Source organism: Melghirimyces thermohalophilus, assembly GCF_900102685.1.
Lineage (GTDB): Bacteria > Bacillota > Bacilli > Thermoactinomycetales > DSM-45169 > Melghirimyces > Melghirimyces thermohalophilus.
Window position 1 is genome coordinate 57,672 of record NZ_FMZA01000009.1, and the last position, 82,743, is coordinate 140,414.

87 protein-coding genes and 1 riboswitch (2 of these 88 running past the window's edge) are annotated in these 82,743 nt (G+C 54.1%); of the genes, 80 read left to right on the forward strand and 7 right to left on the reverse strand.

What is annotated here, in order from left to right; all coding sequences use genetic code 11:
• A protein-coding gene (locus BLP91_RS17530) for a GNAT family N-acetyltransferase (protein WP_091569543.1) crosses the window boundary here: on the reverse strand, nt 1-8 show its start. Its footprint begins 334 nt before the window's first position; the window shows 8 of its 342 coding nt (coding positions 1-8); the start codon lies at nt 6-8; the stop codon falls past the left edge of the window.
• Nucleotides 1-291, reverse strand: the 5' portion of a protein-coding gene (locus BLP91_RS08350; RefSeq protein ID WP_091569545.1) for an SGNH/GDSL hydrolase family protein. Its footprint begins 6 nt before the window's first position; 291 of the gene's 297 nt are visible here — the first part of the coding sequence; its start codon is at nt 289-291; its stop codon lies off the left edge, out of view. The genes BLP91_RS17530 and BLP91_RS08350 overlap by 14 nt, the downstream gene beginning before the upstream one ends.
• Complete coding sequence (locus BLP91_RS08355; protein WP_176757909.1) at nt 239-772, reverse strand: GDSL-type esterase/lipase family protein; 534 nt, start codon at nt 770-772, stop codon at nt 239-241. The genes BLP91_RS08350 and BLP91_RS08355 overlap by 53 nt, the downstream gene beginning before the upstream one ends.
• A 337-nt stretch (nt 773-1,109) precedes the next feature.
• Between BLP91_RS08355 and BLP91_RS08360 the strand changes: the two genes are divergently transcribed.
• From BLP91_RS08360 to BLP91_RS08410, 11 genes are all read left to right on the forward strand, one after another.
• Nucleotides 1,110-3,218: a (Fe-S)-binding protein gene (locus BLP91_RS08360; protein WP_091569550.1), complete on the forward strand. Its 2,109-nt coding sequence runs from the start codon at nt 1,110-1,112 to the stop codon at nt 3,216-3,218.
• A gap of 425 nt (nt 3,219-3,643) precedes the next feature.
• Nucleotides 3,644-4,822 (forward strand): acetyl-CoA C-acetyltransferase, encoded by a 1,179-nt coding sequence (locus tag BLP91_RS08365; RefSeq protein WP_091569553.1) that lies wholly within the window; start codon nt 3,644-3,646, stop codon nt 4,820-4,822.
• A 468-nt stretch (nt 4,823-5,290) separates the two neighbouring features.
• Nucleotides 5,291-6,145, forward strand: a complete 855-nt coding sequence (locus tag BLP91_RS08370) for a 3-hydroxybutyryl-CoA dehydrogenase (RefSeq protein ID WP_425412199.1) — start codon at nt 5,291-5,293, stop codon at nt 6,143-6,145.
• A 34-nt stretch (nt 6,146-6,179) separates the two neighbouring features.
• Nucleotides 6,180-7,322, forward strand: a complete 1,143-nt coding sequence (locus BLP91_RS08375; RefSeq protein WP_091569555.1) for an acyl-CoA dehydrogenase — start codon at nt 6,180-6,182, stop codon at nt 7,320-7,322.
• A 91-nt stretch (nt 7,323-7,413) separates the two neighbouring features.
• A complete protein-coding gene (locus tag BLP91_RS08380; protein ID WP_091569558.1) occupies nt 7,414-8,556 on the forward strand; it encodes an acyl-CoA dehydrogenase in 1,143 nt (380 codons plus the stop codon).
• A 17-nt stretch (nt 8,557-8,573) separates the two neighbouring features.
• A complete protein-coding gene (gene meaB, locus BLP91_RS08385; protein ID WP_091569746.1) occupies nt 8,574-9,545 on the forward strand; it encodes a methylmalonyl Co-A mutase-associated GTPase MeaB in 972 nt (323 codons plus the stop codon).
• Entirely contained in the window at nt 9,542-10,180 is a 639-nt protein-coding gene (locus BLP91_RS08390) for a TetR/AcrR family transcriptional regulator (RefSeq protein ID WP_091569561.1), read from the forward strand. The genes meaB and BLP91_RS08390 overlap by 4 nt, the downstream gene beginning before the upstream one ends.
• 6 nt (nt 10,181-10,186) lie before the next feature.
• Nucleotides 10,187-13,450, forward strand: a complete 3,264-nt coding sequence (gene icmF, locus BLP91_RS08395; protein WP_091569563.1) for a fused isobutyryl-CoA mutase/GTPase IcmF — start codon at nt 10,187-10,189, stop codon at nt 13,448-13,450.
• A 160-nt stretch (nt 13,451-13,610) separates the two neighbouring features.
• On the forward strand, nt 13,611-14,033 hold the full coding sequence (gene rpoE / locus BLP91_RS08400) for a DNA-directed RNA polymerase subunit delta (RefSeq protein ID WP_091569566.1): 423 nt from the start codon (nt 13,611-13,613) through the stop codon (nt 14,031-14,033).
• A gap of 214 nt (nt 14,034-14,247) precedes the next feature.
• Complete coding sequence (locus BLP91_RS08405) at nt 14,248-15,867, forward strand: CTP synthase (protein ID WP_091569567.1); 1,620 nt, start codon at nt 14,248-14,250, stop codon at nt 15,865-15,867.
• 515 nt (nt 15,868-16,382) lie between these two features.
• A complete protein-coding gene (locus BLP91_RS08410; protein ID WP_091569570.1) occupies nt 16,383-17,204 on the forward strand; it encodes an undecaprenyl-diphosphate phosphatase in 822 nt (273 codons plus the stop codon).
• On the opposite strand, the gene BLP91_RS08415 is transcribed toward BLP91_RS08410, so the two are convergent.
• Nucleotides 17,186-17,587 (reverse strand): DoxX family protein, encoded by a 402-nt coding sequence (locus BLP91_RS08415; protein ID WP_091569572.1) that lies wholly within the window; start codon nt 17,585-17,587, stop codon nt 17,186-17,188. The two genes, BLP91_RS08410 and BLP91_RS08415, sit on opposite strands and share 19 nt — an antisense overlap.
• A gap of 264 nt (nt 17,588-17,851) precedes the next feature.
• Between BLP91_RS08415 and BLP91_RS08420 the strand changes: the two genes are divergently transcribed.
• The 12 genes from BLP91_RS08420 (at nt 17,852) to BLP91_RS08475 (ending at nt 27,919) form a co-directional block, all read left to right on the forward strand.
• Nucleotides 17,852-18,259 (forward strand): response regulator, encoded by a 408-nt coding sequence (locus tag BLP91_RS08420; RefSeq protein ID WP_091569749.1) that lies wholly within the window; start codon nt 17,852-17,854, stop codon nt 18,257-18,259.
• Nucleotides 18,260-18,287: 28 nt separating this feature from the next.
• Nucleotides 18,288-18,704 (forward strand): 3-aminobutyryl-CoA ammonia lyase, encoded by a 417-nt coding sequence (gene kal / locus BLP91_RS08425; protein WP_091569575.1) that lies wholly within the window; start codon nt 18,288-18,290, stop codon nt 18,702-18,704.
• A 1-nt stretch (nt 18,705) separates the two neighbouring features.
• The gene (gene kce / locus BLP91_RS08430) at nt 18,706-19,545 is read left to right on the forward strand and encodes a 3-keto-5-aminohexanoate cleavage enzyme (protein WP_091569578.1); all 840 of its coding nucleotides are present in this window, start codon (nt 18,706-18,708) and stop codon (nt 19,543-19,545) included.
• Nucleotides 19,546-19,805: 260 nt separating this feature from the next.
• Nucleotides 19,806-20,660, forward strand: coding sequence for a class II fructose-1,6-bisphosphate aldolase (gene fba / locus BLP91_RS08435; RefSeq protein WP_091569581.1), 855 nt, complete (start codon nt 19,806-19,808; stop codon nt 20,658-20,660).
• Between the two features lie 33 nt (nt 20,661-20,693).
• Nucleotides 20,694-21,341, forward strand: coding sequence for a fructose-6-phosphate aldolase (gene fsa / locus BLP91_RS08440; protein ID WP_091569584.1), 648 nt, complete (start codon nt 20,694-20,696; stop codon nt 21,339-21,341).
• A gap of 129 nt (nt 21,342-21,470) precedes the next feature.
• Nucleotides 21,471-22,718 (forward strand): UDP-N-acetylglucosamine 1-carboxyvinyltransferase, encoded by a 1,248-nt coding sequence (locus tag BLP91_RS08445; RefSeq protein ID WP_091569587.1) that lies wholly within the window; start codon nt 21,471-21,473, stop codon nt 22,716-22,718.
• Nucleotides 22,719-22,850: 132 nt separating this feature from the next.
• Complete coding sequence (glpX, locus tag BLP91_RS08450) at nt 22,851-23,816, forward strand: class II fructose-bisphosphatase (protein ID WP_091569591.1); 966 nt, start codon at nt 22,851-22,853, stop codon at nt 23,814-23,816.
• Between the two features lie 63 nt (nt 23,817-23,879).
• Nucleotides 23,880-25,145: a transcription termination factor Rho gene (rho, locus tag BLP91_RS08455; protein WP_091569594.1), complete on the forward strand. Its 1,266-nt coding sequence runs from the start codon at nt 23,880-23,882 to the stop codon at nt 25,143-25,145.
• A gap of 129 nt (nt 25,146-25,274) precedes the next feature.
• Entirely contained in the window at nt 25,275-26,243 is a 969-nt protein-coding gene (locus BLP91_RS08460) for a M23 family metallopeptidase (protein ID WP_091569597.1), read from the forward strand.
• 248 nt (nt 26,244-26,491) lie between these two features.
• The gene (gene rpmE, locus BLP91_RS08465) at nt 26,492-26,689 is read left to right on the forward strand and encodes a 50S ribosomal protein L31 (protein WP_091569600.1); all 198 of its coding nucleotides are present in this window, start codon (nt 26,492-26,494) and stop codon (nt 26,687-26,689) included.
• A gap of 97 nt (nt 26,690-26,786) precedes the next feature.
• Nucleotides 26,787-27,383 (forward strand): thymidine kinase, encoded by a 597-nt coding sequence (locus BLP91_RS08470; protein WP_091569603.1) that lies wholly within the window; start codon nt 26,787-26,789, stop codon nt 27,381-27,383.
• A 29-nt stretch (nt 27,384-27,412) separates the two neighbouring features.
• Nucleotides 27,413-27,919, forward strand: coding sequence for a hypothetical protein (locus BLP91_RS08475; RefSeq protein ID WP_091569606.1), 507 nt, complete (start codon nt 27,413-27,415; stop codon nt 27,917-27,919).
• Nucleotides 27,920-27,968: 49 nt separating this feature from the next.
• Here BLP91_RS08475 and BLP91_RS08480 read toward each other — a convergent pair whose 3' ends face one another.
• Nucleotides 27,969-29,024 (reverse strand): CPBP family intramembrane glutamic endopeptidase, encoded by a 1,056-nt coding sequence (locus tag BLP91_RS08480; RefSeq protein ID WP_176757910.1) that lies wholly within the window; start codon nt 29,022-29,024, stop codon nt 27,969-27,971.
• 155 nt (nt 29,025-29,179) lie between these two features.
• Between BLP91_RS08480 and prfA the strand changes: the two genes are divergently transcribed.
• From prfA to fabZ, 42 genes are all read left to right on the forward strand, one after another.
• Nucleotides 29,180-30,247 (forward strand): peptide chain release factor 1, encoded by a 1,068-nt coding sequence (gene prfA / locus BLP91_RS08485; RefSeq protein WP_091569611.1) that lies wholly within the window; start codon nt 29,180-29,182, stop codon nt 30,245-30,247.
• 70 nt (nt 30,248-30,317) lie between these two features.
• Nucleotides 30,318-31,202: a peptide chain release factor N(5)-glutamine methyltransferase gene (gene prmC, locus BLP91_RS08490; protein WP_176757911.1), complete on the forward strand. Its 885-nt coding sequence runs from the start codon at nt 30,318-30,320 to the stop codon at nt 31,200-31,202.
• A 77-nt stretch (nt 31,203-31,279) separates the two neighbouring features.
• A complete protein-coding gene (gene spoIIR, locus BLP91_RS08495; protein WP_091569616.1) occupies nt 31,280-31,963 on the forward strand; it encodes a stage II sporulation protein R in 684 nt (227 codons plus the stop codon).
• Nucleotides 31,964-32,058: 95 nt separating this feature from the next.
• Nucleotides 32,059-32,502 (forward strand): GNAT family N-acetyltransferase, encoded by a 444-nt coding sequence (locus BLP91_RS08500; RefSeq protein ID WP_091569619.1) that lies wholly within the window; start codon nt 32,059-32,061, stop codon nt 32,500-32,502.
• Between the two features lie 117 nt (nt 32,503-32,619).
• A complete protein-coding gene (locus tag BLP91_RS08505) occupies nt 32,620-33,672 on the forward strand; it encodes an L-threonylcarbamoyladenylate synthase (RefSeq protein ID WP_091569622.1) in 1,053 nt (350 codons plus the stop codon).
• A 92-nt stretch (nt 33,673-33,764) separates the two neighbouring features.
• On the forward strand, nt 33,765-34,328 hold the full coding sequence (locus BLP91_RS08510; protein ID WP_091569624.1) for a manganese efflux pump MntP: 564 nt from the start codon (nt 33,765-33,767) through the stop codon (nt 34,326-34,328).
• Entirely contained in the window at nt 34,328-35,050 is a 723-nt protein-coding gene (locus BLP91_RS08515; protein ID WP_176757912.1) for a ZIP family metal transporter, read from the forward strand. Before BLP91_RS08510 ends, BLP91_RS08515 begins: the two co-directional genes overlap by 1 nt.
• 61 nt (nt 35,051-35,111) lie before the next feature.
• A complete protein-coding gene (locus BLP91_RS08520; RefSeq protein ID WP_245662204.1) occupies nt 35,112-35,759 on the forward strand; it encodes a low molecular weight protein arginine phosphatase in 648 nt (215 codons plus the stop codon).
• A 26-nt stretch (nt 35,760-35,785) separates the two neighbouring features.
• Nucleotides 35,786-36,226, forward strand: coding sequence for a ribose 5-phosphate isomerase B (rpiB, locus tag BLP91_RS08525; protein ID WP_091569629.1), 441 nt, complete (start codon nt 35,786-35,788; stop codon nt 36,224-36,226).
• A gap of 5 nt (nt 36,227-36,231) precedes the next feature.
• On the forward strand, nt 36,232-36,783 hold the full coding sequence (locus BLP91_RS08530) for a TIGR01440 family protein (protein ID WP_425412200.1): 552 nt from the start codon (nt 36,232-36,234) through the stop codon (nt 36,781-36,783).
• A gap of 146 nt (nt 36,784-36,929) precedes the next feature.
• The gene (locus BLP91_RS08535; RefSeq protein ID WP_091569634.1) at nt 36,930-38,177 is read left to right on the forward strand and encodes a serine hydroxymethyltransferase; all 1,248 of its coding nucleotides are present in this window, start codon (nt 36,930-36,932) and stop codon (nt 38,175-38,177) included.
• Nucleotides 38,178-38,426: 249 nt separating this feature from the next.
• On the forward strand, nt 38,427-39,056 hold the full coding sequence (upp, locus tag BLP91_RS08540) for a uracil phosphoribosyltransferase (RefSeq protein WP_091569637.1): 630 nt from the start codon (nt 38,427-38,429) through the stop codon (nt 39,054-39,056).
• A 269-nt stretch (nt 39,057-39,325) separates the two neighbouring features.
• Complete coding sequence (locus BLP91_RS08545) at nt 39,326-39,544, forward strand: AtpZ/AtpI family protein (RefSeq protein WP_176757913.1); 219 nt, start codon at nt 39,326-39,328, stop codon at nt 39,542-39,544.
• A 72-nt stretch (nt 39,545-39,616) separates the two neighbouring features.
• On the forward strand, nt 39,617-40,006 hold the full coding sequence (locus BLP91_RS08550) for an ATP synthase subunit I (protein WP_176757914.1): 390 nt from the start codon (nt 39,617-39,619) through the stop codon (nt 40,004-40,006).
• A 31-nt stretch (nt 40,007-40,037) separates the two neighbouring features.
• Nucleotides 40,038-40,769 (forward strand): F0F1 ATP synthase subunit A, encoded by a 732-nt coding sequence (gene atpB / locus BLP91_RS08555; RefSeq protein WP_091569644.1) that lies wholly within the window; start codon nt 40,038-40,040, stop codon nt 40,767-40,769.
• A 52-nt stretch (nt 40,770-40,821) separates the two neighbouring features.
• Nucleotides 40,822-41,040, forward strand: a complete 219-nt coding sequence (gene atpE, locus BLP91_RS08560; RefSeq protein ID WP_245662210.1) for a F0F1 ATP synthase subunit C — start codon at nt 40,822-40,824, stop codon at nt 41,038-41,040.
• A gap of 110 nt (nt 41,041-41,150) precedes the next feature.
• The gene (gene atpF / locus BLP91_RS08565) at nt 41,151-41,615 is read left to right on the forward strand and encodes a F0F1 ATP synthase subunit B (RefSeq protein ID WP_091569754.1); all 465 of its coding nucleotides are present in this window, start codon (nt 41,151-41,153) and stop codon (nt 41,613-41,615) included.
• The gene (locus BLP91_RS08570; protein ID WP_091569648.1) at nt 41,612-42,157 is read left to right on the forward strand and encodes a F0F1 ATP synthase subunit delta; all 546 of its coding nucleotides are present in this window, start codon (nt 41,612-41,614) and stop codon (nt 42,155-42,157) included. The genes atpF and BLP91_RS08570 overlap by 4 nt, the downstream gene beginning before the upstream one ends.
• A gap of 27 nt (nt 42,158-42,184) precedes the next feature.
• The gene (atpA, locus tag BLP91_RS08575; protein ID WP_091569651.1) at nt 42,185-43,699 is read left to right on the forward strand and encodes a F0F1 ATP synthase subunit alpha; all 1,515 of its coding nucleotides are present in this window, start codon (nt 42,185-42,187) and stop codon (nt 43,697-43,699) included.
• Between the two features lie 87 nt (nt 43,700-43,786).
• Nucleotides 43,787-44,659: an ATP synthase F1 subunit gamma gene (gene atpG, locus BLP91_RS08580; protein ID WP_091569652.1), complete on the forward strand. Its 873-nt coding sequence runs from the start codon at nt 43,787-43,789 to the stop codon at nt 44,657-44,659.
• Nucleotides 44,660-44,732: 73 nt separating this feature from the next.
• Complete coding sequence (atpD, locus tag BLP91_RS08585) at nt 44,733-46,142, forward strand: F0F1 ATP synthase subunit beta (RefSeq protein WP_091569655.1); 1,410 nt, start codon at nt 44,733-44,735, stop codon at nt 46,140-46,142.
• A gap of 23 nt (nt 46,143-46,165) precedes the next feature.
• A complete protein-coding gene (locus BLP91_RS08590) occupies nt 46,166-46,570 on the forward strand; it encodes a F0F1 ATP synthase subunit epsilon (protein ID WP_091569657.1) in 405 nt (134 codons plus the stop codon).
• 282 nt (nt 46,571-46,852) lie between these two features.
• Nucleotides 46,853-47,230: an NADH-quinone oxidoreductase subunit A gene (locus tag BLP91_RS08595; protein ID WP_091569660.1), complete on the forward strand. Its 378-nt coding sequence runs from the start codon at nt 46,853-46,855 to the stop codon at nt 47,228-47,230.
• Nucleotides 47,221-47,739 (forward strand): NuoB/complex I 20 kDa subunit family protein, encoded by a 519-nt coding sequence (locus tag BLP91_RS08600; protein WP_143003506.1) that lies wholly within the window; start codon nt 47,221-47,223, stop codon nt 47,737-47,739. The genes BLP91_RS08595 and BLP91_RS08600 overlap by 10 nt, the downstream gene beginning before the upstream one ends.
• The gene (locus BLP91_RS08605; protein ID WP_245662205.1) at nt 47,736-48,488 is read left to right on the forward strand and encodes an NADH-quinone oxidoreductase subunit C; all 753 of its coding nucleotides are present in this window, start codon (nt 47,736-47,738) and stop codon (nt 48,486-48,488) included. The genes BLP91_RS08600 and BLP91_RS08605 overlap by 4 nt, the downstream gene beginning before the upstream one ends.
• A gap of 71 nt (nt 48,489-48,559) precedes the next feature.
• Complete coding sequence (gene nuoH, locus BLP91_RS08610; protein ID WP_091569665.1) at nt 48,560-49,528, forward strand: NADH-quinone oxidoreductase subunit NuoH; 969 nt, start codon at nt 48,560-48,562, stop codon at nt 49,526-49,528.
• Between the two features lie 88 nt (nt 49,529-49,616).
• Nucleotides 49,617-50,054, forward strand: coding sequence for an NADH-quinone oxidoreductase subunit NuoI (gene nuoI, locus BLP91_RS08615; protein ID WP_091569667.1), 438 nt, complete (start codon nt 49,617-49,619; stop codon nt 50,052-50,054).
• Between the two features lie 5 nt (nt 50,055-50,059).
• On the forward strand, nt 50,060-50,560 hold the full coding sequence (locus tag BLP91_RS08620) for an NADH-quinone oxidoreductase subunit J (RefSeq protein ID WP_091569762.1): 501 nt from the start codon (nt 50,060-50,062) through the stop codon (nt 50,558-50,560).
• Entirely contained in the window at nt 50,560-50,865 is a 306-nt protein-coding gene (gene nuoK, locus BLP91_RS08625) for an NADH-quinone oxidoreductase subunit NuoK (protein ID WP_091569759.1), read from the forward strand. The genes BLP91_RS08620 and nuoK overlap by 1 nt, the downstream gene beginning before the upstream one ends.
• A gap of 39 nt (nt 50,866-50,904) precedes the next feature.
• Entirely contained in the window at nt 50,905-52,758 is a 1,854-nt protein-coding gene (gene nuoL / locus BLP91_RS08630; RefSeq protein WP_091569670.1) for an NADH-quinone oxidoreductase subunit L, read from the forward strand.
• Complete coding sequence (locus BLP91_RS08635; RefSeq protein WP_245662206.1) at nt 52,755-54,281, forward strand: complex I subunit 4 family protein; 1,527 nt, start codon at nt 52,755-52,757, stop codon at nt 54,279-54,281. Before nuoL ends, BLP91_RS08635 begins: the two co-directional genes overlap by 4 nt.
• Nucleotides 54,282-54,284: 3 nt before the next feature.
• Entirely contained in the window at nt 54,285-55,796 is a 1,512-nt protein-coding gene (locus BLP91_RS08640) for an NADH-quinone oxidoreductase subunit N (protein ID WP_091569671.1), read from the forward strand.
• Nucleotides 55,797-56,239: 443 nt separating this feature from the next.
• On the forward strand, nt 56,240-56,482 hold the full coding sequence (locus BLP91_RS08645) for a DUF1146 domain-containing protein (RefSeq protein ID WP_091569674.1): 243 nt from the start codon (nt 56,240-56,242) through the stop codon (nt 56,480-56,482).
• Between the two features lie 73 nt (nt 56,483-56,555).
• The gene (locus BLP91_RS08650) at nt 56,556-57,296 is read left to right on the forward strand and encodes a YwmB family TATA-box binding protein (protein ID WP_091569676.1); all 741 of its coding nucleotides are present in this window, start codon (nt 56,556-56,558) and stop codon (nt 57,294-57,296) included.
• Nucleotides 57,297-57,317: 21 nt separating this feature from the next.
• Nucleotides 57,318-58,622, forward strand: coding sequence for a UDP-N-acetylglucosamine 1-carboxyvinyltransferase (murA, locus tag BLP91_RS08655; RefSeq protein ID WP_091569679.1), 1,305 nt, complete (start codon nt 57,318-57,320; stop codon nt 58,620-58,622).
• Nucleotides 58,623-58,757: 135 nt separating this feature from the next.
• Nucleotides 58,758-59,792, forward strand: coding sequence for a stage II sporulation protein D (gene spoIID, locus BLP91_RS08660; RefSeq protein ID WP_245662207.1), 1,035 nt, complete (start codon nt 58,758-58,760; stop codon nt 59,790-59,792).
• Nucleotides 59,793-60,010: 218 nt separating this feature from the next.
• Complete coding sequence (spoIIQ, locus tag BLP91_RS08665) at nt 60,011-60,685, forward strand: stage II sporulation protein SpoIIQ (protein ID WP_091569681.1); 675 nt, start codon at nt 60,011-60,013, stop codon at nt 60,683-60,685.
• A gap of 166 nt (nt 60,686-60,851) precedes the next feature.
• A complete protein-coding gene (gene spoIIID / locus BLP91_RS08670) occupies nt 60,852-61,139 on the forward strand; it encodes a sporulation transcriptional regulator SpoIIID (protein ID WP_143003507.1) in 288 nt (95 codons plus the stop codon).
• 308 nt (nt 61,140-61,447) lie between these two features.
• Nucleotides 61,448-62,269 carry a DNA-directed RNA polymerase subunit beta gene (locus BLP91_RS08675; protein ID WP_091569685.1) on the forward strand — a complete coding sequence of 274 codons (822 nt, stop codon included), beginning with the start codon at nt 61,448-61,450 and terminating at the stop codon, nt 62,267-62,269.
• A 115-nt stretch (nt 62,270-62,384) separates the two neighbouring features.
• A complete protein-coding gene (locus BLP91_RS08680) occupies nt 62,385-62,906 on the forward strand; it encodes a CDP-alcohol phosphatidyltransferase family protein (protein WP_091569688.1) in 522 nt (173 codons plus the stop codon).
• 34 nt (nt 62,907-62,940) lie between these two features.
• Nucleotides 62,941-64,257: an NAD-dependent malic enzyme gene (locus BLP91_RS08685; RefSeq protein ID WP_091569690.1), complete on the forward strand. Its 1,317-nt coding sequence runs from the start codon at nt 62,941-62,943 to the stop codon at nt 64,255-64,257.
• Nucleotides 64,258-64,510: 253 nt separating this feature from the next.
• Nucleotides 64,511-64,945 (forward strand): 3-hydroxyacyl-ACP dehydratase FabZ, encoded by a 435-nt coding sequence (gene fabZ, locus BLP91_RS08690; protein ID WP_091569693.1) that lies wholly within the window; start codon nt 64,511-64,513, stop codon nt 64,943-64,945.
• 63 nt (nt 64,946-65,008) lie between these two features.
• Here fabZ and BLP91_RS17275 read toward each other — a convergent pair whose 3' ends face one another.
• Nucleotides 65,009-65,134, reverse strand: coding sequence for a hypothetical protein (locus BLP91_RS17275; protein WP_281220518.1), 126 nt, complete (start codon nt 65,132-65,134; stop codon nt 65,009-65,011).
• A 166-nt stretch (nt 65,135-65,300) separates the two neighbouring features.
• On the opposite strand from BLP91_RS17275, the gene wecB reads away from it, so the two are divergent.
• The 15 genes from wecB to BLP91_RS08770 all read left to right on the forward strand — a co-directional run bounded on the left by wecB (nt 65,301) and on the right by BLP91_RS08770 (nt 82,384).
• Entirely contained in the window at nt 65,301-66,365 is a 1,065-nt protein-coding gene (wecB, locus tag BLP91_RS08700) for a non-hydrolyzing UDP-N-acetylglucosamine 2-epimerase (RefSeq protein ID WP_091569698.1), read from the forward strand.
• A gap of 71 nt (nt 66,366-66,436) precedes the next feature.
• Nucleotides 66,437-67,642: a glycosyltransferase family 4 protein gene (locus BLP91_RS08705; protein WP_091569700.1), complete on the forward strand. Its 1,206-nt coding sequence runs from the start codon at nt 66,437-66,439 to the stop codon at nt 67,640-67,642.
• Nucleotides 67,643-67,806: 164 nt separating this feature from the next.
• Nucleotides 67,807-68,847: a Gfo/Idh/MocA family protein gene (locus tag BLP91_RS08710; RefSeq protein ID WP_091569702.1), complete on the forward strand. Its 1,041-nt coding sequence runs from the start codon at nt 67,807-67,809 to the stop codon at nt 68,845-68,847.
• The gene (locus BLP91_RS08715) at nt 68,844-69,956 is read left to right on the forward strand and encodes a DegT/DnrJ/EryC1/StrS family aminotransferase (RefSeq protein WP_091569704.1); all 1,113 of its coding nucleotides are present in this window, start codon (nt 68,844-68,846) and stop codon (nt 69,954-69,956) included. The genes BLP91_RS08710 and BLP91_RS08715 overlap by 4 nt, the downstream gene beginning before the upstream one ends.
• Nucleotides 69,957-70,028: 72 nt before the next feature.
• Entirely contained in the window at nt 70,029-71,342 is a 1,314-nt protein-coding gene (locus BLP91_RS08720; protein ID WP_091569706.1) for a nucleotide sugar dehydrogenase, read from the forward strand.
• A gap of 19 nt (nt 71,343-71,361) precedes the next feature.
• Nucleotides 71,362-72,105 (forward strand): acyltransferase, encoded by a 744-nt coding sequence (locus BLP91_RS08725; protein WP_091569709.1) that lies wholly within the window; start codon nt 71,362-71,364, stop codon nt 72,103-72,105.
• A gap of 21 nt (nt 72,106-72,126) precedes the next feature.
• Nucleotides 72,127-73,590 carry a lipopolysaccharide biosynthesis protein gene (locus tag BLP91_RS08730; RefSeq protein WP_091569711.1) on the forward strand — a complete coding sequence of 488 codons (1,464 nt, stop codon included), beginning with the start codon at nt 72,127-72,129 and terminating at the stop codon, nt 73,588-73,590.
• 5 nt (nt 73,591-73,595) lie between these two features.
• Entirely contained in the window at nt 73,596-75,011 is a 1,416-nt protein-coding gene (locus BLP91_RS08735; RefSeq protein ID WP_091569714.1) for an O-antigen ligase family protein, read from the forward strand.
• Nucleotides 75,008-76,129, forward strand: a complete 1,122-nt coding sequence (locus BLP91_RS08740) for a glycosyltransferase family 4 protein (protein WP_091569716.1) — start codon at nt 75,008-75,010, stop codon at nt 76,127-76,129. Before BLP91_RS08735 ends, BLP91_RS08740 begins: the two co-directional genes overlap by 4 nt.
• A gap of 22 nt (nt 76,130-76,151) precedes the next feature.
• Complete coding sequence (locus BLP91_RS08745) at nt 76,152-77,408, forward strand: glycosyltransferase family 4 protein (RefSeq protein ID WP_091569719.1); 1,257 nt, start codon at nt 76,152-76,154, stop codon at nt 77,406-77,408.
• A 146-nt stretch (nt 77,409-77,554) separates the two neighbouring features.
• Nucleotides 77,555-78,475, forward strand: coding sequence for an SDR family oxidoreductase (locus BLP91_RS08750; RefSeq protein WP_091569722.1), 921 nt, complete (start codon nt 77,555-77,557; stop codon nt 78,473-78,475).
• Between the two features lie 169 nt (nt 78,476-78,644).
• The gene (locus tag BLP91_RS08755) at nt 78,645-79,304 is read left to right on the forward strand and encodes an exopolysaccharide biosynthesis polyprenyl glycosylphosphotransferase (RefSeq protein ID WP_425412201.1); all 660 of its coding nucleotides are present in this window, start codon (nt 78,645-78,647) and stop codon (nt 79,302-79,304) included.
• A 443-nt stretch (nt 79,305-79,747) separates the two neighbouring features.
• Nucleotides 79,748-79,858: riboswitch (SAM riboswitch) on the forward strand.
• A gap of 77 nt (nt 79,859-79,935) precedes the next feature.
• Nucleotides 79,936-80,919 (forward strand): methionine ABC transporter ATP-binding protein, encoded by a 984-nt coding sequence (locus tag BLP91_RS08760; RefSeq protein ID WP_091569727.1) that lies wholly within the window; start codon nt 79,936-79,938, stop codon nt 80,917-80,919.
• On the forward strand, nt 80,912-81,568 hold the full coding sequence (locus BLP91_RS08765; protein ID WP_091569730.1) for a methionine ABC transporter permease: 657 nt from the start codon (nt 80,912-80,914) through the stop codon (nt 81,566-81,568). Before BLP91_RS08760 ends, BLP91_RS08765 begins: the two co-directional genes overlap by 8 nt.
• A 21-nt stretch (nt 81,569-81,589) precedes the next feature.
• Entirely contained in the window at nt 81,590-82,384 is a 795-nt protein-coding gene (locus BLP91_RS08770) for a MetQ/NlpA family ABC transporter substrate-binding protein (protein WP_091569733.1), read from the forward strand.
• Between the two features lie 80 nt (nt 82,385-82,464).
• Here the strand turns inward: BLP91_RS08770 and BLP91_RS08775 are convergent.
• A partial coding sequence (locus BLP91_RS08775; protein WP_143003508.1) for an IS3 family transposase occupies nt 82,465-82,743 on the reverse strand: 279 nt, incomplete at its 5' end.

Consider the following 82,743-nt stretch of genomic DNA (forward strand, 5'->3'; position numbering starts at 1 on the left):
CAGGGGATCGTAGCCTAAGCTCCGGAAGTGTTCGGCGATCACTCGATGACCGGTATCGTTGGGATGGAGTCCGTCTAAGAAGATATATCCCTTGTCGCCAGGATCCTGGTCGTGGTTGGGGCCGTTGAAGGCGGTGTAGATATCGGCCATCTCGTAACCGCGGGATTGTTGGTTGTCGATAAATTGGTTCACTTCATCGAGATAAGGTTTAAATACAGCAAAACGGGTGGTGGATCCGTCATAACTGGGGGCGGCTTTGTCTTCGTTGACGTAGGGATTGTAGACGTTCATCGTCTTGAAGTTGGTGGGCTTTTCGGCCCGCAAGTCGTGGATGATGCTCACAGTTGGATTGAAAGGTGTCCACCGCTTCCCGGAGGCAGTCTTCATTGTTCGCACCTCCGCATGTTTCAGAAATATAGCTGTTACGGGCCTTGCGCATGTCGTTTCCCCCCACGTCCCAGGTGACCACGTCGGCGGAGGCCACGGCCTCCCGATAGGAGGGATCGTTTTTGAGGGCGTCTAAGAGATCGGTGCTGGTCCACCCGTTCACGCTTAAATTATTCAGGTTGACGGTGATGCCAGTGTCATCCTCCATATGATCCCGGTATCGCGAAACATACCCGTACCAAGCACCAAAACCGGTGCCCAGAGAATCCCCCAACGCAGTGTAATTCCAAGTAGTTGCGGCGTAAACGTTCCCGCTCATCCCGAATGTGAATAAAGATGTGGTCACCAGAGCGGTCATGAGCAATAAAGAAAACAGGCGCTTCATAAAAGTTACCTCCATTTCCTTTTTTATATAATTTATATAATGTTCAGAAAAATCCTTCCAGCTGATAAATACGGCCCTAACCAGCCCTGTCTCGACAAGTTTCCACCCACCGGTTACCATAATGGGAGGAAGCGGTTTCAAAATAAAAGACAAAGGGGTGAATGAATACCCACTCATTTTATGCTACAATGGACCTACCACTAACGGGAAGACTCAGCTGATGAAATCGTTGTCAGGTGGAACGGAGGTTCACCCGGACCGGAATCGGGTACGGAGCGCTTAAACAGTACGAATATTCGCCTTCAGCCGACTCTTGCTAAAAAAGGAGTGAATCAACGTGTCCGTGTTGGAAATCATCAACCTGCTAGCCTTTATCATCGTTGCCGGTTATGGCGTCTATCTGACGGCCAAGGTGGTGTATGCCAGGTACACCTATATTCGTCTGGGAAAACCGGCTGACTTCTCCACGGATATGAAGGCCCGTATCAACGAGGTGCTGGTCAATGTATTCGGACAGAAGAAGCTGTTGAAGGATCCCAAAAGTGGGATTATGCACGTGGTGATGTTTTACGGCTTTATTATCATTCAGTTTGGGGCGATCGACCTCTTTATCAAGGGGCTATTTCCCGGGAAACATTTGCCGTTGCCGGCTTATCCGGTATTTATGCTGATCCAGGAGATCACCGTGACCGCCGTTTTGTTGGCGACGCTCTATTCCTTCTACCGTCGCTTTGTGGAAAAATTGGCCCGGTTGAAGCGAGGCTTTAAAGCCGGTTTGGTTGTTATTTTCCTGTCTGTGTTGATGACCTCGATTCTGTTCTCTACCGCCTTTGAACACATTTGGGGCATAACCGGAGAACTCCCGGCCTGGGCCACTCCGGTTTCCTCGACGATCGCCGCGGCCTTCTCCTGGATGTCACCAGAAGCCGCCGCTGTCGCATTCTACATCTTCTGGTGGATTCACGCTTTGGACCTGTTGGCCTTTATGGTCTATGTCCCCCAGTCCAAACACTTCCACCTGCTGGTGGCGCCGGTCAATACCTTTTTAAAGCGGCAGGATCCGCCGTCTAAGCTGAAGCCGATCGATTTTGAGGACGAATCCCTCACCGAATACGGTGTCAACAAGATCGAAAACTTTGATCAGAAGCAATTGATCGATCTTTATGCATGCGTCGAATGCGGTCGGTGTACCAGTGTCTGCCCCGCCGCCGGCACCGGGAAAATGCTCTCCCCCATGGATCTGTTGGTGAAGATGCGGGACCACCTGACGGAAAAAGGGGCCGCCATCACCTCCCGGAGTCCGTGGATGCCCGCCTACGCTTTCAGCGGGGCCAATGCAGCTACGGAAGTGGCGGCAACCCGTGACGAGGAAGGGAACTACGACTATCCGGTGGAACTGATCGGAGATGTGATCACGGAAGAGGAACTGTGGGCCTGTACCACCTGCCGCAACTGTGAGGATGCCTGCCCGGTTTCCAACGAACACGTCGATAAAATCCTCGACATGCGCCGCCACCTGGTGTTGACCCAGGGTAAAATGCCGGCAGAAGCTACCCGCACCTTCCAAAATATCGAGCGTCAGGGGAATCCCTGGGGCCTTAGCAAGAAAGAGCGGGAGAAATGGCGCGACGCCCTGGAAGAAGGGCTGGAAGCTCCGACGGTGAAAGAGCAGAAGGATTTTGACTACCTCTTCTTCGTCGGTTCCATGGCCTCCTACGATAACCGGAGCCAAAAAGTGGCCCGTTCCCTGGTGAAACTGCTCAACCATGCCGGCGTCAAGTTTGCCATCCTGGGTAAAAAGGAGAAGAACTCCGGGGATACCGCTCGCCGCATGGGTAACGAATTTTTGTTCCAACAGTTGGCTACGGACAATATTGCTCAGTTCAAGAAATATAACGTGAAAAAAATCGTGACAGCAGATCCCCACGCCTATAACGTGATCAAAAACGAATACCCGGACTTCGGTCTGGAAGGTGTAGAAGTGTATCACCATACGCAGCTATTGGCCCAATTGATCCGCGAGGGACGCCTCAAGCCGGAAAAGGAAGTGAAGGAACGGGTCACCTACCACGATTCTTGTTACTTGGGCCGGTACAATGAAGAGTATGATGCCCCCCGCTTCATCTTCCAGTCGATCCCGGGAATCGAATTGGTAGAAATGGAACGGAACCGGGAAAACGGCATGTGTTGTGGCGCCGGTGGCGGTATGATGTGGCTGGAAGAGCAGTCCGGCGTTCGCGTCAATACCGCCCGGACCGAACAGGCTCTCTCCGTCAACCCCAGCTTGATCGGAAGCGCTTGTCCTTACTGTCTCACCATGATGAGTGACGGGACTAAAGCGAAGGAAGTGGAAGATGACGTGAAGACGATGGATGTAGCCGAGGTGTTGGCCCTCTCGGTAAACTTTGAAGAAAAACCGGCCCCGGTCGCGGAAGGGGTGCATTGATGGTTCGGACCCCCGGATATTTCCGGGGTTTTTCTTTTGTTTGTAACGAAAGAAGGGCGGTTTGCGTCGACATTCGTGATGTTGCTACTCCTTGTCGCTGACCGCTTGGTGGGCTGCTGGAGACCTCTTCGCTGATTTGGATCGACTGATCCTGCAGCACCAAGGTCTGCAAGATCCAACTGACCGAATCAGGTATAACGGGGAGCACCCCACATCCATTAACTGGGATCGACTGGACACTCCGATCCCCTGTAGCGGCTACAGAAAGGAATCGGATAATATTGGATAAAAATTTCCATCTATTCTTAAAGGACGAAAAAGCATTGTCAAGTCAGAGGAAACAGAGTAATCTTTATATTGGAAGCGTTTTTTTACTTATAAAATCCGAACGAGCGCTCGGTAGAGAATTTAGTGGAGGTGCTTCAATGAAGGAGACAGTCGTACTGGGCGGAGCCCGCACCCCCTTCGGCAGGTTTGGGGGCGGGTTGAAGGATGTGCCCGCTGTGGACCTGGGCGGGGCGGCGATCCGCGGAGCTCTGGATCGTTCCGGTGTCCCGACAGATGCGGTGGATGAAGTGATTATGGGAATGGTGCTCCAGGGAGGAACCGGACAGATTCCCTCCCGTCAGGCCGCACGGAAGGCTGGCCTTCCCTGGGAGGTGGGGACGGAGACGATCAATAAAGTGTGTGCTTCCGGCATGAGGAGCGCCACCTTGGCTGAGCAGATCATCCGTGCAGGCGATGCGGGCGTGGTGGTGGCCGGCGGCATGGAGTCCATGTCCAACTCCCCCTACATCCTCCCCGGTGGCCGCTGGGGCCAGCGGATGGGTGATGGGAAAGTGGTCGATCTCATGATTCACGACGGTCTCTGGTGTGCCTTTGATGGGGTGCATATGGTCGTCCACGGCAGTAATGTAGCTGCGGAATACAAGGTCTCCCGGGAAGAACAGGACCGCTGGGCAGCACGAAGCCATGAACGGGCCATCAATGCTATCGATCGCGGCTTCATGGCGGAAGAGATTGTGCCGGTCACTGTAAAAGGGCGCAAAGGGGAGACCGTGGTGGATACCGATGAGGCCCCGCGGCGGGATACCTCGGTAGAGAAGCTGGCCGGCTTAAAACCGGTCTTTCTGAAGGATGGGTCGATCACGGCCGGCAATGCACCGGGAGTTAACGATGGAGCTTGTGCCCTGGTTCTCTCTTCGGCGGACAAGGCCGAAGAGCTGGGGGCTCGGCCGGTGGCCCGCATTCTGGGTCATGCGGCGGTGGCGATGGAAGCCCGGTATTTCCCGATCACTCCCGCCTATGCCATCCAAAAGCTGCTGAAAAAACAGAACCTCACTCTGGATCAGATCGATCGGTTCGAAGTGAACGAAGCCTTCGCCGCCGTCGCCCTGGCTAACGGAAAAATTCTCGGCTGGGATGATGAAAAGGTGAACGTAAACGGCGGTGCGGTGGCCCTCGGCCATCCGATCGGAGCTAGCGGCGCCCGGATCATCCTCACCCTGATTCAGGAACTGCGCCGCCGCGGTGGCGGACTGGGAGTCGCCGGTATTTGCAGCGGATCCGCCCAGGGGGATGCGGTCCTGGTTCGGGTGGATTGATCGGTTTTGTCCGTATCATCTAGGCCCTTCGTGGCACCCATGCACCACAGGCACTCTGAAATGATAGGCTGATGCCTATTGCCATCAGACTCAGCGGAGAATCAGCATGTAAGGGCATTTAGGGGCAACTCACATCATCGAATTCACTTACCAAAAGGCTTTGCCCCTGCCCGCAGCCGGATGATTGGCAGGACGGTCTCACATCTAAGCCGTATGGCATAGCGAGACCGGGAACGGAAGTGACCTGGTGAGACTTGTGCCCTATGGGTGCATAGCGAGACCGGGAACGGAAGTGACCTGGGGGACTCGTGCCCTACGGGTACAACGGAAGGTGGGGGAACACGACATCCCCAGACAGCGTCGATAGGTAGAACAAGATTACCTGAAGGGGCTCTGGTAAGAGGAAAACGGGCGGCAGGTCCGCCCATCTCTTCCATGTCGGGCCTCACAACTGAAGGAGGGATACATTTGAGCATGGGCCAGTTTACAGTGGTGGGCGCCGGCCAGATGGGCAGCGGCATTGCCCAAGTGGCAGCCCAATCGGGGTTTCAGGTGTGCCTGATGGATCTGGATGAGGCTTATGTGCAAAAAGGTTTGAAAGGGATTACAAAAAACCTCGCCCGTCAAGTGGAAAAGGGGAGGATGACCGAAGGGGAAAAAGGGGAAGTGCTGGGTCGAATTCGCCCCACTACCAACCTCAGGGAGGCTGCAGGCAAGGCGGATATCGTGGTGGAAGCCGTAGTGGAAAACATGCAGGTAAAGACCGATGTTTTCTCCCAGCTGGATGAGGCAGCACCGGCTCACACCATCCTTGCCACCAATACCTCATCCCTTCCCATCACCGAAATCGCAGCGGTCACCCGCCGTCCGGAGCAGGTGATCGGCATGCATTTTATGAACCCGGTTCCGGTGATGAAACTGGTTGAGGTGATCCGGGGCTTGGCCACTTCCGACGAGGTGTATCATAAGGTGGAACAACTGGCTCGGGAAATGGGGAAAAACCCGGTGGAAGTGAACGATTTCCCCGGATTTGTAGCCAACCGGGTATTGATGCCGATGATCAATGAAGCGATATACGCTGTTTATGAAGGGGTGGCGGAGCCTGAGGCAGTCGATCAGGTGATGAAGCTGGGCATGAACCATCCGATGGGCCCGCTTACTCTGGCCGATTTTATCGGATTAGACACCTGCCTTTATATCATGGAAACCCTGTATGACGGATTTGGCGATTCCAAATACCGCCCCTGTCCGCTTCTGCGCAAATACGTCAAAGCGGGATGGTTGGGCAAAAAAACCGGAAGAGGCTTCTACACTTACGGATGAGATTCTCCGTCAGGGGTGTAAAGGGGTGGACAGAATGAATCTTCAATTGACTAAAGAACAGCAAATGATGCGCAAAATGGTGCGGGAGTTTGCCCGTTCCGAGATCGCCCCCTGGACGGATTCGATGGATGGTGAGGATCGGTTTCCCAAGGAAGTGGTGGGAAAGATGGGCCGGCTGGGCTTGATGGGGATTCCTATTCCCGAGGAGTGGGGCGGATCTGGTTCCGATTTTCTCAGCTATATCCTCGCTCTGGAGGAGATCGCCAAGGTGAGCGCCACAGCGGGGGTGATCCTGGCGGTTCACACCTCCGTCGGCACGTTTCCCATTCTTCGTTATGGAAACGAGGAACAGCGGAAAAAGTATGTTCCCCGCTTGGCCCGTGGGGAGTATCTGGGGGCCTTCGCCTTGACGGAGCCTCAGGCGGGCTCCGATGCGTCCGCGATTCGGACCCGTGCCGAGCGGAAAGGGGACCGGTATATCCTGAACGGGAGCAAAGCCTTTATCACCAACGCCGGTGAGGCGGATACTTATGTCACCTTTGCCGTGACGGATCCGGAAAAAGGCACCAAGGGCATCTCCGCTTTTATCGTGGAAAAAGGGACACCGGGACTGATCATCGGAAAAAAAGAGAAGAAAATGGGGCTCGGTGGCTCCAACACCAGAGGGCTTACTTTGGAAGATGCAGAAGTTCCCGCCGAAAACCTGCTGGGCCAAGAGGGAGAGGGTTATGAGATCGCTCTGTCCAATCTGGCTGGCGGGCGGATCGGGATCGGAGCCCAGGCCTTGGGCATTGCCGATGCAGCTCTGGAAGCCGCCCGGGATTATGCCATGGAGAGAAACCAATTTGGCAAGCCGATCGGAAAACTGCAGGCGAATCAGTTTAAATTGGCCGATATGGCCACCCGGGTGGAGGCGGCCCGCCTCTTAGTCCATCAGGCGGCCACCAGGTACCTGGAGGGCCACTCCTGCCGCAAGGAATCCGCCATGGCCAAGATGTTCGCCTCGGATACGGCGATGCATGTGGCCATCGAAGCAGTGCAGATCTTTGGCGGATACGGTTATACCCGGGAATATCCGGTGGAACGGTTCTTCCGTGACGCTAAAGTGACACAGATTTACGAAGGGACCAATGAAATCCAACGGCTGGTCATTGCCGGGCAAGTGCTCAACCTCTGACTGGCCGTCCCGTCGGTAAAACGGTCGTGATGCAGCATTTCGCCATCAAATGAAGACCGATGAGACCGATGACAACAAGGGGGGCTTCATCATGCAGTTTAAACTGAGCGAAGAGCATGAGATGATGCGGAAAATGGTGCGGGAGTTCGCCGAGAAAGAAGTGGCTCCCACCGCCACGGAACGGGATGAGCAGGAGCGCTTTGACCGCTCGATTTTTGACAAGATGGGGGAACTGGGGATGACCGGCATCCCGTGGCCGGAAGAGGAAGGAGGCGTCGGATCCGATTTTCTCAGCTACGTCATCGCTGTGGAGGAGCTCTCCCGCGTATGTGCCTCCACCGGGGTGACTCTAAGCGCTCATCTCTCCCTGGCCAGCTGGCCGATCCACAAATTCGGCAATGAAGACCAGAAAAAGCGATTCCTGTACCCCTTGGCCACAGGGGAGAAGTTGGGCGCCTACGGTTTGACGGAACCGGGATCGGGATCTGATGCCGCCGCCATGCGAACCACCGCCGTCCGGGACGGGGACTCCTATATCCTCAACGGCAACAAGATTTTTATCACCAACGGCGGGGAGGCGGAGATTTATGTCGTCTTTGCTCTCACCGATCCAGAGAAGAAGCATCACGGTGTGACGGCGTTTATCGTGGAAAAAGATACCCCAGGCTTTTCCATCGGAAAGAAGGAAGAGAAGCTAGGCATCCGTTCTTCTCCGACCACGGAAATCATCTTTGAGGACTGCCGGGTTCCGGTGGAAAACCGGCTCGGGGAAGAGGGGCAAGGGTTTAAGATCGCCATGATGACCCTCGACGGCGGACGAAATGGGATCGCCGCTCAGGCAGTCGGGATCGCCCAAGGGGCACTGGACGCCGCCGCCGCCTACGCCAAGGAACGGAAACAGTTTGGCAAACCGATCGCCAAGCTGCAGGCCATCCAGTTTAAGATGGCCGATATGGCCACCCAGATCGAAGCGGCCCGTCTGCTCACTTACCAAGCGGCCTGGTTGGAGAGCCAGGGGCTTCCTTACGGCAAGGCGTCCGCCATGGCCAAACTGCACGCTGGGGATACGGCGATGGATGTCACCGTGGAAGCGGTTCAGATTTTCGGCGGTTATGGATACACCCGTGAGTACCCTGTGGAGCGCATGATGCGGGACGCCAAGATCACCCAAATCTATGAAGGGACCAACGAAATTCAGCGGTTGGTGATCGCCAACCACTTAATGAAGGAATGAATGGAGCGGACCAAGAGATGACCGAATCAATCAAGGAGTGGGCAGAAGCGATCCGATCCGGCCATCGACGAAGTGTGGCCCGGGCGATCACCACCCTGGAAGGGGGGGATCCCCGAAGCGAGGAATTGTTGAAGGCGCTGTATCCCTATACCGGAAAAGCCTTCCTTGTCGGGGTGACTGGGGCCCCGGGCGCCGGCAAAAGCACCCTGGTCGACAGCTTGACAGCCCATTTGCGAAAGCAGGGGCTTCGAGTCGGCGTGTTGGCCGTGGACCCGACCAGCCCCTTCACCGGAGGCGCGCTGTTAGGTGATCGGGTGCGCATGGGGCGTCATTCCTTGGATGTCGACGTGTTTATCCGCAGTATGGGTAGCCGAGGGAGCCTCGGCGGATTAGCCGGGACGACCCGGCAGGCGGCCCGCGTGCTGGATGCGGCCGGCTACGACGTGATCTTTATTGAGACGGTAGGTGTAGGGCAATCGGAAATCGATATCATGCATATGGCCGATTCTGTGGCATTGGTCCTCACTCCCGGCAGCGGTGATGCGGTTCAGGTGTTTAAAGCGGGCATCATGGAGACGGCAGATCTGTTTATCGTCAACAAAGCCGACCGGGATGGAACCGGCAAACTGATTCGGGATATCAAGGAGATGCTACACCTGGCTAAAAAAGAGGGGGAATGGATGCCCCCCGTCATCCAGACGGAAGGAAAGACGGGTCGGGGAACGGAGGCGTTTTGGACCGGGTTGGTGCAGCATCGAAACTTTATGCAGCGCGAACAGCTGTGGGCGGCCCGCCGCCGTTCCCACCTTCGCCGGGAGGTGGAGGCGATGGTTGAAGCGGAGTTGCACCACCTCCTCCTGGATCGGATGGAATCTCCCGTCTTCCACAGGGATCTGGATCAGGTGCAGTCGCGTCGGTCCACTCCGCAACAGTTGGCCCGGGAGATACTCCGGGAGTTGATTGGCGGTGAAGGAGGAATGCCCAAATGAGCCGGGGCCCTAAGCGGATTCCGTCAATGGTGAAAAACCCACAATTGGTGGAAAAACGCAGGCGGCAGATCATCCGCGGGGCTTGTGATCTGTTTATCCGCAAAGGATTCCACAAGACGACCACCCGGGAGATCGCCCGGGAGTGCGGCCTCTCTATCGGAACTATGTATGAGTACATCCAGAGCAAGGAAGATGTTCTCTATCTGGTCTGCGATTATATTCATTCTGAGCTGGAAGCGCGGTTGAAAAAAGCGTTGGATCAAGAGGGAACCGGGCGGGAAAGACTGACCCGGGCGATCGCTCAACATTTTAAGGCGATGGATGCGATGCGAGACGATGTGCTGCTGATCTATCAGGAGACCAAGTCCCTGCCCAAGGATGCTATGTCCTATGTTCTCAAGAAAGAAGAGGAAATCACTTCCTTGTTTGAAGCAGTTTTGCAGCGAGGCATTCAGGATGGCACCTTAAACCTGGATCAGTCCTCTGTCAAGTTGATGGCTCATAACATTATGGTTCTCGGTGAGATGTGGACGTTTCGAGGGTGGGTGCTGAGACAACATTACACTCTGGAAGAGTACACTCGTCTCCAGACCGCCCTTCTACTGGATGAGTGTACCCATCAATCACGGAGGTGAAGGGATATGACTACAGAGGTGTACCAGCCGAGACATCCGGTCCGTTTTGTGACCGCCGCCAGTCTGTTTGACGGCCATGATGCCTCCATCAATCTGTTTCGGAGGCTGTTGCAGGCCAGTGGAGCGGAAGTCATCCACCTGGGCCACGACCGATCCGTCGATCTGATCGTGGATACGGCGATCCAGGAGGATGTTCAGGGAATCGCCGTCTCTTCCTACCAGGGAGGGCATGTGGAGTATTTTAAGTATATGATCGACCGCTTACGGGAACGGCACGCCGACCATATCCGGGTTTTTGTCGGGGGCGGCGGGGTCATCGTCCCGCCGGAAATCCGGGAGTTGGAGGCCTACGGGGTGGCCAAAGTGTTTTCCCCGGAAGATGGTCGCCGGATGGGGTTGCAAGGGATGATCAACCATATGATGAAAGCTTGCGACTACCCCACTGTCAAGGAGGTCAGTTGGGAGCCGGAGGCCGCCCGTCAGGGGGACGTCCGTGCCATCGCCCGCTTGATCACCCTGGCTGAGCGGGAGTTGCATTCCTCCCAAGAAGTGTCCGCCACACGGGCTGCACGGGAGGAGTCGGTCCTGGAGGCGAAGCAAGTGCCGGTGATCGGCCTCACGGGAACCGGCGGAGCGGGGAAAAGCTCTCTTACCGACGAGCTGGTGCGCCGTTTTCTGGAGCATTTTCCCGAAAAGCGGGTGGCTGTTCTCTCCATCGATCCTTCCAAGCAGAAAACCGGCGGAGCCCTCCTGGGAGATCGCATCCGCATGAACAGTGTTTATCATCCCCGGGTGTATATGCGGAGTCTGGCCACTCGCAAAACCCGCTCCGAACTTTCCTCCGCCACTCGGGATGCGCTCACCATTTTGAAACGGTCCGGATTTGATCTCATCTTCCTGGAGACCAGCGGGATTGGGCAGGGCAACTCCGATGTGGTCCATGTGAGCGACTTGTCTATCTATGTGATGACATCGGAGTTTGGGGCCCCTTCCCAGCTGGAGAAGATTGAAATGTTGGATTATGCTGATCTGGTGGCCATCAACAAATTTGACCGCAAAGGGTCCAAAGATGCGCTGAGGGACGTGAAAAAGCAGTATCGGCGCAATCATCTGCTTTTCGACGCACCGGATGAACAGATTCCCGTCTACGGCACCATGGCCAGCCGCTTTAACGATCCCGGTACCAATCGGTTTTTCCGGGCCATGATCACCCGTCTGTCTGAAAAGCTGCAATTGGGGTGGACGATGGGGGAAGAGATGGATGTAGAGGCTACGGAGTCGGAAGTGATTCACATCATTCCTCCAGAGCGGACCCATTACCTGCGGGATATCGCCAACACCGTGCGCAGTTATCGCAAAGAGGTGGAAGATCAATCCCGGTTGGCCCGGCAGGCGTTTCAGCTGCAAGGGAGCCGTGACCTTCTGCAGAAGACCGAGGGGGCTTCCCAATCGGAGGAGGCTTTAATCCAGCTGAAACAGGCGCAGGAGGAGGTCGAATCCCGCCTCACCCCAGAGGCTAAACAGTTTCTCCAGGAATGGCCCCAGCTGAAAGAGACCTACCGGCAGAACGAGTATACGGTGAAGATCCGGGATCGGGAGATCAAAACCCCATTGTTTACGGAAACCTTGTCCGGTACGCGGATTCCCAAAGTGGCCCTGCCCCGCTTTGAGGATTGGGGAGAAATCCTCAGATGGGGCTTGTTGGAGAATGTCCCCGGCCGCTTTCCCTACACCGCCGGCGTCTTTCCCTTTAAAAGGGCTGATGAAGACCCTAAACGGATGTTTGCCGGGGAGGGGACGCCGGAGCGGACCAATCAGCGTTTTCATTACCTATCTGAAGGGGAGCCGGCTAAGCGCTTGTCTACCGCATTCGATTCAGTCACCCTTTACGGTCGGGATCCCGATGAGCGGCCGGACATTTATGGAAAGATCGGGGAGAGTGGGGTCAGCATCTGCACTCTGGAGGATATGAAGAAGCTATACCAGGGATTTGACCTGTGTGCCCCCAACACCAGTGTCTCCATGACCATCAATGGGCCTGCTCCGATTATCCTGGCCATGTTTCTCAATACCGCCATCGATCAAAAGTTGGACCGCTTCCGGAAGGAGGAAGGTCGGGAACCCTCGGAGGAAGAGGCGCAAAAGCTCCGGGCTCAAGCTTTGTCCACGGTGCGGGGGACGGTGCAAGCGGATATCCTGAAGGAGGATCAAGGGCAGAACACTTGCATCTTTTCCACGGATTTTGCCCTGAAGATGATGGGGGATATCCAGGAGTACTTCATCGCCAACCAAGTCCGCAATTACTATTCGGTCAGCATCAGCGGTTATCATATCGCCGAGGCAGGGGCCAACCCCATTTCCCAGTTGGCCTTCACCCTGGCTAATGCGTTCACCTATGTGGAGTATTACCTGTCCCGGGGAATGGACATCGATTCCTTTGCCCCCAACCTCTCCTTCTTTTTCAGCAATGGCCTGGATGCGGAGTATTCAGTAATCGGTCGAGTGGCGCGGCGGATCTGGGCCGTGGTGATGAAAAGGTTGTACGGTGCCAACGCCAGAAGCCAGAAGTTGAAGTACCACATCCAAACCTCCGGCCGCAGCCTGCATGCTCAGGAAGTTAATTTCAACGATATCCGCACTACGCTGCAAGCATTGATGGCCTTATATGACCAGTGTAACTCCCTTCACACCAACGCTTACGATGAGGCGATAACGACTCCCACCGAGGAATCCGTCCGTCGGGCGATGGCGATCCAATTAATCATCACCAAGGAACTGGGTTTGGCCAAGAACGAAAACTCCCTGCAAGGCTCCTTCATCATCGAGGAACTGACTGACTTGGTGGAGGAGGCCGTCTTGAAGGAATTTGAGCGGATCAGCGACCGGGGCGGCGTCCTGGGAGCGATGGAAACCCAGTATCAGCGGGGGAAAATCCAGGAAGAATCCCTCTACTACGAAACCAAAAAGCATAATGGCGAACTGCCGATCATCGGTGTAAACACCTTCCTGAAGGAAGGGGAGGAGGAAGAGTCGGATTACCAACTGACGCGGGCTACGGAGGAGGAAAAAAAGACCCAGATTCAGAACCTCTTGGCCTTCCAGGAGAAACACCGGGACCAGGCTCAGGAAGCGCTTAATCGTCTGAAACAGGTGGCTCGGGAAGGGGGAAACCTGTTTGAAGAATTGATGCAGACCGTCCGCGTTGCCAGCCTGGGCCAGATCACTGAGGCCTTGTTCGAAGTGGGAGGGCAGTATCGCCGCAACATGTAAAAAAGATGAGAGGGGAACCGGCCGGTTTTCGGCCGGTTTCTCTTGCGGTTCGAACAAAAGCGGTTGGTTGACTTCGTAAACGTTTTGGTTAAAATAGACATTACGGAAAATATGATCGTGAGTACGGTTTGAGTTTCGATATAGGAAGGATGTGCCTATGATGCCCGAGAGCCTGGCCGAAAAATTTAGCCACGATGAGGTGCAGGAGACCTCCATGGTGGATCTTGCTCATCATATATTGGAAGAACATGGCGAGCCGATGCTGTATCAAAAAATCATGGAGGAAGTGGCGAAGCTGAAAGGGTTCTCTGAAGCGGAGACCAACCGTCTGATTGCCCAGCTATACACAGAGATCAACATCGACGGCCGCTTCGTCTGTGTGGGAAAGAGCTTGTGGGGTCTGAAACGTTGGTATCCGCTGGAGGAGACGACGGACTCCGCCGTGGCCCAGCACGTTAAGGATGACGATTCCGACGAGGTCCTGGACGAGGGGCTCTTTGCAGATGAGCATGAAGAGTACACTGAGGAAAAAGATTCCGACGAGGAAGGCTTTGACAGCGATTATGGGGTTCACGATTCCTGATCGTGAGGACAATGCTTGACAATGCCTGCCCATGAGGGTAAACTGTCACATGGGCTAAAATGGGTATCTGTTATTTTTATAAACCGGCGGCTGCCACTTTCAGTCGTCTCGTATAAAGTTCACTCAAATGAAAGTGCCCCCCAACGATGGGAGGCGCTTTTTTTCTGATGGTCAAGTTTATATTGGGTACGATAATCGGAGGAGGACGGAAATCATGACTAAGTTTATCTTCGTCACCGGTGGGGTGGTATCCTCCCTGGGCAAAGGGATTACTGCTGCGTCACTGGGGCGGCTGCTTAAAAACCGCGGCTTAAGTGTCACCATCCAGAAGTTTGATCCATACATCAATGTGGATCCGGGAACGATGAGTCCGTATCAGCACGGCGAGGTTTTTGTCACGGATGACGGGGCGGAGACGGACCTGGATCTGGGTCATTATGAGCGTTTTATCGATATCAACCTTTCCAAAAATAGTAACGTGACCACCGGGAAGGTATACTCCGCTGTGATCAACAAAGAGCGAAAAGGAGACTATCTCGGGGGGACCGTGCAGGTGATTCCCCATATTACCAATGAGATCAAGGACCGCGTTTTCCGGGCCGCCCGGGAAACCCATCCGGATGTGGTGATCACGGAGATTGGCGGCACCGTCGGGGATATCGAAAGTCTTCCTTTCCTGGAAGCGATCCGTCAGATCAAGAGCGAAGTGGGACGAGACCATGTGATATATATTCACTGCACCCTAATTCCTGAGCTGTCGGCTACCGGTGAGTTGAAAACGAAGCCGACCCAACACAGTGTCAAGGAATTGCGGAGTATCGGGATCCAGCCGAATGTGATCGTGTGCCGCACGGAAAGGGCCTTGTCCGAGGAAATGAAGCAAAAGGTGGCTCTCTTCTGCGATATCGACCGTGGTGCGGTGGTGGAACTACGGGACGCGGAGACGCTCTATGAAGTTCCCCTGATGCTGGCAGAGGAAAGCCTGGACGATATTGTGGTCAACCAACTGGGGCTGGAGAGTGGAAAAGCCGATATGTCCGACTGGATCGCTCTCGTCAATAAGGTGAAAAACTTAACCCATCGGACCAAGATTGCTATAGTCGGTAAATATGTCGCCTTGCGGGATGCCTACATGAGTGTGGTAGAAGCTCTCAATCACGCCGGCTTTTCCAATGATACCGAGGTGGAATTGGTCTGGGTGAATGCTGAGGAGGTTGATGACGACAACGCGGATCAGTATCTGGGCGATGTCGATGGTATTCTCATCCCCGGCGGTTTCGGTGACCGGGGCATTGAAGGGAAGATTGCCACGGTTAAATACGCCCGGGAACAAAAGATTCCCATGTTCGGGATCTGTCTTGGCATGCAGGTGGCCTGTGTGGAAGGAGCCAGGAACGTGCTCGGGCTGGAAGGGGCTAACAGCTCCGAAATCGACCCTGAAACTCCGCATCCCCTGATCGATCTGCTCCCCGAGCAGAAGGAGATCGACGATCTGGGCGGCACCATGCGGTTGGGGCTGTACCCCTGCAAGCTGAAATTAGACACTTTTTCTCAGGAAGCTTACGGAAAAGATCTGGTCTATGAACGGCATCGGCACCGCTACGAATTTAACAATGAGTATCGGGAGCAGATGGAGGAGGCGGGCTATGTCTTTTCCGGCACCTCTCCTGATGGACGTCTGGTGGAAATCGTCGAACTGAAAGACCATCCATGGTTCGTCGGCTGCCAGTTCCATCCGGAATTCACCTCCCGCCCGGATCGGCCGCAGCCCCTTTTCAGGGAATTCGTGGCAGCCGCTCTCAATGCCAAATTAAAAACGGTCGAGAATGGATAGAGAACAACCCGTGCCTTGCCAGGCGCGGGTTGTTCCATTATCAAAGAGAAGTCCAGTGTCGGATCCGTTCCTTAACCTGGGAAAGTGATCGGATCAACAGGGGTTGATTTGCCCTCCTTAAAAACAATGATCAACCCATCCTTACCTGCCGCAGGTTATAGCCAAAAGATAGTCCATCCTGGCCATATACAAACAGTTGATCGTTTCCTACACTGAAACCATCACCTCATGAAGGCCGGGTTGTAAATCCCCTCCTGCCAAAACCTCTCTCACATTTACAGGGGAGAATGGGGATGCTCTGGATGTTTGTATCATCAGACTTCTTTCTAGAGATCGAGGGGCTGTTCCCGGCGGGCCCTTGATGTGGCGAACAAAAAATCCTTCTTTTGGCGTATCGGTTACACCTGTTGTTTCTGTTACATTGTGAGCGGGAAATGTTGTATGCTCTCCTTGATCGGAGCAGCACCGAATGGTTTCGATAACAGAGCTGCACAGGAAGGTGAGTGGGTTCTCGTATGTGGGAAATAATCGTTGCTATTATCTTGGGACTGGTGGAAGGGATGACGGAGTTTGCTCCCGTCTCCTCGACCGGTCATATGATTGTCGTTGACGACTTGCTGCTAAGATCCAAACAATTATTTTCACCGGAAGTGGCGAACACCTTTAAAGTGGTGATTCAGCTAGGCTCGATCCTGGCCGTGGTGATTGTGTTTAAGGACCGATTTCGTCAATTGTTGGGGTTACAGCAGGAGGAAAGGGATCCTTCTGGAGAATCCCACTTGAAACTGACTCAAGTGATCGTCGGTCTTCTGCCGGCATCGATCCTCGGTTTTTTCTTTGAGGACTTTATCGACGAACATTTATTCTCTGTGGAAACCGTCGCGATCGGATTGGCGGCGGGGGCCCTGTTGATGATCGCCGCTGATTGGTTCCGTCCCGCAAGGCCGCCGGTGACATCGGTGGATCAGATGACATACAGACAGGCTTTTTGGATCGGACTTTTCCAATGCCTGTCCTTGTGGCCGGGCTTTTCCCGTTCCGGGTCCACGATTTCTGGAGGCGTTCTGCTGGGGCTGAATCACCGTTCCGCATCGGACTTCACTTTTATCATGGCCGTTCCGATCATGTTTGGTGCCAGCGGGCTCTCACTGGTGAAAAACTGGCAATACTTCAGTATCGATGCTCTTCCCTTTTTTATCGCCGGTTTTATCAGTGCCTTTATTTTTTCGCTGATTTCCATCCGTTTCTTCTTAAAACTGATCAATCGGATTAAGCTGGTTCCCTTCGCCGTCTACCGGATTGTGCTGGCCGCTGTCATCTATTTTATTTTTCTGTAATCTCCTCTGGTGATGAGTCGGTCGATGGCATATCGATGTTGACCGTATAGCACCAGGTGGATGGCTATGGCTAATAGCGCCAGATCCAGCTCATACCCGGATACAAATCCGGCGGCCAATTTCACTTTTACGATGGCTCCCAACATGAACAAAGCAAACAGGAGAGCGAAAATACGGGTGCCGAGGCCCAGGATCAGCGCGATGCCGCCAACCAGCTCGAGCCAAGCTACGGCGTAAGCCATCCACCCCGGCACGCCTATCTCGCTGAATGATGTAGCGGTATGGGCCAGCCCATCTTGAAATTTCACAAGTCCGTGGGCCAAAAAGATGAGCCCTAAGACGACACGTAAAATCAGAGCACCGATGTCCGACTTCTTTTCCATCTGTCTTCCTCCTTTCAGTTACCAAAAGTTAGTCGCTACCAATTTATCATAATAAAAAGGATATACAACCCGATGTGGGATGAATGCAAAAGGTGATGGAATGAACAAGGGATTTTCTACTCCACCCCCTTTTCCACCCGTTTTTTAACAGAAAATGCAGGAAAAAAGCCTTCCCATAAGAATTAATTAGAGGGAGGCTTTTTAGCTGGAATGAAACGTGCTTACATAAATATTAGATTGAGATGGGGGGAGAGGATGGAACGAATGGTGGAAACCGTTCCTCACAAGGAGGGTGTGACCGTGTCGGCGACGGAGAAAAAAGTGCTGGTTGTAGATGATCAGTACGGGATACGGGTGCTGTTACAAGAGATATTGTTACGAGACGGAATTCAAATCTATCAGGCGGCCAACGGAAACGTGGCCCTGGAGATTGCACGTACGGAGAGGCCGGATCTGATCCTGTTGGACATGAAAATGCCAGGGATGGACGGTTTGGAGCTGTTGCGACATTTGAAAAAGGAAGAGATGGATGCCAAAGTGATTATGATGACGGCTTACGGGGAACTGGACATGGTGGAGGAGGCCACCCACCTGGGCGCTTTGGCCCATTTCACCAAGCCTTTTGATATCATGGAGCTGCGGGCGGAAGTGCTTCGACAGCTCTCTTCTTAATCAATTCCAGCCGACAGGGGGCGGTAGCATGTCTGAAGAGGTGATCATTCGTCTGCGGATGGGTCCGTCCGATGTCCACTACGCCGGTAATCTGGTGGATGGGGCTCGGATGCTGGCATTGTTCGGTGATGTGGCCACAGAACTTTTGATTCGCCATGATGGGGATGAGGGGTTGTTTGTGGGGTACGAGTCCGTTCAATTTAAAGCACCGGTGTATGCCGGCGATTACATCGAGGCGAAGGGAACGATTACTCGGGTGGGGAACACCTCTCGGGACATGCACTTTACCGCCTATAAAGTGATCCAATCCCAGGGGGACTCTGATCGCCCGACGGCAGCGCGGGTCCTGGAGAAGCCGGTGCTGGTGGCGGAGGCGAAAGGTACCTGTGTGGTACCGAAGGAGAGGCAGCGCAGAAAAACTTCCTTTGCGTCGGAGGAGGGGTAGAATGGAGAAGCTGATCATCACCGCCGCTCTGGTCGGTGCAGAAGTGACACGGGATGACACCCCGCACCTTCCCGTCACTGCGGAGGAAATCGGTGATGCGGCGCTGGAAGCTTATGAAGCGGGGGCGGCGATCGCCCACATCCATGTTCGCGATGCGGAAGGAAAGCCGACCCAGAGTCGGGAACGTTACGAGGCGGCGATTGCTGAGATTCGGCAGCGTTGTCCGATCATTATCCAAGTTTCCACCGGGGGTGCGGTGGGGATGACAGCGGATGAGCGCCTGCAACCGCTCCAACTGCGTCCCGAGATGGCGACGCTGACGACAGGCACCGTCAATTTCGGTGATGATGTCTTTTCCAACCCACCGGCACTGATCCGTCAATTGGCTATGGCGATGAAGCGCTATGATATTCGCCCCGAATTTGAAATCTTCGACAGCGGCATGATTCCGTCGGCGCTCCGGTTGGTGCGGGAAGGTCTGGTGACCGGGCATCTTCATTTTGATTTTGTGATGGGAGTGCCAGGCGGTATCCCGGCTACAGCACAACATCTTTTGCTTTTAAAAGAGCAGCTGCCTCCCGGGGCGACTTGGACGGTAGCGGCTATCGGCCGCCATCAGCTGCCGATGGCCGCCCACGCCATCCCCTTGGGAGGCCATGTTCGAGTGGGTTTGGAGGACAATATCTACTACCGGAAAGGAGAGTTGGCCACCAACGGGCGCTTGGTTGCTCGGATCCGCCGGATTGCGGAGGAATTGGAGAGACCGGTGGCCACCTCAGAAGAAGCTCGTAAAATCCTGGGGCTCACTTCTTCATATTCCTCGGTTCAAAAGGGTAAATAAAAGAGGAGTCGACCTGAATTCCTCTTGATTCCATGACTCCCTTTCTACGCGAGTCCAGAGGTTTGTGTTAAACTACGACTTATGAAGACGAAAAGGGGCACTCTCCTTCTCTTCCCATGGAAAGGTTAAAAATCCCTTCGTGTAAGGAGCAAAACAAAGTGGGAGTAAACGAGAGGTCCCCAACGTCTTGGACCGGTTGATTTTACATAGGGATGTACCCGGCCGATCCACAAATGAACAAAAAAACGGGAGGTTTCACGATGTCTTTGGTACCGATGACTGAATTTCTCCCCCGTGCCAAAAAAGAAGGATTTGCGGTGGGGCAATTCAACATGAACAACCTGGAATTTGTTCAGGGAATCGCTGCAGCAGCAAAAGAAGAACAGTCCCCGTTTATCTTCGGTGTCAGTGAGGGCGCCATGCGTTATATGGGAATCGAGTATGTGGTGGCCATGGCCCGGATCGCCGCGCAAGAATCGGGGGTACCGGTCGCCCTTCACCTGGATCATGGCAGCAGCTTTGAAGTGGCCATGAAGTGTATTCAAGCCGGTTTTTCCTCGGTGATGTTCGATGGTTCTCACTATCCCTATGAAGAGAATATTCGTCTGACCCGGGAAGTGGTAAAGGCCGCCCATGCTGTAGGTGTCTCAGTGGAAGGGGAGCTGGGCACCATCGGTGGCGTGGAGGATGACGTACAGGTGGATGAGGCTGATGCCGCATTGGCCAAGCCGGAAGAGGCGATCCGCTTCTGGGAGGAGACCCAGGTGGATGCGATGGCAGTCGCCGTCGGAACGGCTCACGGCATGTACAAAGGGGAGCCGAAAATTCGCTTTGATATCATCGAAGAGGTTTCCCGCAACATCGAAGCCCCCATCGTGCTTCACGGCGGCTCTGGTGTTCCCGATGAGTCGATCCAAAAAGCGGTCCAATTGGGAGTTGGCAAGATCAACGTCAACACCGAAAGCCAGGTGGCCTGCACGCAGGTGGTGCGGGATCTGCTCGGTGAAAATCCCGATATGATCGATCCCCGCAAATACCTCGGGCCCGGACGCGACGCTATTAAAGAGACTGTCAAAGGAAAGATGCGCCTGTTCAACAGTTCCGGCAAGGCTTGATATCCCGAACAACGACCGGAGGGGAGATCCCAAATGAAATTTTTTATCGACACAGCCAACGTGGATGAAATTCGTGAAGCGAATGAATGGGGAATTCTGTCGGGAGTAACCACCAATCCCAGCCTGATTGCGAAATCCGGGCGGAATTTTACGGAGGTGCTTCGGGAAATCGTCGACATCGTGGACGGTTCCGTCAGTGCTGAGGTGTTGAGTGACGACGCCGAAGGGATGCTGGCGGAGGCAAAGCCTTTGGCTTCCATTTCGGAGCAGATTACGATCAAAGTTCCGATGACGGCGGAGGGGCTAAAGGCGGTCCATCGCTTTTCCCAACAAGGGATCAAGACCAATGTGACGCTGGTCTTTTCTGTCAACCAGGCGCTGATGGCTGCACGGGCGGGCGCCACCTACGTCAGCCCGTTTATCGGCCGGTTGGATGATCTAGGCCATGACGGAGTGCAATTGATCGGCGAGATCGCAGAGGTTTTTGACTTGCACGGGGTGGAGACGGAGATTATTGCCGCCAGTGTGCGTCATCCGCTCCACGTTACGCAGGCGGCGGAAAGTGGTGCTCATATCGCTACCCTGCCTTATGCTGTCATGGAGAAGATGCTTCGTCATCCGTTGACGGATCAAGGAATTGAGCGGTTTAAAAAAGACTGGGAACAAGCGAACAAAGGTTAAGTCGGGAAGTTTCTCTCCATTCCGGCGGTGCGGGTGTAATCTGTCGCCGCCGGATTTCCCTTTTCAGGGGATGAGGCGGTTTCTGATAGAAGAAAAAATGGATCGCCGTCAATGAAGGGGAGGGTCAAGATGGACAAACTGATGATTAAAGGAGGACGCCCCTTGATCGGCCATGTGGCGATCAGCGGGGCGAAGAACAGCGCGGTTGCTTTGATTCCTGCCGCCATTCTGGCGGACTCCCCCATCACCATTGAAAACTTGCCGTCGATCCGGGATGTGGAGATCTATGTAGAGATCTTGCGGGAGATGGGAGCCGAAGTTTCCAGAGATAGAGACCGGCTTCATATCGACCCTTCCCGGATCGACAAGATTCACATGGTGAACGGGAATGTAAAAAAACTACGCGCCTCCAGTTACTTGATGGGGGCGATGCTGGGTCGGTTCGGTGAAGCCGTCGTCGGCCTGCCTGGCGGGTGCAATCTCGGTCCCCGACCGATTGATCAACATATCAAAGGTTTTGAAGCATTAGGTGCCAAGGTGGTGTACAAGGAAGGGGCGGTCCATTTGACTGCGGGCCGTTTGCGCGGAGCTCGGGTTTATCTCGATGTGGTCAGTGTGGGGGCGACTATTAATATCATGTTGGCTGCATCCGGGGCAGAGGGCATCACCGTGATCGAAAATGCGGCCAAAGAACCGGAGATTATCGATGTGGCCACATTGCTCAACGCTATGGGGGCGCGGATCAAGGGTGCGGGTACCGATGTGATCCGGATTCGCGGGACTCGTTCCCTCAAGGGATGTCGCCATTCCATCATTCCAGACCGGATCGAGGCGGGTACGTACATGATTGCTGCGGCTGCTACAGGCGGGGACGTAACCGTGGATCACGTGATTCCCCTTCATCTGGAGCCCGTATCGGCCAAACTGAGGGAAATGGGAGTGACGGTGGAGGAGGGGGATGAACACCTGCGCATCATCAGTGACCGACGCTTGCGGTCGGTGGACATCAAAACCCTGCCCTACCCCGGTTTTCCAACAGATTTACAACAACCTTTCACCGCCTTGCTCACCCAGGCGGAGGGAACGGGGATGGTGACCGATAATATATACGCTGCCCGCTTTAGACATGTGGATGAGCTAGGCCGGATGGGGGCCGATATTCAGGTGGAAGGAAGGACGGCTCTCATACGGGGAGGGACTCCCCTTCACGGCACCGATGTGCGGGCGGCAGACCTCCGTACCGGGGCGGCTCTGGTCGTGGCGGGATTGATGGCGGAAGGGATGACGGAGCTATCTGGAGCAGATTATATTGATCGGGGGTACGAGCACCTGGAGAGCAAGTTAGGTTCCTTGGGAGGGGAAATTTGGCGGAAATAAGGATCTCCTTGCCTATGCAGACGCTTCACCTGGCGCGGTAAAATCGTGTAACATATAGAGAGAAATATGTTATCTTATTTGCACACCAGCTGGGTAAGTCTGTTATATCTTTGCATTGTGGAGGGGATCCGATTGGAACGTAGTCTGACGATGGAATTGGTTCGGGTGACTGAAGCGGCCGCCGTCGCTTCTGGGCGTTGGATGGGTTTTGGAAAGAAGGATGAGGCAGATGCTGCTGCTACCACAGCGATGCGCAAGGTATTTGACACTGTGCCCATGCGCGGCACTGTTGTGATTGGTGAGGGTGAGATGGATGAAGCCCCGATGTTGTATATCGGCGAGCGGCTGGGTCTCGGCTATCTACCGGAAGTGGATGTGGCCGTCGATCCCTTGGAAGGAACCAACATCGTGGCCAAAGGCACCTGGAACGCCTTATCAGTGGTTGCGGTGGCGGACCGGGGGCATTTGCTCCACGCGCCGGATATGTATATGGATAAAATTGCTGTCGGTCCTGAAGCCGTCGGCAAGGTGGATATCAACGCTCCCGTGGAAGACAACCTGAAGTCGGTCGCCCAAGCCCTCGGAAAAGATATCAATGATCTGGTGGTCGTGTTGCTGGATCGGCCCCGCCATTCCAAAGTGATTGAGGACGTCCGCCGGACAGGGGCCCGCATCAAAATGATCTCCGACGGGGATGTAGCGGCGGCGATCAATACGGCTTTTCCCGATACCGGCGTCGATTTGTTGCTCGGTTCTGGTGGGGCCCCAGAGGGTGTGTTGGCGGCCGTCGCTCTGAAATGCCTGGGCGGTGAGATTCAAGGCCGGCTGTTGCCGGAGGACGACGAGCAATATCAGCGTTGTGTTCAGATGGGCATCGAAGATCCTGGTCGAGTGCTGTTTATGGACGATCTGGTCAAGGGGGATGACGCGATCTTTGCCGCAACCGGCGTCACCGATGGTGAACTTCTGAAAGGGGTTCGTTACCGGGGCACCCAGGCTACCACCCATTCCCTCGTGATGAGAGCAAGAACTGGAACGGTGCGGTTTATCGACGGTAAACACCGTCTAGAGAAAAAGCCAAACCTGGTGCTGGAATAAGGAGTTTCAGGACCGGGCACGATGGTTACGAATCCTGAAAGATGAGTGTGGTGAAGGTGACTGATGGACCTTTCCTTACGAGAAATGGAACACCAGAGACTGACAGATTTATATAAATTGGCGAAAGAGTATCAGATCCCCTATTACAGCCAGATGAAAAAGAAAGAACTGATCTTTGCCATTTTGAAAGCGAAAGCGGAAAAAGCTGGCCTGATGTTTATGGAGGGAGTGTTGGAGACGTTGCCGGAGGGATACGGATTCCTCCGGCCAATCAATTACCTCCCCTCTTCCGAAGATATTTACATCTCCGCCTCCCAGATTCGCCGATTTGACCTTCGCACCGGCGACTTGGTCTCGGGAAAGGTGCGACCGCCTAAAGAAAACGAACGGTATTTCGGCCTTCTCCATGTGGAAGCCGTTAACGGAGAAGACCCCAACCGCGCTTCGGAGCGGCTTCATTTTCCCGCACTAACCCCTCTTTATCCTCAAAAAAGAATGTTCCTGGAAACCGATAAAAATAAACTTTCCACCCGCATCATGGATCTGTTTGCGCCGGTCGGTTTTGGGCAGCGGGGATTGATCGTCGCCCAGCCGAAAGCGGGTAAAACCATGCTTCTCAAGGAGATCGCCAACAGTATTACCACCAATTCCCCGGAAGCGGAGCTGTTTGTGCTGCTGATCGATGAACGGCCGGAAGAGGTGACCGATATGCAACGATCGGTCAATGGGGAAGTGGTCAGTTCCACCTTCGATGAGATGCCGGAAAATCACATCCGGGTGGCGGAGTTGGTGTTGGAAAGAGCACAGCGGTTGGTGGAACATAAGCGGGATGTGGTGATCCTCCTGGACAGCATCACTCGGCTGGCCCGGGCGTACAACCTGGTGATCCCCCCCAGCGGGCGTACCTTGTCCGGCGGCATCGACCCTGCCGCCTTTCACCGGCCGAAACGATTCTTCGGGGCGGCCCGAAATCTGGAAGAAGGGGGGAGCCTGACCATTTTGGCCACGGCTCTGATTGAGACGGGTTCCCGGATGGATGATGTGATCTATGAGGAGTTTAAAGGGACCGGCAATCTGGAGCTGCATTTGGACAGAAAACTGTCGGAACGACGTATTTTTCCGGCGATTGATATCCGGCGCTCCGGCACCCGGAGAGAAGAGCTTCTTCTGTCCCGTGAGGAGTTGGATAAAGCATGGGCGCTTCGCAAGTCGCTATCCGACGGACAGGAGAGTCCAGAAACTTTTTTGCGGAGATTGTCCCGAACCTCCTCCAATGCTGATTTTTTGGCCGATCTTGCCCTTCCGGCCAGTCATTCCTCCTTGGCATGAATTTCACTTAACGGTTCTGACTGGCGAATATTGTGCATAGGATGGCAACGGGAGATGGATTTTCCATCGTCAACAGGCGGGTTTGACAACCGACACCTGTTCCCGAAAACATCCATGTGAGGTGGTGGGATGGCTAATAAAACCGCATGGGTGGCTTCTTCTCTCTCCCTCTGCACCGCTTCATTGGTGGCGGGAGGAGAGGATGAGACCGCCTGGGGTGCGGGCGCCGAGGGATATCAACCCCTTGCTCCTGATTGGGAAAAGAAACAGGTTGCTAAAGAGGTCCTATATCAGTACTTAAACCCCATCTCCTCGGTGACGGAAGGAAAATTGGCAGTTCATAAAAAAAAGCCGATCCGTTATGAAGTAAAACCGGGGGATACCCTGTATGCGATTGGCCTTCGTTATGGTGTGGACAGCGAAAAGCTGTTGGAATACAACCGGATCGAGAATCCGCGTCGGCTGCAGCCGGGACAGAAAGTGAAAATTCCGGTGGAGTTGGAACGGATCCGGGTGAAAGAAGAGCAAACCCTGACCGAGGTCGCGGAGGATAACGAGGTGAGTGTCACCGCTTTGAAAGAGGCGAATCCGGATCTGAGCTTGGCCGATGCTCCTTACGTGGGGCAAGTATTAGTCATCCCCAGAGAGTTTGACCCCCCTGAGGAGAAGCCATCGTCGGCTAAAGGGCAAGTAAAGCTAGCGGCCGATTCCTCGACAGAGGCGGAAACGGGGTTTCGCTGGCCGGTAACCGGACAGATTACCAGCAAGTACGGGAGTCGACACAGTGATATGCATACGGGGATCGATATCTGGAACCAGGCCGAGGAAAATGCCGTCATTCAAACGGCGCGACCGGGTAAGGTGGTCCGGGCCGGTTGGGCTGGGGGTTACGGCAACCTGGTGGTGGTGGAGCATCAAGGCGGCTGGAGCACTTATTATGCCCATATGAGCCGGATCACGGTGAGTACCGGACAGTCTGTCACCGGTGATGATGCGTTGGGGTACATGGGGTCCACCGGAAACTCGACAGGAGTTCATCTCCACTTTGAAGTCCGCCGGAATGATCGACCGATCGATCCATTGACCGTCCTTCCGTAGTAAGCCTCAAATAACAGCTGCCCAGGCACTGATTCGGCCCACTCTCAATTCAAGCAAACCTCCTGCAGGGGTATGGGCGCCCCTTGAATGAGTCAGTTATTTTGCACTTTTTTCTACTTATCCCGATTAGCCCTTAAGTAAGGAATCACCCCTTTTTCCTTGCGACAATAGACTGTCCATGATATAATCGTGATTGTTTGCATTGGACGAAGCATATTGAGGTACGGATGGAAAAGAGGTGAAGTTTGATGAAAACGGCCATTCATCCTGAATACAAACGGGCGACTGTGACTTGCGCGTGCGGCAACACGTTTGAGACCGGTTCTACGAAAGAGGATCTGCGCGTTGATATTTGCTCTGCGTGCCACCCTTTCTTTACCGGCAAGCAGAAGCATGTCAGCACAGGCGGTCGCGTCGATCGCTTCAAGAAGAAATACAACCTTTGATTTTTTCCATATAAATAAGACCCTAGGAGTCGAACAGGCAAGCGGCCACCGCTTGCCTGTTTCTCCTTTTGCATCTACATACGGGAGGGGATGATCGATGAATCCGATCACCCGAGACGGATGGATCGAGATGATTTGCGGGGGGATGTTTTCGGGAAAAAGTGAGGAGTTGATCCGTCGAATTCGCAGGGCGCGAATCGCCCGGCAGCAAGTGGCGGTGTTTAAACCCAGTATCGATACCCGCTACCGCCGGTCGGCCGTTACCTCTCACAACGGTGTCTATGCGGAAGCGTTCGTGGTCCAGCAAACGGAGGAAATTTGGAGAAAAGTGACTCCGGAGACTGATGTGGTGGCGATCGATGAGGTCCAGTTTTTTGACGACGAGGTGGTACAGGTGGCTCAAGCTTTGGCTGATCAGGGAATCCGTGTCATCTGTGCCGGCCTGGATCAGGATTTCCGCGGGGTTCCCTTTGGACCGACACCGGTTTTAATGGCGGTTGCCGAATACGTAACCAAGCTCCAGGCTATTTGTGTCCGATGCGGAGCGCCTGCCAGCCGGACCCAACGTCTTTCGGCGGCATCGGACGAGCCGGTGATCCAAACGGGGGCTACGGAAATGTATGAGGCCCGCTGTCGCCATTGTCACGAAGTTGCAGAACGGAAATCATTACCGAAAAGTTTTTTGCCTTCCTGATACAGACTAGAGATCAGGGAGGTGTTTTTTTGAAACGGCTGAAGCGTTCAGGTCGGGTTGCTGTCCCATTGTTGTGCCTAGCCCTATTGATTGGATGCACTGCCGGTGGGGGTCAAGATCAGTCCCGCCAGAAACCCGAACCTGGCAAGACGGGCCATACCCAGAATTACCGCTTTCATACGGACAATTACCGGTATCTAAAAGATGACGGTCGATTTGGCAACCACAACTCCAATCCCAACCTGTCGGACGTCGGTCAACGATCGGATTCCAGGCCTCCCCGAGATGTGGTGAAGCAGCAGTTGCGCCATATCGCCCTCCAGGAAAAGGGGGTTAAAAGAGCGAAGGTTGAAATCATGGGCGGACATGCCGCGATCCAAGTGACCCCTGACCGGAATGTGCCCAGACAGAAATACCCGCAAATGGAGGAAGTGATTCTCCGCAAAGCGTCACAAAAGGTGCCTCGCTATGAAATCCGGGTTCGGGTCGGCTGGAGCAAATGGAATCCGCTGCGCTACTTTCAGGGTCGGGATTGATAAAAAAAGCTTGAAGCCCTGACAAGGCTCAAGCTTTTTTGTCGTTATGCTATACGGATGCCGCGGCAATCAGTCCCAAAGTGATGTTATAGGTGGCATGAACGACCATCGTGGTGGTAGTGTCATACCGCAGACGGAGCAAGCCGAGGACGAGGCCGACCACGAAGACAACCAAGGTAGAAATGCTGAGCCCGTAGTTGCTGTGTACCAACGCAAATAATAAAGACGTGTAAATAAGCCCAAACCGGGGGAGAATCGCTCCCCGGAAGACCGCTTCCTCGCCGAGGGCGGCGGACAGGCCCAGGGTCAGGATTCCCCATATGGAACCGTACAGGGGACCCAGCAGTTGATCGGTCAGCTTTTCCACTTGAGGATCTCCGGGAAAGCCTAACCAGCTAGCTAAACTTTGTAACAGGAGGGCGCCGGCGACCAGGATCAGACCCGAGGTGATTCCCACGGTGACATGATGCCAGGTAGGCCGTTTTAAGCCCAGCCGGCGGAAGCTATCCCGCAGGTTGCGACGGATCAGCCAACCGACGCCGACAAGCGCCAACAAGAAGAAAGTGATCTGCTGGGCCCACAGCGTGGGAGCTGGATTCGCCGACTGTCCCGACGTGAGCTGGGTGATCGTTTGCAGGCCGATGGCCAGAAAAAAGAAGAAATACATCCAGATCAACATCGAAGAGGATAGGGAAATCGTATGAACCCGGCTGGAGACATCAACAGGCAGGAAGCGGGCGATGAGACGTCGTACGGGCGGAATCAGCAGTAACAGACCCAACAGAGACGGAATCCAGAATCCGGCCCCGATAAGGGGAAGAGCCTCGGTGATCTGACGAGCCAATTCCGGGGCCGCACCGGGAATGGTTAGGACAGGGCTATCTCCTTGACGGTGCAGCCAGCCCAGCAGGGTGAGCAGGATGCCGGCCAGCAATAAAATAACGAAGGTGACAGCAAGCAAGCTGTAGCTGAGAACTGTTAACACCATCGATGTTCCGCTTCGACGGCTCGGCTCCATCCGCCGCAGCTTTTCCGCCCCGTTAGCCAGCAACAAAAGAATGATCAACGGCATAAATTGCAGAATAACCCCTAATACCTCAGTCATGGATTCACAACTCCTTGGAACCGTGTGGCATGATAGGCCCATGATATCATAGATTTCTCCCAGGCCGGGTATTGCCCGGGAAATGTTTTTTGACGGTGGATGGCCCGTATTCTATAATAAGAATGTTATACACAGTGTTCGGGGAGTGAAGCGGTTTGTTGGAGCGATTGGAATCGATCCGCAAGCGGTATGAAGAACTGAATGAGCTATTAAGCGACCCCGAAGTGATCAACCGCGCTGATCTGCTCCGCAAATATTCCAAGGAGCAATCGGATCTAGAACCCAAATACCGGGTTTATTGTGAATACAAAGATGTGAGCGCCCAATACGACGATGCCCGGACCATGCTGACGGAAGAATCGGATCCGGACATGATAGACATGGTGAAGGCGGAGTTGGAGGAACTGTCGGAACGAAAACAGGTCCTGGAAGAGAAGATCCAGCAGCTTCTTTTGCCCAAGGATCCAAACGATGACAAAAACGTGATCGTGGAGATCCGGGGAGCTGCCGGAGGCGAGGAGGCCGCCCTCTTCGCTGCCGACCTGTATCGGATGTACAGTCGGTACGGGGAGCGACAAGGATGGAAAACGCAGATATTGGAAGCCAACACCACCGGACTGGGAGGCTTTAAAGAGGTGGTCTTCAGCGTCCAGGGCCAGGGGGCTTACAGCCGTCTCAAGTATGAAAGCGGCGCCCATCGGGTACAACGGGTCCCCACCACCGAGTCCGGAGGCCGGATTCATACCTCCACCGCGACAGTGGCGGTTTTGCCGGAAGCGGAAGAGGTGGAGGTGGAAGTGAATGAAAAGGATCTTCGCATCGACACCTTCTACTCCAGCGGTCCGGGCGGCCAGAGCGTTAACACGACGCAATCGGCAGTGCGGATCACCCATCTGCCTACGGGTATTGTCGTTTCCTGTCAGGATGAAAAATCTCAGATCAAAAACAGGGAACAGGCGATGCGTGTGTTGCGCGCCCGCTTGTTGGATCAGAAACAGCGGGAGGAGCAGGCTAAGATGGATGATGCCCGGAAACTTCAAGTGGGGACCGGTGATCGCAGTGAACGGATCCGCACCTATAATTTTCCGCAAAGCCGGGTGACGGATCATCGGATCGGACTCACCCTGCACAAACTGGACCAGGTGATGGATGGCGAGCTGGATGAGCTGATCGATGCCCTCGTGTTGGAAGAGCAAGCGGAGCATTTACAAAAGGCGGAATAACGTGGTTGTCCCTGGGCGGCGTGGCCGCCCTTTTTTGTCGTCACCGCCGGACAAGGAGGAATGGTGGTCCATGGGCAGGAAAAAAACGATCGAAACCGCATACCGGATCGGGACGGCTTATTTGAAAAAGCGGGGCGTAGAAAGTCCGGCCTTTGTTTCAGAGTTGCTGCTTCGATCCGCTTTAAACTGGGACCGGACCCGCCTGTTTACACATTTTGCCCAACCCTTGGACGAAGACGCGGCTGTCTGCTTTGCCCGGTGGTTGTCCCGGCGGGCTAAGGGAATCCCCGTCCAATACTTGTTGGGGGAGCAGGAGTTTTACGGCCGTACCTTTCAGGTGGGGCCTGAAGTGCTGATTCCGCGCCCGGAGACGGAAGTGCTGGTGGAGACGGTGTTGAGAGAAGCGGATCGCATCTGGCCAAAGGATTCGGTGACAGCAGCGGATTTGGGTACCGGAAGCGGAGCGATTGCGGTCACTTTGGCGGCGGAACGTCCTTCCTGGCAATTGGTGGCCATGGATCGTTCCCAAGGGGCCTTGACTACTGCGCGAAAAAACGGCAAACGCCACAGGGTGAACGACCGGATTCAGTGGCTAGTGGGAGACTGGTTGCAACCTTTGATCGCTGCTGGTCTTAAGGTGGATATTGCCATCTCCAATCCGCCCTATATTCCATCTGATGTGATTGAGGGTCTCGATGTGGAGGTGAAGGAGAACGAGCCGCGCTTGGCGCTTGACGGCGGGCCGGATGGCTTGGCTCCTTATCGCGTGATCATCCGACAGCTCGCCTCCCTGATCAATCGACCCGGTTTGATCGCCTTTGAAGTGGGAGAAGCACAGAGTGAAGATGTGGAAAGGATGCTAGTCCACCAGTGGGCAGGGGCTGATGTTTTTACCTTGCCTGATCTGGCGGGCCGACCGCGGGTGGTGACGGCGCGGATCGGAATCCCCCGGTGAATCCCTCCGACGGGATGATTAAAGGATCCCCGGCCTGTCCATAATGGAGGATAAATCATCTGAGGAGGGTTTATCCGATGCGGGTTCGCACTTATTCGGTTTTGATTGTTTTCTCCGTCGCTCTTTTTCTGTTTATGAACTGGACGGATGGCGGTTTTACGGGACAGGTTATACCGGTGATGGCCCAATCGACGGAAAAGGAACAGTCCATTCCCGAGGAGGCGGTTCGGCTGCGGATCCTGGCCAACAGCGATTCCAGGGAGGACCAGTGGCTGAAACGAAAGGTGCGGGATGAAATTATCAAGGAAGTGGAAACCTGGGCGGACAAGCCGCAATCCGCCGCAGAGGCCAGCCGGTTGATCCGTGCCCGCCTGCCGAAGTTGGATGCGATTGCCGGGGAGACAGTGGACCGATACGGCTACTCGTATCCGGTGCAGGTAAAATTCGGCAAAGTGCCTTTCCCTACGAAACTGTATGGGGATCAAATTTATCCAGCGGGCAAATATGAGGCCTTGTTGATCACCATCGGGGAAGGAAAAGGAGACAATTGGTGGTGTGTCTTGTTTCCGCCTCTCTGTTTTGTCGACATGAGTAACGGCGATGCAGTTCGGCAATCCGATGCCCGCGCGGTCGCTGCTGGAAAAGCGCTTGCCGCGCCGGCCAAATCGGAGGCTCCGACGGAGCCGGAGTCGCGTGCGGAGATCCGTTTCTTCCTTCTCGATTCCCTAGAAAATCTGTTTTCCGGATGGTTTCAATCATAAACGGCGAACCGGCTCCATAGGCCGGTTTTTTATTGGTTCTATTTTCTTTAGGAGTTCCATAGATTGATAGAGAAAGAATCACGAGGAGGGTTCGGATGATGGTTGCAGTCCGACGCGCGGATAAAGGTGACGGGGAGACAATCGCTCGGCTGCTCCGGCAGGCGGGAATCAGTGATAGAGGGGTGGATGATCACCTGGGCCATTTTCTGATCGTAGAAGAGGAAGGATCCTGCCGTACGATTGGCACCGTTGGCTTGGAGATTTACGGGGACAAGGGGTTGTTACGCTCCTTTGTCATGGAGAGCGATGCCTGGAACGGAAAGACCGGATTGGAGCTGATCGATGTGGTCCTCTCCTATGTCCGGCAGTCGGAATTGAGGGAGATTTATCTGTTGGCCGGAATCGCGTCCAATATTTTTGAACATTTCGGCTTTCGAGCGGTGGAGTGGCGAGCCCTTCCTGAGGCGATCAGCCAATCGGTGAAAAGTCGGGCCATCCGTCCGGAGGAAGGGGTGCCGATGGTCTACCGAAACTCGTAGCCGCAGCTGGAATCGACAAAGGATTGAGGCGAATCAAGGGAACAGGTTGTGGTATGATGAGGAGTAGAACGGTTACCCGTTGTTCTCCTCATTTTTTGTCAGGAAAGGATATCCGGTATGGAAACCAAGCGATGGAATATGGACGGGGATGCCGCTGGCGACCCTCCCGCTCTCTTGGAAGCGGCGGCCGTGTTACAGGCAGGGGGTCTGGTGGCTTTTCCCACTGAGACGGTGTATGGCCTCGGTGCCGATGCCACGTCGCCAGAGGCAGTCGCTTCCATCTTTCGAGCGAAAGGGCGGCCGGCGGACAATCCACTGATCGTCCATGTAGCGGATGAGGCCCCGTTGCAGAAATGGGTGGGCGACCTTCCGGAAAAAGGAAAATGCTTGGCTCGGCGTTTTTGGCCCGGCCCGCTCACCTTGATTCTCCCTCATCGGGGCAACTTGGCTCCGCAAGTAACGGCGGGGCTTCCAACCGTGGGGATCCGAATCCCGTCTCACCCTGTCGCTCTCGCCTTGTTACAAGCGTGCCGGATTCCCATAGCTGCTCCCAGCGCCAATCGTTCGGGTAAACCCAGCCCCACTCGGGCCGATCATGTATGGCATGATCTTCAGGGTCGGATCGATGGATTGGTGGACGGAGGAGCGACGGGGGTAGGTGTGGAGTCCACCGTCGTCGATGTGACGCAAGACCCGCCTGTCCTTCTTCGGCCCGGAGGCATTACCGCGGACATGCTTCGGGAGATAGTGGGGGAGATCCAGATTGATCCCGGCTTGGAACGGGATGTGGAAGCTCCCCTTTCGCCCGGAATGAAGTACCGCCATTACGCCCCCCAGGGTAAAATGTGGGTGATCGTTGGGTCGGGAGATGAACTGGTCTTCCATGTGCAAAGCTGGGCGGACCGCGGAGCACAGGAGGGAAAACGGGTTGGTATCCTGACCACTGAAGAGCATGCGGATCGGTATCAGGCCGGCCGTGTGGAGGTCTGTGGCAGGCGATCCGAGCCGGAAACGGTGGCGCGCGGATTGTATCACGCCTTGCGTACCTTTGACGATTGGGGAGCGGAGTGGATCGTCGCCGAGGGGTTTCCGCCCGAAGGGATGTATTTTTCCGTGATGAACCGAATGAGGAAAGCAGCGGAGGGTCGCGTGTTGAATATCGGCGAGTAAATCCGGCCTCAGCCCCTCGAGGTGTTGGGTTCTTTTTGTCCTATCCCCCGCATATCCTGTCAGAGACAAGCAGGTGCGGGGGAGGAGTGGCCATGGAGCTTTCCATGCCTCAATGGGGGCAGCTGTTTACCCTCCTGATGATTTCCGTGGCGTTGGGGATGGATGCCTTTTCCCTGGGCATCGGAGTCGGTATGAAAGGCTTAGGCATCCCGAATATCTTGAAGATTAGCGGCACGATTGGGCTTTTTCATTTTTTGATGCCGTTGGTGGGAATCTCCATGGGACAGTACCTGGGGCAGTTGGTGGAAAACATCGCGGTCATTACAGGAGGCGGTCTGCTCTGCGCTCTGGGAGTCAACATGATCTGGCAGGCTTTTCGGTCCGGGGCGGGGGATGATTCCTTCAACATCGCCACCACCTCGGGCGTGATGCTATTTTCGCTCAGCGTCAGTCTGGACTCTCTTTCTGCCGGTTTCTCCCTGGGACTGTTTGAGGCGGATCGGATTCTGACGGTCCTTCTATTTGGTTGCGTCGGCGGCCTGATGGCTTGTTTTGGGATGTGGCTGGGACGCCATGTCGGCGGCTGGGTCGGCGATTATGGGGAAGTGGTGGGAGGCATGATTCTTATCACCCTGGGTCTCAGGTTTTTGCTATGATGGAGGCGGTCTGGTTCAGTGCCCTGACGGGGGGAGCGACCCTGTTGGGAACCATATCGGTCCTGCGATTCCAACGGATTCCCTCTTCCTGGGTAGCCGCCTCCCTGGGATTGGCGGCAACTGTTATGTTGTTCGTCAGCCTGTTTGAATTGCTGCCTGCTGCTCTGATGTTGCGCCCCCGTTGGGTCCATGTCGGGGTCGGGATGGGCAGCGCGGTCGCTCTGATGACCCTGATGGAACAGATGAACAGATTCAACTCCAAGCCGACGGATTCCCCTGTCGATTATCGTCGGTTGGGATGGATGTTGGTGGGCGCAGTGATCGCCCACAACCTGCCGGAGGGAGCGGCGATCGGAATCGGCTTCAGAGTGGAGCCGGAATTGGGACTGACACTCACCTTGGCCATGGCGGTTCACAATCTGCCGGAAGGGGTGGGTATGGCCGCCCCTTTGCTGAAGGCGGGGATTGGAGCGGGCCGCATTTTTTTGATCGGTTTTGGGGCGGCTGCGTCCTTGCCGATAGGTACCTGGTTGGGGAGGCAGTTTTTGGCGGAATCCACTGACTTGGTGGTGATCGGTCTTATTTTTGCTGCTACCACCATGATTTGGGTGGTGACGCAGGAAGTGCTTCACCGGGCCTTGGAAATGTCTTCCCGAGCGACCCGATGGGGAATCGCCTGGGGAATTCTTCTTTCCTTTGCCATACATGCTCTCCACGGGTAGTTGCATCATCGGGTGGAGCCTTGGAATAATGTTAAGTATCACTTAGAAGGAGCGACTCGTAATGATGGCTGCGGGGGGGACAGTGAAGCGAATCTTGTTCATCTGTACGGGAAACACCTGCCGAAGTCCCATGGCGGAAGCTCTGTTGAAACAGAAGGCGACGGAGAAAGGACTCGATTTGGAGGTCCGGTCCGCAGGGGTTGCCGCCATCGATGGGATGGCTGCTGCGGATACCGCTCTCCAGGTGATGGAAGAGAGAGGGATCGATCACCGTTCCCACCGGTCCCAGCCGATCACTGGTGAGCTGGTGGAGTGGGCGGATTTGATTCTGGCTATGACGGTGGGTCATCGGCAGCAGCTGATCCAGGCTTTCCCGGAAGCGGCGGACAAGTTGTACACCTTGAAAGAGTATGTGCTGGATGACAGCCAGCGGGTACAATTGGAGCGTTTGCAACGTTTAAAGGCGGAATGGCAGACCTTGCGGGCGATGGTGGAGAAAGCCCGGGCCGACGGTGATTCATCCCGGGAGGAGAGTCTCAACCGAAAATTGGAGAGCCTTGAAACCACTATTCGTAAGGAGGAAGGGGCTGTCTGGACCGACCACGATGTGGCGGATCCCTTTGGTGGCAGCTTGGAGATTTATCGTCGCTGTGCGGAGGAGATCGAGCAGCAGCTGGATAAACTGTTAGATCGGCTGCAGCGATCATAGTGAAAAGAATAAAAGGAGGTGTTCCGATGAAGATCATCATCGGGTCGGATCACGGCGGCTTACAACTGAAGGAGTCGATTAAAGAGGTGCTGGATGAGTTGAAGATGGAAGTGGAAGATGTGGGCTGCGACTGTGCCGACTCCGTTGATTATCCCGACTATGCGCTGCCTGTCGCGGAACGGGTGGCAGCCGGGGAGTTTGACCGCGGCATTTTGATCTGTGGCACTGGCATCGGCATGTCCATCGCAGCCAACAAGGTGTCCGGTTGCCGTTGTGCAGTGGTGAGTGACGAATATTCCGCCCGAATGAGCCGCGAACACAACGATGCCAATGTGTTGGCCCTGGGGGAACGGGTGATGGGGCCCGGCCTGGCGGAAGCGATTGTTCGCACTTGGCTGTCCACCGAGTTTGCCGGCGGCCGGCATCAACAGCGTGTGGATAAAATCTGCACCCTGGAAAAGGAGTGAGGCCGGTGGCAGATCCGATTCGGCAGCAGGTGATCGAGGTGACGTCGGAGCTGTTGGAAGCGATGCCCCTGGGTCCCGGACATTTAATGGTGCTGGGGGTGAGTACCAGTGAGGTGGCAGGAGAGCGCATCGGTACTGCCGGGAGCAACGATGTGGCGTCATCCATCATGGACGGTGCTCTGGAACTCCAACAGAAATACGGATACCACCTCGCTTTTCAATGCTGTGAACACCTGAACCGCGCCCTGGTTGTTACCCGGCCTACCCAAGCATCCTTCGGCTTATCGGAGGTGGCTGCCGTACCTGTTCCCAGCGCAGGTGGGGCGATGGCCGCTTATGCCTTTCGCCACCTGGAACAGGCGGTGCTGGTGGAGGCAGTGCGTGCCGATGCGGGGATCGATATTGGAGACACGTTGATCGGCATGCACCTGAAACCGGTGGCGGTGCCGGTCCGTCCTCCCATCGATCGGGTGGGAGCGGCCCATGTGACCATGGCCCGGACCCGTCCCAAATTGATCGGCGGTGCGCGAGCGGTATACGTATTGGACCCGGAGTGAATCCAACCGGCCCTTTTTACCGTTGCTGTGGATAAAGAGGGAGCTTCTGCCGACGGCTGTGAGAGACCATTGATGGACTTACGCTGGAGGGAAGGACCCTCTGGCAGACATAGGAAGTGGACGAGCTAAAGGAGGAGGAATCGCCAGTGGACCATCTGAGACAGACTGATCCGGAATTGGCTGGAGCAATTAGTAAAGAATTGGCTCGCCAGCAGGGGAAGATTGAACTGATCGCATCGGAGAACTTTGTCAGCCCTGCCGTTTTGGAAGCGATGGGGAGCATCATGACTAATAAATACGCAGAGGGTTATCCGGGCAAACGTTATTACGGCGGTTGCCAGTTTGTCGATCAGGCGGAAGAATTGGCCCGTGAAAGGGCGAAGGAGTTGTTTGGAGCCGAACATGCCAACGTGCAACCCCACTCGGGGGCCCAGGCCAATATGGGAGTTTATTTCTCCATATTAGAGCCGGGGGACACCGTACTGGGAATGGACTTGGCCCATGGGGGCCACCTGACCCACGGCAGCCCGGTCAACTTCTCCGGGAAACTGTACAACTTCGTTTCCTATGGGGTGGACGAGGAAACCCAGCAGATCGATTACGAAGAGGTGCGCAAGTTGGCCTTGGAGCACCAACCGAAATTGCTGGTGGCGGGAGCCAGCGCCTATCCTCGCACCATCGACTTTGCCAAATTGAAGGAGATCGCCGACGAAGCCGGTTGTTACCTGTTGGTGGACATGGCCCACATCGCCGGCCTGGTGGCGACAGGGGACCATCCCAGCCCCTTTCCCCACGCCGATTTTGTGACCACCACCACCCATAAGACCCTGCGCGGCCCCCGGGGTGGGATGATCCTCTGCAAGGAGGAGTACGCCAAGAAGGTGGACAAGAACATCTTTCCCGGGATCCAGGGCGGCCCGTTGATGCATGTGATCGCCGCCAAAGCGGTGGCGTTAAAAGAGGCGCAGAGTGACGCCTTTAAACAGTACTCCAAGCAAGTGGTCGACAACGCCCGGGCTCTGGCGGAAGCGTTGATCCAACGGGGCTTCAACCTGGTTTCCGGCGGAACGGACAACCATCTGATCCTGATCGATGTCCGCAACTTGGGGCTGACGGGGAAAAAAGCGGAGGTTCTGCTGGATGAGGCGGGAATCACTGCTAATAAGAATGCTATCCCCTTCGATCCGGAAAGCCCCTTCGTCACCAGCGGTATCCGAATCGGAACGGCAGCTGTCACTACCCGTCACATGAAGGGAGAAGCGATGGTGGAGATTGCGGATATTATGGCCCAGGTGCTGAAAAACCCGGAGGATGAAGAAGCCCAGCAACAGGCTCGGAAACGGGTGGCTTCTCTCACGTCCCGGCATCCCCTCTATCCGGAAATAAACATCTGAACACAGATCCCCGAACAACGGAGGCTTGTTCCTCGAAAGGCCTTATTACCCGCCAACATCTGCCGGCGGGTTTTTCTGTGTCGACAAACGAGGGATGATCGATTATCGGGCACGGGTCAAAAAACCGACGGCCTGTTCTGGATATTTGAGGTGCATAGACATCTAAAATAAAGACCAGTACAATGTGTGAGACTGCGTTATGGGAACAGACCGGGGCCTACCCTGCCCTGAAAAAAGGAGTGTTATCTGATGGGAAACGTATACGTATTTGATCATCCGCTGATCCAGCATAAGTTGACCTACATCCGGGACAAAGAGACGGGAACCAAGGAGTTTCGGGAGTTGGTCGAAGAAGTGTCCGCCCTGATGGCTTACGAAATTACAAGGGACATGCCCCTGACCGAGGTGACGGTGGAGACTCCAGTCACCACCGCGAAGTGTAAAGTGCTATCCGGCAAAAAATTAGGGTTGGTCCCGATTTTGCGTGCCGGCTTGGGTATGGTCGACGGAATTCTGAGGTTGATCCCCGCAGCCAGGGTAGGGCATATCGGCTTGTATCGGGATCCGGAAACGTTAAAACCGGTTCAGTATTATGCCAAAATGCCCTCGGACATCGGGGATAGGGAATTGATCGTGATCGATCCGATGCTGGCCACCGGCGGTTCAGCTGCGGAAGCGATCAGCCGCATCAAGGAGATGGGCGCCAAAAATATCAAATTGATGTGCCTGATCGCTGCGCCGGAAGGGGTGAAAGAGGTCCAAAAAGCCCATGAAGATGTGGACATCTACGTGGCTGCAGTGGACGAGAAATTGGACGAGAATAGCTATATCGTCCCAGGGTTAGGCGATGCCGGGGATCGGTTGTTCGGGACCCGTTGATGGCAGGTAGGGTAGTCAATGATCCTTGAATAAATGAGAGGGTGGTCCGCGGTTTATACGACTGCGGATTTCCAACACCTTCTAGGGGTATATTCTGATATGATGAAAGATCCTTATGAGAAGGATCGAGAATGTGACAAATTGTTCAACTTTGCATGGTTTGAATGCGTTGACATGACACTCCCATCATGGGTACTATGTAAACCGAGTGAATGAAATTTCACCCCCTTTTCTGTAAATGTTCCCTATGTCGAATGGGGGAATTTTATTTGAAGAATGGTTGGGACCATCCTTGGAAAATAATCGGGGTTCTCAGTTCTGTGGGTTTGGAGCTGTTTCTCCTCATTATCGGGGGGGCCTGGATCGGCCGGTATTTTGACGACAGGCTAGGGAGCTACCCGATTTGGACGGCCATCGGTTTAGTAGGAGGTCTTTTGGTAGGAATAATCAGTACCGCGATGGCCATTCGCTATCTGCGGGGCAAATAATTCCGGTTTTCTCTCGAGGATAACTTCTCTAACCACAGCAGCCATTCTTCGTTCGAGCGAGGGAGGGTGCCATTGAACGCTCAACCCTACAAGGAATCATTGCAGAACCGACGCCGCCGTATCCGGTTCTTCACTCTTTCCGCCCTGGTGTGTATCCTCCTTTTATGGTTGGTCACCCCCGCCAAGCCTTTTTTTGCAGGAATGTTCCTCGGAGGATTAACCAGTCTGTACAATGTCCTCCATCTCGCCAGAAGACTCCGGCTGGTTGGAGAGTCCATCTTGTCAGGCGGAAAGGCTCGTTGGGGACTTGGTATGTCTCAGCGCTTCCTCGCTTTGATTCTCCCTCTCATCCTGGGTGTCCGTTTTCCGGATCAAGTAGACGTTCTCGGGATTTTCCTCGGATTCCCTCTCGGGTATCTGGCTGCGGTAGTGGCAGAGTTAAGTTGTGTAAAAAGCAGGTAAAGCTTACTGGAGAAAGGGGTGAACGAATGGGATGGAGTTGACACCAAAGGTTCAGTTTCTGGGTATGACTTTTGACCTAACCATCATGATCGGAACAACCGTGACCTGTGTCATCGTTTTTCTGATCACGTTTTTGGCCACGCGTAACCGAAGCTTGTATCCCAAAGGCCTTCAAAACGTGGTGGAGATGATCATCGATTTTGCTAAAGGGATCGCACGAATGGCCTATGACCAAAAAACGGCGGAAAAATATGTGGTCTTCAGTTTCACGCTGTTCCTGTTTATCATGGTGGCCAATCAGCTCGGGATCTTTTTGATGGTGACTACGGAAGCACACCAGCCATTTCCTTCCTTAGGGATTACGGAATCCGCCTTGCAGGAAAGCCACGGCATCAACTGGTTTAAATCCCCGACGGCCGATTTGAACGTCGCATTGGGAATGGCGATCGCAGTCGCTCTGTTCACCCATTACGTGGGAATCCGGTCGGGGCTGAAAAACTATCTGGGTCATTACATCAGCCCGATGGGGCCGATTCACCTGATTGAGGAATTCTCGAAACCCCTGACCCACGGGATGCGTCTTTGGGCTAATATTTTTGCTGGGGAGATTTTGATCACCATCATGATCACGGAAGGTTCCCCCTTGATCACAGGTGCTCCCTTGATCGTCTGGATGGGCTTTTCTCTCTTCATCGGTGTGATCCAGGCCTATATCTTTACGGTTCTGGCCAATGTTTACATCTCTCAGAAAATGGCGCACTGATGAAGCCAAATATTTAGATTGCAAGTGTTAAAGGAGGAAAATGAACATGGATTTGAACATTCTCGCCGCCGGTATCATGATTGGTTTCGCTGCTCTGGGTGCAGCGTTGGGTAACAGTTTTCTGTTCAGCAAATATGTCGAAGGTATTACTCGTCAACCTGAAGTTCGCGGAACCCTTTTCGGTCAAACCATGATCCTCTTCGGTCTGATTGAGGCCTTGCCGATTATCGGTGTCGGGATCGGGATTCTGCTGGCTTTCGGCATCATCTAAGCATGGTCCAGTAAGTGAGTGGCGGGGGAGTGGTCCTTCCCCGCCATCTATTCGATAGGGAAGGTATCGTCTGAAGGGAGTGATCGGGATTGAGTCTTCATCTGGGAACCATGTTGTTCCAGGTCGTTGCGGTTTTGATTTTGATGTTGCTGCTGAAGCGTTACGCCTTGGGTCCCATCATGAATGTGATGAACGAACGGCAGGAATACATTGAGAAGCAAATCAGCAGCGCTGAAGAGAGCCGAAAAGAAGCGGAGAAGATGGTTTCTGAGCAAAAGGAAGCCTTGGCCCGCTCCCGGCAAGAGGCCAAGGAGCTATTGGAAAGAGCGAGGGCCCAGAAGGAAAGGGAAGCAGAAGAAATTATTCGGGACGCCCGTGAGCGCGCCGATCGGATGATCAGCGAAGCCCGGTCCGAAATCGCTTCCGAAAAGGAAAAAGCGATTAAAGAGCTTCGGGATCAAGTGGGGGTCCTCTCGGTGAGCCTGGCTTCTAAAGTGATGGAGAAGGAATTGGATCCCAAAGATCAAGCCAAGTTGGTCGATCAATATCTTGACCAGGTAGGCGAATTGCAATGAGCCGCTCCATCGTAGCGAAACGATATGCCAGGGCGTTGTTCGACGCGTCGCAGGAACGGGATGTGCTGGATCAAGTCCAGAGAGAGTGGCATGGGATCGTTCGTGCTTGGTCTGGGAGCGAGCAGCTTCAAAACTGGGTGGAGCATCCTCGAGTGACCACCGATGATAAGAAGCAGGTCTTTAACCAAATTTTCCCGAACCTTTCCGACCTAACCCGAAACCTTCTCCATTTGTTATTGGAACGCAATCGGGAAGAGGTCATTGAAGAGATCGGGGAAGAATACAAAAGACTCGTCTACGATGCCAAAGGGATTGCCGAAGCGGAAGTGATTACCGCCGTCCCTCTTTCCGAAGAGGAAGAGAAAGAACTGATTGCTGTTTTTCAGAAAAAAATCGGGAAGACGCTGGTGATTTCCAACCGTGTCGATTCCGACATCCTGGGCGGTCTTATCGTCCGGATCGGCGATCGGCTTTATGACGGCAGTCTGACTAATAAACTGAAACGGTTCCGGAAACAACTGAACGCATCCCGTGTCGGATAATCGGATTGGAAGGATAGGGGTGAAATCATGAGCATCAAGCCTGAAGAGATCAGCTCTCTCATTAAACAACAGATTGAGCAGTTCGAAGGGGACATCGAAGTCGTTGATGTCGGCAGCGTTGTCCAGGTCGGTGATGGCATCGCCCGTGTTCACGGCCTGAAAAACGCCATGGCTGGCGAGCTCGTGGAGTTTGAAAACGGCGTGATGGGCATGGTCCAAAACTTGGAAGAAGATCAGGTCGGTGTGGTCATCCTGGGGCCCTTCTCCGATATTGGGGAAGGAGATCAGGTGAAACGGACCGGGCGGATCATGGAGGTGCCGGTAGGAGAGTCCCTGCTGGGCCGTGTGGTCAACCCCCTCGGCCAGCCCTTGGACGGAAAAGGACCGCTGAATACCTCGGAATACCGTCCGGTGGAATCCCCCGCGCCGGGTGTCATGGACCGGAAATCGGTGCATGAGCCTCTGCAGACAGGGATCAAGGCGATCGACTCCATGATTCCGATCGGCCGCGGTCAGCGGGAGCTGATCATCGGCGATCGGCAAACGGGTAAGACTACGATCGCTGTGGATACCATCCTGAATCAGAAAGATCAGGACATGATCTGTATCTATGTGGCTATCGGTCAGAAGCAGTCCACCGTAGTCGGTGTGGTGGAGAAGCTTCGTCAAGCCGGTGCCCTCGACTATACCATCGTTGTGAGCGCCAACGCTTCCGACCCGTCTCCGCTTTTGTATCTGGCACCTTATGCGGGTTGTGCCATGGGCGAGAAGTTTATGTACGAAGGAAAGCACGTGCTGGTGGTTTACGATGACCTGACCAAACAGGCCGCCGCTTACCGTGAGCTTTCCCTGTTGCTCCGTCGCCCGCCGGGCCGTGAAGCGTTCCCTGGGGATGTCTTCTACCTGCACTCCCGTCTGTTGGAGCGGGCTGCGAAGCTGTCTGACGAAAAAGGAGGCGGCTCGCTGACGGCACTTCCCTTTATCGAAACCCAAGCCGGCGATATTTCCGCCTATATTCCCACCAACGTGATCTCCATCACCGACGGGCAGATCTTCCTGGAGTCGGATCTGTTCTACTCCGGTGTGCGCCCGGCGGTGAACGTCGGTACATCCGTGTCCCGGGTGGGCGGGGATGCCCAGATCAAGGCGATGAAGAAGGTGGCCGGTACCCTGAAGCTGGATCTGGCCCAGTATCGTGAGCTGCAAGCTTTCGCCCAATTCGGTTCCGACCTGGACAAAGCGACCCAGGCCAAATTGGCCCGTGGGGAACGCCTGATGGAAGTCTTGAAACAGGACGAAAACCAGCCGATGCCGGTGGAAAAGCAGATCATCTCCATCTATGCAGCCACCCGCGGTTATTTAGACGATGTGGCGGTGGAAGATGTGCAGCGGTTTGAGTCTGAGCTTCTCTCCTACGTGGAAACGGAACGCTCTGATGTATTGAAGAAGATCCGCGAAGAGCAGAAGCTTTCCGATGAAGTGGAAGAAGGGATCAAGAGCGCAGTACAGGACTTCAAAAAGGGCTTTGCTGCTTCCAAGTGATCGATCCCCAGTCGAGGCAAAGCCGAAAGCGGCTCGGTGACCGGGCCTTCTGTACCTGCCTGACGGAGGAAAGGCGGTGAAAATGCGATGGCAGAAAGTATGCGGGATATTAAACGGAGAATCGGCTCCGTTCAAAATATGAAGCAGATCACCAAAGCCTTTGAAATGGTTTCGGCAGCTAAACTGCGCCGAGCCCAGGAAAAGGCGGAATCCGCCCGCCCTTACGCGGAAAAAATTCGAGAAGTGATCGCTTCCATCGCCGGTGGTACCCAGGGCGTGCAACATCCGATGTTGGTGTCCCGACCCGTCAAGAAGACCGGGTACTTGGTGATCACTTCCGACCGGGGGTTGGCCGGGGGCTTCAACGCCAATCTGCTCCGCAGCCTGGCCAAAACCGTGGCCGAGCGACACCAGAGTAAAGACGAGTATGTGATTTTCGTGATCGGTCGCAAGGGCCGGGACTTCCTCATGCGCCGGGGTTACCCGGTGATTGAGGACGTGACAGACTTGTCCGATAGCCCCGAGTTTAGCGATATCCGATCGATCGCCAAGAAAGCGATCGACATGTTTGCCGACGAGGAATATGACGAGCTTTATCTCTACTATAACGAATTTATCAACCAGATCACGCAACGCCCCTTGGAAAAGCGGGTGTTGCCCCTTGCGGATATGGAATCTAATGAAGAGGAAAGCGGTCCCCAGGCCCTTTATGAATATGAACCTTCTGCTGAAGAAGTGTTGGCAGAGCTACTGCCCCGTTATGCAACGACACTGATCTACAGCGCACTGCTTGAGTCGAAGGCCAGTGAACACGGGGCCCGGATGTCAGCGATGGGCAACGCCAGCGACAACGCATCGGACATGATCGAAACGCTGACCTTGCAATATAACCGGGCGCGGCAGGCAGCTATCACCCAGGAACTGGCTGAGATTGTCGGCGGTGCCAGTGCTCTGGAGTAAGGATTGCAGCCTGCAGCTGGGTTAAGCCCGTGACGGTATACGGGAGATCACTGCAGTCTAAGGAGGGAAACAGATGAGCACCGGACGCGTCACTCAGGTGATGGGACCTGTTGTCGACATCCAGTTCGACCAGGGAAACCTGCCTGAAATCAATAACGCGGTAAAGATTGAATATCAAGCGAAGACGTCGAGTGAAAAAGATATCGACCTGACCGTCGAAGTTGCACTCCAACAGGGAGACAACACCGTTCGCTGCATTGCGATGGGATCCACGGACGGTTTGGTCCGCGGTATGGAGGCGGTTGACACCGGGAAGCCGATTACGGTTCCCGTGGGCCGTCCCACCTTGGGCCGGGTGTTTAATGTGTTGGGAGAGCCGATTGACGAGAAGGATCCGGTCCAGTCGGAGACGAACTACTCCATCCACCGCCCCGCTCCGGAATACGAAGATCTGTCCACTCAGGAGGAGATCCTGGAAACGGGGATTAAAGTGGTGGACCTTTTGGCCCCCTACGCCAAGGGCGGTAAGATCGGTCTCTTCGGCGGTGCCGGTGTGGGGAAAACGGTTCTGATTCAGGAACTGATTCACAATATCGCTCAGGAGCACGGCGGTCTGTCGGTGTTTGCCGGCGTGGGTGAACGGACCCGTGAAGGGAACGACCTCTACCACGAGATGAGCGATTCCGGCGTGATCGACAAGACCACGATGGTCTTCGGTCAGATGAACGAACCGCCGGGGGCCCGGATGCGCGTCGGCCTGACCGGTCTGACCATGGCGGAATACTTCCGGGATCAGGAAGGCCAAGACGTGTTGTTCTTCGTGGACAACATCTTCCGGTTCACTCAGGCTGGTTCCGAAGTATCCGCCTTCCTCGGCCGGATGCCTTCCGCTGTGGGTTACCAGCCGACGCTGGCTACGGAAATGGGTCAGCTGCAGGAACGGATCACCTCCACCAAAAAAGGATCCGTCACCTCGATCCAGGCGATTTACGTGCCGGCTGACGACTACACCGACCCGGCACCGGCGACCACCTTTGCCCACTTGGACGCCACCACCAACCTGGAGCGTTCCTTGGCCGCCAAGGCGATCTTCCCGGCGGTGGACCCGTTGGCTTCCTCGTCCCGGATGTTGAGCCCGGCGGTTGTGGGTGAGGAGCACTACAACGTGGCCCGCGGTGTGCAGGAAGTGCTGCAGCGCTATAAAGAGTTGCAGGATATTATCGCCATCCTGGGGATGGACGAACTGACGGAAGAGGACAAAACGACGGTGGCTCGTGCCCGCCGTATCGAGAAGTTCCTCTCCCAGCCGATGAACGTGGCGGAACCGTTTACCGGTCTCCCTGGAAAATACGTTCCCGTCAAGGAAACCGTCCGCAGCTTTAAAGCAATTTTGGACGGCAAACACGATGACCTGCCGGAGGACGCCTTCTATATGGTGGGTACCATCGAGGAAGCGATTGAAAAGGCGAAAACTCTCGCCTGACGGGCTGGAAGGAGAGAACGTCCGTGAGCACCATGCAGTTGGACATCGTTACACCCGAGCGTAAGGTTTACTCGGAACAAGTGGATATGGTGATCGCGCGCGCCGTTGAAGGTGATATCGGAATTCTGCCGAACCATTCCCCTTATGTCAGCCCGCTTGCGATCACGGCGGTCAGAGTAAAAAAAGACGAAGAAGAGTTTTTGGTTGCTGTCAGCGGCGGCTTTATCGAAGTGCGCGGAGGGACGGTTACCGTCTTGGCCGAAACCGCCGAGCTGCCCGATGAGATCGATGTAGACCGTGCGGAAGCGGCCAAAAAGCGCGCGGAGGAACGTCTGGCTGACAAACAGAAGGAAGGTATCGATTTTCGGCGGGCGGAAATCGCCCTGATGAAAGCGAAGAACCGGCTTCGGGTCAGTCAGAACGGTTAATAACCGATCGCAACCCACAACTTGTGGGTTGCTTTTTTATGGAGAGCTGGACCGCTGTGAGAAAACCAAAATCTGTGTTAGAATATTTGTAGCATTGAATGTAAGCGTTGCCAAAAGTACTTGAATTGGAGTTGTTATACGACTTTTGATATAATCAAAATCTAGGGAGGGTTTTCATTCCATTTAAGGAATTGATTCCCGTTTATTTTTCAGTTTAATGATTCTTATCTAACCTTTTAGCCGCCAAAAGTATCTGAAGGTTAGCAGAAATGGGGGGGCGAGATGACGTATACCGAAAATTATCTGTCAGTGGTCGGTTTCATTTTGGTCGGCCTTGCACTGCCGGCGGCGGCCTTGACGGTAGGCCGTTTGCTTAGGCCCTACCAACCCAGCGGTCCCAAGGCGATGGCGTACGAAAGCGGTGTGCTGGATCCTACCGGGGACAGTCGGGTTCAATTTCATGTCCGATACTATCTGTTCGCCTTGCTCTTCGTCATCTTTGACGTAGAGGCGGTTTTTCTCTATCCCTGGGCCGTCGCCTATGATGCCCTGCGGGCCGATGTCGGCTTATTCATTTTGGCGGAAATGGGGATTTTCGTCTTCTTTCTGGTGATCGGTCTTGTCTACGCCTGGAAAAAGAGGGTGTTGGAATGGACATAAATTTGGAAGGAATCCGCTTGACTGAGGAAGAAGAGTTGAAACGAAATGTTTTCACGACTACTTTGGATCAAGTAAAAGCGTGGGCACGCAGCCATTCCCTGTGGCCGATGACCTTCGGTTTGGCCTGTTGTGCGATCGAGATGATGGGGACGGGAGGGGCCCACTATGATTTGGACCGGTTTGGCTCCTTTTTCCGAGCTTCGCCGCGACAGTCAGATGTGATGATCGTCGCTGGCACCGTCACCAAAAAAATGGGGCCGCTGCTGCGCCGGCTATATGATCAGATGCCGGAGCCAAAATGGGTGATTGCCATGGGTTCCTGTGCCACTGCTGGAGGGCCCTATGTCAAATCCTACTCGGTGATCAAAGGCGTGGATCAGATCGTTCCCGTCGATGTTTACATCCCCGGGTGTCCGCCCAATCCAGCAGCCTTGATTTACGGGATTCATAAACTGCAGGAAAAAATCCGTTATGAAGCAAAAACCGGGAAGAGGGTGACCAATCGTTGACCCGACGGGAAGAGGAAATGTCTGAAAAGCGTAAAAAACATAAGGCGGAAGACTCTGGAGACGACGTGCCTCGGGACGCCCATGAAAAACCGGCGGATCCGTCCGGGGCTGAACGGGGAACCGTTTCGAAGGCCCACGATAGAGAAGCGGAATCCGCGCTGAAACCGTCAGCGGATAAAGCCGCCAAGGCAGCAGCTGCGGCTAAGGCCCGGGCCGCCGACGTCAAAAAGAAACCGAAGGAAAAAAAGAAGGAGGAGCCGCCGGAACCTTCCCCGCAACAGCCGCTGCTCGATTCCTTTGTCCAGGTGATCCGGGAAAAGGCGGGGGAAGGGGCGGTGGAAACCTCCTTTATCAATCGAAAGGACGGCCATCGCCCTACGATCGTGGTGCCTGCGAATCAATGGGCATCGGTGGCTCGCCTTCTCGCCGAAGAGGCTCAACTGGCCTTTGATTATCTGCAAAATCTGTCCGGGGTTGACTATGAAGACTATCTGGAAGTGGTGATCCACCTCACATCCCTGAAACACGGACACTCGCTGTGTGTAAAGGTAAAAACCGACCGAGAAGAGGCGCAAGTTCCCTCCGTTGCCAAGGTGTGGCCGGCAGCCGATTGGCATGAGCGGGAGGTTTTCGACCTGATGGGAATTCGGTTTGTGGGACACCCAGAGCTAAAGCGGATCCTGATGCCCGATCACTGGGTGGGGCATCCCCTGCGAAAGGATTATGTCCCTTATGATCAGGAGATTTGAACAAGCGACCGGTTGGTTAGGCGAAGTTTGTGTCCAGAGCGGGATGGATCACGATTCGGGAGGTGGGGAATATGAACGGTTGGACCCTGTTTGGCCCTGTTACTCTGTTGTCCGTGGTCCTGTTGTTTGTCACCTACGCCATTCTGTTTGAGCGGAAGGTGATGGGTTGGATGCAGGGACGGCACGGACCCAACCGATTGGGCCCCTGGGGGTTGCTGCAGACGGTAGCCGATATTTTAAAGCTGTTGATTAAAGAGGATACGATTCCTCGGAATGCGGATCGGGCAATGTTTAAAGCGGCACCCGTGATCGCCTTTGTGCCGTCTTTTGTGGTGCTAGCGGCCATCCCCTACACCAAGGGGCTGTTATTCTCCGATCTGGCAGTGGGGCTGTTGTACTATATCGCCATATCCAGCATCACCACGATCGGAATCCTGAGTGGAGGCTGGGCCTCCAATAATAAATACGCCCTGCTTGGTTCGATGCGGTCCGTCGCTCAGATGATCAGTTACGAAATTCCACTGGTCATGTCTGTGATCGGGGTGGTGATGGCGGCAGGCACGCTAAACTTGACGGGTATCGTGGAATCCCAGAAAGAGGTGTGGTTTATCCTGCCCCAGATCATCGGATTTGTCGTCTTTTTTATCGCTTCCTTGGCGGAATTGAACCGCACCCCCTTCGATCTACCGGAGGCGGAATCGGAATTGGTGGCCGGCTACCATGTGGAGTACAGCGGATTCCGGTTCGCCTTCTTTATGCTGGCTGAATACGTCTATGTTTACGCCATGGCGGCTTTGACGACGATCCTGTTTTTGGGAGGATGGAATCCGCTGTTCGGTATCGATTTTATTCCGCCAATTTTCTGGTTTGCGCTAAAGTTCTTGCTGATGGTGTTTCTGCTGATCTGGATTCGGGCCACGCTTCCCCGCATCCGCATGGATCAGCTGATGCAGCTCGGCTGGAAAGTGCTTCTTCCGCTCTCCTTGATCAACATCTTTTTGTCAGCGGTGCTGAAGGAAGTGTTCAGCGGATGGTACTAAAACGCAGGTGAGTTTTTTGAAACCCGTTTAACCAACAGCGAATCGTGCCTGGCTGAACCATCATGCAAACGTAGATGGAGGGATTCCCATGATGGGCTTGATCAAAGGGATGGGTGTCACCCTAAAAACCATGACCAAAAAAAAAGTGACTCATAAATACCCTGATGAACCGATCCCGATGCCCGACCGGTTCCGGGGAATCCAACACCTGGATCCGGATCAATGCATCGTCTGCAACCAATGCGCCCGCGTCTGCCCCACTGACTGCATCTCGCTTACTGGCCATAAACATCCCGAAAAGCGGGGGAAGGTGCTGGATACCTTCGATATCAACTTCGAAATCTGCATTTTGTGCGATTTGTGCACCGAGGTTTGCCCGACCGAGGCGATCGTGATGACCCATCAGTTCGAGCTGGCATCCTATTCCCGGGATGATCTTTATAAGAATCTGGAGTGGCTTCATCAAAATAATTCCGGAATCCGCAGCGAAAACAACGTCAACGCACGGGGTGTGAAGAAAAAGTGATCGAAATGAACGGGGAATTTATCGCCTTTTTGATCCTGTCGATCATGGCCATCGGCGGGGCGGTGTTTATGCTCAATTTTGTCCGTGTGGTGCATATGGTGCTCTCCCTGGCGTTCACCATGCTTAGCATCGCCGGGATCTATGTTTTGTTGAATGCGGAATTTTTGGCGGCGATCCAGGTGTTGATCTATACCGGCGCCGTTTCCATCCTGATGTTGTTTGGAATTATGCTGACCCGTCACCGGGATCAAGAGGCGGAAGGGGTGCGTCCATGGCACAAATTTTTCAGTTTTGTGGGAGTAGCAGCCTTTCTGGGTATTTTACTGCACACCCTTTACCGGACGCCCTTTACGGAGGAGACAGCAGATGTCGGACGCTTTTCGGTGGATTGGTTAGGGGAGACGGTGTTTAAACAGTATGTGATCCCCTTTGAAGCGGTCTCGGTGTTGCTTCTGGTCGCCTTGGTTGGTGCGGTCATTCTGGCGCGAAAGGAGTCCAAGTCATGATGCCGGTAACTTCCTACCTCGCATTGGGTGCCATCCTGTTCAGTGTGGGACTGTACGGGGTGTTGACCAAACGGAACGCGGTGGTGGTTCTCTTCTGTGTGGAGTTGATGCTGAACGCGGCCAACATCAACCTGGTCGCCTTTTCCAAATACGGACTTTACTCCAATCAGACCGGGCAGGTGTTTACCCTGTTTACCATTACGATTGCCGCGGCGGAAGCTGCTGTCGGGGTCGCCATTCTGTTTGCCCTTTATAGAAATCAGAATACCGTGAAAGTGGACCGTTACAATTCCCTTAATGGCTGATCGTTCTGTCAAATCAACGGAAGAAGGACGGGTGATCCCATGATCGCGAATGCGTGGATAATCCCCCTCTTTCCCCTGGTCTCTTTTCTCCTCCTGTTGGCAGGCCGCAAAACCTTCAGCGAGCGGTCGGCGGCCTGGGTGGGAAGCTTAACAGCATGTTTTGCCTTGGCGGGATCTGTCTGGGTGCTGCTGGAACAGGTTGGCGGCTCATCGTATCGGGCTGGCCTGGAGTGGCTTTCTTTTGGGGAGACGAACATTCGATTCGGGGTCGAGGTGGATCAACTCAACGCCTTGATGTTATTGGTGGTGAGTCTGGTCAGCTTTCTCGTGCAGGTTTATTCCCGCCGGTATATGAAAGGGGACGAACGATTCCCTCTCTTTTACGCCTATCTCGGTCTGTTCACCTTCTCCATGTTGGGGCTGGTGATCTCGCCCAATCTGCTCCAAATGTATATCTTTTGGGAGTTGGTGGGGGTCTGTTCCTTTCTCCTGATCGGCTTCTGGTACTTCAAACCGGAGGCGAAGCGGGCGGCCAAGAAGGCCTTTATCATGACGCGGATCGGCGATATTGGCTTGTTTATCGCCGTGATACTCCTCTTTATCCACACAGGCAGCTTTGATTGGGCGCAAATCTTTGCGGTCTTAGAGGCTGGGGAGATTCCTCCGGAAGTCCTCACGTGGATCACTCTGTTGATCTTTTTGGGAGCGGTTGGGAAATCAGGCCAATTCCCCTTACATACATGGCTGCCGGATGCGATGGAAGGTCCCACCCCGGTCAGTGCGCTGATCCATGCCGCTACAATGGTGGCAGCAGGGGTTTATCTGGTGGCTCGGGCGTTTCCTCTCTTTGAAGCGGCACCTATCGCGATGGATGTTGTGGCGTGGACTGGGGCGTTTACAGCGATGTTCGCCGCCGCTATTGCTTTGGTGCAAAACGATATCAAGCGGGTGCTGGCCTATTCTACCGTCAGTCAGCTGGGGTACATGATGCTGGCTTTGGGTTCGGTCGGATATGCTGCTGGAGTTTTCCATCTGATGACCCACGCTTTTTTTAAGGCGCTCCTGTTTTTGGCGGCAGGTGCGGTAATCCTCGCCTTTCATCACCAGCAGGACATCCGCAGGATGGGCGGGCTTTGGAACAGCCATCGGAGGATCGGATGGTTCTTTTTGATCGGCTGCCTGGCCATTTCGGGAATTCCTCCCTTTGCCGGCTTTTTTTCCAAAGAGGAGATTCTTATGGCGGCCTATGCCGACGGGCGGATCGGGGTGTTTCTGATCGGTGTTGTCACCGCGTTTTTAACCGCCTTCTACATGTTCCGCCTCTTTTTCCTCGTCTTCTGGGGTGAAAGTCGGCGGGAGAGGCAAGCGGTGGCCGATCCTGGAATGATGAGGCCGATAGCTGTGCTGGCGGTGTTATCGGTGCTGGCCGGCTTCGTCCAATTCCCCGGCGACAGCTTCAGCCAATGGTTGACCGGGGGAGCGGAGTCGGCGGCCACTGGGGCGGGAGCGGTTTGGATTCCCTTGTTATCTATCCTGGTCTCTCTGGCCGGAATGGCCCTCGCCTGGACCATGTACGCCGCCAAAACCGTCGATCCGGATCTGGTTTCCCGAAGGATACCTTGGGCATACCGATTGTTGGAGCGGAAGTTTTATGTGGATGAGGCCTACAATCAGGTATTGATCCGTCCTTACCGGGGGTTGGGGCTGTTCCTGGTGGGGTTTGACCGGTATATCGTTCAAGGTTTGGTTCGGATCATCGCTGCGGTTCCCCGTCGGATCGGGGTCTGGGCAAGGGCCCTGCAGAATGGCCAATTCCAGACGTATACCTTGGTGAGTGTGATCGGGCTCGTTCTTCTGATCATCGGGCTGACAGCGGGGAGGTTGTTCGGATGATGGAACAGTTGCAGCAAGCGCTGCCGATCGGTCTGGTGTTCTCTCCTCTGATCGGGGTGATCGTCCTTTTATGCATTCCCCGGGACAAGGCGGGCTGGTTGAAAGGGGTGGGCATCCTGGCAACCCTGCCCCCCTCGGTTCTCGCCCTGCTCCTCTATTTCCAATTCGATGCGAGAGCAGGCGGAGTTCAGTTTGAACAGCGGTTGCCCTGGTTCCAGATTCAACTACCGCAGATCCCGCCCTGGGAAGTGGCCTTTCATTTCGGGGTCGACGGCCTCTCCCTGCCGCTGGCGGTGATGGCTGCCTTAGTGGCTACCTTGGCCGCCTGTGCCTCCGTCTACATCCAAAAGAGGCTGAAGGGATATTTTCTCCTGTTTCTCCTATTGGAGGTGGGGATGCTCGGTGTTTTCCTGGCTCGAAATATGTTTCTGTTCTTCCTGTTCTTCGAGGTCACCCTGGTTACTCTCTTCTTCCTGATCGGGATCTGGGGTTCCATCTACCGGGAAAAAGCGGCCAATCGCTTCCTGCTGTACAACGGATTGGGATCCGCTTTCTTGCTGTTGGCGATGATCGGTCTGTTCGTTTTGTTCCAAAGCTTGGATTACAGCCGCATGCAGGAGATGGCCCATGATTCGCGGATACAGGCCATGCTGGCCCAGGAGCCGGTGAACAACATCGTGCGCGGGATCTTTCTTTGTACAGTGGTCGCCTTTGCCATCAAGCTTCCCATGTTTCCTTTCCACACATGGATGTTGAGGGTGCATGCGGAGGCCCCGCCGGCAGTAGTGATGATTCACTCAGGGGTGCTTTTGAAGATGGGCGCCTATGGGCTGATCCGCTTCGGCGTGGAACTTTTCCCCCAACAGATGCAGGCGTTCGCCGGGGTACTGGCCCTGTTGGGGCTGATCAATATTTTGTACGGAGCGGCATTGGCCTTTGTGCAAAACGAGCTCAGGCGTTTGTTGGCTTATGCCAGTGTCAGCCATATGGGGATCATTCTCTTCGGGATCGCCGCCCTCAATGTGTCCGGGTTGACCGGAGCGGTCTTCCAAGCGGTGTCACACGGGTTTATCTCTGCGTTGCTCTTTTTCTTCATCGGAAGCCTCTATGAACGGACCGGAACCACCGACATTCGGCAATTGGGCGGAATGGCCCGCCCGGCACCGGTGTTGACGGGGATCTTTCTCGCCGGTGGGCTGGCCTTGTTGGGTCTGCCAGGCATGTCCGGGTTTATCTCCGAATTTCTGGCTTTCCTCGGATTGTTCCATGAGGAGCCGGGATTGGCTGCAGCGGGGGTACTGGGGTTGGTGCTGGCTGCTGCCTATACGTTGCGGGCGGTGCTGAAAGCGGGCTTCGGACCTGTTGCGGAGCAAATCAAGGGGATGGCAGACACTCGCTGGCCGGAGACGGCACCGATGATGGTATTGCTCTCCTGCATCATTTTGATCGGTGTTTGGCCTGACGTACTGGGGGAACCGATGAAAGTCACCATACAGACGATCGCGTCGAGGATCGGAGGGTAGGGAATGGAAAAATACTTCCTGGATTATGACTGGACCGTGATGGCTCCGGAATTGATCATTCTGGCAGCGGCTGCTCTCTTGTCCGTCATCGACCTCCTGCTGAAAGAAGGGGGGAATCGACGCCTACTGGGGTGGATCAGCCTGGCGGCGGTGATCGGGGCCGGAGTGGTAGCGGCCCAACAACTGGGGGACCCGGCTTACGAAATTTTGTCGGATACCTATCGGGTGGATGATTTTGCTCGGGTGTTCAAGTTGATTCTGTTGGCGGGAACCGGGCTGATTCTGCTGGGATCTTTCCGGGAGATGGATCGGGAAGGGAAAGAGGCCCGAGGCGAGTACATCTATCTCCTGTTGGCCGCTCTGCTGGGGGGAATGATGCTCACCTCCTCCGCTGATCTGATCACCTTGTTTGTGGGGCTGGAGTTGTTGAGCCTGGCCTCCTATATTTTAGCCGGAATCCGCCGAAAACGTACAGATTCCAATGAAGCCGCGTGGAAATACGTGGTGATGGGTGGGGTTTCCTCCGCCTTTATCCTATACGGAATGTCCTTTGTTTACGGGTTGACCGGGACCACCAACCTGTATACAGCTCAACAACGCCTTTTTGAGGCATATAACAGCGGCTATGAGCCTTTTGTACTTTTGTCGCTGTTCCTGATGCTACTGGGCTTCGCGTTTAAGGCGGCTTCCGCTCCCTTTCACATGTGGGCCCCCGATGTATACCAGGGTGCCGCCACTCCGGTGACATCTTTTCTGGCGGTGGTGTCCAAGGCAGCTGCCTTCTCACTTATTCTGCGGGTGCTCCTGGGCACCTACCTGTTTCTGTTGCAGGCCGGTCCGTGGCAAGAGCTAGTAGCACCGGCACTGTTGGTGATCGCTGCTGCTTCCATGGTGATCGGCAATACCGCCGCTCTCCGTCAGACGCGTACGAAACGGATGATGGCCTATTCCAGTGTGGCCCATGCCGGTTACATGCTGGTTCCGTTGGCAGCGGTGGCGGGTGCGATGCTGTTTGAAAGCACCATCTACTATCTCATAGCTTATCTGTTTATGACCTTAGGCGCTTTTACCGTCCTGATGGTGGTGGAAAGGGAGACGGGAAATGAGCATCTGGCTTCCTTCGCCGGTCTGTCCCGACGCTCTCCGCTGGCAGCGGCGGCGATGACGGTCTTTCTCGTCTCTCTGGCCGGGATTCCCATCACCGCTGGGTTTTTCGGAAAGTTTTACATCCTGATCCACGCGGTGACGGCTCGGGAATTTTGGATCGCGGCAGTGATGCTGGTGACGACGGTGGTCTCCTACTTCTACTACTTCGGAGTGATTCGGATGATGTACTTCCGCCCTCCCTCTGACGGGAAAAAGGTGCCGATTCCCGCCGGTGCGGCGGTGGTTATTCTGATTTCCCTGGCCGGGACACTCCTGCTCGGTTTTCTTCCTCAGTGGACCCTCGATTTTCTGGGGCAGATGGACTGGATGTCCACCTTATCTCCGGTGCGGGACACCCTTGGACAGTAACCCCTCCTCTGTCTACTGGAGGGGTCTTTGCTTTGGAAGGGGTGTGACCGTGCATGGGAGCGCTGTGCGTTCATGATTGCCCTCCTGGAAGAATGTTGATTTAATAGATTAATGGCTTGTTTTTGATAAGGGGACTTTCTCCTGCCCTTATAGCATCGCTGAGCTGATGGGGGGAGGGAAGAATCAGCGTGTGAAAAACGCCCATCTATAGGGTAAGCTTGGCGAAGGATTCGCTTGGCCCGAGCCGGATGCTGGCAAAGTCGCACGACTCGGTCTGGACAATCGGGAAGGAGAGTCTAGGGGGGCGGTGTTGCAGGCATCAGGTATGCTTACCAATCTGATCAGCGGCAGTGGATGGGTGAGGAGGAAAGCGTTGCGTTTCGTCCAGTTTTGGGTTAGCATGGGAATATCGTGAACCCGCTATACGAGGAGTGCATAATGTTATGGATGGAGCGACGGGCTTTGCCGTCTCCGCACTCGTCAACATCCTGCTGTCCCTCGCCGGGATTGCCCTGAGCTGGTGGGTCTTGCAGAATGTTCGCCTGGACCTGTTCCTCCGGGAACCAAAGGGTATTCAGGCCAAAGTCTTATATATCCTGCTTTCCATCATCTTTGGTCACGGCTTGGCTTCCTTTTTAAACGATTACATGAGCTGGTCTCAAATGCTCGGTTCCTTGTTCGGATAGAGGGGTACTGCCGGGTATAACCTCTTTCTGTATCGTGAACAATGGTTGAAAAAGATGCAGGGAGAGGGCATATATGATACAAAAGTGGTTTGGAATTCCAGCTTTGCTGCTCTTATCCGTTTTGCTGATCGCTTTCTCGTCCACCTTTACGGAAGATGATCAAATGGAACTAGTTCGCGCTTTTGAGCGTATGGATGTGGAAGCCACCCGGTACATGGTACATCATGGTGGTCGCATCGATCGCCGTTTAACAGGGGAAGAGGTGCACCAACTGGCGGACGGGTTGGCAGATGAGCTGAGTCTGGGGGATGCCCAGATTGAGCGCAGGTCGGACGGGACGCGTTTGGAAGCGGCCGGAACATGGTCTCGAAACATTCAGGTGGAATTGACCGTTATCAACGATAGGCCTCAGCCCCAGCGTGTGCAGCCATATCTTGCTATTCGTGTTTCTGGGAGTGAACTCCACCGGTCCCAACTGCTGCAGGTGCGCAACCGTCTCCATCGCGCATTGCATCAATATCGGATCCAACCCCGCACTCATTTCTCCATACAGGGAACGGTTTCGATGGAGCGAGCTGACAGACACGGACGGGAAGCGTTGATCCGCCGGGTGATGAAAGCATTAGGGGCCAGAGAAGTGGAATCGATGCGGACGGATAGAACCACCAGTGTGTCCGCATACACCCCTCTTTTCACCGGGGGTTTGAAAACCGGGGGTGGTATCATGAATGTTCAGATTGCCGCAAAGGCCGGTCAAGAAGATCGCCAGATGATTCTCACCCTTGGAACCCCGATCATCACGATAGAATATTAGTTATTCTCGGAGGGAAGATTCTTGGACAAAATCATTGTACGGGGTGGCAAACGGTTGAAGGGGCGAGTTCGGGTCCACGGCGCAAAGAACGCCGTCCTACCCATCATCGCCGCTTCCATCCTGTCCTCCCGGGGAGAGATCCTCATCCGGGATGTCCCCATGCTGGAAGATGTCAAAACGATCACCCAGTTGCTGCTCAGTATGGGTATCCGCACTGAACTGGACGAAAAAGCTGAAACCGTACGGATCCAAGCGGAACATGTGGAGCAAACGGAAGCTCCCTATGATCTGGTGCGCAAAATGCGGGCTTCCTTCTTGGTAATGGGTCCCCTGTTGGCTCGCAAAAAACATGCCCGGATCCCGCTGCCCGGCGGCTGTGCCATCGGAAGCCGACCGATCGACCAACACCTGAAAGGCCTGGAAGCGATGGGTGCCGAATTCCACATCGGTCAGGGCTTTATTGAGGGGACGGTTCCCGATCGCCTGCGTGGGGCTCGCATCTACCTGGATGTGGCCAGTGTCGGAGCAACGGAAAACATCATGATGGCCGCCGCGCTGGCCAAGGGGCGCACGGTGATTGAAAATGCCGCCTGTGAACCGGAGGTTGTCGACCTGGCCAATTTCATCAATGCCATGGGTGGACAGGTTCGCGGTGCAGGTACCGATACGATCCGGGTGGTCGGAAAAGATTTTCTTCGGGGAACGGAGTACACGGTTATTCCCGACCGGATCGAAGCTGGAACCTATATGGCGGCTGCGGCGATCACCGGTGGCGAAGTCTTCGTCGAAGGGGCGATCACCGACCACCTCAATCCCGTTATCGCCAAATTTCGGGAAATGGGTGTGGAGATGGTGGAAGGGGAGAACGGTATTCATGTCCGGGCGGACCAACCGCTCAAGCCGGTAGATGTTAAAACCCTTCCCTATCCCGGTTTTCCGACGGATATGCAATCTCAGATGATGGCGCTTCTGCTGAACGCCGAGGGGAACAGCGTGTTGACGGAGACGGTCTTTGAAAACCGGTTTATGCACGTGGAAGAGATGAAGCGAATGGGAGCCCAGATGAGGATTGACGGCCGGTCGGTTTTGATCGAAGGTGGACATCCCCTGTCCGGTGCTGAAGTGAAAGCGACTGATTTGAGAGCCGGTGCGGCTCTGGTGCTGGTCGGACTGGTGGCGCAGGGAGAGACAGCAGTGACGGAACTGCATCATATCGACCGCGGGTATGTTGGATTGGTCGAAAAGCTTCGCTCCCTTGGAGCCGATATTGAACGGATCTCCGAAGAAACGGGAGAGAAAGTCAATATCCAGCACTCATTTGCGTAAAATATAAGAGTAGAGGAGCCGCAGCCTGTGGAGCTGCGGCTCCTCTTTTTGTGATGGGTTCTATCCCGGAGGGCAGGTTCATAGGTTGAAAAAGAGGTTGTCCCTCGGATGATTTCCCACAGGAGGCGGATCCCATTGCATAAAGGAATGTTGTTGTTAACGGTGTTGTTGATCGGGGTGATGATCGCCATTCCGGCGATCCTGGTCCGGTTTGACGATGAGGATCCGTTAACCAAAAACAATGCCTCCGGCCAAACGGCGCTCGATTCCGGTCCTACGATCAAAGTGTATCTGACGGAGGAAAAACAGGTGGAGAAAGTCCCCTTGGAACGGTATATCCGGGGGGTGGTGGCGGCAGAAATGCCGGCGGATTTTCATTTAGAAGCATTGAAAGCCCAGGCGATGGTCGCCCGAACCTACATCGTGGATCGTCTGGCCAAAGGGAACTTTGATGACATGCAGGAGATGGGGGGCAAAGCGGCAGAGGCCCATGTGACCGACTCGGTGAATCACCAAGTCTATCGGAATGACGAGGCGTTGAAAGCGGAATGGGGGGATAAATACGACACCTATGTGAAGCGAATCAACCAGGCGGTGGCCGAGACAAAGGGACAGGTGATCCTGTACGAAGGGGAACCGATCTACGCCGCTTTTTTTTCAACTAGCAACGGACAAACGGAGAACTCCGAAGATTACTTCTCCTCTTCCTATCCCTACTTGCGGAGTGTCCCCTCTCCCTGGGATCAAGCCTCCCCCAAATTTAATGACCAAAAATCTTATTCGGTCCAAGAGTTTGTTCAGCATCTGACTCAGTCCACTGGGAAAGAGGTGGCTGTCTCCGCATCTGTCGGCAATGGTTGGCTGAAGGTGATCGAGCAGACCGAAGGGGGGCGGATCGCCAAAATCCAGGTGGGCGATCAAGTGTTTACCGGACGACAAGTGAGGGAAGCGCTCGACCTGTCCTCCAGCGATTTTAAGTGGAAGGTAGAGGGTGACACGATTACCTTGACCACAGAAGGGTATGGTCATGGCGTGGGTATGAGCCAATGGGGCGCTAACTTGATGGGGAAAAAGGGGAAACGAGCAGAGGAGATTATCCACTATTATTACCAGGGAGTCACCATCGCTGGCATGGAAAAAACACTGGCGCAGATAGAGGATGATAATTAAACTCCTCTCTTCCGGGGGCCATGTCGCAGGTGAACCCATCGTGTTTTTAAGATCGGACCCGACGGCTTTCTCATAAAAAAAGAAAGGTTTCATTTTAATAGACCGAGGATTTATACAGGTTTTGCCCCCTTCAATCTGTTAATTATATGAAAAAAAGGATGGAAAAAGGTATAAATCCAGGATCCCGTGGTGACAATGGATCCTGAGGTGATAACCAAATGAAACCAGAAGACCGTAAACCGACGGGTTCGGTTGAAAAAATTCCGCGTCTGAAATGGAAAAGACTATTAGCGAAAAAATGGTTTTTCCCCGCCGTCTACCTGGCAGCCGCAGCACTCATCCTAAGCCTGGTATGGTGGTATCAAAACACCCAGGACCTGGATGTGACCAAAACCAATACCGGCTTGGAAGAGCTGATCCAGGAAGAGACGGTACCGACGGAAAATACGGCGGAAAAGATGAAGCTTCCGGTTGCTGACGATTCCCAGGCGGAACAAGCGATGGGCTTTTATCAAGAAGCGGGTTCAGAAAAATCCAAAGAGGCGTCGTTGGTCCAATACGACAACTCTTTTTGGCCCCATTCCGGATATGACTTCGCCCGTAAGGATGGCAAAGCCTTTGACGTGAACGCCGCTATGAGCGGGAAGGTGCTCCGAGTGGAAGAAAATCCGTTGACCGGGCATCTGGTGGAAATCAAGCATAAAGATGGCTTGGTCACCGTGTACCAAAGCTTGTCCCAAGTTGGGGTTAAAGCGGGGGATACTGTGGACCAAGGAGATAAGATTGCCGAAGCTGGCCGCAATAAATTTGAAAAAGAAGCCGGCGTCCACCTCCACTTCGAGGTCCGCAAAGACAATAAAACCGTTGATCCGGGCCGCTATGTAAACCAATAAAAACTGCCAAGCGTCTCCGCTCCTTCGGGAGCGGTTTTTGTTATCTGCAGGATCAGAATATTGGCTAAAAAAGGGGATTGAGGCTTGTCAGGGCTTGTTAGATGAGAATAACCGTGGGAACTGCTCATATAATGTACCAGACATTAGGGAGAGGGAGGCGAGGGGAGTGCATGATTACATCAAAGAGCGGACAGTACGAATTGGACGCTATTTTGTGGAGACCCGAAACACCGTCCGCGCCATTGCAAAAGAGTTTGGGGTTTCCAAAAGTACCGTACACAAAGATTTGACAGAACGTTTGCCCGAAATCAACTCCGAGCTGGCCAATCAGGTGAAGGAGATCCTTGAGTATCACAAAACGATCCGTCACCTTCGGGGAGGAGAGGCCACCAAAGTCAAGTATAAGAGAGCACGCCCGAAGAAGGAGAAAAGTCTGGAAACCACCGAGGTCTAATTCCTATGTCCGCACACCCCGCCCGCCATAAATGAGGACTCCAACCGGGATCGTCTTTGAACCGCCGCACATACATAGACGGATGGCCCGTCGAGGCCGATCCCGGTTATAACCTAAGGAGGCCTCGATCTTTCTTTTTTGTTGGAAGATGCACCTTTAGTGGACTTCATTCTTCAGTTGCGATATATTTTATCTATAGAGGAAAAACCCTGGATGATTTCATTAGGATTGTACATAGTTTCCATCGGTTTTTGCTGTGGACAAGCTGACCGTGGAATGACCATAACCGCTGCTCGGAGAGGATAGCAATGCAGCAAAAAGATAAAAAAACGATCCGGGCCAGTGAACCGGAACAAGAACGTAAACCGCTTTCAAGTGAAGAGGAAATCTCCCAATTCCCGGAAACAGAAGGGGAGGGTCTGTATTCAACCGCTCAGCCTTCCGATGATTCGGCGCCTTCGGCAAGTTCATCGGAATCAAAGGGTGACCCGGATGAAAATGGACGCAAAAACGCTCCCATCGTCAACGGAGAATCAGAAGCGGTGGCTGAAGGAACCGGGGAAGCACGGAAAGAAGAAACTTCTCCAGATACAGTGTTTCCTGACTCCGACGCCATGCCGAAGCAGAAAGTGGGAGAAGAGTTAGGCCCTCTTGGGGCTGGGGAGAAGGATTCTGTGGAAAAGGATCGTCAGCACGTGGACGATACCGCCGGCTCAGAGGAAAGCCTTACCGACTGGGGACAGAGTGATCCTTTTGCTCCGCCGGAAGAGTTCCGAAAGGATGAGGAAGAAGCGATCCAATCACAATCCTCTCCATCTGCAGGTGCTTCGGATGAGGGTCGCCCCTATCGCAAACCGGCTGGCGTACTCAAATGGACGAAGAAAGAGAGCGACGCAGCCGGTAAGCAGTCGGAAACAGAGCTGGCGACTACCCCTGCTGCTAAAAAGAGACGCTTCCGGCTCAATAGGAAACAAGGGCTGATGTTTGTTTTTGTCTGGCTTCCCCTTTTGTCCGTAGCGGCATTGGCCGGCGGGTTGATGATCGGTTACAGTGTCCTCGGTAACGATCCCGTTGGTGAGGTGTTTACCCGGGAGCTGTGGGAGCACTTATATAATCTGATTTACGGGTAAACCCCCGCCCCCGCCTAACCCGATCGGTGGTGACGGGTTCTTTTCACGCCTTGGGAGTGTCCGTCCTGCTTCGGGGGCAATTTTTCTGGTGGGCAGCCATGAGGAGGGATCCCGATTGAACATACCCAATACGGTCACCCTGTTTCGCTTCATCCTCATTCCCATCTATTTGTGGATTTTCTTTTCTGAGATTCCTCATCGGATGGAATGGGCCTTTTTTGTCCTTCTGCTGGCCGGAATGACAGATGTGGTGGATGGTTATCTGGCGAGGAAAAATAAACAGGTGACACAATTGGGAATCATGTTGGATCCTCTAGCGGACAAACTGATGATGCTGGCCGTTTTTCTCTCCTTGCTCGCCTCACAACGTATCAGCATCCCTGCCGCTTTGGCCATATTTTTGCGGGATTTGGGGATGATCATCGCTTCTGCCTTTTTTCATTTTCAGGGAAAACTGACGGTGCCGGCTAATCTGATGGGAAAGCTGACGACGGTCTTATATTACATCGCCCTCTCCCTCCTGATGTTTGATCATCCCATCGGCGGAGAGTTTCTGTGGGGTGTGATCATTTTTTCCTTTTTGACCTCGTTTGTCTACCTATTTCAATTTAAGCAGATCAACCAAAAGATCATGTAATGAAATCTGTACTCGTTGTCGGAGGTGTCCGTTATTGAATGATCGAAATATCACCCGGGCGTTTGTGGTAGAAACACCCTCTGTTCCGGGAAACTTAGGAAAAGTGGCCACAGCTATCGGCTTCTCCGGTGGAGATATCGGTGAAGTGGAGACCGTTCAGGTGGGTCCGACATCGACTCTTCGCACCTTTACCGTTCACTGCGACCATGAAGAGCAATTAAAACAGATACAAGAAGCGATTCGCGAACTGGGAGGCGGGATTCGCCTGCATGCGGTATCCGATGATGTGTTGCGGGCCCATGAAGGTGGAAAAATTCACATGACCAGTCGCTTCGATGTCCGCTCTCTCGCGGACCTGCGCCGGGTGTACACCCCCGGCGTCGCCAACGTTTGCCGAGTGATCGAGGAAGAGCCGGAGAAAGCGCGTCTCTACACCAGCATCGGTAACACGGTCGCCATCGTGACCGACGGGACGGCCATACTTGGGTTGGGGGATATCGGACCGGTGGCCGGTATGCCTGTGATGGAAGGAAAAGCGGCATTGTTTGACCGTTTCGTCGGAATCAGCGGCATTCCCATTCTATTGTCGAGCCAGGACCCGGATGAGATGGTTCGGACCGTCAAAACCATTTCCCCCGGCTTTGGCGGTATTCTGCTGGAGGATATCGGCTCTCCCCGTTGTTTTGAGATTGAAGAGCGACTAAAAAATGAACTGGACATCCCTGTGATGCATGACGATCAACACGGAACCGCAGTGGTGACTCTGGCTGCGGTGATCTCGGCCGCCCGCAGTGTCGGAGTCGACTTGAAAGATGCCGTGGTTGGTCAAATCGGCCTCGGCGCCGCCGGCCTGGCCTGTTGTCGGATGTATATGGCTTATGGGGTTCCCAAAGTGATAGGGGCGGATAAATCGGATGCCGCCAAAAAACGGTTGCAGCAGCACGGCGGCGAGCCAGTGGATAGCGTCGAGGAGCTGTTGAAACAGTCGGATATTGTGGTGGCCACCACTGGCGTGCCTGGTCTGATACAGGAGAAATGGGTCCGAGACGGGCATATCATTCTCGCTTTGTCCAACCCCAAGCCGGAAATCGAACCCGAAGCGGCTCAATCGGCAGGGGCGGCCTATGCTGCAGATGGCCGCTCCGTTAACAACATCCTCGGGTTTCCCGGCATTTTTCGAGGCGTTCTCAATGCCCGGTCCAGCGAGATCAGTCATGAGATGCTAGTCGCTGCCGCTGAGGCGATCGCTGATCAAACCAAACCCGGCGAACTGGTTCCCCACCCTTTAAACTCCCGCGTCCATCAAGTGGTGGCCCAGGCGGTGGAAACCGTCGCACAGACAGAAAAATAACCAGCAGAAAAGAGCACCGAGGGATCTTCCCCGGTGCCTTTTATTTGAACCCTTCGCGTATGACGAAGGGACATTTTTATTGTAGTAAGGAATTCCTTCTTTCATACATAAAAAAGCTGAATCGAAATATCTAATCAGATGGCAGTGAAGTTTTTCGGAGCCAGAGGTGATTTGTGATACAATCAAATTGCTTATGACCAGACATCGACAAGGGAATATGGGTCCCTGTTGATGAGAAAATGGAGGGTTGTTCATGGAGCTGGATGCGAAGCAGATCCAGGAGGTGATCCCTCACCGGTACCCGTTTTTGCTGGTGGATCGGGTGTTGGAATGCCAACCGGGTGAACGGGCGGTGGGGCTGAAAAATGTGACGGTCAATGAGCCTTTCTTTCAAGGACACTTTCCCGGCTACCCCGTGATGCCCGGCGTGTTGATCGTGGAAGCCTTGGCGCAGGTGGGAGCGGTCTCTGTATTGAGCAAGGAAGAAAACAGGGGAAAACTGGCTTTTTTTGCAGGGATTGAAAAATGCCGTTTCCGAGGTCAAGTGAAACCGGGGGACACGTTGACCTTGGAAGTGGAGATGCTGCGGCTGCGTGGATCGTTGGGAAAAGGAAAAGGCGTGGCCCGCGTGGGGGATCAAGTGGTCGCAGAAGGGGAATTGATGTTTGCCCTGCAAGAAAAGGAATGAACGCCATTTATGTGGACGCATCGAAAAAAGCGTCCATTTTTCAAACCGAGAGGCCGGATGATGTTACCACATGCGGTACAACAGGTACAGAATCGTCCATAACAAGAGGCTGATGATGCTGCTATTAATCAGTCCGATGGCACAATCCAGCGGTGCGGGTTCATCTGGTTGTCTTTTTCGGATTGCCACAAGCATTTCCTCCACGACCTGTTTTCCTTTTATAACATGGACGGAATCAGCGGATGCCATGCCTGTGTAAAGTCTTAGTTAATAAGATGTAAAAGACGCAACACGAAACGCCTTCTCGACGTTTTTTAAAGAGGGCATTTTAAATCTGCCTGCAGGAGGGAATCGCATGAAGGTTGTAACCGTGGTGGGAGCTCGGCCTCAGTTTATCAAAGCCGCTCCTGTCTCTAGGAGTTTGCGCTCCGATGCGAAGGAAATATTGGTTCATACTGGACAACATTATGATACAGCCATGTCCGATGTGTTTTTTACGGAATTACAGATCCCCCGGCCGGATTATCATCTGGGGATTGGATCCAAATCCCACGGGGCCCAAACTGGGGAGATGTTGGCCGGCGTGGAAGAGGTCCTGCAGAAGGAACAGCCGGACTGGGTGTTGGTGTACGGAGATACCAACAGTACCCTGGCAGGGGCGTTAGCCGCATCCAAACTGCATATCCCAGTTGCCCACGTGGAGGCAGGACTGCGCAGCTTCAACCGGAGGATGCCGGAAGAGTTGAATCGGGTGCTGACCGACCACGTCTCTTCGCAGTTGTTTTGTCCTACAGAAACGGCCGTCCGTCACCTGGAGGCGGAGGGGATTACCGACGGGGTACACCAGGTGGGGGATGTAATGATGGATGCCGTTACGTTTAACCTGGAGCTGGCTAGGGAACAATCAACGATTTTGGAACAGCTTTCGTTGGAGGAGGAGAATTATCTACTGATCACTCTTCACCGGGCGGAAAATACCGATGATCCTAGCCGACTGCAATCGATTGTATCCGCGCTGAACAGCCTGTCGATTCCGGCGGTGCTGCCTCTTCACCCCCGAACGGCCCACAAGATGGAATTATATGGTTTGACGTTTGGCAATCCCCGATTGCAAGTGGTTGATCCAGTGGGTTACTTAGATATGCTTCGGTTGGAAGCCAACGCAAGCAAAATTTTGACCGATTCCGGCGGCGTACAAAAGGAAGCGTTTTTGCTTAATATTCCTTGTATTACCATGCGGGATGAGACGGAATGGACAGAAACAGTCGATCAGAAAACCAATATTTTGGTGGGAGCGGACAAAAGGGAAATCATTGAATGTGTGGAAAGTTTTCAGGTAGACTTTTCTCGTGTCGATCCGGTATTTGGTGATGGAAATGCAGCCGACCGCATTGTGGAACGGCTCTGGAAGGATGGATAATCAACATTCGCGGCTGCCTCGGCTTCGTCGGCCTGGGTGATTCGCGTCGGAAAGGAAGAACGTCCCACACCATGAGCCTCAATGTATTGGTAATCTCACATATGTATCCAAACCCGGCCAATCCGATGTCGGGTATCTTCGTCCACAACCAAGTGAAGACACTGAAAAAAGCCGGGGTAAACAGTCAGGTGATTTCTCCCATCCCTCGCTTTCCCATTTATCCCCCCTGGAGGGGGTACCGCAAGTTTCCGCAAGCCGCCACCATGGACGGGGTGCCCATCCGTTATGTTCCCACGTGGATGTTTCCGGGAGGTCTCTTTTTTCAAATCTATGGATACCTGTATTATCGTTCCCTGGTCTGTGAGATAGAGGAGTTAAAAAAGAGGTTTCCCTTTGATCTGATTCACTGTCATACTATTTATCCCGATGGGTATGCGGGCACTTTGCTCAAGCAACAGTTTGGGGTTCCGGTGGTCAGTACCATCCATGGTTCGGATATTCGTCTCTACCCCTTTCGCAAACGAGGGATCTATGAGCGGACAGAGGATGCCTTGCGCAATTGTGACCATATCGTTACCGTGAGCGAGAAGCTGAGGCGGGACGCGCAAAAGATCGTGGCCGGAGTGGAAGCGACCACCATATACAACGGATTCGATCCCCAGCGCTTTTATCCCCGCTCCCGGGCTCAGGCACGCAAAAAACTGCAGTTGCCGGAAGAGGGGAAAACCATTCTATTTGTCGGCAATCTGTATAAGGTTAAAGGGGTCCAATATCTGCTTGATGCCTTTGCCCGTCTGACCGATGTTCATCCTGATGTCCGTCTGCATCTGGTCGGTGATGGGCCGTTGCGTGCTCAGCTAAAACAACAGGCGCGGGAACGAGGGATTCTGGATCAGGTGCTGTTTGCGGGCCGGAGGCCCCACGATGAAATTCCATGGTGGGTAAACGCCAGCGATGTGGTTACGTTATCCAGTTTGAGCGAAGGGTTGCCGTCGATCTTGCTAGAAGCGATGGGGTGTGGAAAACCGGTGGTGGCGACCGATGTGGGAGGGATCTCCGAGATCCTTCACCATCGCAAAACGGGATTCTTGGCAGAGCCGAAAAATTCAGAGGAATTGGCCCACTATCTCTCCATTCTATTGATGGAAAATGAAGGACTTGCCCATGATATGGGGGAACGAGCTTATTCTGAATCAGGCTCCTACACGTGGCAAAAAAATGCCGAGCGAATGGCCACTCTATACCATTCGCTAGTAAAGACGGCCGACTCTAAATGAAGCACTAAGGTTTTTTTAAGATTGCCGTGATAGGATACCGTGAACATTTCGGTTGTGTTACATTTAAGATGGAAATTGTAATCTTGTTGTAACAAAAAAATCTATCTTTGATCGTGCCCGTCTGTCAAAGGCGGGCGCAATCGGTTAAGAAATGAGGGACAGCGGTGGTACGATACGGGATCATCGGTTGTGGCCATATTGCTAAAAAACATGTGGAGGCGATCCGGGCAGTGGACGGTGCCCAACTGGTGGCTGTCTGCGATACGGATCCCGGGCGCATGGAGGCCTTCCTGGAGGAGGGAGTGGAGGGTTATACCGATTCGGCGGACCTCGTCAGCCGCTCCGACTTGGATGTGGTCAATATTTGTACACCCAGCGGCCTTCATCCTGATTTGACGGTACAGGCGGCGGAAGCAGGCAAGCATGTGCTGGTGGAAAAGCCGATGGCTTTAACCATGGCCGAGGCGGATCGAATGATCCAGGCTTGTGCAGATAACGGGGTGAAGCTGAGTGTGGTTCATCCCAACCGGTTCCGGCCGGCGATCCGGGAGCTAAAAAAACGGCTAGAGCGAGGTGCTTTTGGCAAGATCAGCCACGCCAACGCCACCCTTCGCTGGAATCGAAACCAGTCTTATTACGATCAGGCCCCCTGGCGGGGGACCCAGGCCATGGACGGCGGTGTATTGATGAATCAAGCGATCCACAACCTGGATCTGCTGTTGTGGACAGCGGGTGATGTGGAGGAAGTCGCCTCTTATCAGGCCACACGTCTGAGGAACATCGAAGCCGAGGACACATCGGTTTCCATCGTCAAATTTAAAAACGGTGCCCTGGGCGTGATTGAAGCGGCAGTTACCCTGTATCCGCGTAACCTGGAGGAATCCCTCTCTCTGTTTGGGGAGACGGGGACAGCGGTGATCGGAGGGCCGACGGCTAACTGGATCAAAACTTGGAAGTTTGCCGACCTGACTGATGAGGAGGCCGAGGAGGCGATCCGACAGGTGGAGGCGGATCCCTTCGGGATGCCCGGACACCAATGCTTGATTCAGGACATGACCGAAGCGGTCCGGACCGGGGGCGAACCGATGGTGACAGGAGAAGATGGCCGGCGGGCGCTCGGTCTGGTGGTCGCCTGTCAGACTGCCGCTGAACGCGGCGAGCCGGTCTCGATGGATGAAGTGTTAAAAGGGGGTGGGTGTCAATGAGCAAGACACCTTTACTCGATTTGCAGGCACAGTATCGACAACTGCAAGAGGAAATAAAAGAGGCGATCACCGGTGTGCTGGAAAGCGGCCGTTATATCCTGGGTCCCGAGGTGGCCGCCCTGGAGGAAGAGATCGCTCTATACAGCGGAACCCGGTACGGGGTTGGCGTCGGCAACGGTACCGATGCGCTGTTGCTGGTGTTGAATGCCTGGGGGATCGGCCCTGGGGATGAAGTGATCACCACTCCCTTTACCTTTTTTGCCACCGCCGAGGTGATTTCCAGGTTGGGGGCTCGTCCGGTTTTTGTCGATGTCGACCCCGAAACGGGCAATCTGGATGTATCCCAGTTGAAAGAAAAGGTGACGGAGAGAACCAAAGCTGTCATCCCCGTCCATATCTTCGGGCAGCCTGCCGACCTGGATGAAGTAACCCGTTTCGCCGAAAAACACGGCCTGTGGGTGCTGGAAGATGCGGCCCAGGCCATCGGGGCGGAATACAAAGGAAAACGGATCGGTTCCTTTGGCGATGCCGCTACCTATTCCTTTTTTCCGACCAAAAACCTTGGCGGTTACGGGGACGGTGGTATGGTGGTTACCGATGATGAGGAATTGGTCGCCAAGTTGAAAAGTTTACGCGTACACGGCCGCAGCCCCAACTCCAAATATCACAATGACGTGATCGGTTACAACAGTCGCCTGGATGAATTGCAGGCAGCAGCGCTCCGGGTGAAGCTTCGCTACCTGGATCAATGGAACCAAGCGCGCCGGGAGCGGGCCCACCGCTACGATCGTCTGTTGCGGGATCTTCCGGTGGAAACGCCGGTTGTGGCGGCGGACCGCACCTCCATTTACCATTTGTATATCATCCGGACGGATCAACGGGATGCCTTGATGGAGCATCTGAAGAGTCAAGGGATCGGGACTGCCGCTTATTATCCGGTGCCGCTTCATTTGCAAAAGGTGTACCGGGAATTGGGGTACCGAGAAGGAGATCTTCCGGTAGCAGAAAAACTTTGTCGCCAGTCGATGGCCTTGCCCCTCTATCCGGAACTGGATGAAGAGAAGCAAGAACGTGTCGCCGATGCGGTGAAAGCATTTTTTCATGCTTGATCAAAAACAGGCCAGGCGATTTTAGCCCCTGTTCGGTTGATCCACATACTTACAACAAAGGGATGAGGTTGGATGAACACGGAATCAGTGTTACAAAAAATCAACCGAAGAGAAGCGGTGATTGGGGTGGTCGGCCTTGGCTATGTCGGGCTGCCCCTCGCAGTGGAAAAAGCAAAGGCCGGTTACCGGGTCATCGGATTTGATATCCAACAGAAGCGTGTCGATATGGTGAATCAGGGGATCAATTATGTTGGAGATGTGGTGGATGAAGAACTTTCCCAGATCGTCGGGGACGGGAAGTTTCGCGCCACCACCGATTACAGTGAAATCGCTGAGGTAGACGCCGTGGCCATTTGTGTCCCCACTCCACTGGATATCTATCAGCAGCCGGACACCTCCTATGTGGAAGCATCGGCTCGGGAGATTGCCACAGGACTGCATGAGGGGATGCTGGTCGTCCTAGAAAGCACCACCTACCCCGGTACCACCGAGGAAGTGGTCCGGCCGATCCTGGAAGAAGGAGGCCTGAAAGCGGGCGTCGATTTCTACCTCGCCTTCTCCCCGGAGCGGGTGGACCCCGGCAATAAAGTGTACAACACCAAAAATACGCCGAAAGTGGTCGGGGGCATCACCCCAACCTGCACCCAAGTAGCGGCGGCGCTTTATCGCAATGTGCTGGACGGGGAAGTGTTTGAAGTGTCCAGCCCCGCTGTCGCCGAAATGGAAAAAATCCTGGAAAACACCTTCCGCAATATCAACATCGCGCTGGCCAACGAGATGACCGTCCTCTGCAATAAGATGGGGATCGACTACTGGGAAGTGGTAGAGGCGGCCAAAACCAAGCCCTACGGATTTATGCCTTTTTACCCGGGGCCGGGGCTGGGTGGCCACTGTATTCCCATCGACCCTTATTACTTGACCTGGAAAGCGCGGGAATACAAGTATCATACGCGGTTGATCGAAGTGGCTGGGGAGATCAACCATTATATGCCGGATTTCGTGGTGGAGCGGACGATGAAAATGCTGAACCGCCACGGAAAGCCCTTGAACGGGTCCAAGGTGCTGCTGCTGGGTATCGCTTATAAGCGGGATATCGACGATATGCGGGAGTCCCCGGCTCTTGATATCATCCGGTTGCTGAAAAAACACGGCGCCGAGGTGTGGATTAATGACCCCCATATTCCGTCGGTTCGCTTGGACGGTCACACTTATCACAGCAGGGAGTTGACCGGCGAGTTGCTGGAAGAGGCGGATATCACCTTGATCACCACGGATCACAGCAGCTACGACTATCAGCTCATCGCCGACAAGGCCCGGGTGATTTTTGATACCCGAAACGGGATGAAGGAAGTCGCTTCCATTCGCGGCGACTATGAGAAGATCTAAAACAAACGGAGGATGCTCAATGAGCCAAGCGATCCATCGGGATGCTCACATCGGAGAAGGAGTTCAGATAGGCCGTTTTACCACGATTGAAGAGGGAGCTGTTTTAGGTGATAATGTCACCGTCGGCAATCATGTCACCATCCACGCAGGGACCGTGATCGGAGAGGGGAGCATCGTAGCCGATCACGCTGTGATCGGCCGGTGGCCCCGGCCGGCCAAATCCAGTACGGTGAAAGTGGATTCCGAACTTCCGGCACTGGTGATCGGCGAAGGTTGCACGATCGGAGCACATGCTGTCCTGTATCGGGGCAGCCGGATCGGGCGGGAGGTGTTGGTGGCAGACCAGGCCTTCCTCCGCGAAAAATGTGCCATCGGTGACCATGTCGTGATCGGACGGGGAGTTGCCGTAGAAAACCAGGTGGAGATCGGGTCCCACACCAAAATTCAGACCAACGCGTATATCACCGCTTACTCCCGATTGGAAGACCATGTGTTTATCGCTCCGGGGGTTCAGACCACCAACGACAATTTTATGGGCCGGACCGAAGAGCGGTTCAAATGGGTGAAAGGCCCCACTGTGAAACGGGGAGCCCGTGTGGGTGGAGGAGCTGTTTTATTGCCCGGTGTCGTGATTGCGGAGGAATCCTTTATCGCCGCCGGAGCGGTGGTCAACCGGAATACGGAGCCGGCAATGGTCTATGCCGGGGTGCCGGCCCGCGTATTGCGGCCGGTACCGGAGGGTGAGATGATGCGCGAAACTTAGAGAGAGGTAGAATGGCGCGCTATGCTGAATAAGATTAAACAACTGTTCTCCGATTCCACCGCCTTTGCACTGGCGTTGATGGGGAACAAGATCGTCAGCTTTCTTCTGGTTCCGGTTTACACACGTCAGTTGCAGGCGTCCCAATTTGGGGATTGGGATTTGACCAATACGATCGCTATGGTTCTGACCTATTTTTGCATCCTGGGTACTGACACCGCCTTCGCCTATTATTTTTTCGAGGCGAAGGATGAACGGGATCGTAACGGCTATTTTACCGCGGCAGTGGGAATTCCAGCTGTTATCAGCCTGTTCTTCCTCCTGATTATCTCCTTCGTCAGCGCACCATCGGCGAAGGTCCTATATGAGGACGGGGAAGCCTATCCACACCTGCTGACGCTGGCGATACTGGTGATCGTCTTTAATGTGATTATTCAACAGACTTTGGCTTATGCGCGGTACAGCCGGCAAGTTTGGACTTTTAACCTGGGCAGCATGAGCTTTGTTATCGGCTCGTCCCTTGCCAGCGTCTATTTTGTCGTCGTGGAAAACCTTGGGGTAAAGGGGATCTTCTACGGGCAGATCCTGGCCCAGTCCATCGTGGCGACATTCCTGTTATGGTACTACCGGCATAAGTTTACGATCTCCGTCAAGCAAAAACATTTGCGGGATCTTTTGAGCTACGGCTTGCCCCTGTTGCCTGCCCTGTTAGCTTTTTGGGTGATGAATGCGGTCAGCCGCCCCATGATCTACCACATAGTTTCTTCGGAAGCTGCCGGGATCTTCGGGTTGGCCTTGCGTTTTGCCAGTATGATCGCCCTGTTGACCACCGCCTTCCAGTTGGCATGGCGGCCCTTTTCCGTTTCCATTAAGGAGCGGGAGGACGCACCTCGCATTTACAGCCTGCTGGGACGCGCATTTCTGGTGGTCGGCACCTTTTTCATCCTGTTTCTTACCTTTTTCATCGAACCAATCATTCAGATTGTGGCAGGGAAGGAAGAGTACTTTGCTGCATATCCCTACGTCTGGATGCTGGCGACGGGGACGCTGCTCAACACCATGCATCTGATCGTCGGCGTCGGACTCTTGATACAAAAGCAGACCAAAGAAATATCCAAAACCTTTCTGGTCGCCGCGCTCATTTACTTTGCCGGTAACGCTTTGCTGATCCCGGCCTTCGGTCCGTGGGGGACGGCGGCGATGAATGTGATCACGTATCTGTTCGCATTTATATCCATTTACAGGAAAAGTCAAAAAGTGTACCGGGTGAACTTCAGATTTCGCAGCATGTTGGTTTATCTGGGGATTTATCTGGTGACACTCTCTGTGATCACCTGGGGACAGGTGCAAGGATGGCAGGGTATGTGGATTTGCTATCTGGTTTCTCTGGTTGTCATGGTTGCGTCGGTATTTGTGACCGGCCTATTTAATTCCGAGTCCGTCGCCGACCTGCGACACCGGTTGCCGAATCTCGTTGGGAAAAGGTGAGTGTGATGTCGTCATTGTTGCTGCCGAGACAACAACAACTGAACCGCCTGTTTCACCTGATGGTGGTTTTTGCCGTATTGGGACCGACACTGGGTATCAAAATTCCGTGGGGTGCGGCGGAACCCTGGATCAATGTGACGCTATTCCGGATCGCATTCTTCCTGTTGGTGGCGTCCTTGATCATTCGTTGGGTGCAGGAGCAATCCCTGGAATCAACCCATCTGTATCCCATTCGCTGGCATACGGGCTTCTTCGCTTTCTGGGTTCTGTATTCAGCGGCCTCCCTGGCTTGGGCCGCCAACCTGGGCTACGGCATCCGGTACACCGTCTTTCTGGTGACCATGTTACTGTTATGCCTGTCGTTTCCCTTTTTCCTTAAGAATGCCGGCAAAATCATTTGTTCCGTCCGGGTGTTGTTCGGGGTTTACTTCACTATGGTTGTCTTCGGCTTGATCGAATCACTCACTTTTTGGCATCTTCCCGCGTCTCGCTATTTTGGGACGGACTCACCTAACCCGACCTCTTTTTTCACCAATCAAAACGACTTTGCCACAGCGATTACCTTGGGGCTTCCTTTTTTGGTCACCGCCATGTATATGTTGCCGATTCGTCGCAGGACCAAGGGATTGCTCTATGTAACAGGCATCATCGCACTCTGTGTTCTGTTTATCACCGGATCTCGCAGCAACAGCGGCTTTGCTTTGCCACTGGCGGGAATTGCCTGGCTGGTTTTGATTAAATTTACGCTGAATGGGCGCCAGTTGCGCAGACATCTGTTAAAGGGAATCGGGCTGTTGGTGTTGGCTGCTCTGCTGGTCAATCTGCTCAACCACACTCTTCTGTCACAACATACTCGTGACCGGCTGGGCGCCACCATGGGGGTCCTCCAAGATCTCCGGGGCGATTGGAGCATCCAAAAGGACGGGACTCAACCACAGGAGGAGCCAGCCTCCGGGGATCAAAGCATCAACATGAGGAAGGCCTTGATCATGAATGGTCTCCAGTTTCTCCACCAAAGCAATTACTTCGGAGTGGGAGCCGGCAATATCGAACATCACATGGTGGGAGCGCCAGGAACTGGAGGCAAAGTAAATATTCACAACTGGTGGGTGGAGATACTGGTCAACTACGGAGTAGCCATCTTCCTCCTTTACATGGCTCTGTATGGCTGGTTGCTGTACCGGTTGTGGAGACTGGCCCGGATCGAAAATGCTGACACTCTCTCGCCGACGGTGCGGTGGGGAGCGGCTGCCAGTTTGATCGCCCTAGTGGGCTACTTCTTCGGCGGCATGTCTCCGAGCACCGCGATCCATTTCACCCCGATGTGGATCGTCTATGGCCTCGCTCTTGCCGTTGTCGCTGTCGGTACCAGGGAGGAGAAAGGGGAATCCGGGAGAAAGGCCGCGGAACGGAAGGAATGAAAAAGGACAGAATGAACGGGAAAATTATGATGTTCAGCTCTGTGCACAGCTACAACGATTCCCGCGTTTTTCACAAGGAGGCCGTCTCACTGGCCAAGGCCGGCTATCAGGTGGAACTCCACGCCCTCGCTGATTTCGAACAGAAAGAGGAAAAGGGAGTGCGGATCGTGGGACTTCCGCGCCCTAAAAATAAACTGACCCGTCTGTTGGGAGGCTGGCGCCTGTTTCGCCGGGCTTTGGGCAGCGGGGCGGACCGATTCCACTTCCACGATCCGGAATTGCTTCCCTGGGGGGTGCTGCTTAGGTGGATCACCCGCCGTCCGGTCATCTATGACGCCCATGAGGATCTGCCGAAACAGATTTATACCAAACCCTGGATTCCCACACCGCTGAAAGGGGTGTTATCACGGCTCGCCAACCTTATGGAAAAAGGGATGGCTCGCAGGTTATCGGCGGTGGTGACGGCGACGGAGCCGATCGCCAATCATTTTGCCTCCTGTCGGCGGGTGGAAGTGATCAAAAATTACCCCCTCCCCTTTCCTCCCGTTTCGCCCAAGCGGGAAGAAGATTCGGTCCATCGGATTTTATATGTAGGGGGGGTCTCCTATTTGAGGGGTTATCGGGAAATGCTGAAGATGATGGAGTATTTGCCCCCGGAATTAAATGCTGAGCTGCACTTGATCGGACCTTTGCAGCATATCGACGAGGAGGACCGGCAGGTGGAGGCGCTTCGTGAGAAGGGAATTCATCTCCACGGATCGATTCCCTTCGAAGAAGTGCAAAAATGGTTAAGCGTTGGGAAGGTGGGGTTGGTTTGTCTTCACCCGGTGGAAAATTACCGGGAGTCCCTTCCGATCAAAATGTTTGAATACATGGCTGCGGGTCTCCCCGTCGTCGCCACCGATTTCCCCCTGTGGCGAGAGATCGTTGAAGGCAGTGGAGCTGGTGTGACCGTCGATCCGCTCTCCCCGCAAGCGATCGCCCGTGAGGTGACCCGGATTTTGCGGGAGGACACAGTCAGACAGCGGATGGGGGAGAAGGGAAAGGCCGCCCACCGCGACATATATAACTGGCAGGTGGAAGAGAAAAAATTGATTCAGCTTTATCAGCAGTTCTAAGGGATAAAGGGAGTGAAGCGAAGTGCGTATCTGGATCGCCAATCATTATGCCGTTCCACCGAATCTCGGCGGAATCACCCGGCATTATGAACTGGCCCGGGAATGGGCGGAGGAAGAAGGTGCCGATGTCACCCTCTGGCTGTCTTCTTTTAACCACCCGAGAAGAACATTTATCGACGCCGAAGAAAAGCGGGAGATTCAACCGGTTTCCAATCTCCACCTTCGATGGATTTGGTCCTTTCCCCATACCCGGAACGATATTCGCAGGGTGTTAAATATGTTAAGTTTTGCTTTCCTTTTCTTGATCGCCGGTTTGTTCCGGGGGCGGCCGGATGTGTTATACGCTTCATCGCCTCACCTGCTCACTCCCTTTTCCGGATGGTTGCTCGCCAAACTTAAACGCTGTCCCTTTGTGCTGGAAGTCAGGGATTTGTGGCCGGATACCTTGATCAAGATGAACGGGTTGCGAAACCGGTATCTGATTAAATCGTTAACCTGGTTAGAGTCCTTCTTATACCGCAGGGCAGATAAAATTGTGGTGTTGACGGAATATCAACGGCGGTTTATCGCTGAAAAAGGGATCGACCGGGAGAAGATCTCCCTCATTCCCAATGGAATTGTGAGGGATTCCTGGCAACGGGATCCGTCGGCGAAAAAGCGATACCGGCAGCGGATGGGCGTGGACCCCGGTCAATTTGTCGCTCTTTATGCCGGAGCTCACGGACCTGCCAACGCCCTTGAACATGTGGTGCGAGCCGGGCGTTATCTGCCGAAAGACTCCGCCATCGTCCTGATCGGGGACGGTCCGGAAAAGGACCGCCTTCGCCGTATCAAGGAAGAGGAGAGCCTCTCCAACGTCTATCTGCTCGATCCGGTCCCTAAAGGTGAGATCTATCATTATATCGATGCCGCCGATTGCGGTATCATTTCCCTGGCGGACAATGAGATCTTCCGAGGGGCTCGTCCCAATAAACTGTTTGACTATATGTATATCGGTAAACCGATCATTACCAACGTGGACGGGGAAGTTCGGGAAATCGTCGAGGCTAACGGTGTCGGTCTATTTAGCGGTGTGGAGGACCCCCGCGGCTTGGCCGAAGCGATGGAAAAAGTGAAAAGGAAAACGGATGAAGAGAAAAACGCGCTGGCGGAGCGGGCGAGTCAGTATATCGACCGCTACGGAGACCGGAAGAAGTTGGCCCAAACCCTATTTTGGGAGCTGCTTTCTCTGGGAGGTGTCGAGATGGAGAAGGTGAAGGAAGCGAAGCGCTCCGGATGACAGAAAAAAGGTGTGAAGGATACTCTTCCCTGTGTTAGCGGAGCGACCGGCGTTCCAATGAACCATGAACCATGAACCATGAACGGCCGGAGAAACACGCCACCCAGTAAAACGGGTTGGATCGGGCGAAAGAAGGAGTTTTAGACATGAAGGTATTGGTAACAGGAGGAGCGGGCTTTATCGGCTCCCATATCGTGGACCGGCTGTTGGAAAAGGGGCATCAACCGGTGGTCTTAGATAATCTTTCCACCGGTGATGAAGGCTATTTACACCCGGAGGTTCCCTTTTATCGGATGGATGTCCAGAGTGAAGCGGTGGATGAGGTTTTCCGGAAGGAGAAGCCGGATGCGGTGATTCATCAGGCGGCTCAATCCCAGGTGCCCCGTTCGATCGAAGCCCCGATCGAGGATGCGCAAACCAATCTTTTGGGGACGATCCGACTTTTAGAGGGATGTCGTCATCATGGGGCCAAAAAATTTATCTACGCCTCGTCGGCGGCGGTTTACGGTAACCCCCAGGACTTGCCCATCGACGAAGAACACCCGGTTTCTCCCCTGTCCCCCTATGGGATCTCCAAGCTGACCCCCGAACGGTACATTCGGGTGTACCAGGAGCTGTACGGACTCACCTATACCATCTTCCGCTATGCCAATGTGTACGGCATTCGCCAGGTGCCGCACGGAGAAGGGGCGGTGATCTCCATCTTTGTCGACCGCCTGTTGCATGACCGGCCTCTGACCATCTTCGGCGATGGAAAGCAGACACGGGATTACATTTACGTAGATGATATCGCCCGGGCCAATGTGGCGGCACTGGATCGGGGGGACGGGGAAACGCTCAATATCGGAACCGGCGTTCGCACTTCGCTCAACGATTTGGTTGAGACGGTGGAGTCCATCACCGGTCGCAAGATTGAAGTGGAGTATGGACCCGATCGACCGGGAGACATTAAACACAGTTATTTCAAGATCGATCGAGCCTTGAAGTACCTAGACTGGTCCCCGCTGACCTCATTGGAACAGGGGCTTAGCCGGACGTTGTCTTATTATGGTGTCAAGGTGAAGTAGATCCATGCTCTGTAACATCAATGTAAAGTTATCGTAAAAAACATGCCCAGAAACATTGTAAAAGCTGGGGAACTGAAGTATACTGATTAGCAGATTGACTGCCTGGTCGCAGCGTTGAGTGTAATGTTTCTGTAACATTTCATCCATAACCATCTCAACGGAACTTACTATGTACGGCAGGAGTGGTTTGCGGATGCGTTGTAAAGCGGCGGCTTACCAAAGCGATTCACAGGCACGGACGAAGGGATGGGGTTTTTATTCCTTCTTCAAACGGTTATTTGAAGTGGTTTTTTCCGTATCCCTGTTGCTTTTTATCCTACCCGTGCTGCTGTTGACCGCAGCCGCGATCAAACTAGAGTCCAGAGGTCCGATTTTTTACAAGCAAGAGCGCGTCGGCTTAAACGGTCGTCCTTTTCATGTGATCAAACTTCGTTCCATGCGTATGGATGCGGAAAAAAATGGACCCCAATGGGCTTCCAAAGACGATCCGCGCGTTACCCGGGTCGGGAAATTTATCCGTAAAACCCGGATCGACGAAGTGCCTCAGCTGATCAACGTGTTGCGGGGGGATATGAGTCTGATCGGCCCTCGACCGGAACGGCAAGTCTTTACCGATAAATTTGCCAAGGAAATCCCCGGTTTTAAACAGCGTTTGATCGTCAAGCCGGGGTTGACAGGTTGGGCCCAGGTGAACGGGGGATATGAAGCCACCCCTGAAGAGAAATTTGAGATGGATATGTATTACATTCAAAAACAATCCTTTCTTCTGGATATGAAGATTCTGGTACGAACCGTATGGGTGGTTCTGTCGGGAACCGGGGCCCGGTGATAAACGAAATATAGACGATCAAAGGGTTGCCGCCGGGAGAGGGGCAACCCTTTTGACAGTTGTTTTATATATGGAAAACCGTTGTCCGGTCCGTCAGTCGGATGTATTAAAACATCAACCGCAGGGACAAATAAAAGAGGAGCCACAGAGGGACGCTCATACATGCTGCGTTAAAAATACCCAACCAAAAGGTTTTTCCGACCACTGGGTAGTTCATTCAGGGCACCCCCAAGTACCTCTTGTTAATTATATTATAAGCCATTTCGCCTTTTTGTAGTGTGGGCAGCGGCAAATGTAAAGGAAATGTAATGTCGAGGTAAACCGAAGTAATCTGCACAGGCTCCCACCAAAGGAGTTCGACCTGTATTTGGCATCTCCGCTCCTGTTGACGGATCAGCAGGTCAGTGTTATCATCTGGATCGTGACATGAAAATATGTGCTTTCTCTTATCGAGAGAGGTGGAGGGACTGGCCCGATGAAGCCCGGCAACCGGCCATGATTGATATGGTAAAGGTGCCAATTCCTGCAGGATCTGTATTCCTGACAGATGAGAGAAAGGGTCCGATCGATTGGGAAACGATCCTTTCTGCGTCTGTAGAAAGGATTTTTTATATATGGACGGTGAGAAATCTTGATTGAACTGAAAGGGATCGGAAAGGTTTTTCCAGCGCGCCGTAGCAGTGAGGCGGTGAGGGCGCTGGAAAACGTCAATCTGAAAATCGGAGCTGGGGAGATCTTTGGTGTGATTGGACGGAGCGGCGCGGGAAAAAGTACGCTACTCCGTCTGGTGAACGGATTGGAATCCCCGACAGAGGGTTCCGTTCAGGTGGACGGTCGGGAAATTTCCCGTCTCTCGGAGGCGGAACTGCGGGCTGAACGGCAAAAAATCGGCATGATCTTTCAGCACTTTAACCTGCTATGGTCCCGGACCGTGTGGCAAAATGTCGCTTTCCCCCTTGAAGTGGCCGGGAAATCAAAGGCGGATATCCGTAAGAAAGTGGACTACCTCCTGGAGCGTGTGGGCCTGTCGGAGCGGGCAGATGCTTATCCCGCTCAACTGTCCGGCGGCCAAAAACAACGGGTGGGAATCGCCCGGGCCTTGGCCAACGATCCAAAGGTATTGCTGTGTGATGAAGCCACTTCCGCCTTGGATCCGGAGACCACGTCGTCCATTCTTCAGCTTTTAAAGGAGATTAACGAGGAGATGGGGATCACCCTGCTCCTGATCACCCACGAGATGGATGTCGTCCAGGAGATTTGCCACCGGATGGCGGTGATGGAAGAGGGACAGGTGATTGAAACCGGTGAGGTGGAACAGCTCTTTCATCATCCGACCCATCCTTTGACCCGTCAGTTTGTTCATCAGGTGGAGCGGGCACCGGCGGAATCCCCGTCAGGCGTCCGAATCACTTGCTCTTCCCAATCCTTTCCTCAGGTGTGGGGGATCTTACAGACGGCGAAAAATAACGGGGTGACCGTCAATATGCTCGGCGGGGAAGTGAGTGAAGAGGACCAGATCACCTTTGTCCTGGACGGAGCGCAGGAGGAAATGGATCGGGTTCTGCATAGCTTGGAAGAGTACCGGTTGCAAGGGGAGGTGAAATCCCGTGTTTAACGAAGTGGACTGGAACGCTGTTTGGCAAGCGACTGGTGAGACCATCTATATGGTAGGGATTTCTACCTTCTTTACAGCCCTTTTTGGGATTCCGCTGGGAATCCTGTTAGTAGTGACAGATCGGGGACAGATTTGGGAAAATACGTGGCTGCAGAAGGTAGCGGCTGTGATTGTCAACTTTTTCAGGGCAGTTCCCTTTATCGTATTGGTCCTTTTTCTATTTCCTGTGGCGGAATTTTTGGTGGGAACAAGCCTGGGTCCGACAGCAGCCACCATTCCACTGATCGCTGGAGCGGCTCCCTTTTATGCACGGATTGTAGAAACCGCTCTGCGGGAAGTGGATAAGGGCGTGGTGGAGGCGGCGCTCGCCATGGGAACCACCCGCTTTCGAGTCGTGACCAAGGTGTTGCTTCCCGAGGCGACTCCGGCGTTGGTGTCGGGACTGACCGTCACCTGTGTCACCCTGATCAGCTTTTCCGCTATGGCTGGTGTGGTCGGCGGAGGCGGTCTAGGTGACGCCGCCTACCGCTTCGGTTTTCAGTCCTTTAACGACGGGATGCTTTATGTTTGCGGCTTGCTGCTGGTTGTGATGGTTCAACTGATACAATGGATCGGTGATACTTTGTCCCGGCGTTTGGATAAACGGTAAGCCAGAATGGAGGAACCACTCATGTGGAAAAAATTGACTAAAATCGGTCTGGCTCTCTCCTTGACCGTTGTGCTTGCGGCATGTGGGGCCGGAAAAGAGGAGAAAAACCTGACCGTGGGAGCAAGCCAGGTTCCCCACGCCGAGATTTTGGAACAAGTGAAACCTCAGTTGGAGAAAAAAGGAATCAACCTGGAAGTGAAAGTGTTTCAGGATTACGTGACCCCGAACAAAGCCGTGGAGGAAGGACAGCTGGACGCTAACTTCTTTCAGCATGTGGTTTGGATGAACACAACCAACCAGGAACGGGATTGGCACTTGAAAAAAGTGACCGGGGTCCATATCGAACCGATGGGAGCCTACTCCAAAAAGATCGATAAGGTGTCCCAGCTGAAAAAAGGTTCCACTGTCGCCTTGCCCAACGCTACCAGTGAAATGACCCGGGTGCTTCTCCTGTTGGATAAACAAGGATTGATCCAACTAGATGACACAGAGGGAAAAAAGACGCTGAACAACATCGAGAAAAACCCGAAAAAGCTCAAGTTTAAACCGATGGAAGCTGCGGCATTGCCTCGTTTCCTCGATCAGGTAGATATGGCGATCATCAACACCAACTACGCCCTGCAAGCCAATCTCAATCCGAAAGAAGACGCTCTGTTCAAGGAAGGGAAAGATTCTCCCTATGTGAACGTGTTGGCGGTGAAAGCTGGTAACGAGGATAATAAAGCGGTGCAAGAATTGGCTGAGGCGCTCAACTCTCCGGAAGTGAAGGAGTTTATCAACGAGAAATACAAAGGGGCTATCGTCCCGGCCTTTTAAGCATAGGAATCAATAAAACAAACCCCCTGATGCAGATGTGGTCAAGCCCCCATTTTGTAGACTCTTGGAAAAAACCCGGGTTAAGCGACAAGTTGGCGTCTGTATTCCACAGGCGTCAACTTTTTTAATCTCCGTTGAATCCGTTGTTCATTGTAAAATTGAATGTACTCCTCAATACACCTTTGCGTTTCAGTAATATCTTGGATACCATGGAGGTACAGAGCTTCTGCTTTCAAGTGGGAAAAGAAGCTCTCGATGCAGGCATTGTCAAAGCAATTGCCTCTCCGCGACATACTGGGTGTTAGGTCCACCCGGTCAAGCATGTCGTGGTACGCTCGGGATGTGTACTGGAATCCTCG

What these genes read in the sequence shown, in the direction of transcription:
- BLP91_RS08355 (WP_176757909.1), bottom strand. Translation starts at nt 772, where the DNA reads ATGAAGCGCCTGTTTTCTTTATTGCTCATGACCGCTCTGGTGACCACA.
- BLP91_RS08365 (WP_091569553.1), top strand. Translation starts at nt 3,644, where the DNA reads ATGAAGGAGACAGTCGTACTGGGCGGAGCCCGCACCCCCTTCGGCAGG.
- BLP91_RS08375 (WP_091569555.1), top strand. Translation starts at nt 6,180, where the DNA reads ATGAATCTTCAATTGACTAAAGAACAGCAAATGATGCGCAAAATGGTG.
- BLP91_RS08380 (WP_091569558.1), top strand. Translation starts at nt 7,414, where the DNA reads ATGCAGTTTAAACTGAGCGAAGAGCATGAGATGATGCGGAAAATGGTG.
- meaB (WP_091569746.1), top strand. Translation starts at nt 8,574, where the DNA reads ATGACCGAATCAATCAAGGAGTGGGCAGAAGCGATCCGATCCGGCCAT.
- BLP91_RS08390 (WP_091569561.1), top strand. Translation starts at nt 9,542, where the DNA reads ATGAGCCGGGGCCCTAAGCGGATTCCGTCAATGGTGAAAAACCCACAA.
- icmF (WP_091569563.1), top strand. Translation starts at nt 10,187, where the DNA reads ATGACTACAGAGGTGTACCAGCCGAGACATCCGGTCCGTTTTGTGACC.
- rpoE (WP_091569566.1), top strand. Translation starts at nt 13,611, where the DNA reads ATGCCCGAGAGCCTGGCCGAAAAATTTAGCCACGATGAGGTGCAGGAG.
- BLP91_RS08405 (WP_091569567.1), top strand. Translation starts at nt 14,248, where the DNA reads ATGACTAAGTTTATCTTCGTCACCGGTGGGGTGGTATCCTCCCTGGGC.
- BLP91_RS08410 (WP_091569570.1), top strand. Translation starts at nt 16,383, where the DNA reads ATGTGGGAAATAATCGTTGCTATTATCTTGGGACTGGTGGAAGGGATG.
- BLP91_RS08415 (WP_091569572.1), bottom strand. Translation starts at nt 17,587, where the DNA reads ATGGAAAAGAAGTCGGACATCGGTGCTCTGATTTTACGTGTCGTCTTA.
- BLP91_RS08420 (WP_091569749.1), top strand. Translation starts at nt 17,852, where the DNA reads ATGGTGGAAACCGTTCCTCACAAGGAGGGTGTGACCGTGTCGGCGACG.
- kal (WP_091569575.1), top strand. Translation starts at nt 18,288, where the DNA reads ATGTCTGAAGAGGTGATCATTCGTCTGCGGATGGGTCCGTCCGATGTC.
- kce (WP_091569578.1), top strand. Translation starts at nt 18,706, where the DNA reads ATGGAGAAGCTGATCATCACCGCCGCTCTGGTCGGTGCAGAAGTGACA.
- fba (WP_091569581.1), top strand. Translation starts at nt 19,806, where the DNA reads ATGTCTTTGGTACCGATGACTGAATTTCTCCCCCGTGCCAAAAAAGAA.
- fsa (WP_091569584.1), top strand. Translation starts at nt 20,694, where the DNA reads ATGAAATTTTTTATCGACACAGCCAACGTGGATGAAATTCGTGAAGCG.
- BLP91_RS08445 (WP_091569587.1), top strand. Translation starts at nt 21,471, where the DNA reads ATGGACAAACTGATGATTAAAGGAGGACGCCCCTTGATCGGCCATGTG.
- rho (WP_091569594.1), top strand. Translation starts at nt 23,880, where the DNA reads ATGGACCTTTCCTTACGAGAAATGGAACACCAGAGACTGACAGATTTA.
- BLP91_RS08460 (WP_091569597.1), top strand. Translation starts at nt 25,275, where the DNA reads ATGGCTAATAAAACCGCATGGGTGGCTTCTTCTCTCTCCCTCTGCACC.
- rpmE (WP_091569600.1), top strand. Translation starts at nt 26,492, where the DNA reads ATGAAAACGGCCATTCATCCTGAATACAAACGGGCGACTGTGACTTGC.
- BLP91_RS08470 (WP_091569603.1), top strand. Translation starts at nt 26,787, where the DNA reads ATGAATCCGATCACCCGAGACGGATGGATCGAGATGATTTGCGGGGGG.
- BLP91_RS08480 (WP_176757910.1), bottom strand. Translation starts at nt 29,024, where the DNA reads ATGACTGAGGTATTAGGGGTTATTCTGCAATTTATGCCGTTGATCATT.
- prmC (WP_176757911.1), top strand. Translation starts at nt 30,318, where the DNA reads ATGGGCAGGAAAAAAACGATCGAAACCGCATACCGGATCGGGACGGCT.
- spoIIR (WP_091569616.1), top strand. Translation starts at nt 31,280, where the DNA reads ATGCGGGTTCGCACTTATTCGGTTTTGATTGTTTTCTCCGTCGCTCTT.
- BLP91_RS08500 (WP_091569619.1), top strand. Translation starts at nt 32,059, where the DNA reads ATGATGGTTGCAGTCCGACGCGCGGATAAAGGTGACGGGGAGACAATC.
- BLP91_RS08505 (WP_091569622.1), top strand. Translation starts at nt 32,620, where the DNA reads ATGGAAACCAAGCGATGGAATATGGACGGGGATGCCGCTGGCGACCCT.
- BLP91_RS08510 (WP_091569624.1), top strand. Translation starts at nt 33,765, where the DNA reads ATGGAGCTTTCCATGCCTCAATGGGGGCAGCTGTTTACCCTCCTGATG.
- BLP91_RS08515 (WP_176757912.1), top strand. Translation starts at nt 34,328, where the DNA reads ATGGAGGCGGTCTGGTTCAGTGCCCTGACGGGGGGAGCGACCCTGTTG.
- BLP91_RS08520 (WP_245662204.1), top strand. Translation starts at nt 35,112, where the DNA reads ATGATGGCTGCGGGGGGGACAGTGAAGCGAATCTTGTTCATCTGTACG.
- rpiB (WP_091569629.1), top strand. Translation starts at nt 35,786, where the DNA reads ATGAAGATCATCATCGGGTCGGATCACGGCGGCTTACAACTGAAGGAG.
- upp (WP_091569637.1), top strand. Translation starts at nt 38,427, where the DNA reads ATGGGAAACGTATACGTATTTGATCATCCGCTGATCCAGCATAAGTTG.
- atpB (WP_091569644.1), top strand. Translation starts at nt 40,038, where the DNA reads ATGGAGTTGACACCAAAGGTTCAGTTTCTGGGTATGACTTTTGACCTA.
- atpF (WP_091569754.1), top strand. Translation starts at nt 41,151, where the DNA reads ATGTTGTTCCAGGTCGTTGCGGTTTTGATTTTGATGTTGCTGCTGAAG.
- BLP91_RS08570 (WP_091569648.1), top strand. Translation starts at nt 41,612, where the DNA reads ATGAGCCGCTCCATCGTAGCGAAACGATATGCCAGGGCGTTGTTCGAC.
- atpA (WP_091569651.1), top strand. Translation starts at nt 42,185, where the DNA reads ATGAGCATCAAGCCTGAAGAGATCAGCTCTCTCATTAAACAACAGATT.
- atpG (WP_091569652.1), top strand. Translation starts at nt 43,787, where the DNA reads ATGGCAGAAAGTATGCGGGATATTAAACGGAGAATCGGCTCCGTTCAA.
- atpD (WP_091569655.1), top strand. Translation starts at nt 44,733, where the DNA reads ATGAGCACCGGACGCGTCACTCAGGTGATGGGACCTGTTGTCGACATC.
- BLP91_RS08595 (WP_091569660.1), top strand. Translation starts at nt 46,853, where the DNA reads ATGACGTATACCGAAAATTATCTGTCAGTGGTCGGTTTCATTTTGGTC.
- BLP91_RS08600 (WP_143003506.1), top strand. Translation starts at nt 47,221, where the DNA reads ATGGACATAAATTTGGAAGGAATCCGCTTGACTGAGGAAGAAGAGTTG.
- nuoH (WP_091569665.1), top strand. Translation starts at nt 48,560, where the DNA reads ATGAACGGTTGGACCCTGTTTGGCCCTGTTACTCTGTTGTCCGTGGTC.
- nuoI (WP_091569667.1), top strand. Translation starts at nt 49,617, where the DNA reads ATGATGGGCTTGATCAAAGGGATGGGTGTCACCCTAAAAACCATGACC.
- BLP91_RS08620 (WP_091569762.1), top strand. Translation starts at nt 50,060, where the DNA reads ATGAACGGGGAATTTATCGCCTTTTTGATCCTGTCGATCATGGCCATC.
- nuoK (WP_091569759.1), top strand. Translation starts at nt 50,560, where the DNA reads ATGCCGGTAACTTCCTACCTCGCATTGGGTGCCATCCTGTTCAGTGTG.
- nuoL (WP_091569670.1), top strand. Translation starts at nt 50,905, where the DNA reads ATGATCGCGAATGCGTGGATAATCCCCCTCTTTCCCCTGGTCTCTTTT.
- BLP91_RS08635 (WP_245662206.1), top strand. Translation starts at nt 52,755, where the DNA reads ATGATGGAACAGTTGCAGCAAGCGCTGCCGATCGGTCTGGTGTTCTCT.
- BLP91_RS08640 (WP_091569671.1), top strand. Translation starts at nt 54,285, where the DNA reads ATGGAAAAATACTTCCTGGATTATGACTGGACCGTGATGGCTCCGGAA.
- BLP91_RS08645 (WP_091569674.1), top strand. Translation starts at nt 56,240, where the DNA reads ATGGATGGAGCGACGGGCTTTGCCGTCTCCGCACTCGTCAACATCCTG.
- BLP91_RS08650 (WP_091569676.1), top strand. Translation starts at nt 56,556, where the DNA reads ATGATACAAAAGTGGTTTGGAATTCCAGCTTTGCTGCTCTTATCCGTT.
- spoIIQ (WP_091569681.1), top strand. Translation starts at nt 60,011, where the DNA reads ATGAAACCAGAAGACCGTAAACCGACGGGTTCGGTTGAAAAAATTCCG.
- BLP91_RS08675 (WP_091569685.1), top strand. Translation starts at nt 61,448, where the DNA reads ATGCAGCAAAAAGATAAAAAAACGATCCGGGCCAGTGAACCGGAACAA.
- fabZ (WP_091569693.1), top strand. Translation starts at nt 64,511, where the DNA reads ATGGAGCTGGATGCGAAGCAGATCCAGGAGGTGATCCCTCACCGGTAC.
- wecB (WP_091569698.1), top strand. Translation starts at nt 65,301, where the DNA reads ATGAAGGTTGTAACCGTGGTGGGAGCTCGGCCTCAGTTTATCAAAGCC.
- BLP91_RS08705 (WP_091569700.1), top strand. Translation starts at nt 66,437, where the DNA reads ATGAGCCTCAATGTATTGGTAATCTCACATATGTATCCAAACCCGGCC.
- BLP91_RS08715 (WP_091569704.1), top strand. Translation starts at nt 68,844, where the DNA reads ATGAGCAAGACACCTTTACTCGATTTGCAGGCACAGTATCGACAACTG.
- BLP91_RS08720 (WP_091569706.1), top strand. Translation starts at nt 70,029, where the DNA reads ATGAACACGGAATCAGTGTTACAAAAAATCAACCGAAGAGAAGCGGTG.
- BLP91_RS08725 (WP_091569709.1), top strand. Translation starts at nt 71,362, where the DNA reads ATGAGCCAAGCGATCCATCGGGATGCTCACATCGGAGAAGGAGTTCAG.
- BLP91_RS08730 (WP_091569711.1), top strand. Translation starts at nt 72,127, where the DNA reads ATGCTGAATAAGATTAAACAACTGTTCTCCGATTCCACCGCCTTTGCA.
- BLP91_RS08735 (WP_091569714.1), top strand. Translation starts at nt 73,596, where the DNA reads ATGTCGTCATTGTTGCTGCCGAGACAACAACAACTGAACCGCCTGTTT.
- BLP91_RS08740 (WP_091569716.1), top strand. Translation starts at nt 75,008, where the DNA reads ATGAAAAAGGACAGAATGAACGGGAAAATTATGATGTTCAGCTCTGTG.
- BLP91_RS08750 (WP_091569722.1), top strand. Translation starts at nt 77,555, where the DNA reads ATGAAGGTATTGGTAACAGGAGGAGCGGGCTTTATCGGCTCCCATATC.
- BLP91_RS08755 (WP_425412201.1), top strand. Translation starts at nt 78,645, where the DNA reads ATGTACGGCAGGAGTGGTTTGCGGATGCGTTGTAAAGCGGCGGCTTAC.
- BLP91_RS08770 (WP_091569733.1), top strand. Translation starts at nt 81,590, where the DNA reads ATGTGGAAAAAATTGACTAAAATCGGTCTGGCTCTCTCCTTGACCGTT.